This is a genomic window from Bartonella sp. AP258QHHD (genome assembly GCF_042196145.1).
Lineage (GTDB): Bacteria > Pseudomonadota > Alphaproteobacteria > Rhizobiales > Rhizobiaceae > Bartonella.
The window spans coordinates 1-115,343 of record NZ_JBHIPR010000002.1 but is presented as its reverse complement, the minus strand read 5'-3'; the positions used below and the strand labels follow the sequence as shown (position 1 = coordinate 115,343).

The 115,343-nt window shown below is 37.1% G+C and carries 90 protein-coding genes, 1 tRNA gene and 6 pseudogenes; 29 read left to right on the top strand and 68 right to left on the bottom strand.

What is annotated here, in order from left to right; translation table 11 throughout:
- Positions 1–321 precede the first annotated feature (321 nt).
- Positions 322–2,115, bottom strand: a complete 1,794-nt coding sequence (gene aspS, locus ACFIMM_RS00500; RefSeq protein ID WP_375611540.1) for an aspartate--tRNA ligase — start codon at positions 2,113–2,115, stop codon at positions 322–324.
- Positions 2,116–2,247: 132 nt separating this feature from the next.
- On the opposite strand from aspS, the gene rnd reads away from it, so the two are divergent.
- Both rnd and ACFIMM_RS00490 read left to right on the top strand, forming a co-directional pair.
- Positions 2,248–3,402, top strand: a complete 1,155-nt coding sequence (gene rnd / locus ACFIMM_RS00495) for a ribonuclease D (RefSeq protein WP_375611539.1) — start codon at positions 2,248–2,250, stop codon at positions 3,400–3,402.
- A gap of 642 nt (positions 3,403–4,044) precedes the next feature.
- Positions 4,045–4,230: pseudogene (locus ACFIMM_RS00490) on the top strand (helix-turn-helix transcriptional regulator).
- Positions 4,231–4,503: 273 nt separating this feature from the next.
- Here ACFIMM_RS00490 and ppx read toward each other — a convergent pair.
- Positions 4,504–6,021: an exopolyphosphatase gene (gene ppx, locus ACFIMM_RS00485; RefSeq protein WP_375692561.1), complete on the bottom strand. Its 1,518-nt coding sequence runs from the start codon at positions 6,019–6,021 to the stop codon at positions 4,504–4,506.
- Between the two features lie 6 nt (positions 6,022–6,027).
- Positions 6,028–8,208, bottom strand: coding sequence for an RNA degradosome polyphosphate kinase (locus ACFIMM_RS00480; protein WP_375692560.1), 2,181 nt, complete (start codon positions 8,206–8,208; stop codon positions 6,028–6,030).
- Between the two features lie 325 nt (positions 8,209–8,533).
- On the opposite strand from ACFIMM_RS00480, the gene ACFIMM_RS00475 reads away from it, so the two are divergent.
- Both ACFIMM_RS00475 and ACFIMM_RS00470 read left to right on the top strand, forming a co-directional pair.
- Entirely contained in the window at positions 8,534–8,782 is a 249-nt protein-coding gene (locus tag ACFIMM_RS00475; protein WP_375611536.1) for a zinc-finger domain-containing protein, read from the top strand.
- Between the two features lie 52 nt (positions 8,783–8,834).
- Positions 8,835–10,082, top strand: coding sequence for an FAD-binding protein (locus ACFIMM_RS00470; RefSeq protein ID WP_375682504.1), 1,248 nt, complete (start codon positions 8,835–8,837; stop codon positions 10,080–10,082).
- A gap of 191 nt (positions 10,083–10,273) precedes the next feature.
- Here the strand turns inward: ACFIMM_RS00470 and dnaE are convergent.
- Positions 10,274–13,743: pseudogene (gene dnaE, locus ACFIMM_RS00465) on the bottom strand (DNA polymerase III subunit alpha).
- Positions 13,744–14,145: 402 nt separating this feature from the next.
- Between dnaE and recG the strand changes: the two are divergent.
- Positions 14,146–16,255, top strand: a pseudogene (gene recG / locus ACFIMM_RS00460) (ATP-dependent DNA helicase RecG).
- A 356-nt stretch (positions 16,256–16,611) separates the two neighbouring features.
- Here recG and glmS read toward each other — a convergent pair.
- The 5 genes from glmS to ACFIMM_RS00435 form a co-directional block, all read right to left on the bottom strand.
- Positions 16,612–18,435 (bottom strand): glutamine--fructose-6-phosphate transaminase (isomerizing), encoded by a 1,824-nt coding sequence (gene glmS, locus ACFIMM_RS00455; RefSeq protein WP_375638216.1) that lies wholly within the window; start codon positions 18,433–18,435, stop codon positions 16,612–16,614.
- A 173-nt stretch (positions 18,436–18,608) separates the two neighbouring features.
- Positions 18,609–19,958, bottom strand: coding sequence for a bifunctional UDP-N-acetylglucosamine diphosphorylase/glucosamine-1-phosphate N-acetyltransferase GlmU (gene glmU, locus ACFIMM_RS00450; RefSeq protein WP_375692559.1), 1,350 nt, complete (start codon positions 19,956–19,958; stop codon positions 18,609–18,611).
- Between the two features lie 14 nt (positions 19,959–19,972).
- Positions 19,973–20,761: a cytochrome c biogenesis CcdA family protein gene (locus ACFIMM_RS00445; protein ID WP_375675001.1), complete on the bottom strand. Its 789-nt coding sequence runs from the start codon at positions 20,759–20,761 to the stop codon at positions 19,973–19,975.
- A gap of 45 nt (positions 20,762–20,806) precedes the next feature.
- A complete protein-coding gene (locus tag ACFIMM_RS00440; RefSeq protein WP_375638218.1) occupies positions 20,807–21,796 on the bottom strand; it encodes a carboxypeptidase regulatory-like domain-containing protein in 990 nt (329 codons plus the stop codon).
- Between the two features lie 39 nt (positions 21,797–21,835).
- Complete coding sequence (locus ACFIMM_RS00435) at positions 21,836–22,159, bottom strand: HesB/IscA family protein (protein WP_375671866.1); 324 nt, start codon at positions 22,157–22,159, stop codon at positions 21,836–21,838.
- Between the two features lie 108 nt (positions 22,160–22,267).
- On the opposite strand from ACFIMM_RS00435, the gene ACFIMM_RS00430 reads away from it, so the two are divergent.
- From ACFIMM_RS00430 to ACFIMM_RS00420, 3 genes and pseudogenes are all read left to right on the top strand, one after another.
- Positions 22,268–23,470: a deoxyguanosinetriphosphate triphosphohydrolase gene (locus ACFIMM_RS00430; RefSeq protein ID WP_375638219.1), complete on the top strand. Its 1,203-nt coding sequence runs from the start codon at positions 22,268–22,270 to the stop codon at positions 23,468–23,470.
- A gap of 30 nt (positions 23,471–23,500) precedes the next feature.
- Positions 23,501–25,258, top strand: coding sequence for an arginine--tRNA ligase (gene argS / locus ACFIMM_RS00425; protein WP_375627798.1), 1,758 nt, complete (start codon positions 23,501–23,503; stop codon positions 25,256–25,258).
- Between the two features lie 151 nt (positions 25,259–25,409).
- Positions 25,410–27,925: pseudogene (locus tag ACFIMM_RS00420) on the top strand (SPOR domain-containing protein).
- 177 nt (positions 27,926–28,102) lie between these two features.
- Here ACFIMM_RS00420 and ACFIMM_RS00415 read toward each other — a convergent pair.
- Complete coding sequence (locus tag ACFIMM_RS00415; protein ID WP_375682503.1) at positions 28,103–28,378, bottom strand: hypothetical protein; 276 nt, start codon at positions 28,376–28,378, stop codon at positions 28,103–28,105.
- A gap of 310 nt (positions 28,379–28,688) precedes the next feature.
- On the opposite strand from ACFIMM_RS00415, the gene ACFIMM_RS00410 reads away from it, so the two are divergent.
- Entirely contained in the window at positions 28,689–29,795 is a 1,107-nt protein-coding gene (locus ACFIMM_RS00410) for a branched-chain amino acid aminotransferase (RefSeq protein ID WP_375627801.1), read from the top strand.
- 105 nt (positions 29,796–29,900) lie between these two features.
- On the opposite strand, the gene glpX is transcribed toward ACFIMM_RS00410, so the two are convergent.
- Together glpX and ACFIMM_RS00400 are read right to left on the bottom strand one after the other, a co-directional pair.
- Positions 29,901–30,887, bottom strand: coding sequence for a class II fructose-bisphosphatase (glpX, locus tag ACFIMM_RS00405; protein WP_375617770.1), 987 nt, complete (start codon positions 30,885–30,887; stop codon positions 29,901–29,903).
- A gap of 142 nt (positions 30,888–31,029) precedes the next feature.
- Entirely contained in the window at positions 31,030–32,346 is a 1,317-nt protein-coding gene (locus tag ACFIMM_RS00400; protein WP_375627802.1) for a homoserine dehydrogenase, read from the bottom strand.
- Between the two features lie 1,333 nt (positions 32,347–33,679).
- On the opposite strand from ACFIMM_RS00400, the gene ACFIMM_RS00395 reads away from it, so the two are divergent.
- The 3 genes and pseudogenes from ACFIMM_RS00395 to ACFIMM_RS00385 all read left to right on the top strand — a co-directional run bounded on the left by ACFIMM_RS00395 (position 33,680) and on the right by ACFIMM_RS00385 (position 37,307).
- Positions 33,680–33,754, top strand: a tRNA-Glu gene (locus ACFIMM_RS00395).
- A gap of 791 nt (positions 33,755–34,545) precedes the next feature.
- A pseudogene (locus tag ACFIMM_RS00390) lies at positions 34,546–35,761 on the top strand (NADP-dependent isocitrate dehydrogenase).
- A 118-nt stretch (positions 35,762–35,879) separates the two neighbouring features.
- Positions 35,880–37,307 carry an MFS transporter gene (locus tag ACFIMM_RS00385; RefSeq protein WP_375629058.1) on the top strand — a complete coding sequence of 476 codons (1,428 nt, stop codon included), beginning with the start codon at positions 35,880–35,882 and terminating at the stop codon, positions 37,305–37,307.
- Positions 37,308–37,351: 44 nt separating this feature from the next.
- Here the strand turns inward: ACFIMM_RS00385 and ACFIMM_RS00380 are convergent, their stop codons facing one another.
- The 7 genes from ACFIMM_RS00380 to ssb all read right to left on the bottom strand — a co-directional run bounded on the left by ACFIMM_RS00380 (position 37,352) and on the right by ssb (position 47,584).
- The gene (locus tag ACFIMM_RS00380) at positions 37,352–38,551 is read right to left on the bottom strand and encodes an MFS transporter (RefSeq protein WP_375681400.1); all 1,200 of its coding nucleotides are present in this window, start codon (positions 38,549–38,551) and stop codon (positions 37,352–37,354) included.
- Positions 38,552–39,835: 1,284 nt separating this feature from the next.
- Positions 39,836–40,954, bottom strand: coding sequence for a tRNA guanosine(34) transglycosylase Tgt (gene tgt / locus ACFIMM_RS00375; protein ID WP_375629052.1), 1,119 nt, complete (start codon positions 40,952–40,954; stop codon positions 39,836–39,838).
- A gap of 1,451 nt (positions 40,955–42,405) precedes the next feature.
- Entirely contained in the window at positions 42,406–42,918 is a 513-nt protein-coding gene (locus ACFIMM_RS00370) for a peptidylprolyl isomerase (protein ID WP_375611520.1), read from the bottom strand.
- Positions 42,919–42,936: 18 nt separating this feature from the next.
- A complete protein-coding gene (locus tag ACFIMM_RS00365; protein WP_375645830.1) occupies positions 42,937–43,530 on the bottom strand; it encodes a peptidylprolyl isomerase in 594 nt (197 codons plus the stop codon).
- A 2-nt stretch (positions 43,531–43,532) separates the two neighbouring features.
- Positions 43,533–44,039, bottom strand: coding sequence for a pantetheine-phosphate adenylyltransferase (coaD, locus tag ACFIMM_RS00360; RefSeq protein WP_375611518.1), 507 nt, complete (start codon positions 44,037–44,039; stop codon positions 43,533–43,535).
- Positions 44,040–44,063: 24 nt separating this feature from the next.
- Positions 44,064–46,847 (bottom strand): DNA gyrase subunit A, encoded by a 2,784-nt coding sequence (gyrA, locus tag ACFIMM_RS00355; protein ID WP_375629047.1) that lies wholly within the window; start codon positions 46,845–46,847, stop codon positions 44,064–44,066.
- Between the two features lie 230 nt (positions 46,848–47,077).
- Complete coding sequence (gene ssb, locus ACFIMM_RS00350) at positions 47,078–47,584, bottom strand: single-stranded DNA-binding protein (protein WP_375611516.1); 507 nt, start codon at positions 47,582–47,584, stop codon at positions 47,078–47,080.
- Between the two features lie 330 nt (positions 47,585–47,914).
- Here ssb and uvrA point away from each other — a divergent pair, with 330 nt between their 5' ends.
- The 4 genes from uvrA (at position 47,915) to ACFIMM_RS00330 (ending at position 54,405) form a co-directional block, all read left to right on the top strand.
- On the top strand, positions 47,915–50,830 hold the full coding sequence (uvrA, locus tag ACFIMM_RS00345) for an excinuclease ABC subunit UvrA (RefSeq protein ID WP_375611515.1): 2,916 nt from the start codon (positions 47,915–47,917) through the stop codon (positions 50,828–50,830).
- Between the two features lie 1,064 nt (positions 50,831–51,894).
- Positions 51,895–52,233 (top strand): P-II family nitrogen regulator, encoded by a 339-nt coding sequence (locus tag ACFIMM_RS00340; protein ID WP_015856528.1) that lies wholly within the window; start codon positions 51,895–51,897, stop codon positions 52,231–52,233.
- A 59-nt stretch (positions 52,234–52,292) separates the two neighbouring features.
- Entirely contained in the window at positions 52,293–53,702 is a 1,410-nt protein-coding gene (gene glnA, locus ACFIMM_RS00335; protein ID WP_375611514.1) for a type I glutamate--ammonia ligase, read from the top strand.
- Between the two features lie 157 nt (positions 53,703–53,859).
- On the top strand, positions 53,860–54,405 hold the full coding sequence (locus tag ACFIMM_RS00330; RefSeq protein ID WP_375629043.1) for a hypothetical protein: 546 nt from the start codon (positions 53,860–53,862) through the stop codon (positions 54,403–54,405).
- A gap of 34 nt (positions 54,406–54,439) precedes the next feature.
- On the opposite strand, the gene ACFIMM_RS00325 is transcribed toward ACFIMM_RS00330, so the two are convergent.
- Positions 54,440–55,222, bottom strand: a complete 783-nt coding sequence (locus tag ACFIMM_RS00325) for an ATP12 family chaperone protein (protein ID WP_375629042.1) — start codon at positions 55,220–55,222, stop codon at positions 54,440–54,442.
- Between the two features lie 896 nt (positions 55,223–56,118).
- Between ACFIMM_RS00325 and ACFIMM_RS00320 the strand changes: the two genes are divergently transcribed.
- From ACFIMM_RS00320 to ACFIMM_RS00295, 6 genes are read left to right on the top strand one after another with little or no spacing between them, the layout of a single operon-like run.
- Positions 56,119–56,430, top strand: coding sequence for a prephenate dehydratase domain-containing protein (locus ACFIMM_RS00320; protein WP_375611511.1), 312 nt, complete (start codon positions 56,119–56,121; stop codon positions 56,428–56,430).
- A complete protein-coding gene (locus ACFIMM_RS00315; protein ID WP_375682502.1) occupies positions 56,417–56,974 on the top strand; it encodes a DUF6421 family protein in 558 nt (185 codons plus the stop codon). The genes ACFIMM_RS00320 and ACFIMM_RS00315 overlap by 14 nt, the downstream gene beginning before the upstream one ends.
- A gap of 31 nt (positions 56,975–57,005) precedes the next feature.
- Entirely contained in the window at positions 57,006–57,407 is a 402-nt protein-coding gene (locus ACFIMM_RS00310) for a hypothetical protein (protein WP_375682501.1), read from the top strand.
- An 18-nt stretch (positions 57,408–57,425) separates the two neighbouring features.
- The gene (locus tag ACFIMM_RS00305) at positions 57,426–57,623 is read left to right on the top strand and encodes a hypothetical protein (RefSeq protein WP_375683092.1); all 198 of its coding nucleotides are present in this window, start codon (positions 57,426–57,428) and stop codon (positions 57,621–57,623) included.
- Positions 57,620–58,567, top strand: a complete 948-nt coding sequence (locus ACFIMM_RS00300; protein ID WP_375613117.1) for a DMT family transporter — start codon at positions 57,620–57,622, stop codon at positions 58,565–58,567. Before ACFIMM_RS00305 ends, ACFIMM_RS00300 begins: the two co-directional genes overlap by 4 nt.
- Positions 58,564–59,826, top strand: coding sequence for an acetyl-CoA carboxylase biotin carboxylase subunit family protein (locus ACFIMM_RS00295; RefSeq protein WP_375682499.1), 1,263 nt, complete (start codon positions 58,564–58,566; stop codon positions 59,824–59,826). The genes ACFIMM_RS00300 and ACFIMM_RS00295 overlap by 4 nt, the downstream gene beginning before the upstream one ends.
- 258 nt (positions 59,827–60,084) lie before the next feature.
- Here ACFIMM_RS00295 and ACFIMM_RS00290 read toward each other — a convergent pair whose 3' ends face one another.
- From ACFIMM_RS00290 to ACFIMM_RS00250, 9 genes and pseudogenes are all read right to left on the bottom strand, one after another.
- Positions 60,085–62,838 carry an autotransporter outer membrane beta-barrel domain-containing protein gene (locus ACFIMM_RS00290; protein WP_375682498.1) on the bottom strand — a complete coding sequence of 918 codons (2,754 nt, stop codon included), beginning with the start codon at positions 62,836–62,838 and terminating at the stop codon, positions 60,085–60,087.
- A gap of 947 nt (positions 62,839–63,785) precedes the next feature.
- Positions 63,786–64,235, bottom strand: coding sequence for a hypothetical protein (locus ACFIMM_RS00285; protein WP_375611505.1), 450 nt, complete (start codon positions 64,233–64,235; stop codon positions 63,786–63,788).
- A gap of 161 nt (positions 64,236–64,396) precedes the next feature.
- On the bottom strand, positions 64,397–64,798 hold the full coding sequence (locus ACFIMM_RS00280; RefSeq protein WP_375613121.1) for a hypothetical protein: 402 nt from the start codon (positions 64,796–64,798) through the stop codon (positions 64,397–64,399).
- 363 nt (positions 64,799–65,161) lie between these two features.
- Positions 65,162–65,575 (bottom strand): hypothetical protein, encoded by a 414-nt coding sequence (locus tag ACFIMM_RS00275; protein WP_375613122.1) that lies wholly within the window; start codon positions 65,573–65,575, stop codon positions 65,162–65,164.
- A gap of 122 nt (positions 65,576–65,697) precedes the next feature.
- Positions 65,698–65,859, bottom strand: coding sequence for a hypothetical protein (locus ACFIMM_RS00270; RefSeq protein WP_375613123.1), 162 nt, complete (start codon positions 65,857–65,859; stop codon positions 65,698–65,700).
- A gap of 942 nt (positions 65,860–66,801) precedes the next feature.
- A complete protein-coding gene (locus tag ACFIMM_RS00265; protein WP_375613124.1) occupies positions 66,802–68,184 on the bottom strand; it encodes an amino acid permease in 1,383 nt (460 codons plus the stop codon).
- A 448-nt stretch (positions 68,185–68,632) separates the two neighbouring features.
- Positions 68,633–68,992: a hypothetical protein gene (locus tag ACFIMM_RS00260; RefSeq protein WP_375613125.1), complete on the bottom strand. Its 360-nt coding sequence runs from the start codon at positions 68,990–68,992 to the stop codon at positions 68,633–68,635.
- Between the two features lie 417 nt (positions 68,993–69,409).
- Positions 69,410–70,948, bottom strand: a complete 1,539-nt coding sequence (gene hutH, locus ACFIMM_RS00255) for a histidine ammonia-lyase (protein WP_375682497.1) — start codon at positions 70,946–70,948, stop codon at positions 69,410–69,412.
- A 1,310-nt stretch (positions 70,949–72,258) separates the two neighbouring features.
- Positions 72,259–73,034: pseudogene (locus ACFIMM_RS00250) on the bottom strand (class I SAM-dependent methyltransferase).
- A 421-nt stretch (positions 73,035–73,455) separates the two neighbouring features.
- Here ACFIMM_RS00250 and ACFIMM_RS00245 point away from each other — a divergent pair.
- From ACFIMM_RS00245 to parE, 4 genes are all read left to right on the top strand, one after another.
- Positions 73,456–74,082: a LemA family protein gene (locus tag ACFIMM_RS00245; RefSeq protein ID WP_375613126.1), complete on the top strand. Its 627-nt coding sequence runs from the start codon at positions 73,456–73,458 to the stop codon at positions 74,080–74,082.
- Positions 74,082–74,933 carry a TPM domain-containing protein gene (locus ACFIMM_RS00240; protein WP_375668432.1) on the top strand — a complete coding sequence of 284 codons (852 nt, stop codon included), beginning with the start codon at positions 74,082–74,084 and terminating at the stop codon, positions 74,931–74,933. The genes ACFIMM_RS00245 and ACFIMM_RS00240 overlap by 1 nt, the downstream gene beginning before the upstream one ends.
- A 147-nt stretch (positions 74,934–75,080) precedes the next feature.
- On the top strand, positions 75,081–75,818 hold the full coding sequence (gene lipB, locus ACFIMM_RS00235) for a lipoyl(octanoyl) transferase LipB (RefSeq protein ID WP_375613128.1): 738 nt from the start codon (positions 75,081–75,083) through the stop codon (positions 75,816–75,818).
- An 81-nt stretch (positions 75,819–75,899) separates the two neighbouring features.
- Entirely contained in the window at positions 75,900–77,966 is a 2,067-nt protein-coding gene (gene parE, locus ACFIMM_RS00230) for a DNA topoisomerase IV subunit B (protein ID WP_375668431.1), read from the top strand.
- A 17-nt stretch (positions 77,967–77,983) separates the two neighbouring features.
- Here parE and recJ read toward each other — a convergent pair whose 3' ends face one another.
- On the bottom strand, positions 77,984–79,768 hold the full coding sequence (gene recJ, locus ACFIMM_RS00225; RefSeq protein ID WP_375629022.1) for a single-stranded-DNA-specific exonuclease RecJ: 1,785 nt from the start codon (positions 79,766–79,768) through the stop codon (positions 77,984–77,986).
- Positions 79,769–80,064: 296 nt separating this feature from the next.
- On the opposite strand from recJ, the gene rplM reads away from it, so the two are divergent.
- Positions 80,065–80,529, top strand: a complete 465-nt coding sequence (rplM, locus tag ACFIMM_RS00220) for a 50S ribosomal protein L13 (protein WP_015856544.1) — start codon at positions 80,065–80,067, stop codon at positions 80,527–80,529.
- A gap of 2 nt (positions 80,530–80,531) precedes the next feature.
- A complete protein-coding gene (gene rpsI, locus ACFIMM_RS00215) occupies positions 80,532–81,017 on the top strand; it encodes a 30S ribosomal protein S9 (RefSeq protein WP_015856545.1) in 486 nt (161 codons plus the stop codon).
- A 311-nt stretch (positions 81,018–81,328) separates the two neighbouring features.
- Here the strand turns inward: rpsI and ACFIMM_RS00210 are convergent, their stop codons facing one another.
- From ACFIMM_RS00210 to ACFIMM_RS00185, 6 genes are all read right to left on the bottom strand, one after another.
- Positions 81,329–81,694, bottom strand: coding sequence for a response regulator (locus ACFIMM_RS00210; RefSeq protein ID WP_273724078.1), 366 nt, complete (start codon positions 81,692–81,694; stop codon positions 81,329–81,331).
- A gap of 545 nt (positions 81,695–82,239) precedes the next feature.
- Positions 82,240–82,599 (bottom strand): hypothetical protein, encoded by a 360-nt coding sequence (locus ACFIMM_RS00205; RefSeq protein WP_375613153.1) that lies wholly within the window; start codon positions 82,597–82,599, stop codon positions 82,240–82,242.
- Positions 82,600–85,004: 2,405 nt separating this feature from the next.
- A complete protein-coding gene (locus ACFIMM_RS00200; protein WP_375682496.1) occupies positions 85,005–85,793 on the bottom strand; it encodes an ABC-2 family transporter protein in 789 nt (262 codons plus the stop codon).
- Positions 85,777–86,601, bottom strand: coding sequence for an ABC-2 family transporter protein (locus tag ACFIMM_RS00195; RefSeq protein ID WP_375629019.1), 825 nt, complete (start codon positions 86,599–86,601; stop codon positions 85,777–85,779). The genes ACFIMM_RS00200 and ACFIMM_RS00195 overlap by 17 nt, the downstream gene beginning before the upstream one ends.
- Positions 86,576–87,595: an ATP-binding cassette domain-containing protein gene (locus ACFIMM_RS00190; RefSeq protein ID WP_375682495.1), complete on the bottom strand. Its 1,020-nt coding sequence runs from the start codon at positions 87,593–87,595 to the stop codon at positions 86,576–86,578. The genes ACFIMM_RS00195 and ACFIMM_RS00190 overlap by 26 nt, the downstream gene beginning before the upstream one ends.
- A gap of 796 nt (positions 87,596–88,391) precedes the next feature.
- The gene (locus tag ACFIMM_RS00185; RefSeq protein WP_375632409.1) at positions 88,392–89,375 is read right to left on the bottom strand and encodes an RluA family pseudouridine synthase; all 984 of its coding nucleotides are present in this window, start codon (positions 89,373–89,375) and stop codon (positions 88,392–88,394) included.
- 206 nt (positions 89,376–89,581) lie between these two features.
- Here ACFIMM_RS00185 and ACFIMM_RS00180 point away from each other — a divergent pair, with 206 nt between their 5' ends.
- Positions 89,582–91,363 carry a glucan ABC transporter ATP-binding protein/ permease gene (locus tag ACFIMM_RS00180; RefSeq protein ID WP_375671851.1) on the top strand — a complete coding sequence of 594 codons (1,782 nt, stop codon included), beginning with the start codon at positions 89,582–89,584 and terminating at the stop codon, positions 91,361–91,363.
- Positions 91,364–92,618: 1,255 nt separating this feature from the next.
- Here ACFIMM_RS00180 and alaS read toward each other — a convergent pair.
- From alaS to ACFIMM_RS00020, 32 genes are all read right to left on the bottom strand, one after another.
- Positions 92,619–95,285: an alanine--tRNA ligase gene (alaS, locus tag ACFIMM_RS00175; RefSeq protein ID WP_375681803.1), complete on the bottom strand. Its 2,667-nt coding sequence runs from the start codon at positions 95,283–95,285 to the stop codon at positions 92,619–92,621.
- 201 nt (positions 95,286–95,486) lie between these two features.
- On the bottom strand, positions 95,487–96,530 hold the full coding sequence (gene recA / locus ACFIMM_RS00170) for a recombinase RecA (protein ID WP_273791424.1): 1,044 nt from the start codon (positions 96,528–96,530) through the stop codon (positions 95,487–95,489).
- A gap of 968 nt (positions 96,531–97,498) precedes the next feature.
- Positions 97,499–98,824, bottom strand: a complete 1,326-nt coding sequence (locus ACFIMM_RS00165; RefSeq protein WP_375613137.1) for a replication-associated recombination protein A — start codon at positions 98,822–98,824, stop codon at positions 97,499–97,501.
- 8 nt (positions 98,825–98,832) lie between these two features.
- Positions 98,833–100,227, bottom strand: coding sequence for a DegQ family serine endoprotease (locus ACFIMM_RS00160; RefSeq protein ID WP_375611486.1), 1,395 nt, complete (start codon positions 100,225–100,227; stop codon positions 98,833–98,835).
- A 267-nt stretch (positions 100,228–100,494) separates the two neighbouring features.
- Positions 100,495–100,923, bottom strand: a complete 429-nt coding sequence (gene rplQ / locus ACFIMM_RS00155) for a 50S ribosomal protein L17 (protein ID WP_375629010.1) — start codon at positions 100,921–100,923, stop codon at positions 100,495–100,497.
- A gap of 24 nt (positions 100,924–100,947) precedes the next feature.
- A complete protein-coding gene (locus ACFIMM_RS00150; protein ID WP_375611485.1) occupies positions 100,948–101,961 on the bottom strand; it encodes a DNA-directed RNA polymerase subunit alpha in 1,014 nt (337 codons plus the stop codon).
- Positions 101,962–102,055: 94 nt separating this feature from the next.
- A complete protein-coding gene (gene rpsK, locus ACFIMM_RS00145) occupies positions 102,056–102,445 on the bottom strand; it encodes a 30S ribosomal protein S11 (protein WP_007347762.1) in 390 nt (129 codons plus the stop codon).
- A 114-nt stretch (positions 102,446–102,559) separates the two neighbouring features.
- A complete protein-coding gene (gene rpsM, locus ACFIMM_RS00140) occupies positions 102,560–102,928 on the bottom strand; it encodes a 30S ribosomal protein S13 (RefSeq protein WP_026500557.1) in 369 nt (122 codons plus the stop codon).
- A gap of 182 nt (positions 102,929–103,110) precedes the next feature.
- Entirely contained in the window at positions 103,111–103,689 is a 579-nt protein-coding gene (locus ACFIMM_RS00135; protein ID WP_375613140.1) for an adenylate kinase, read from the bottom strand.
- Positions 103,686–105,032: a preprotein translocase subunit SecY gene (gene secY, locus ACFIMM_RS00130; RefSeq protein WP_375611483.1), complete on the bottom strand. Its 1,347-nt coding sequence runs from the start codon at positions 105,030–105,032 to the stop codon at positions 103,686–103,688. The genes ACFIMM_RS00135 and secY overlap by 4 nt, the downstream gene beginning before the upstream one ends.
- A gap of 161 nt (positions 105,033–105,193) precedes the next feature.
- A complete protein-coding gene (gene rplO, locus ACFIMM_RS00125) occupies positions 105,194–105,661 on the bottom strand; it encodes a 50S ribosomal protein L15 (protein WP_375613141.1) in 468 nt (155 codons plus the stop codon).
- Between the two features lie 20 nt (positions 105,662–105,681).
- The gene (gene rpmD / locus ACFIMM_RS00120) at positions 105,682–105,888 is read right to left on the bottom strand and encodes a 50S ribosomal protein L30 (RefSeq protein ID WP_375611481.1); all 207 of its coding nucleotides are present in this window, start codon (positions 105,886–105,888) and stop codon (positions 105,682–105,684) included.
- Positions 105,889–105,919: 31 nt separating this feature from the next.
- The gene (gene rpsE, locus ACFIMM_RS00115; protein WP_015856574.1) at positions 105,920–106,468 is read right to left on the bottom strand and encodes a 30S ribosomal protein S5; all 549 of its coding nucleotides are present in this window, start codon (positions 106,466–106,468) and stop codon (positions 105,920–105,922) included.
- Positions 106,469–106,579: 111 nt separating this feature from the next.
- Positions 106,580–106,942, bottom strand: coding sequence for a 50S ribosomal protein L18 (gene rplR, locus ACFIMM_RS00110; RefSeq protein ID WP_273791414.1), 363 nt, complete (start codon positions 106,940–106,942; stop codon positions 106,580–106,582).
- A 12-nt stretch (positions 106,943–106,954) separates the two neighbouring features.
- Positions 106,955–107,488, bottom strand: coding sequence for a 50S ribosomal protein L6 (gene rplF, locus ACFIMM_RS00105; protein WP_273791413.1), 534 nt, complete (start codon positions 107,486–107,488; stop codon positions 106,955–106,957).
- Positions 107,489–107,527: 39 nt separating this feature from the next.
- Positions 107,528–107,926: a 30S ribosomal protein S8 gene (gene rpsH, locus ACFIMM_RS00100; RefSeq protein WP_375629006.1), complete on the bottom strand. Its 399-nt coding sequence runs from the start codon at positions 107,924–107,926 to the stop codon at positions 107,528–107,530.
- Between the two features lie 14 nt (positions 107,927–107,940).
- Complete coding sequence (gene rpsN / locus ACFIMM_RS00095; protein WP_273791412.1) at positions 107,941–108,246, bottom strand: 30S ribosomal protein S14; 306 nt, start codon at positions 108,244–108,246, stop codon at positions 107,941–107,943.
- Between the two features lie 24 nt (positions 108,247–108,270).
- Positions 108,271–108,828, bottom strand: a complete 558-nt coding sequence (gene rplE, locus ACFIMM_RS00090) for a 50S ribosomal protein L5 (protein ID WP_375611477.1) — start codon at positions 108,826–108,828, stop codon at positions 108,271–108,273.
- On the bottom strand, positions 108,821–109,135 hold the full coding sequence (gene rplX / locus ACFIMM_RS00085; protein WP_015856579.1) for a 50S ribosomal protein L24: 315 nt from the start codon (positions 109,133–109,135) through the stop codon (positions 108,821–108,823). Before rplX ends, rplE begins: the two co-directional genes overlap by 8 nt.
- Before the next feature lie 12 nt (positions 109,136–109,147).
- The gene (gene rplN / locus ACFIMM_RS00080) at positions 109,148–109,516 is read right to left on the bottom strand and encodes a 50S ribosomal protein L14 (RefSeq protein ID WP_004855715.1); all 369 of its coding nucleotides are present in this window, start codon (positions 109,514–109,516) and stop codon (positions 109,148–109,150) included.
- A gap of 144 nt (positions 109,517–109,660) precedes the next feature.
- Entirely contained in the window at positions 109,661–109,900 is a 240-nt protein-coding gene (gene rpsQ, locus ACFIMM_RS00075; protein WP_012231991.1) for a 30S ribosomal protein S17, read from the bottom strand.
- 11 nt (positions 109,901–109,911) lie between these two features.
- On the bottom strand, positions 109,912–110,112 hold the full coding sequence (rpmC, locus tag ACFIMM_RS00070) for a 50S ribosomal protein L29 (RefSeq protein ID WP_375606714.1): 201 nt from the start codon (positions 110,110–110,112) through the stop codon (positions 109,912–109,914).
- 14 nt (positions 110,113–110,126) lie between these two features.
- A complete protein-coding gene (gene rplP / locus ACFIMM_RS00065; RefSeq protein ID WP_375611475.1) occupies positions 110,127–110,540 on the bottom strand; it encodes a 50S ribosomal protein L16 in 414 nt (137 codons plus the stop codon).
- A 36-nt stretch (positions 110,541–110,576) separates the two neighbouring features.
- A complete protein-coding gene (gene rpsC / locus ACFIMM_RS00060; protein WP_273791408.1) occupies positions 110,577–111,287 on the bottom strand; it encodes a 30S ribosomal protein S3 in 711 nt (236 codons plus the stop codon).
- Positions 111,287–111,676 (bottom strand): 50S ribosomal protein L22, encoded by a 390-nt coding sequence (gene rplV / locus ACFIMM_RS00055; protein WP_273791407.1) that lies wholly within the window; start codon positions 111,674–111,676, stop codon positions 111,287–111,289. The genes rpsC and rplV overlap by 1 nt, the downstream gene beginning before the upstream one ends.
- A gap of 2 nt (positions 111,677–111,678) precedes the next feature.
- Positions 111,679–111,957 (bottom strand): 30S ribosomal protein S19, encoded by a 279-nt coding sequence (rpsS, locus tag ACFIMM_RS00050; protein WP_004855734.1) that lies wholly within the window; start codon positions 111,955–111,957, stop codon positions 111,679–111,681.
- Positions 111,958–111,972: 15 nt separating this feature from the next.
- A complete protein-coding gene (gene rplB / locus ACFIMM_RS00045; RefSeq protein ID WP_375611474.1) occupies positions 111,973–112,806 on the bottom strand; it encodes a 50S ribosomal protein L2 in 834 nt (277 codons plus the stop codon).
- A 20-nt stretch (positions 112,807–112,826) separates the two neighbouring features.
- Positions 112,827–113,120, bottom strand: a complete 294-nt coding sequence (locus tag ACFIMM_RS00040) for a 50S ribosomal protein L23 (RefSeq protein ID WP_273723987.1) — start codon at positions 113,118–113,120, stop codon at positions 112,827–112,829.
- Positions 113,117–113,737, bottom strand: coding sequence for a 50S ribosomal protein L4 (gene rplD / locus ACFIMM_RS00035; RefSeq protein ID WP_375613145.1), 621 nt, complete (start codon positions 113,735–113,737; stop codon positions 113,117–113,119). Before rplD ends, ACFIMM_RS00040 begins: the two co-directional genes overlap by 4 nt.
- 2 nt (positions 113,738–113,739) lie before the next feature.
- Positions 113,740–114,477 (bottom strand): 50S ribosomal protein L3, encoded by a 738-nt coding sequence (gene rplC / locus ACFIMM_RS00030; protein ID WP_375638238.1) that lies wholly within the window; start codon positions 114,475–114,477, stop codon positions 113,740–113,742.
- Between the two features lie 27 nt (positions 114,478–114,504).
- Positions 114,505–114,813, bottom strand: coding sequence for a 30S ribosomal protein S10 (gene rpsJ, locus ACFIMM_RS00025; RefSeq protein WP_005773267.1), 309 nt, complete (start codon positions 114,811–114,813; stop codon positions 114,505–114,507).
- Between the two features lie 61 nt (positions 114,814–114,874).
- Positions 114,875–115,343: EF-Tu/IF-2/RF-3 family GTPase (locus tag ACFIMM_RS00020; protein WP_375692558.1), on the bottom strand; the 469-nt coding region annotated here is incomplete at its 5' end.

The following is a 115,343-nucleotide window of genomic DNA, read 5'->3' as shown; positions in this document are numbered from 1 at the left end:
AAAAACTTCAATAAAAAATAAATAATATATTGACATATAAAGATAATTAATTTTTTTCAACTAAAATGAGGCTCCCGAATATTATAGAATTCTTTTATTTCTAATTTATTCATGATCAAGCAATTATAATTATTTCCTCACCTATCACAAGGGGAAAAGCCACTATAGAAACAAGGAATAAAAATGCCTCATAAAGAATCAACACAATAGCGTTTTGCCTATCTAAATTTCACAAACAGTACACGCACACACCGTTGACTCTTGAAAGGCATCAAAACTTCACTCTACGTAGAAAAAGATGAAACCAATCCATTATCAACTTTATGAGCTATTTTTGTGAGTAGGAGCCATGCGGATTCCTAAATCACGTAATTGTGTAGGAGAAACATCAGACGGAGCGCTCATTAAAAGATCAAGCGCCTGTTGGTTCATAGGGAATAAAGCAACTTCACGCAAATTTTTAACACCTTGTAACAGCATAATAATGCGGTCAATTCCCGCAGCCATGCCACCATGTGGCGGAGCCCCATAATGGAATGCACGATAAAGACCACCGAAACGATCTTTCACAACTTCCTTAGAAAGTCCTACAAGTTCAAAAACTTTAAGCATCATTTCTGGTAAGTGATTACGAATTCCACCTGATGCAATTTCATAACCATTGCAAACAAGATCATATTGAAAAGCTTTAATAGTAAGAGGATCTTGGCAGGCAAGGGCATTTTCTCCCCCTTGAGGCATGGAAAAAGGATTATGTCCAAAATCAATCTTTTTTTCATCTTCATTCCATTCAAAAAATGGAAAATCAACAATCCACGCCATAGAGAAACTATCTCTATCAAGAAGATCTAATTCTTCCCCTACCCTTGTGCGTGCTGCTCCGGCAAAAGATGAAAACTTTTTTGGATCGCCAGCTACAAAAAAACAGGCATCCCCACTTTCAAGACCAAGCTGTATACGGATTGCTTCAGTCCTCTGTTCACCAATATTTTTGGCGATAGGCCCTGCTCCTTCAAATTTTCCTTCTTCTTCACGCCAGAAAATATAGCCGAGCCCTGGTTGCCCCTCGCCTTGTGCCCATACATTCATACGATCACAAAAAGCACGACTTCCACCCGTTTTAGCTGGAATAGCCCACACTTGTGCATTCTCATCATTCGCTAAAATTTGAGCAAAGACTTTGAAACCAGAATTATAAAAATGCTGAGAAACATCTTCCATAATGATCGGATTACGCAGATCAGGCTTATCAGAACCATATTTTCGCATTGCTTCATCATAAGAAATGCGAGGAAAGCTTTGTGTCACAGTCTTTCCATCTGCAAATTCTTCAAAAATAGAACGCATAATAGGTTCCATAGTTGCTAAAACATCTTCTTGCTCAACAAAACTCATTTCAACATCTAATTGATAAAATTCACCAGGAAGACGGTCGGCCCTTGGATCTTCATCTCTAAAACATGGAGCAATCTGAAAATAACGATCAAAACCTGACATCATCAACAACTGTTTATATTGCTGTGGCGCTTGCGGTAACGCATAAAATTTTCCCTGATGAACACGACTTGGAACCAAAAAATCACGTGCGCCTTCCGGCGATGAAGCTGTCAAAAGTGGCGTCGTAAATTCCGTAAAACCATTATTTTGCATAGCTCGTCTCATAGCCGCAATAATTTCAGTCCGACGCATGATATTTTTGTGCATAGTCTCCCGACGCAAATCAAGAAAACGATATTTTAATCGAATATCTTCTGGATAATCAGGCTCACCAAAAACCGGTAAAGGAAGCTCATCAGATTTTGAAAGAATTTCTACCTCTTGTGCAAAAATTTCAATCTCACCTGTTGGAAGCGTTGCATTAATAACCTCATCAGAACGAGCACATACCTCCCCATCCACACGAATAACCCATTCAGAACGCACTTTTTCAATAACTTTAAAAGCTGGTGAAGCAGGGTCAGCAACAATTTGTGTGATTCCAAAATGATCACGTAAATCCACAAAAAGAATCCCTCCATGATCACGAACACGATGAACCCACCCCGAAAGACGAACTTGTGTTCCTACATCACATCTACGGAGAGCCGCACAATGATGACTGCGATAACGATGCATGTTTTTTGCCTTTGATTATAATATTCACATGCGCTACAAACGCTTTTTAATAACCATTTGTCAAGATATGAGAATAAAAACTCAAAAATAAAGTCAACAAAGGACAAATTTAATTTATCGAATTATAATAAAATGATGAATCTTATTACACAAACAACAGATCTTGAAATTGCACTTAACGCTCTACGTACCTCTGATTTTGTAACAGTCGATACTGAGTTTATCCGCGAAACAACTTTTTGGCCTCAACTGTGTTTAATACAGCTCGCCTCACCAGATGTTACAGTTTTGATTGATCCCATAGCACCAGATATTGATTTACAACCATTTTTTGACCTTATGGTCGATAAAAAAGTTGTAAAAGTTTTTCATGCTGCGCGCCAAGATATTGAAACAATTTATCACCTTGGAGGTGTTATTCCTTCCCCTCTCTTTGATACGCAAATAGCAGGATCCATTTGTGGATTTGGTGATTCTATCTCCTATGATCAAATTGTACAACGCTGTACAGGGCATCATCTTGATAAATCCTCCCGCTTTACAGACTGGAGTTACCGCCCTTTGTCTGAAAAACAACTGCTCTATGCACTTTCCGATGTAACTTACTTAAGAGATGTTTACTTGTTATTGAAAAAAAGGTTAGAGAAAAATCAACGAGCTCACTGGATGGATGATGAAATAACAATCCTTTTAAATCCTAAAACCTATGATATGCCAGAAGATGAAGCATGGAAAAAAGTGAAAGGAAAAATTAAAAAGCCACGTGAACTTGCTGTATTACAAAAGATAGCAGCTTGGCGGGAACGTGAAGCACGAAAATACAATATGCCACGTCGTCATATCATAAAAGATGAATGTCTTATAGAAATAGCAACCCAACAACCAAAAGATGAATCTGCATTAAAACGGTTGCGCAGTCTTAATAAGAACTGGGATAAACTCTCAATTGCTCAATCATTAATCAAAGCTGTCCACGAAGGATTAGAGGTGGATCTTTCTACTTTACCCCCCATTCCTAAACATAATCCACTCAATGATACGACAGCCGCTGTTATCGATCTGCTCAAAGTGTTATTAAAAATTGTTGCAAATGAAAACAGCATTGCCCCTAAAATTATTGCAACATCTAATGATTTAGAAAAAATTGCCAATGGAGGAATAAAGAAAAATATTCCCGCTATGAATGGCTGGCGCTATGAAATATTTGGTAAAAAAGCCGAACAACTGCTAAAGGGCCAGATAGGGTTTTACTTTAACGATGGAAAAATAAGCACAAAACAGCTTTAATTTACATTTTCATTTTGAAAAATCCATTACGCTACTCATTATCTACATCAATTGGTATGCCCTATAGGCCAACGCAAACAGGATAAATAAAGCCTACTTCTGACAAAGTTAAAAAATTAAATAGTAAACTCTTATTAAAATGATAGCTAAATCTTTATCAGGTCAATTAAATAGAAATCCCATTAAAAATAATCTAAAAAAACAGACAGTTCCTTATTTAAAAGTTTTGAAAAAAAAGTTCTGATAATAAAAGCGCATTCATTACAAAAATAGCAGCCTAGAAATAGGAACAAACAAAGATATAATGCCTCACGTCACCATATCGTATTAAAAACTACCAAGATTGCAATCTAACAATCAAAAACGAGCCAGCATAACAACTAAAATACCTAACAAAAGCAATATATTGATTTCTAACGATAATCTAGCGTTATTTATATTGAATTAGACCTCCGAATATCGTAAGATTCTCTCATTCCATCTCAATAAGACTCATAAAGTTTCACATAAGAAATTATATGATAAAGCGCTGTTTTTTATAAATTAAACACCTTTCAAAGGATTCGAAAATCATGGTTAATAAATAGTTGTGATTTATTTCTATTTTTTATAGTGAAAGGATTTTATAATGACTGAAATGATATTCTTTTGACAGACCGTGAAAGTGCAAAACTGTTTCATATGAGTATTTCAACATTCCAGCGTCATGTAACCAATGGATCTCTCCCAAAATCTTTAAAACTTGTTTTTTATCGCGTTGGTTACAATCGTAATCTTATCAAGATAATCGAGCAAGCTAAACAGAAACGTTATAACGACGCAGCATAAAAAGAAAACCTTTTCACGTAAAAATGGACAAAACTTTTCATTTTCACATGAAGCTTATGAAGTGAAAAATCCATCCTGTGATGCAAGTAACAGAATAAAAAATTATGTTTTCTTTTATGAATGCTCAGGCATTACAAATGCTTTGCGTGGTGTCTAGCATGGGCGTTATGGAACAAGTCCTATTGTCCAGCTCATGATGATAGGCTACCTAGTTTATCCCTCGTCAATGGCCCTATTATTAAGACATAAAACACGAATAAATTAGGAAAAAAATCAAAAAATTTCAAAAGCGAGAGGTTGTTTTATTATTTTTGATAACTTCTGTAATCGTCCAAGAGGACGTTCTCCTAATAACCCAGCGTAATTCTTTGGGATCTGCAGGATAATATGATCTGCTTTTTTATGCCACAATAAATGAGGTAAAATTCCTGCAACAGAAGCACTAAAAAGATGAGCAATACGCATAGTTTCGCCAAGAATACGTGCTTTTTCAATTATATTTTGAGTTGCTAATTGAAAAATGGGAAGAGATTCTTTATCAACCAATAAACTCGTATTGCGAACAAAAACAGCAAGTGCCGCATAAAGGCGCCCTTCATGAGAAATTCCTGGATAAGATCCTAAAGCTATTTGATTTGCTGCTTCATTGCCTCGATAATCTGGATGTATACGCCAACCAATATCCGCAAGAAGACAAGCGGCTTGACGATAACGGCATTCATTTTCGGTTTCTGAAATTCCAAAAACTTCAAAAGCATTCGTCGTAAAATCAATGAGTTCTTCTGCTTGTTTTGGTGAACGTGCCCGTAAAATAGCCATTTCTGTGCATGCTGCAATGAGAGGATCTGAAAGCCGAATCGCCTGCGGCAAACGTGAATAAAGAAAACCTTCACGAACGCCAGCACCAGAAAAGATTATCTTTTCAAACTCCATACACTGAATGAGTTCAATAAGAACTATTGCCCCATAAGATAAAAGTTTTCGACGATTCTGAGAAACCGCTGCAATCCCTCTCATATTATCAATATTGCCACGTGCTACAAGACGTAAAAAGTTCTCCATTTCAACGGCATCAACTTCATAGCCATGCATAACAGGGAGCCGATAGTGTTTCATTGCCATATGGAGTTTTGCCAAATTACGCCATGTCCCCCCTACTGCATAAAAATAACGTGCTATACCTTTACGAGCACGAACAACAGACGATTTATAAAATTGCTCATGTACAATTTTTGTAGCTACAGCACTATCATTATTTGACATATACTGTAGCCTTAAACCACCCAATGGGAGCGTTATCCCTTCACCAACATCAGAATGATCAATATCAATCAGCTCAAGACTTCCACCACCAAGATCCCCAGAAATACCTTTTGGTTGATAAAAAGTAGACACAACTCCATATGCTGAATACATAGCTTCTTCACTTCCTGAAAGAAGATATATTTTATTTTGCAAAATATCTTCAGCATGCTGAATAAATGCTACGCCATTCTGTGCATCTCGTGCTGCTGCTGTTGCTAAAGTATAGACCTCATCTGCCCCAATCTGTCGACAAAGCGTACGAAACCGTTTCAGTGTTTGCAACGCCATTTTCATCGATTTTTCTTCTAAAAATCCTGTTTTCGCCACACCATGACCGAGACCACAAAGAATCTTTTCATTAAATAAAACTGTTGGTGATCGAACAAGCCCCTCATAAATAACCAACCGAACAGAATTTGAGCCAATGTCAATAACAGCAACAGGCTTACGCCCTTTTAACCGACCTTGAGCATCTCTATATGTCATTGGATTTTAGTCTTTATGTATTTCGGCTTGTTGCCGATGCAACGCAACCAAGCGCGAAACAGAAGACTCAAAAGACTCATTTTCCCCCGCAAAACTTGTATTGGCCATAAAATACTCCTGCGCATTAAATAGACTTTCACCTATCTGCGGTGTAATACGTTTTGATGTTCCATCCTTAAGTATATCAAAGCTTTGTTGATTATCAATGATATTAGCTAACATAATCTGTAAAAGAATTTTTTGACGCACTATTTTATTAAAAACCGGAACCAATATTTCAATACGATAGTCCAAATTACGAGGCATCATATCAGCAGAGCCTAAGTAAACGAGTGCATTTTCATTAGGCAAATCTTGACCATTCCCAAAACAAAAAATGCGACTATGTTCAAGAAAACGCCCGACAATTGATTTTACACGAATATTATCCGAAATTCCTAGAATACCAGGACGTAAACAACATATCCCCCGCACAACCAAATCAATTTGCACCCCTGCTTGACTGGCACGATATAAAGCATCAATAATTTCAGGATCAACCAATGCATTAACTTTCATCCAAATAGCAGCAAACCTTCCCTGTTGTGCATGAACAATTTCTCCCTCAATATGCTCTAAGATACGACCACGCAGTGTTAAGGGTGAAAAAGCAATCTTCATTGTTTCATTTGGACGCTCATATTGCGCAATATAATTGAATAATAACGCAACATCATGAGCGATATCATCATCCGTGGAAAAAAAAGAAAGATCGGTATAAGTTTTAGCATTAATGGGATGATAATTTCCTGTTCCAAGATGAACATAAGAGCGAAGACGTTTTCCCTCACGTCTCACAACTAATGACATCTTAGCATGCGTTTTTAATGCAATAAAACCAAAAATAACTTGAACCCCAGCACATTCAAGATCCCTGGCCCAACGAATATTTGCTTCCTCATCAAAACGTGCTTTAAGTTCTACCAAAGCAGTCACAGACTTTCCCTGTTCAGCTGCTTTAATCAAAGCGCCAACAATTGGACTATCATTTGATGTACGATAAAGTGTTTGTTTTATTTCTACAACATCAGGATCGCAAGCAGCTTGACGTAAAAATTGGACAACAACATCAAATGTCTCATAGGGGTGATGAATCACAATATCATTTTCACGAATAGCCGCAAAACAATCCCCTTTATGTTTACGAATACATTCTGGAACACGAGAAATATAAGGAATAAATTTAAGATCATCGCGGGGAATAGAAACAATTTCTGATACCGTATTAAGCGCTAAAAATCCGTCAAGGACATTAATACAATTATCAGGAACAGCGAGACTATTCGCTATAAATTGGCGTAAACTCTCTGGCATTTTTGCGTCAAACTCAACTCGAATAACCTGCCCACGGCGCCGCCTTTTAAGAGCAGTTTCATAAAAATGAACAAGATCCTCAGCTTCTTCTTCTACTTCAATATCGCTATCTCGGATTATTCTAAATGTACCAATTCCTTTAACCTCATAGTTAGGAAATACATGTTTAATAAAAAGGCAAATAACATCTTCAGATGCGATAAAACGAAAATGATTACCTTCTTGAGGAAGAAGAACGAAACGCCTTAAAAGCATTGAAATAGACAACAACACTGTGTGTGAATTCTGATCAGTTTCTCCAGACAATTGAAGCCCAATAGAAAGCCCTAAATTAGGAATAAATGGAAAAGGATGAGTAGAATCAACAGGTAAAGGTTTTAAAACAGGAAAAATTGTCTCAAGAAAATATTTTTCAAGCCATGATTTTTCAATTTCTGAAAGATCATCAGAACAAATAATTTCAATATCATTCTTTTTTAATTCATCACGTAAAACATTCAATTCTCGTAGTTGGTGAGCCTGCAGCTTTGAAATCTCAGCTAATACAATATCAAGTTGTTCCTGTGGAGTGTGCCCATCTGCACTGCACGCTGTAACGCGAGCACGAATTTGAGCTGCTAGTCCTGCAACACGAACCATAAAAAACTCATCAAGATTTGCAGCTGAAATAGAAAGAAATTGTAGACGTTCTAATAAAGGATGTTTCGAATTAGCCGCTTCCATCAAAACACGATTATTAAATTGTAGCCATGAAAACTCTCGATTAATAAATCGTACCGGATTTTTCATTGTTATATTCGATATAGAAATTTTATCTACCACCCTCTGTTCCATATATCCTAAATAATTTTCTTTTATATTTTCTAAAATCCTTGACGAAATATCTCACATAACATTTGATAATATGTTATCATCATAATAATATATCAATGCCTAACTTCCCTCATCATTTTTCCATTTAATATTTAAAAGTACTTGGAATTATTGCTATGCGCAAAGCACTAAAAGTAAGACAACTATTCTAATATAGCATAAAAGAAGAGAAATTTGTCTTAAAAAGCATCTTGCATTATTATACGCTTTATTACAAACTCACGCCTATAAAATAGAAGAGCCCAATCATAGCTGATGAGAAAATTTATTCTGGAGTTTGTATGCCATGGCTGATCACAATATTCCTCATTTCCAAAATGACCTTGGATATAAAACAATCGAAATTGGTGTGAAAGAATTTATGTGTGTAGGCGCTACACACCCATTCGATCATCCTCATATCTTTATCGATATGGGAGCAGCAGATGAGAAAATTTGCCCTTACTGCTCAACCCTTTATCGTTATGTTCCCTCGCTATCATACGATCAAACAAACCCAACAGGATGCTTATATCATCCAGAAAAGCTATTATAATTGCGTTTTTTGGCTTTCTTAATAACCCCTCTTTTAATTCTGCTTGTTTAATATGAAATCATTTGTGGAACAATCACCCATCATCGTTGGAGGAGGAATTGCTGGTTTAAGCACTGCTTTAGCACTCGCTCATAAAGGAATTGCAAGCACCATTATCGAAAAGTGTAAGCAACTTGAAACGATAGGCGCTGGTATTCAACTGACACCAAATGCAACATCTATTCTTGCTCGCTGGAAACTTCTTAACAAACTCACTGAAGTCGCGACAATCCCATATTTTCTTGAGTTAAAAGATGGATTATCTTTAAAAATACATCTACGGGCTCATCTTATTAATCTAACAGAAAAATATTGGAAAGCCCCTTATATGACGATTCACCGCGCGGCTTTACAAAAAATTTTATATAATGCAGTGATTGAAAATCCTTTGATCAAATACAAAGCAGGCGAAACGATTGTATCTTCTACCCAATCGGCAACCAACATTAAAATCACGACAATAAAAACAGATACGGCAACAGAACAGCTTTATTCAACGCCCCTCTTGATCGGATGTGATGGCGTTTGGTCAACATTACGGCAACAATCTCCTTTTCATGAAAAAGCAAATTTTAGTGGCTTTATTGCTTGGCGTGCAACAACAACATCTGATAATCTTCCTCAAAACTTTCGTTCTTCATTGCAAAATATGAAGACAATTACGGCTTGGATGGGACCAAAAAATCATCTTGTTGTCTACCCCATTCAATCGTCAGAAAAAATTTTTAATTTTGTCGCCATTACGCATGGAGAAAGTTCAAAAGAAGGATGGGCCCATAAAGGAGATAAAGAAAAACTCAAATCTCTTTTTAAAGATTGGAATTCAAAAATCTTACAAATCTTCGATCATATTGATGAATGGAGTTATTGGCCACTTTTTCAAATGAAACAAAATCGTTTTATCGGTTTAGAGAGACAAGTATTTGTTGGCGATTGCGCACATGCTGCCTTACCTTTTGCAGCACAAGGTGCCGCTATGGCAATCGAAGATGCCGCCACATTAGCAAAAGCACTTTCATTGAAAGATTTTTCATTAACGAAAGCACTTTCGCTTTACGAAACAACACGCACCCCGCGTATTGCAGCAGTAAAAAAACGCGGAGATTTCAATAGATTAGCCTATCACGCAACCGGTCCCATAGCAATTGCACGCAATCTCATGATGAAAATTCGTACACCAGAGAGCATTATGTCAAATCTCAATTGGCTTTACATGTATGATGCGATGAATTCTATAAAAAATAATGATAAAAACTTATAAAATTCTTCCGGCACTTTGAATATTACGAAAGAACGAGATTTTTTTAATTTTATGACACTAAAAAATATCATAATTTACTCTAATAAAAGCAATATTTTTCGAAACCTACAATCCGATTTTAAAAGCTCCATTTTTAGCTCTCCTAAAAGCAAAAACACCACTCAAAATCAGCTCCCATCTTTAATCTTTCTTTAACTCAATTCTACATCAACAACACCCTGAATTAATTTCATAGCATTTGCGACATGTGAATTTACCTTATATCGCTTAGGAAGTGCAATTTCGACTTCTCGCAATCCATCCTCTTGAATTAAAATAAGCCCAACCTCTCCATTCCCCCCAAGATTTAAATTTTGTTCAATTTGTGGAAGCATATCAACTGTTTTTATAAAGAGACGCATCATTTTATGCTGTTGTAATGATTCATTTTCCAAAGACTGAATTGTTTCAATTCGCAAACTAACTCCTTCAGAACGATTTTCTGCGCTCACCGTAATAATAAAAGATTTTCCGGGTTCTAGCATCTCTTCATAATCCGAGAGTGCCTCAGAAAAGAGAACTGCTTCATATTGTCCACTTGTATCAGAAAAATGAATAATTCCCATTTTTTTACCAGATTTTGTTTTGCGCACGTTTTTTGCCACAACAGTTCCAGCAAGCCGTGCAGCCGTTGCTCCCCCTTTAACGGCATTGGCAAAATTACCCCAAGTCTGAATGCGTTTTTTGTTCAGAATAGCTTGATACTCCTCCAAAGGATGCGCAGAAAAGTAAAAACCTATAGCTTGAAATTCTCGATAAAGTTTCTCAGCCGGCAACCAAGGGGTTGTTTGCGATAAAATCAATGGTTCTTTTAATCCGCCTGCCATTCCAAATATATCAACCTGCCCGCTAGAATTGTCATCGAGAATACGAAGTGCACGCGCATGAAGGGTTCCAAGATTGGCTAATAAAACCTCACGTGCAATGTTAAAACAATCAAAAGCACCAGCACAAACTAAACTTTCCATCGCACGCTTATTAACAATACGAGGATCAACACGCGCACAAAAATCTTCCAAATCCTTAAAAATCTTACTCCCACGACAAGAAACAATATGATCTACAACAGTTTCTCCCACACCTTTAATGGCAGCAAGAGAATAATAAATACAATTATCACCAACCTCAAAAACACGATGAGATGTTTGTATAGAAGGTGCAATAACTTCAATACCCAACCTTAATGCTTCACGCCGAAAATCATTGAGCTTATCTGTATTCGTCATATCATATGTCATTGAAGCAGCTAAAAACTCAACGGGATAGTTTGCTTTCATATAAGCCGTTTGGTAAGAAACAATTGCATAAGCAGCAGCGTGCGATTTATTAAAACCATAATCGGCAAATTTTGCTAAAAGATCAAAGATAATATCAGCTTGATCTTTATCCACGCCACCTGCAACAGCTCCATTGACAAAACGCGTACGCTGTTTTTGCATTTCAGCATGAATTTTTTTCCCCATAGCACGACGTAGTAAATCAGCTTCTCCAAGCGAATAGCCAGCAAGAACCTGAGCAATCTGCATCACCTGTTCTTGATAGACAATAACACCTTGTGTTTCTTTGATCAGATGATCTATCTTAGGATGAATAGAAGCAATTTCCTCTTCCCCATGTTTGCGTGCATTATAGGTTGGAATATTCTCCATTGGACCTGGACGATAAAGTGCAACCAGCGCAATAATATCTTCAATACGGTCTGGCTTCATTCCAATCAACGCCTTGCGCATACCAGAACTTTCCACCTGAAACACGCCAACCGTTTCACCACGTGCCATCATAGCGTAGGTTGCTTCATCATTCAGAGGAATATTTGATAAATCTATTTTAATCCCCTTTCTGGCAACAAAATCGACTGCCATTTTCAAAACAGTAAGCGTTTTTAATCCAAGAAAATCAAATTTTACCAGCCCCGCTTGTTCAACATATTTCATGTTAAATTGTGTAACAGGCATATCAGAACGAGGATCACGATACATCGGGACAAGCTCCCAAAGTGGACGATCTCCGATAACAATCCCAGCAGCATGAGTTGAAGCATGACGATAAAGTCCCTCCAACTGAAGCGCTATATCTAATGCGCGTCCAACAACGGGATCTTTTTTCTTTTCTTCTTCAAATTTAGGTTCATCCTTAATAGCATCTGCTAATTCTACCTGACTTCCTGGGGTGGCAGGAATTAATTTTGTAAGATAATCCACCTGACGATAAGGAACTTCTAAAACACGCCCCACATCACGCAAAACTGCACGTGCCTGTAACTTACCAAAAGTAATAATTTGAGCAACTTGATCACGTCCATATTTTTTTTTTGAACATATTGAATAACTTCTTCGCGCCGCTCTTGACAAAAGTCGATATCAAAATCTGGCATCGAAACACGATCTGGATTCAGAAAACGTTCAAAGAGAAGAGAAAACCGCAAGGGATCCACATCAGTAATCGTCAATGCATAAGCAACAAGTGAACCAGCACCAGAACCCCGGCCTGGTCCAACGGGAATGTCATGAACCTTTGCCCATTTTATGAAATCTGAAACGATAAGAAAATATCCAGAAAATTGCATACGCGTAATAACTGAAATTTCATAATCAAGCCGCTGTTCATAATCTGCAATCGTATACCCTTCAGCCAACCCTATTGTTTCAAGCCGAATCTTCAAACCATCTTTAGCCTGATTTAATAACTCACTATCTTCTATTTCTAAAGTAGTTTCTGAATTAACAGATTGTTCTATAAAACGAGGCAATATCGGTTTTCGAAGAGGCGAGGCAATATGACAACGCAATGCAATTTCAACACTATTTTCCAAAGCTTCTGGAAGATCAGAAAACAGTGTAACCATTTCATCTTGTGACTTCAAATAATGATCTGGTGTCACACGTTTGCGATCTGGATTAGAGACAATTTGTCCTTCTGAAACAGCCATCAGCGCATCATGCGCTTCATACCCTTCTCTTTGCAGAAAAAAAGCTTCATTCGTTGCTACAAGAGGAATTTCATGCGCATAAGCCAATTCAATAAGATCAGCTTCTACTCTCCGGTCATAAGAGCCATGCCGTTGTAACTCCACATAAAGACGATCAGCAAAAGATTTTTTCAAATAAATTAAGCGCTCAACAGCATGTTCTTTTTTCTCTTCTGCCAAAGAAAGATTAATAGGTCCTCCCTTTCCACCCGTTAAAGCGATTATGCCTTCACTGTGTTCTGACAACCAATCAGCTTTAATATGAGGAGGATCAGTATCACACTTATCAAGATAAGCACGGCTCACAAGACGAACCAAATGAGCATAACCGGTTTCGCTAGCAGCCAAAAGAACAATAGAGCAAAAATCAGAAGGATTACGCCATTTAGCCAAACGTGAATGATCATTTTCATCACAAAAATCAACAGTAAGCTGACAACCAATAATAGGTTGGACCCCATGAGAAAGACAATGCTGTGAAAATTCCAAAGCACCAAATAAATTATTGGTATCGGTAATAGCAACCGCTGGTGCATGATCTAAAATCGTCTGTTGAATAATTTGGGGGATTTTTAAAGCCCCTTCGAGCAAGGAATAAGCTGAATGCACTCTCAAATGAATAAAGCGAGGAAGAGAATTTTTGTTCTCTTGCATTTGCATTTTATTTTTTACCACTCTCACAATTTCCCACTACAAAATAAATGCTAAACAGCACCCCTTATAAAAGAAAAAACTTCTGTTCATCATCAAACTTTAAAGCTATAAATTCATCATCCTACATAGGAGCAATATCCCAATTTTATTAATATTTATAAGAGAGTTCTATCAAGAAAATGCTTCTATTCACAGCAAATAAACACCTAAAATAAAAAGAAAAACAATATACCTCATCTAAGTACTTTAATTTTTGACCATTTAATTGTATTTTTCTTTAAATATTAATTTCTCTTCCTAAAGTTCAATGTGTAAATAAAGCAACCTTGTCTTTATGACTTTATCCCCAAAAAGCTCTTCTAAAGGTCTAGAAAAAACAAAAAGGGCAGGTTAAATTTGCTCATGCCTCCAAGTCTTCTTACCCCACTTTTTAATTCTATCCGAACTCTTTCTGGTATTACACCTAAAGTCTATGGTTTATTGACCAAACTCTTAGATGTTAATCCCACACAACGCGAAGCAACCCTTATTGACCTTCTTCAATTAATGCCCCATTCCGTTATAGACCGCAGAATGCGTCCCAACATTACTTGTGCAAAAGAAGGAGATACTGTTACGCTCGAAATTATCATCGATCAGCATCAACCACCACCCCGTGGTCACAACCGAATTCCCTATCGTGTTATTGCCCATGATCACACAGGAAAAATAAATTTAGTCTTTTTTCATGCTCAACCTCTTTGGCTAAAAAAACAACTCCCCGAAGGAAAAAAAGTCATTATATCAGGAAAAGTTGAATGGTTTAATGGACAGCTTTCAATGGCGCATCCAGACTATATTGCCCCAAGCGAACAATCAAATCAGATACCTCTCATCGAACCTGTCTATCCCTCTACTGCAGGACTAACTGTAAAGACACTAAGACGCGCCATACAAAACACTCTTGATTTTATTCCTCTCCTCCCAGAATGGATAGATGAAAATGTAAAAAAGCAACAAAATTTTCCTTCTTTTTCTGTTGCTTTACGCCGTATCCATGCGCCCATTAACCCCAATGATCTATCCTTAGAAAGTACAGCACGCAAACGTCTTGCCTATGATGAATTGCTCGCTTGTCAATTGGCACTAGGACTCGTGCGTTTGAAAACTAAATCTCTTGTTGGCACTTCTCGACCATCAACAGGAATTTATACTAAAAAATTGCTTAATATCCTCCCCTTTCAACTCACAACCGGACAAAAAAAAAGCAGTAGAAGATATCGCAAATGATCTTGCTTCACCAGAACCAATGCTAAGACTACTTCAAGGTGATGTAGGCGCAGGAAAAACTGTTGTTGCATTGATGGCAATGGCACAAATTGCTGAAAATTCAGGACAATCAGCTTTAATGGCACCAACTGAAGTGCTTGCTAGGCAACATTTTGCCACCATCGCTCCTCTTGCCGAAAAGGTCGGATTACAAACAACGCTTTTAACAGGACGAGAAAAAGGAAAATTGCGGACAAATATCGTGAATGATATTCTGTCAGGTCAAGTTTCTATTGTTATCGGAACTCATGCTCTCATACAAAACAGCGTTACTTATAATAATCTCGCTTTAACCATTATCGATGAACAACACCGTTTTGGTGTCCATCAACGTATCGCTCTTACAGAAAAAGGCAATAAAGCTGATATGCTGGTTATGACCGCCACGCCCATTCCGCGCACACTTGTCTTAACAGCTTTTGGTGATATGGATGTCTCTAAAATTACCGAAAAACCAATGGGACGACAACCCATTACAACAGCAACGCTTTCTTTGAAACGTCTTCATGAGCTTATAGCGAGAATCGCAATTGCATTAGAAAAAGGAGAAAAGCTCTATTGGATTTGTCCTTTAGTAGAGGAATCGACAGCTCTTGATCTCACTTCAATTGAAAACCGCTTTGCATTTCTCCATGAGCGCTTTGGAGCACACGTTGGTATGATCCATGGAAAAATGTCTACAGCAGAAAAAGAAGCCGCTATGGCATCTTTTAAATGTGGAAATACACGTATTTTAGTTGCAACCACCGTCATTGAAGTGGGAGTAGATATTCCAGATGCTTCGATCATTATCATCGAACACGCGGAACATTTTGGCCTTTCACAATTGCACCAATTACGTGGACGTGTAGGACGAGGCGATAAAAAATCTTCCTGCATTTTGCTCTATAAAGATCCACTGACTAAAACAGCAGCAACACGCCTTAATATTATCCGCAATACAGAAGATGGTTTTGAAATTGCTGAAGAAGATTGGCGCCTACGAGGCGAAGGAGAACTTTTAGGTACAAAACAATCCGGAGTCCCTGAATTTCATATAGCAAACCTTGCAGTTCATAGCGATCTTTTGTCAATGGCAAGAAAAGATGCTCGTTTATTTTTACAACGCGATCCTCATCTTTCTTCTGAGCAAGGACAAGCTTTACGGTTGCTCCTTTATCTTTTCGGACACAACGATGCTGCACGCCTCTTACGAGCAGGATAACAAAAACCCTCTAATAAAAAACTTAAATACCTCTCTGTTCAAATATGATTTTCTCTTAGAATTACCCATAAATGATCTACGCAGTCTCTTACCATCTTTATGCTTCATGAACGAATAACAAATCAACTGCATTAAAACAGTAGAAGCAATATTGCGTCTTTTTTTACCATTATATTCACATAACTGATCTATTTTTTGATAGGTAAGAAAATATTTTTCGTTTTATCGTAAAGGATTTAGGAATAAAAAACCTTTCTTCAGTATTCTCGTTCAACAGAGAAAAATGAAAAAATAAGTTTCATTATAAATCAATTTCTTACACTTGATTATTCTCCAAAAGATTCAGAAATATACTTTTATTCAACCGTGACTGATTTTGCTAAATTACGGGGTTGATCAACATCTGTTCCTAATAAAACAGCCGTATGATAAGCGATTAACTGAACAGGGAGTGCATAAATAATAGGAGAAATAAATTCTGGAACATCTGGCAAAGTGATCGTTGATAAAGTCTTAAGACAAGCTACTTCTGCTCCCTTTTTATCGGTTATTAAAATAATACGACCATTACGCGCTACCACTTCTTGCATATTAGAAAAAGTTTTTTCAAACCACCGATCATAAGGTGCAACAACAATAACGGGTATTGTCTCATCCACCAGAGCAATTGGTCCATGCTTTAATTCACCTGCCGCATAACCTTCAGCATGAATATAAGAAAGCTCTTTCAGTTTAAGAGCTCCCTCCAAAGCAATCGGATAAGAAGTTCCACGTCCCAGATAAAGAACACTTTTTGCATTCACCAAATCACGACAAATACATTCAATTTTTCTCTCTAATTTTAAGACCTCATTTAAAATACGTGGAACTTCTGCCAACTGTCGAACCAGTTGCTTTTCTATTTGAGCCGAGAGATAGCCACGTTGTTTAGCCGCACTAAGAGCGAGTGAAGCAAGCGTTGCCAATTGACAGGTAAAAGCTTTTGTTGAAGCAACACCTATTTCCGGTCCGGCAAGTGTTGGGAGAATAAAATCAGCCTCCCTTGCCATTGTTGATTGCTCTACATTCACAATTGTTGCTGTTTTTACACCCCGCTCACGACAATAACGCAAAGAAGCCAATGTATCAGCTGTCTCACCAGATTGAGAAACAAACAGCGATAACACATCAGACGTTATAGGAGGTTCACGATAACGAAACTCGGAAGCAACATCATTATCAACACTTAAAGCGGCAAATTTCTCAAACCAATAGCGCGCAACTAAGGTTGAATAATATGCCGTTCCACAACTCGCAAAAAGAAGCCGATGAATATTTTTCCAATCAATCAAATTCTCAAGCGGTCGAACCGCATAATTTCCAAGATCAAGATAATGCGCCAAATTATGAGAAATCACTTCAGGTTGTTCAAACATTTCCTTGTGCATAAAATGACGATGATTACCCTTAGAAATCAATAAAGCCCCTTCAAGTAATGTCGTCACAGGACGTTTTACCGGTTGATTATTAGCATCATAAATTGTAACACCTTCCCGTGTGAGAACAGCCCAATCCCCATCTTCCATATAGCTAATATAATCAACGAATGGTGCCAAAGCTATGGCATCTGACCCCACAAAAAATTCATCTTTTCCATAACCAATTGCCAGAGGTGGACCAGAACAAGCCGCAATCATAAGGTTATCTTCACCTTCGAAAATAAGAGCAATAGCAAAAGCCCCCTGCAGCCTTTTCCAACTGGTACGTATGGCTTCTTGCGGAGAAAGACCATCTTTTAATGCACGCGTTATTAAATGTGCAATAACTTCCGTATCCGTCTCTGTTTCAAAGATACAACCATCCTCTATGAGTTCCTTTTGCAGTTCTACAAAATTTTCAATAATACCATTATGAACAATCGCAAGCTTTTCAGTCACATGGGGATGCGCATTGCGTTCAACAGCAATTCCATGCGTAGCCCAACGGGTATGACCAATCCCTAAACTTCCCTCCAGAGGTGTTTTTTTTAATTTTTCTTCTAAATGAACAAGCTTCCCCTCAGCACGTACACGATAAAGATGCCCATTATGGACCGTTGCCACCCCAGATGAATCATACCCTCTATATTCAAGACGTTTTAACCCCTCAACCAAAGAGGACGTAACACACCTCTTTCCAAGAACTCCAATAATTCCACACATTAAAAAGCTCCAACCCACATCTTAAGATTCAAATTTTACAAAACAATCCAACAGCCTTTATTTAAAACTATAAATAATAAAAATAATTCAAACATGGAATACGGCAATCTTTAAGAATAAATCTTCCATCCATCGTTAGATTAACACGAAACAAAAGAATAAGCTGAAAATAATCATTTTTTCTGTTTTTTTTCTAACAAACGCTCTCGAAATTTTGTCGCATAGCCCTCTTTTATAACCTGTCGTGCACGCCCAAAAGCCATACTGTTCATAGGAATATTTTCAGTAATAACACTTCCTGAAGCAACATAAGAGCCATCCCCTATTACCAATGGGGAAACAAGTGCCGTATTAGACCCAACAAAAGCATGATCACCAATCATGGTTTTATATTTGTTAAATCCATCATAATTGCAAGTAATCGTACCGGCTCCAATATTGGTATGTGCACCAATTTCGGCATCACCAATATAACTTAAATGATTGATTTTAGAAGATTCTCCTACCTTAGCTTGTTTGACTTCACAAAAATTTCCAATCTTTACGGACTTAGCCAACTCTGTTCCAGGACGCAAACGTGCATAGGGACCAATCTGTGCATCTCTACCAACCACAGCACCTTCGAGATAACTAAATGCATGAATAACCGCACCAGATTGTACTTTTACGTTTAACCCAAAATAAACATTTGGTTCTATCACCACCCCTGGTGCAATTTCTGTATCATAAGAAAAATAGAGTGTTTCTGGCTTTAAGAGTGTAACACCCGATAACATTAAATCGCGCGCTTTACGTTTTTGCCACAAAGAATCAGCCTCAGAAAGCTCAAGACCGTTGTTAATTCCTACAATATCTTCAAAAGGAACTTCAACAACACGCACATCTAATCCTTCGCGTGTTGCAAGAGAAGCAATATCTGTTAAGTAATATTCTTTTTTCACATTATTATTACCAACTTTCTCTAAAAGAGAAAGTGCATGTTTTCCACGCATAGCGAGTATTCCACCATTACAAAAAGAAATCTTTTTTTCTTCATCGCTAGCGTCTTTTTCTTCTACAATTGCAATCAATTGACCATTTTTCTCGAGAAGACGCCCATAACCTGTTGGATGTTTGGTATGAAAACCTGCAAAAACAACATCTGCTCCATCAGCAAGCTGTGCACGCATTTGGTGCAATGAATCTTGCTGAATGAGAGGAGTATCCCCAAAAACAATGAGCACATCATCCACCTCCTTTTGCAAAGCTAAACGAGCAGACAAAACAGCATGGGCAGTTCCTAAACGCTCTTTTTGTTCAAAAATCATTACATCTTTTACAAATGACTGAACAACGTGCGTAACCTCCTTAGCACCATATCCCACAACAACCGCTAATTGTGAAGAGCCTGCCAATTCTATTTGTTTTAGAACATGGCATATAAGAGGCAATCCAGCAATTTTATGAAGTACCTTAGGCAGAGACGATTTCATGCGCGTCCCCTCACCTGCGGCAAGAACAATAGAAAGACAACTTCTAACCATAAAAACACATAAGACTAACGAGAAAATCCAAAAAAAATCATAATATTGTGCCAACGAATATCTTCAATATAACTCAACGAAGGATAATGTTCTAAAAGCCAAAATGAAAGATCCTGCATAGAACCTGTTAAAAACAAAATCCCTGTAAGAATAAGAAAAACACCAATGATTTTTTCAACTTTTCCTAAATGAATACGAAAAGCTCCTAAAAATCGCATAAAACTGCTCGAAAATAAAGCTGCTAACATAAAAGGAATAGCAAGACCTAATGCATAAACCGCTAAGAGAACAGCTCCCTCTCCCACAGTTTCTTTTGTTCCAGCAAGCGTTATAATAGGACCTAAAATAGGGCCAATACACGGTGTCCAACCAAAGGCAAAAGCTAAACCGATAATATACGCGCCTAAAGGACCAGCAGGTGTTTTTTTGGTCTGAAAACGCGCCTCACGAAATAAAAAAGCGATCTTGAAAATCCCCAAAAAATTTAAACCAAAAATAATAATGACAATTCCAGCAGCAAGGGCAAACCAATCACGATAATAACCGATGAATTTCCCAATTGTACTAGCACTGGCACCTAAAGCAACAAAAACAGTCGTAAACCCAAGAACAAAAGCAATAACAGAAGATAATAAAGCCCACCGGATAAAGACTTTCTCATCAGGCTTTTCTGAACGAAAATCATCAATACCAACCCCTGCCATATAGCACAAATAAGGAGGAACTAACGGCAAAACGCATGGTGACAAAAAAGAGAGTGCCCCAGCAAAAAACACACCAACTGTTGAAATTTCAATCAAAATTCATACCCCGTCTTTCATCGTAGTTTACCCCCCCATGAACAACAATCAATCCACATCTTCATCAACTCGCTGCATATTTTCTTCATTCGCTATCACACTTATATCTTCATCATGACCAGAAACGACTGAAAAAACTTTTTGATAGATTTTATCTTTATTTTTAGCAATTGCAATATACTCTCCCTCCGCTAACACGAGTGAAACATACGCACCTACTGTTTCATAAACGATATCACCAGAATCATTGGCAAGAGACCAACTTGTATCTGCAAGCGCTTCTCCTCTTTCTTGTCGCACCAGCTTTAAGACAATCTGAGCGGCCTGATGTTCAAGAGTAACTTCTGTTATTTTACCCGCATCCACTTGAATATCCGAACGAGCCGTCGCATTAATAGAACCATAATGGGAAGCAACATGGTAGCGGCCAGCTTTTAAACGCACAACTGATTGGGGTTTAACATTTGATATAATTACTCCCGTATCATCATTTTCTTTTTCATCCTCATAAATGGTAAAACGGAGTTCCTTTTCATTCATTACGCCATTGAGCAGTGTTGCATTTAAAATGACACCACCAGCCTCAAGATTAAAGTTTTTTACAAGACTCTGCCCATTTTCTAAACGAATATGGCGCACAGCACTCATATGACCAAATGAGACATGAACAAGATAATTTCCTGGTTCGAGATCAAAACGTGCACTTCCCCCCTTATAGGTTGCCACTAATGGTAACTTATTATCAATCCCTAGAATAGGAGCATAAACCCGCCAGACAAGCCCTTTTTCAATATCCGGATGACTATTTGTTAATCGAGCATTCAAAATGAGTTGTGTTTGAGATGCTAAGTTTTCGTTCTCCTGCTTTTGAGTCTTTACAATAAAACTCCTTGATTGTCTCTGCTGCTGATCTTGCCCTTCTCCTGCTTCAGAAAAAGCACAGTGGCTCCAAGTCAATAAAGAAAGCGCCACGCACAACCATACACATCGGTGCACTATTTTTATAAGAATACCCATTTTTGCATTGTTGATCAACATGATCTTTTTTTCAAGAAACAATATCACACAGCCATCATTTTAAATTGAGAAACTTACACCACAACCACATGATGAAACAGCATTGGGATTGTGGATTTGAAAAGACTGCCCCATAAGATCATCAACAAAATCAATCTCAGCTCCTTCCATAAAAGGAAGTGATAGTAAATCAATAAACACAACTGCCCCGTCTTTTTTGAGAACGAGGTCATCTTCACACATTTCAGAAACCAAGTCATATTTATAAGAAAAACCAGAACACCCACCACCTTCAACAGAAATACGTAATGCTATTTTATCGGGTTCACGCAAAAGTATCTGTGCAATTTTTTTGGCAGCAATATCTGAAATTTTCACATTCATTTTATATATCCTTGCATTAAACCATCAAGAAAGAGTATCCTACACTCAAAGAGCAGTTTATTTCTCATAAACCACTCTCAATTTTAAGATGATAATAGACAGCTTGCAATGGATATAGGCAATATCAACTTCAATTACCAATCTCGAGCAGTATACAGTGCTCATCCACAAACAAGCCGTGGTCGATTATACCATGAAACGATGAGCACCACACGCTCACCTTTTCAACGAGATAGAGATCGTATTATCCATTCTAATGCATTTCGACGTCTTAAACATAAAACGCAAGTGTTTATTGCTGATGAAAGCGATCATTACCGTACTCGCCTAACCCATTCCATAGAGGTTTCTCAAATTGCAAGAACATTAGCCCGTGCCCTGTGTCTTGATGAAGACCTTGCCGAAGCCATTGCCCTTGTTCACGACTTTGGACACACACCCTTTGGCCATGCAGGAGAAGATGCTCTTAATGAAGCCATGGTACTTTATGGCGGCTTTGATCATAATGCACAAGCATTACGCATTGTAACAAAACTAGAACAGCGCTATGCAAATTTTGATGGACTTAACCTTACATGGGAAACCCTCGAAGGACTTGTAAAGCATAATGGTCCCCTTTTAGGTCCTCACGCAAAGAATAAGGAGGTTCCTATCGATATTTTACAATACAATGCAAAGCAAGACCTTGCACTCGATTGTTTTGCAGGGCTAGAAGCGCAATGTGCTGCTATTGCAGATGATATCGCATACAATGCGCATGATATTGATGATGGTCTACGTTCGCAATTTTTAACACTCGATCAATTTGAACATGTTCCACTAACAGCAGCAATATTAAAAGATATAACAGATGAGCATCCCCACCTCGACCAAGCGCGTCGCGGTTACACACTTGTACGAAGACAAATAACAACCATGGTTGAAGATGTTATCAAACAATCACAAGAAAATTTAGCACGCATCAAACCAACAAGCATAAACGATATTCACCAAGCAAAACAAACCATTGTCACCTTTTCACCGACAATGACCGTTTATGAAAAAGAACTAAAAAACTTTTTATTTAAAAATCTTTACTACCATGAACAAGTTCTTAGTCGTCGCAATGCAGCAAAATGCATTGTACAAAAATTATTCAATTGTTATTATGAAAATCCAAATACAATGCCTGAAAGTTGGCAGAGCAAAACAGTGCACTTAAAAAATCAAGAGTTAGCACGTTTGATTGCTGACTTTCTTTCAGGCATGACGGATCACTACGCTCTACGTGAATATCAGCGTTTATTTGACCATACAGATAATTTCGTTTAATGGCTTTTGGCATCATCATGGAAGCTAAATATGAATATCTTTAAAAACTTCGAAAAAAAAATTAAGAGATCAATTGAATTATCTGATATAAAAGGAAAAAATGGAGAAGATCTAGATTTATCAAAAATCACTGTTGATCCTCCGCGTGATTCCTCCCACGGTCATTTATCAACCAATGCTGCTATGGTGCTTGCAAAATCTATTGGAATCAATCCACGTGCACTTGCAGATAAAATCATAGAACTTCTTAAAAATGATTCCTCTATCGAAAATATAGATGTTGCCGGTCCTGGTTTTATAAACATAAAGCTTACAAAATTATTTTGGCAAGATGCTATAAAATCTATGCTTGAATTAGGCACTTCTTATGGTCGTATTCCAATGGGACAAGGAAAATGCGTCAATGTTGAATATGTCTCAGCAAATCCCACTGGACCAATGCATGTAGGACACTGCCGCGGAGCAGTTGTTGGGGATGTTCTCTCCAATTTGCTACAATTTACAGGCTATAACATTACAAAAGAGTATTATATCAATGATGCGGGTCAACAAATCGAAGTCCTCGCCCATTCGGTACTATTGCGCTATCGTGAAGCTCTTGGGCAAGAAATTAATGAAATTCCAGAAGGACTCTATCCTGGAGAATACTTGATACCATTGGGTCAATCGCTTGCTCAAGAGTTTGGTGACCAACTCCTCACGATGGATAAAGATGAAGCCTTATCTCTTGTGAAAGAACGTGCAATTCATGCAATGATGTCCATGATTCGCGAAGATTTGGCTGCTCTTAATATTTATCATGATATCTTTTTCTCTGAGCGAATGCTTTATGCAGATAATGCACGCGCCATTCGTAACACCATCAACGACCTCACTTTAAATGGTTATATCTACAAAGGAAAACTCCCCCCTCCCAAAGGACAAAATACAGAAGACTGGGAACCAAGCGAACAAACTTTGTTCCGTTCAACAAATGTCGGTGATGACCAAGACCGTGTTTTAGTCAAATCTGACGGTTCTTACACTTATTTTGCTGCTGATGTTGCTTATTTTCGGGATAAATTTAATCGTCATTTTGATGAAATGATTTATATTCTAGGCGCAGACCATGCGGGCTATGTAAAGCGGCTAGAGGCAATGGCAAAAGCAATTTCTGGGGATAAAGCTAAATTAAGTGTCTTCTTGTGTCAATTGGTAAAACTTTTTCGCAACGGTCATCCTGTACGCATGTCAAAAAGAGCAGGATCTTTTGTCACTCTACGGGATGTTGTCGAAGAGGTTGGGCGTGATCCTGTGCGTTTTATGATGCTATACCGTAAGTGTGAAGCACCTCTTGATTTTGATTTTGCAAAAGTAACAGAACAATCAAAAGATAACCCCATCTTTTACGTACAATATGCAAGTGCACGTTGTCACTCAGTCTTTCGTCAAGCACAAGAAGCGCTTCATATTAAAAGCTTTTCAAATAATACATTGATTGCCCATCTTCATCGATTAACAGATGACCATGAAATATTGTTAATACGCAAACTTTCTGAATATCCACGTATCATTGAACAGGCCGTAATTCATAAAGAACCGCATCGATTAGCGTTTTACCTTTATGACCTTGCCTCCAGCTTTCACACCCATTGGAATAAAGGGAGTGAAAATCTCAATTTACGCTTTATTCAACCTGATGATAAAGAGTTATCCTTTGCAAGATTAGGATTGATACAAGCTGTTATCAATATTTTATCATCAGGGCTTACCATCATAGGAGTCGAAGCACCCATAGAAATGCGTTGAAAAAGTTCTATAAATACATACAATAGGTACTCTATTGATAAACTTTTTCATGTATCCTTGCATGAGAGGGGGAAAATTTATAATTTTAATATAACAAATCAAAATCAACCATTGATTGCACGTAAGTGCAAACCATCATGTGAGAAAAGCTATGAGCGATAACGATCGCAAAAATCTACACGAAACAAAACACGATCATGAACACCATGATCCTTTAGAAAGGCTTACGCGCATTTTTAATCCGCACAAACAAAGCGGAAACCAAAATGAGCAATCGTCTTTAAAAACAGAACGATCAACATCTCACCCCGAAACATCATCCCATGATGATGATTTTGATTTCTCCTTTCTAGAAGAGGAACTTGAAAAAAATTTAGCACATGACTTACCGTTTGATGATCAAAAAAACAATGGGACTTGCATGCAACCAGCAACGCAACAGCCTCAGATATTGCACAATCTTCTTCTTTCAACCATTCAAAACAAAATAATTTATCTGAAGAGAAATATTCTTCACCTAGCAGTCATGATGAAGAACAAATTTTAGATGAGCTTTCTCCATTACCAATCCCAAAGAATCAATCACATCAACAGAAAAAAACAGCAACCAATGCTGATCCTTTTCTTGAAAAAAGTAATCTTATGTCACAATCAGAATCAGAAAATTTCTTTTTTGATAAATCTGAAAGGCACGAAAATAAGAGAGAGACGCCAGAAGATGTTGAACAAACCAATCGTTTTTCACAAATAAATTCACAACAACCTGAGACTACGAATATACAAAAAACTTATGAGGACAATCAAAACCTCTATGACACTCCTATAAACCATCCCTATAAAATTTCAGCTGATCAAGAAAATTGGATTAAAAAAGATTATCCTGATGTCTCCTCTTCTACAGAGGAAAATGAGTTTTTCTCATCTTCTAATCTTGTGTCAGAAAGACAAAACACTGCAAGAAATCAAACAACAAGTACCTTCTCCTCACCTTTAGATTCTCCACCAGTTGATAGACAATCTTATTTAAAGGGAGCTTCACAAGAAGATCATACAACCAATTATCCCCATTTTTTTGCAGCTCCCCCCTCACAACAAGAAACTTATGGCGAAAAAGTTCCGATATATGATGAGGCTCGAGCCCAATACATCAATAACGCCGAAGGTGCCTCTAACCCAAATAGAGAAATTTCATATAATGAAAATAATTTAGATGAGTTTCTTTCCTCATCCCCCTCTTTAAATACAAAACAAACGGATGGCTTTTTTGCCCATAACTATACGCACAGAGATACTCCCCCTCCCAATGTTGATACTTATAAATTTTCAGAGGAAATCGTAGAAAAAACTGGTCCTATTATGGTTCCAGAAGTCCCGTATGAAGCGCCAGAATATGATGTGCCAACTAATGGTGGTTTAGAAGAAGAATTTGCTGATGTACTCAATGTAGGGAATGTCCCAACGGATAATTTTTCTCAACAAAAACAGAAAAACGAGGTTTTTAGTGAAGTTTTTCATCAGTCTATGCAAAATTCAAAAGAAGGTGTTTATATAAACTCTAAAGAACAAAATTCCGACTATTTTTCTTCTGCCAATATGGAATATAATTTTCCCTCTTTTAGCGAGAATTCATCATACACAAACTCAGATGAGGTTCCCACACCTCCATCAGCTCCTCCTCCCTTAAAAAGTTTTATTTTTGGTAAAACTTTCATTAAAGGTTTTTTTATACTTATTTTAATAGGACTTGGGTTTGCTGGTTATTCTCATTTTTTTATGCCATCACAAAAAAATGAAGAAACGGTCATTATCCACGCTGATAATACGCCTTTTAAATTCAAACCAGAAACAACTGAAACGAAAAATGATGTTGCACATAATTTAGATATTTATAAACAAACAACTGAACAAAATGAGAAACAAGAAAATACACAACAATTTCTTATTGATAACTCTGAACAACCTGAAAATTTAAAAGAATTAAACCCTGAAGAATCTTCAAGCGTTTCCTCATCGTCTTTAAATGAATCTGATGTTGAAGATGCAGTCACAGAAGCCATAAATCATACTATTCCAATGCGAGAAGTACAAACTGTTATTGTCAATCAAGATGGTACAGTTACACTAGCCCCCGCGCATCAAACAAACAGCAAAACTGCTGCTCAATCTGAAGAAAGCATTGATCAAACTTCTAATGAACTTCAAGATTCGTCCCTTGTTTCGTCGCATGATTCTGATATAAACGACCAAGAAAGAGATCATGATCTCAAAAATAATATTGATAAAATAATCGCAGAAAATAATTCTAGCTCAAATATTGAAGAAAAATTTATCCCTATCCCTTCCCATGCAGAAAGAAATACACAAGTTGAAACACCAGCCGCGTCTCGCCCCATATCACCAAACAGAGTCGCAGCACAAAATTCAGAAAGTTATTACGTACAACTTGCATCTCAACCAACGTATGAGCTCGCTAGAAATTCTTTAAAAAATATGAAATCTAAATTTGGATTCCTTATCGGTGCCCGTTCTTTAAATATTCAATCCGCTTTTATACCAGGAAAAGGTACTTATTACCGTGTTCGGATTCAAGCGCAAGACCGTAATGAAGCCATAATCCTTTGTGAATCCATTAAAAGTTCTGGTGGAAGCTGCTTCATCACACGCTAAACCAATAATGCAACGGTTTTAACAACCGTTGCATTATTTATTTCCATACCATTTAATTACTTATCAAAAACTTCAGAAATTAAAATCATTCCTCTCTTTTTTATGTCTTTGTGCTGACTTTATTCCTTAATCTACGTCGATTTTCGCCCTATCTAAAAGATTATATTTACGAAAAAATTACTCCGTACCCTTATAGGTATAAGGTACAGGAGGAAGCGAATTTAAATCTTTTTTGGGCGTTGTTACACTTTGGCTTGTTTCTGGGGTATTATAACGCGAACTATGTTCAGGAGATTTTGCAAAAAAAGATCCTAAAAAACCAAAAATAAACCAGATAATAACCATCGCAAGAAGAATAGCAAAAATACCCTTAGCGATTGAAACAGGTTGTTCATGACCTCTTCTTTCTGCGGACATACGTTCTTCATATGTGTGATAATTTTTATCAATCATAGTGGATTCCTTTTCTCAATTCCCTTACCTTTAAATTTCTAGAAAATATGCATATATGCAATTATTCAGATACTTATTGTGAGAAAACGATAATTATAAACAAAAGTTCCAGTTTACTTCATAAAGTTGAGAAAAAGAAGCGAGGATAGAATTAAAATATCTACCCTACTCTAGCCTTTGAATTCTATAATAAACCCCTTTGTATTCTATAATAAAACATTGACACAAAGGTTTTGTTAATAATAGAGTTATAATCAAAATATTTCATTATTTTTATTAATAAAAATGAAACATACTCAAAAGGTTTTTTATGAAATCTCCCATATCATCGCTTCCCTTTAAAATAGAAAAACACCCATCTCCTCTGTCAGAAGAAAAATATGAAGAAATTTTAAAAAGTCCCGGTTTTGGTCAATTTTTTACAGACCACATGTGTACTATTCAATGGACTGAAGACAAAGGCTGGCACAATGCCGTCATTTCTCAATACAAAGCTTTAGAAATTAACCCTGCAAGTACCGTTTTACATTACGGACAGGAAATTTTTGAGGGTTTAAAAGCATATCGTGCAAAAGATGGACGCATCTTGCTCTTCCGTCCTGATGCCAATGCACAACGCTTTATAGAATCAGCACAACGTTTAGCTATGCCAGAATTGCCAAAAGATATTTTTCTGGATGCCGTTCATCAATTAGTAAAGATTGATCAAAAATGGGTTTCTGATCAGCCCAACGCTAGCCTCTATATCCGTCCATTTATGTTTGGCAATGAAAACTTTTTGGGAGTCCGCCCTTCTCAAGAATATCTTTTTTGTGTCATAGCCTCTCCAGTTGAATCCTATTTCAAAGGAGAAGAAAAATCTGTCAGCGTCTGGATTGAAACAGATTATAGTCGTGCCGGTCCAAGAGGAACAGGGGCTGCCAAATGTGGTGGAAACTATGCAGCAAGCTTACTGGCACAAAAAACTGCAACTGAAAATAATTGTAGCCAAGTACTCTTCCTTGATATGATTGAACATAAATGGATTGAAGAACTTGGTGGTATGAATGTCTGCTTTATTATGGACAATAATACACTTGTAACCCCCCCACTTAATGGAACTATCCTTCCAGGGATAACCCGTGATTCAATCTTAAGGTTAGCTCAACAAATGGGATTAAAAATAGAAGAGCGTCCTTATTCTTTTACAGCGCTTCAAGAAGATGCAAAGAGTGGACACCTTAAAGAAGCCTTTGCTTGTGGTACAGCTGCCGTTATCACATCAATTGGTCGTTTTAGATATAAAGGGGGAGAATTTATTATTGGAAATGAAACAGTTGGAGAAGTTACAAAGCAGCTTCGTACACAATTGGTTGGCATTCAAAAAGGGAACATAGAAGATAAAAATGGCTGGGTACATTCTGTCCAGATCTCATAATATTTAAGGTATTCTCATATCTATAAACGCTTCCATGAAAGTAGATTCATGGAAGCGTTTTTCCTAGAAAAACTCTCTCTATTTTTAGTGACAAAAAAGAAAGCATTAATCAAATTTCGAATGATTTCTATGCTTTGCTTTAATATTACGGACTGTACCCGTATGGGAGCGCATTACGAGAGTTTCCGTTTGAATGTAACGAGATGTAAATTTAACACCAGAAAGCATATTGCCATCTGTCACCCCTGTTGCTGAAAACAAAACATCACCCTTTGCCATTTCTTCCATTGTATAAACCTTATTGGGATCACTAATCCCCATTTTAGCTGCACGAGCAATTTTCTCTTCTGTATCAAGCAGCAAACGACCTTGCATCTGTCCTCCAATGCAGCGCAAAGCAGCAGAAGCTAAGACACCTTCAGGTGCTCCACCAATCCCCATATAGATATCAATACCTGTTTCTTCTGGATCAGTTGTATCAATAACAGCAGCCACATCTCCATCCCCAATCAAGCGAATCGACGCCCCTGTCGCTCGTACTTCATTAACCAATTTTTCATGACGAGGTCTATCCATAATACAAACAACAATCTGATTAACAGTCACTCCTTTAGCCTTCGCAAGAGCATGTATATTATCGGTAGGACAAGCATCTATATCGACTACTCCCTTTGGATAACCAGGACCAATAGCAATTTTGTTCATATAAACATCAGGGGCATAAAGGAGATTACCCTTTTCAGCAATTGCAACTACTGCCAAAGAATTGGCAATATTTTTAGCACAAAGTGTTGTACCCTCTAGTGGATCAAGTGCAATATCGATCGCCAATCCACTTTGAAGACCTACTTTTTCTCCAATATAAAGCATAGGCGCTTCATCCCGCTCACCTTCACCAATCACCACTGTACCATCAATAGGCAATCGATTAAGTTCCTGCCGCATTGCATCTACAGCAGCTTGATCCGCTGCCTTTTCATCGCCACGTCCGCGCCAGCGTGCAGCAGCAACAGCAGCACGTTCAGTAACACGTACCAATTCAAGCGTCAAAATACGATCAAGTCCATTTAAAATCTTCTGAGTTGTGGGCATATGAAAAAATCCTACCGAATGAATACCAGAAAAAATATGAGTCCTTATTAAATACTAAGAATAAAGTTTTTTGGCAAAGATGAAAATTTTCCACAAGAGATAAAAGAACTCAAGCGTGCTTTTTTTATTATCAAGAAAGTTATCAATTCTTTGCCATAGGTTCAATACGAATAAATTGAGATTTTGCAACAAGATGTCCATCTTTTTCAATTTCTGCAAGTGCCTGTCGTACATTCACCTCTGTTGTTTCGTGCGTAATTAAAATAATTGTTTTTTCAATTTGATCTTCTACAAAAGATCTTTGAACAATCGACTCCAATGAGATGTGATTATCAGCCATATGCCTTGCGACCTCGGCAAAAACACCAGTACGATCATGAACATTTAAACGAATAAAATAACCACCTGCATGATGCGAAATACGTGCTTTTTTATGAGGAGCAAGTTCTAATGCTGGACGTCTTAAAACAGGTGCATACTGAAAACCAGAACGTGCTTTTGCTATATCAGCCAAATCACCAATAACGGCTGATGCTGTTGCCTTTCCTCCGGCGCCAGGACCAGAAAACAGTAATTCACCTAATAAATCACTTTGAATAGAAAGAGCATTGGTTACACCATTTATCTGTGCAATCATTGAGGATGTTGGTACCATTGTTGGATGAACGCGTTGCTCTATTCCAGAATCCGTTTTTAATGCAACCCCTAAAAGCTTAATCCGATACCCCAATTCATCAGCTGCTCGAATATCAATTTGCGAAATATTATGAATTCCTTCAACATAAACATCATCTAACGAAACAGCAGTTCCAAATGCCAAGCTTGTCAACAAAGCTAATTTATGAGCAGTATCATTTCCCTCAATATCAAAACTTGGATCTGCTTCAGCATACCCAAGTCTCTGTGCATCTGCTAAACAATCTTTAAATGAAAGACCTTCCGTAAACATACGTGTTAATATATAATTACAGGTTCCATTGAGAATACCATAAATTCGCGATATGCGATTACTAACAAGTGATTCTCTCATCGCTTTGATAACAGGAATCCCCCCTGCAACAGCTGCTTCAAAATGAAGAAAAACACCTTTTTTTTCTGCAATTATAGCCAGCTCTACTCCATGTCGAGCAAGAAGAGCTTTATTGGCTGTTACAACATGATGTCCCGCCTCAAGCGCTCTCTTAACAGCGGTATACACCACATCCAATTCACCACCAATTAACTCTACAAAAACATCAATCTCATCAGAAGCAGCCAACTCCACAGGTGAATCAAACCATTTTATACCACTAAGATCAATTCCACGATTGCGACCTTTATCACGCGCACTAACAGCAACAACTTTGATGAATCGCCCACATTGACAAGCTAAACTATTCGCTTTTTCACATAGAGTTCGAACAACTGAAGTACCAACTGTACCAAGTCCCGCAACACCAACCTTTAAAGCTTCTGCCATTATTAACCACTGATCCCTATCTTCATTGAAAAATCGTTTAAATGATGTGCCAATCAACACAAAAAGTACTTATGTTCATAAGAACAAAAGAAATACCCTGCTCTATTTATTTCATTTTCTCTAATAGAATTATCCCCGCTTGTTCAATCAACATTCCTAAAAATATAATATTTATTGTCTTCAAAGATTTCAGAATCTTTATAAAATATCTAATTCAGAATGAAAATCTGTAAAACAGATAAATGCAAGTTTCCATAAAAAAAGTTCTAAAAAATAATCAATAACAAGTTAAAGAATATTGAAGACTTGGTAAGAAAGAATAAAAACATCTCTTCTAAATCAACAAGTATGGAACAAAAAACATTCTTTCATATGATAACTTAGGGAATGGATAAAATGAAAGTAGATCAGTAAATGATAACACATTCCTTCCTACCATTCCATAGCTTTAACTATAAATCTTTAATGCAAAAATCTTAACGCACTCATATATCAAAATAGAACCTTACATTAAAGTAAAAAACAAGACTTAATATGCGCACACCCTAATTCTGAAATATTATAAATATGGAGAATAAATTTGCAAAATTCGAATATTTTATCTCAACTTATTGCACCTCTTTAAAAAACTAGCGAATTGAAATGAGAAAAAACTCAATCTACCCTTTATCCACACTAATTCATTTTCAAATCAAGAACCTTCTCAATATGTAAAAGAGCAAATGAATGGTTTTTAATTTTAAAAATTTTACAGACATGTAAAAGTAAATATAAAAAAATATTTTCTTCATATATTCTATAAAAATTGATTTAATATTTTCATTTTTAGCATACAGATATCTATTTATATTTTGTTAAACTGCAAATAATCTATGGATTGTTCATAGAAAAACTTTTGTATTATTTGTTAATTTGGTAATAAATATTTTCTTTCTACTTCATAAATTATACAGTTTTTGCTTTATGATAAACTCAAATGAGAAATCTTCTGTATAAAGGCTCTTTCAAGCAAGTTAAATAATATTCTCATGTGGTGAGCAAAGATAACAAGCGATAAAATATGCAAAAAATAAATACATTAAAAATGCTGTTTTTGATCATTTTTGCCTACTCCTCAAAACTGAAAATATCATTCCCTGAGATGATACCCACATCAAAATTTTCTATCAATCATGATAACTTTATATTTTTTCTACAAAAAATCTTAGAAAATAAAATGATCTAAACAGGAATCGCTCAAAAATTATTCAATAAAACACACTTTTTTCAAAAAAAATGACACAGAGGGCTTGCGAAGTAAAAAGATCCTCTCTATAAGCCTCATCATTGGTTTGCGCCCATCGTCTAGCGGTTAGGACATCGCCCTTTCACGGCGGAAACAGGGGTTCGATTCCCCTTGGGCGTACCATGTTTCTTTTTTCTATGTGTAATATATTCATTTTATTTGTGTTTTTAAAAATGAGGGATGCATAAATAAAAATGAGGGAATAAGATTTTAAAAGGAATATCTTCGTAAAAAGGATACAAGAATCATTAGGTGATTAATTTCTTTGTTGCATTTCGAGGATAGTGCTTTACTGCGCATAGTTAATAACAATAAGAATCGATAAAACATAAGAATTAGAAGATTCTAGCTCGCGATACGGTAATTTTATAAGTCATATTCTTGCGTATGCTGTTAATTTTTAAATTAAAACCAGCCGCATCATTTATACGTTTTTTTCAACCTTCAAAATTGAAGTTTATCTCAAACGCATTTTATATGAAGCATTTCTAATTACAGTGCCTTTGTTATCACATTAAACTTTTTATAAACAAACAGACCATAAGCTTAGAATTGAAATAGCAATATAAAAATAGTTTCTTATTCACCTAACACAACAAATCAAGAAACTATAATTCAGAATACGATCAACTTATTAAATGGAATCTCTGATAATAAAAATGCATAATCCCTATCCCCCGGTGATCTAACTACCTTATCTATTAAACAGATTCTTCATCAATCATCGAATAATTATAGATTTGCAAACACATCACTTCTTTTCAAAAATTAAACCCTCCAACAAAATTTTACACTCTATTGATAATATATTCTAAAAGCTCATATTTGAATGCTTTTTTCCCTTGTTTTTACTTTTCATTATAAACTTGAAAGTGTTATACAAGTAGTATCGCTTAAAAGAAAAAGGATTTCTAATGGTAAAGATCAAAGTAGAAAACCCCGTTGTTGAACTTGATGGGGATGAGATGACCCGCATCATCTGGAAATATATCAAAGATAAATTAATCCATCCCTACCTCGACATTGATCTAAAATATTATGATCTTTCCGTCGTAAATCGTGATGCAACCAATGATCAGGTAACTATCGATTCTGCCAATGCTATCAAAAAATATGGGGTTGGTATAAAATGCGCAACCATCACACCTGATGAGGCACGCGTTAAAGAATTTAACCTAAAAAAAAATGTGGAAATCACCTAATGGCACAATCCGCAATATTTTAGGAGGAGTCATTTTTCGCGAACCCATTATCTGTAAAAATGTCCCTCGCCTTGTTCCTAACTGGACAAAGCCAATTATTATCGGACGTCACGCTTTTGGTGATCAATACAAGGCAACAGATTTTAAATTTCCAGGAAAAGGGAAATTAAGTATTAAATTTGTCGGTGATGATAATCAAGTTATTGAACATAATGTTTTTGATGCTCCAAGCGCAGGGGTTGCCATGGCTATGTATAACCTTGATGAGTCAATTCGTGATTTTGCCCGCGCATCCTTTAATTATGGACTACAACGGAATGTTCCAGTTTATCTTTCAACAAAAAATACCATTCTAAAAACTTACGATGGTCGTTTTAAAGATATCTTTCAAGAAATATTCGATACGGAATTTAAAACTGAATTTGAAAACCGTAAATTATATTACGAACACCGTCTTATTGATGATATGGTTGCTTCTGCATTAAAGTGGTCAGGTGGATACGTATGGGCATGTAAAAACTATGATGGTGATGTCCAATCTGATATTGTTGCCCAAGGCTTTGGTTCTCTGGGTCTCATGACTTCTGTTCTCATGACACCTGACGGCAAAATTGTTGAAGCAGAGGCAGCACACGGCACCGTAACACGCCATTATCGTCAGCATCAAAAGAATGAAGAAACATCAACGAACTCTATTGCATCTATTTTTGCATGGACGCGTGGACTAGCGCACCGTGCTAAACTAGATAACAATGAGAAGTTAAAAAACTTTTCCACGACATTGGAAGAAGTTTGTATTAAAACCGTCGAAGAAGGTTTTATGACCAAAGATCTCGCACTTTTGATTGGGCCTAAACAAAAGTGGCTTTCTACAACAGGTTTCCTCGATAAAATTGATGAGAATCTCAAAAAAGCAATGAGCAATTAAGTTATTACTTAAATTAAAATTCAAAGCTCTAAACAGAGCTTTGAATTTCTCTTGGCAAATTCAAAGAAGTACCTTATAAGTAAAAAGAGGATAGATTTTTATTAAATAGCAAACAACAGTGAAAAAACAGGGCTGGTCTGCGCTTTTATTGGGTAAAAATGGTCTTTGCTTTTTAACGTTTACAGGTGGAGTTGTGTTACACGCCACCAACGTTTATATTGTTATTACTATTTTACCCTCTCTTATGAATCATATTGGCAGTGAAATATATTATTCTTGGGTGGCTACTGTCTTTATTACAGCTTCACTCGTGGGTACTTCACTTGCAACAAAAATATTAGGGAAATTAGGTCCTCGCAATGCGTATGTTATTTCTGGACTTATCTTCACCCTAGGCACTTTTATGTGCAGCATTTCTTCATCTATGCCATTGTTTTTAATAGGACGCTTTATTCAAGGATTTGGAAGTGGTTCTTTGTTATCCCTATCCTATTCCATGGTACGGATTGTTTTCAGCCCATCTTTATGGTCACATGCATTAAGTATTATCTCTGGAATGTGGGGAATATCAACCTTGTTAGGACCAGCAATCGGGGGGCTTTCTGTATATTATGGGCTATGGCGAGCATCCTTTTTGATCATTGGCGTATTAGCTATATTTTTCTCACTCATCGCCTTTAAATTTTTACCAAAAAAGAATGAAAACGATGTTCCAACACCCCCTCTTCCTCTTCTCCAGCTTTTCACACTCACCTTATTGATTTTTATTATTTCTGTTGGAGGGGCTATGGAGTCTACAATAGCAAAAATTTGCGGATTAGTTATCGGACTTAGTCTTCTTTTTGTTCTAGCAAAAATCGAATCATCTACCCCTCATCCTATGTTGCCTCGCAAATCCTTTTCTTTCTCTTCTGAAATCTTTTCTGTTTACGCATTGATACTCGTTATGACAACAGTCGTATACAGTATAGAACTTTATTTTCCACTTTTTCTTCAAGAGCTTCATGGGCAAGCTCCACTTATTGCTGGTTATATAGCAGCACTTATGAGCCTAGGGTGGACATGTGGAGCCATCTCAAGTGCTGGTCTCTCCACAAAAAAAATTCGCAACATCATTGTATACTCGCCCCTATTAAAACTGTTAGGCATAATGATTCTTTTATGGCTCATCCCAACAGAAGTTTCCGCGCTTGAATATATTTTTATTATTTGCTTAGCACTGTTTTCTATTGGAATCAGTGCGGGCATAGCATGGCCACATTTGCTCACAAGGATCTTACAATGTGCAAATGATGAAGATGCTCTCCGTGCCAGTGAATCCCTTACCTCTGTACAACTATTTTCAGCAGCCTTAAGTGCAACTCTAGCAGGAGTCATCACCAATCTTGCAGGCCTCTTTAATCCTGGAGGAACAATAGGAATGATCTTAGCAGCAAAAACTCTTCTTATAGTGCTCATGGGTCTTTTATTTTGTCTTGCTATTCCATTAGCACTGCGCATTTCTTACTTCATATTGAAAAACCCAACAGGACATTCCAATAACTAAAAATAAATATAAAAATTCCTTCTTCATTTAAAAAATGAAAAATATTAAGCATGCTTCTCCATATACCATGAGATGCAAAAAACCATTAATCCACACAAAGTTAGAACACTTCCTAAAACAGCTGTATATTCATAACTATAGCCCAATTTTAAAACTAATGCTCCAGATTCAGCACCAAGAGCGTTGGCAATATTAAAAGCAGACTGCATTAATGCTCCTGCCAAAATCTGTCCCTGTAGTGCAACATCCATAATTTTTGTTTGTATAGAAGGCATAGCAGCAAAAGAAGTTCCAACAAAAAAGCATCCTATTGCCGCTGTTAACGGAGCATAGGATAAAAAGAAAAAAAGAAAAAAAACAAATACGCTCCAAAGCATAGAGAAAAATATCATCGGTGAAATGCCAATTTTAACAGCTAATTTAGGCCCCAAGAGATTTCCTATCACCATTCCCAATCCAACTAACGGCATAATAAATGGTACCCACTCAAGTGAAACACCAGAAATATGCATTAATGTTGGCTTGATATAAGTGAAAACAGAAAATAATCCTGACGCTCCCACCGACACCATCAACAAAAGAAGCCACACCTGCTTTTGCTTTAATACACCCATTTCTTGCAAAGGATTCGTTTTTGGAAAACTTGAATCACAAGGAAAAAAATTCCAAATAAGCAAGCTACACAATAAAGCAATCATACCCACAAGGATAAAAGCAATCTGCCAACCAATAAGTTGACCAATCCAAGTAGCACTGGGTGCTCCCAAAACGGTTGCAATTGTTAAGCCGAGCATAACATATCCAACAGCTTTAGAACGTTCTTTCATTTCTACCATTGAAGAAGCAACCATAGCCGCAAGTCCAAAATAGATTCCATGGGGAAGTCCACTGAGAAAGCGTAATACTACTAATATGCTAAAATCAGAAAAAAAGGCACTAGCAATATTTGCTAAGGCATAAAAAAGCATTAATCCCATCAAAACAGTTTTGCGTGATACCTGAGCTGTTGCCACAGCTAAAAGAGGTGCTCCAATCACAACTCCTAATGCATAAGCAGAAATATATTGACCAGCGGTAGGAATATCAACATAGGAACTTCGTGCCATCTCTGGCAGTAGCCCCATTGCGACAAACTCTGCAGTACCAATAGCAAAACTCCCCACGGCAAGAGCTAAAATTATTAAACGCCGTATTCTCGAATCAATTCCCAATGCAAGAACCTTTTGTTGATAAAAATCCTCCATACTATCACTTCTGGATAGGAGTTTTAACTGTAAATATCTGTAATACACACAAACAAAAATTCAAAACATTATTATACGCATGCCCAATAGTCCCCAATAAAGTTTTAGAAATATTTTGATATATAAAGCATTTTATAGAGTTTTAAGTAAGATTCTTTAATGGAAAATCTTTGAAAACCTCAAGATCATAGACGTATTCACCTATTTCTATCAGATCTACCAGATAATAAACTTTGTCTCCTCTTTTCAGCCATTGTAATTTTACAGTGAAAACTTTATTTTGCAACGATATACTATATCCTATAAATAATTCTAAAATTTGCCGAAGAATGCATTTCAAACAAGTGAATAATATCTCATCATTATCTTGATACAAAGATAAAACTTCTCCCCCAAAATTATTGTTGCTTTATTTTGCTACCTGAATACAGATTCCCCAAATCGATAAGCTATAATTTCAACTTTAGGCCATTCTTATAAATTATTATAGAGTCTTTTAAAAATTCTCATGATAATAGTGCTTGGTTTCTAGATTTATTAAATACCCTCTTTTAGACATCTTTACCCCTCCCTCATCTAACAGAGGAATCGCATCAGATATCTAACTCACTATCTGTAAATTAAAATATTCACGTAAATATATTATGATTATTTTCAGATAAATTCTATAAACAAAGCAAAAAACAAATATAATAAATTTTTTATAAGTATGTTTATTGATGTTTTATAAACATGACAATTACCGTGATTAATATTTAATTTATTATGACATAATATCTATATTTTTATTATATAAATAATATTACATAAATCTATTTTAAAGAATATTTATATATAAAAACTTAAAAAATAAAATTATAACATTTTAAATGTTGTAATTTTATTTTAGTTTTATTTTAATTTTCTAAAAATTTATCTGTTCGATTGTATATAATCCATTCTTTACCTTTAGTAATAAAAAACACAAAGTAGCTCATAAAAATACAATTTTCATACTTCTTTAAGAGTTCGCTAACGCCTCATTAACATTGTTGCTGTAAACAGTCATCAGAAACAGAAAAACTGTTTTTCTCCGGATCAGGTAGCGCGTACCGGAGTAACAGTTTCTGTTTTTATCTAGTAATTAGAAAAAGAATATGTGCCCTATAAAACCGCACTGTTATATCCTAAGATAGTGGAATTTTATAATTTTGGAAGATGTTTCTAATTTCATTTTTTAGCTAAATTTGTAAGTGTGAGAATAAATTCAATAAAAAAATGAGGTGCTATATTACGATTAATATTTTAGCGTCCTTGTGCCCATAGAGCACGCGTTTCAGCGCAAAAATCGGCATAACAGCCTTCCTCAATGGCATCACGAATTCCCTGCATAAGTTGTTGATAATAAAAAAGATTATTCCACGTCAACAACATCCCCCCAAGAGATTCACCAGATTTAATCAAATGATGCAAATAAGCACAACTATAATCATGTGCTGCTGGACAAAGTGACTGTGGATCAAGAGGAAGTGGATCTTCTGCATAACGCGCATTACGCAAATTAATTCTACCAAAGCGGGTAAAAGCTAAACCATGACGTCCTGCACGCGTCGGCATAACACAATCAAACATATCAACACCACGAGCAACACTTTGTAAAATATCATCAGGTGTCCCTACTCCCATAAGATAGCGTGGTTTATCCTCTGGTAAAATCGGACAAGTAGTATCCAATACTGCTGTCATAACACTCTGCGGCTCACCAACAGCAAGCCCTCCAATAGCGTAACCTTTTAAATCTATTTCTTTTAATGCTTGAGCAGAACGTTCACGCAGTTTCATATTATCACCACCTTGAACAATCCCAAACAATGCTTTATCTGGCTGCTCTCCAAAAGCTGTTTTACAACGCAGCGCCCACCGCAATGAAAGTTCCATAGCTTCTTCCATTTCTTTTTCAGTTGCGGGTAATGCAATACATTGATCCAACTGCATCTGGATATCCGCACCAAGAAGTTCTTGAATTTCGATAGAACGCTCTGGACTCATTTCATAGTAGGCTCCATTAATGTAAGAACGAAAAATCACACCTTGTTCAGTAATTTTACGGATTCCCGCCAATGACATAACCTGAAAGCCACCAGAATCGGTTAAAATAGGTCCGCTCCAGCGTGAAAATTCATGTAATCCTCCTAAACGCGCAACACGTTCAGCTCCTGGACGTAACATTAAATGATAAGTATTCCCCAAAATGATATCTGCACCAAGATCACGAATTTGATCCATATACATAGCCTTAACGGTTCCTGCCGTCCCAACAGGCATAAATGCGGGTGTACGAACACATCCTCGCCCCGTTATAATTTCGCCTCGACGTGCATACCCATCTTGAGCAATTTTTCTATAATGAAATGTCTTTATCATAACTCTCGTCTTTTTGATTCCATCAATGCATATCTCTATAGAAAGAAAAAAGATATCCCCTTACGAGCATTGTCAAAAGCTTTATGAATTAATTTTTGATTCGCTCAATATTGTAATCAGCATCAAAAATTAAACGAGATAAAAGAACATTTCTTGTTAAGAAACCACCATAATAAAAGTGATAATCTAGCTCCCAAAAAATAGTAAAATCCTTGTAATACCATACCTCAAAATACCTACGCTTATCCTTAACAGAACTGCAAAATTATTATCACAATAATTTCATCTTCACATACTTCCATAAGCAGTAACTTTGTACCCATAGAAGAAAATTTTGAACGCATTGTACAGCTTACATATTCTTTAACTTTTACAGATAAAAATTTTTCATCTACTGGGCACAGCGATCCTCACGCTTAATAAAAACGCAAATGAGCATAATCACTTATCCACTCACAATATTGAGACAGCTCTTGGCATTAGAGATAATTCACAAAAGAAATTAAAGTGTAAATAAAAATACTTTAAAAAACTAAAAATGCTTTTTGTAAAGATTCTCAAATACAAAAAGCTCTATCGTAACATTAGAGGCTGAAAAAGCGTATGATGGTACCCGCTTGCTCCTTCATAAGCTTTAAAGAAGGTGGTACATAATAGATTTTATACTATTTATAGCTTTAAAACTATACATGCCATGAATATCATCGTGGAAGTGAACGTTGATATGTACTAAGAAATGCTTCTTAAAAAACACGTAAATACGCAACACAAGTGTATTCCGTTTGGAGCATTCCTCTATTAAAAAACGAGAAAAATAAAAGCGTAAGTCCATGCATAATCTTCATTATTTAAAAGATATTGCATTAGATACTTTTAAAAAAGTAAAGTTGAGTTAAAAAGGAGATGGCAAGACTAGCCATTTGTTTCACTTCTGCGCCTTTATTATATTCTTCTAAGATTAAACTGTCTTCTTATTTTAAAGATTACGCCAATATATATAAATGCTGGTTTTCCACCTTGCTAGGAAAACTGGATGAGCGAGTAAAGCTCTTATCCATCTTAATATGTGTTTCAAACATGCTTCTGCATTAGGATTGGATGTTGATTTACGAGCAGAAACAAAAGCACACGCTCTCTTAAGAAAGTAACATCATAAAACCATTAAGACCGACAATGGATTGAAGAGAAATGCCGAATTTTTTATAAAACACTTTGCCAAACAACAACCATAATACAACAGACTTTGCGTTTTCTTATTCTGACAGGTGTTTGTACAAATCCGTTACGTTATATTCTTCAGGAAGATCCGATTGAAGAAAATATATGGACAATGCTTAGCTCGAAATTATAAAAGGTAAGCGTGATACTACAAAAGAGTTTCGTGTGCCTTTATTGATCAGAAAAGAGTACTTTTTCTTAGAAACTTACAATTGAAATCAGTATAGTTTATACTATTCTACATCCGCAGCAATAATGGCTTTGGTAATTGAATCTGGATCTGCAACAGGTTCACCACGTTTAATTTTATCAACATTTTCCATACCTTCAACAACCTGCCCCCATATGGAATATTGACGATCAAGCCACGGAGCATCTGCAAAACAAATAAAAAACTGAGAGTTAGCAGAATTTGGATTCTGACTCCGTGCCATAGAAACTGTACCACGCTTATGAGAAAGATTTGAAAACTCTGCTGTTAAATTTGGTTTTTCTGCCCCCCCCATACCAGCACGTGATAAATTGAATTTTTCACTATCCTTCTTTCCAAATTGCACATCCCCTGTTTGCGCCATAAAACCATCAATAACGCGATGGAAAATAACATTATCATAAGCACCTTCCCGTACCAGTTCTTTAATACGTGCAACATGACAAGGTGCCAAATCAGCAAAAAGCTCAATAACAACTCTGCCCTTTGTTGTTTCAAGAATTAAAGTATTCTCTGGATTTTTATTCTCAGCCATATGGAAAGCTCCCTTGATTCATTTCTCAACTTGTAAAGTAGCAGCATTAATAACATCAGGATTTTTTACAGATCCATTATTACTTGTCGTACCTTTTTTTATTTTATCAACAACATCCATCCCCTTTATAACCTCTCCAACAACCGTATACTGACCGTTTAAAAAAGCAGCATCCTCAAAACAAATGAAGAATTGAGAATTCGCGGAATCCGGATCTTGTGATCGTGCCATCCCAACTGTACCACGCTTAAACGGCTGTTTTGAAAACTCTGCCGGTATATTGGGATAATTTGAGCCACCCATACCAACGCGTTTCAGATCAAAATCTCTACTGCCTTTTTTTCCAAATTCTACATCACCAGTTTGCGCCATGAAATTAGGAATAACGCGATGAAACACAACATTATTATAGGCCCCCTCCTCTGTTAATCTTTTGATTTGCGCAATATGTTTTGGCGCCAAGTCAGGACGCAGACGAATAATGACATCACCATCTTTGAGAGATAAAATAAGAAGATTTGCGTCATTTGCTGGGCTAGAATTACCAGCGACAGCGAACAATGAAAAAAAACAAAACACACATATCAAAACAGCAAAAATTCTACGAGACACACTTATTCTCCCCTAAAAGATTGGTATTTCGAGCTTAAAGCTTGTGCAACATTGGGCGGTACAAATGGTGTCACATCACCTCCCATAGAGGCAATTTGGCGTACCAATGTAGAAGTTATCGCGCGCCCAGAAACACTTGCCGGCAAAAAAACAGTTTGCAATTCAGGAGCCATAACACCATTCATTCCTGCCATTTGCATTTCATAATCAAGATCAGTACCATCACGCAATCCACGAATGAGAAATGAAGCACCAACTTCACGCGCCTTCTCAATGAGAAGGTTGCTAAATGAAAGAACCTGCAATCGATTAGAATCTGCACCAAATAAGTCTTTCCCTACCTGCGTAATGAAATCAACACGCTCTTCGAAGCTAAAGAGTGTTTTTTTGTCAGCCTGTATCCCTATAGCGACGACCACCTTATCAGCTAACACAAAACACCCTTTCAAAACATCAAGATGACCATTTGTAAGAGGATCAAAAGAACCCGCGTAAAGAGCAATTTTCATGACTTTACTCCTTCCTCTTAAAAATTATTTTTCTTCGCTCATATCAACTGTATCAGAATGCTTCTCACCTTCATCATCTAATGAACTCGTATCATCTTCAGGTTCAGAAATACGTTCAACCGATACGACTCTTTCACCTTTGGCTGTATTAAAAATTGTGACTCCCTTAGTTGAGCGCCCAGCAGTACGAATTCCCTCAACAGGGACACGAATAAGCTGCCCCCCATCTGATACCAACATAATTTGATCTTGCGCCTTCACCGGAAAAGCCGCTACTAATTTACCAATTTCAGCTGTTTTAGATGGATCTGTTGCGCGAATCCCCTTTCCGCCACGTCCCGAAATCCGGAACTCATAGGAAGAAGAACGTTTACCATAACCAAACTCACTCACTGTCAAAAGCATTTGTTCACGTGCATGAAGTTCTGCATAACGTTCATCTGTTAACTCTGTTTCAGCACCCCCATCTTCTTCATCAAAAGTTATAACATCTTCAACATCAGCATCTGCACCAGAAGCACGCCGTTCATTCATTACACGTTTAATATAAGCAGAACGCTCAATGGACGTCGCCTCGACATGCTCTAAAATTGTCATCGAAATGACTTTATCGCCTTTAGCTAAATTGATACCACGAACTCCCACAGAATTACGCCCAGCAAAGACCCGAACATCAACAACTGGAAAACGGATACATTGTCCTTTGGCTGTTGTTAGAACAACATCATCATGTTCTGTACAGGTTTCAACAGAAAGAATTTCATCTTCTTCATCAAGTTTCATCGCAATTTTACCATTACGATTAACCTGAACGAAATCTGATAATTTATTACGACGCACAGTTCCACGTGTTGTCGCAAACATAATATCTAATGCACTCCAGCTCGCTTCATCTTCAGGCAAAGGCATAATCGTTGTAATACGCTCACCTTGTTGTAAAGGAAGCATATTGATCAAAGCCCGCCCACGCGATTGGGGTGTCCCCAGCGGCAGCCGCCAAACTTTTTCCTTATAAACAATCCCACGTGATGAAAAGAAAAGAACCGGAGTATGCGTATTGGCAACAAACAACCGCGTTACAAAATCCTCATCCTTCGTGGACATACCAGAACGCCCCTTACCACCACGTCGCTGTGCACGATAAGTATTAAGAGGCACACGCTTAATATAGCCACTATGGCTTACCGTTACCACCATATCCTCTGGTGCGATCAGATCTTCACTCTCCATCTCAGCGCTACCAAAACCAAATACGGTACGTCGCGGCGTTGCAAATTCCTCACGAAGAGCACTCAACTCATCCTTAACAATAGACATAATGCGTACGCGTGATGCCAAGATCTCAAGATAGTCAGCGATATCCACGCCAATTTTATTCAATTCATCAGCGATTTCATCACGCCCAAGGGCTGTCAATCGTTGCAAACGCAATTCTAAAATAGCACGCGCCTGTTCTTCAGAGAGGTTATAAGTACCATCCTCATGAATAATATGACGAGGATCATCAATAAGTTTAATCAAAGGCGCGACATCCATCGCTGGCCAGCGTCGCTCCATTAACTGTGCACGTGCTGTCTGCGGATCAGGAGCTTTGCGAATAAGCGCTATAATTTCATCAATATTGGCAACAGCAAGGGCAAGGCCAACCAAAACATGTGCTCGCTCACGCGCTTTACGCAAAAGATATTTTGTTCGCCGACTGACAACTTCTTCCCGAAAAGAAACAAATGCACGAAGCATATCAAGCAACGTCATCTGTTCGGGTTTTCCCCCATTCAAAGCAACCATATTACAACCAAAGGAAGTTTGTAGCGGCGTATACCGATATAATTGGTTTAAAACAACTTCCGCAACAACATCTTTCTTCAGCTCAATAACAACCCGATATCCATCACGATCAGATTCGTCACGCAAATCAGAGATTCCCTCAATGCGTTTATCGCGCACCAATTCAGCCATTTTCTCAATCATTGTTGCCTTATTAACTTGATAAGGGATCTCACTCACAATAATTGCTTGTCGACCACTGCGAATTTCTTCGATCTCAACTTTAGCACGCATAATGATTGAGCCACGCCCTGTTTCATAAGCTGCACGAACACCAGAGTGGCCAAGGATAATACCCCCTGTAGGAAAATCCGGACCAGGAATAATTTCAATTATTTTATCGAGTGTGATATCGGGATTATCAATCAAAGCGATACAACCATCAACGACTTCACCAAGATTATGGGGAGGAATATTGGTTGCCATTCCCACAGCAATTCCCCCTGACCCATTAACCAAAAGATTGGGAAAACGCGCTGGTAAGACAACCGGTTCACGCTCACGCCCATCGTAATTATCCTGAAAATCAACAGTATCTTTATCAATATCAGCTAAAAGTTCTTCTGAAACTTTTTCTAAACGACACTCAGTATAGCGCATAGCCGCGGGTGGATCACCATCAACGGAACCAAAATTTCCCTGACCATCAATTAATGGATTTCTTAAAGAAAAGTCCTGCGCCATACGCACTAATGCATCGTAAATTGAAGCATCACCATGGGGATGAAATTTCCCCATAACCTCACCAACAACACCAGCAGATTTACGATACGACTTATTGAAAGAAAGCCCCATCTCATTCATAGCATGAAGGATACGTCGATGAACAGGCTTAAGACCATCACGGACATCAGGGAGTGCACGTGAAACAATCACGCTCATCGCATAATCGAGATAGGAGCGTTGCATTTCATCAATAATACTGATTGGTTCAATACCGGTTAGCACATCACGTTCTGGGTGTGGAGTAAGATCGGTCACAATTTCAAAACTTTCAAAAAAGAATCATTTCACTTTATTTATAGCGAAAAATACACAAAAATGCTAATTTCTCTCCCATGACAAAAAAGAAATTTAACAATATTTTTCAAGATGTTATTAATTTATATTTTAAATTACCAATAATAATTAACAATTTTCACTTCGCTAAACTTCAAAAATCTGAAACAAGCAAACCATAAAATGATCATAATACTGCAATTTAAAGACTCTTAAAAAGGGACGTCATCATCTAATTTGTGTGAAAAACTTTCTCCCAATTGATTATTATTTTGACCAAAAGCATTTCTCTGATTTGAGTGACTATCGGCAAAGCCACCACTATAACTCCCCCCTTGACTTGCTCCTTGCTCCCCGCTCGCAGCTCCCCGCCCATCAAGCATTTGTAATTCGCCACGGTACTTTTGCAAAACAATCTCTGTTGTATAACGATCATTTCCATTTTGATCTTGCCATTTTCGTGTCTGTAACTGCCCCTCAATATAAATTTTGCTGCCTTTTTTTAAATATTGCTCTGCAACTTTGACAAGGTTTTCATTAAAAATAACAATACTATGCCACTCAGTGCGTTCTTTTCGCTCATTTGTATTCCGATCGCGCCAACTTTCTGAAGTAGCAATACGCAGATTCGCCACTTGATCACCAGAATTCAAACGGCGGATTTCAGGATCCGCACCAAGATTACCAATCAAAATAACTTTATTAAGGCTACCAGCCATCGCATAAACTCCAAAATTTTAATTTGTAAAATACTCTGTTCTATAACAGTTATAACCCTCTTGACCTTCAATTTACATGTCGCAATTGACCATCAATATGGGTATTGCTATCCTTTACCAATATTGTATTCAGTGTAATTATAACAAAAGATGATAAAAACGCATAGTTTATTCCACCACGAGAGAATAAAAAGCTGCTCATTTGTATTTTTTTCACAAAACTTATACCTTCCTTTTGCATTAAAGCAGTTAAACACATTATAATTCTAAAAAAACAGTTTTATTCCATTTTAGGTGCTCAATTTTTGCCACATATGCCAAGGATAAAGTATGACTCATCAAAAATATATCTCCATTCGCGGTGCACGTGAGCATAACCTTAAAAATATTGATCTCGATCTGCCTCGTGATAAACTCATTGTTATAACAGGACTTTCTGGATCAGGGAAATCATCCTTAGCGTTTGATACAATTTACGCTGAAGGACAACGCCGCTATGTCGAAAGCCTTTCAGCCTATGCACGCCAATTTTTGGAAGTCATGCAAAAACCCGATGTCGACCGCATAGACGGTCTCTCTCCAGCTATCTCCATTGAACAAAAAACAACCAGTCGCAACCCTCGTTCAACGGTAGGTACCGTTACTGAAATCCACGATTACATGCGTCTTCTCTTTGCACGTATTGGTATTCCTCATTCTCCTGCAACAGGACTTCCTATTGAAAGCCAGACAGTAAGCCAAATGGTGGATCAAATTATGGCCTTACCAGAAGGAACGCGAATTTTTATTATGGCACCCTTAGTGCGAGGACGAAAGGGAGAATATAAAAAAGAGCTAACAGAACTTTTAAAAAGAGGATTTCAACGCGCTAAAGTTGATGGAAAATTCTATGAAATCGCTGATATTCCACCTCTTGATAAAAAATATAAACACGACATCGATGTCGTGGTAGACCGCATTGTTGTACAGAAGGATATCACCTCTCGCTTGGCTGATAGTATAGAAACCTGTTTACAGCTAGCAAATGGGCTTGCCATAGCTGAAATGGCAGACCACCCCTTAGCACAAAAAGAAACGACAAAGGAATCTGCTCATAAATCAAAAAATGATACACACAAACGGCTCATTTTTTCAGAAAAGTTTTCCTGCCCTGTATCGGGTTTTTCTATTCCTGAAATTGAACCACGCCTTTTTTCGTTCAATAATCCTTTTGGCGCCTGTCCTCTCTGCGATGGACTGGGCATAAAAAAAGCAATGGATCCACTGAAAATTGTGCCCAATAAAAATCTTACCCTCAAGAATGGCGCCATTGCCCCTTGGGCTAAGTCAGATTCACTTTACTATAAACAAACCTTAGAAGCATTAGGAAAAGCTTACGGTTTCAAACTCACAGATCAATGGTGTGAACTCTCTAATGAAGCACAACAGGCTATTCTCTACGGTACAAAAAGAGATGAAATTTCTTTTATCTATAAAAATAATTCTGGTTCGCATAAAACGACCCAACCCTTTGAAGGAATCATCCCTAATATGGAGAGACGCTGGAAAGAAACCGATTCTGCTTGGTCTCGAGAAGAAATCGAACGTTATATGTCTTCTTCGCCCTGCCCAGCTTGTCACGGTTATCGTTTAAAACCAGAGGCACTTGCTGTAAAAATAAACGGAATGCATATTGGGCAAATATCAGATCTTTCTATTCTAAAGGCAGATGATTGGTTTGCCAATGTTCATCAATATCTCACAAAAAAACAACGTAATATCGCCGTACGTATTTTAAAAGAAATTCGTGAACGCTTGGCTTTTTTAAATCATGTAGGATTGGAATATCTTACCTTGTCTCGAAATTCAGGAACGCTTTCAGGGGGAGAAAGCCAACGCATTCGGTTGGCATCCCAAATTGGTTCTGGTCTTACAGGCGTTCTTTATATTTTAGATGAACCATCTATCGGTTTACACCAACGCGATAATGAACGCCTGTTGGAAATGCTGCGCCATTTGCGTAATCTTGGCAATACAGTTATTGTTGTTGAACATGATGAAGATGCTATTCTCACAGCAGACTATGTTGTCGATATGGGGCCTGCCGCAGGCGTTCATGGTGGAGAAATCATAGCGCAAGGAACACCGCAGGAAATTATAGAAAATTCAGCCTCTCTCACAGGCCAATACCTTTCAGGAAAAATGGCTGTTAAAATGCCGACAGAGCGACGCAAAATATCAAAAACGAAAACACTTAAAATCATCGGCGCCAAAGGCAATAACCTCAAAAATATCAATGCGAATATTCCTCTTGGAACCTTCACATGCATAACTGGTGTTTCTGGAGGAGGAAAATCAACATTTCTTATTGAAACGCTTTTCAAAGCAGCATCACATCATATCATGGGCTCTCATCACAGCCCTGCCAGCTATGACAAAATTGAAGGATTAGAATTTCTTGATAAAGTCATCGATATCAACCAGTCTCCTATTGGACGCACCCCACGCTCTAATCCCGCAACCTATACAGGTGCTTTTACACCGATTCGTGAGTGGTTTGCCGATCTTCCAGAATCAAAAGCCCGCGGTTACAAAGCTGGGCGTTTTTCATTTAATGTTAAAGGAGGACGGTGCGAAGCATGTCAAGGTGATGGAGTCATCAAAATTGAAATGCACTTTTTACCTGATGTCTATGTTACTTGCGATGTCTGTAAAGGAAAACGCTATAACCGAGAAACACTAGAAATAAAATTCAAAGGACAGTCTATAGCCGATATTTTGGATATGACAATTGAAAAGGCAGAGGAATTTTTCCAAGCTATTCCCGCTATTCATAATAAAATGGAAACTCTCATTAAAGTAGGATTGGGTTACATAAAAGTAGGACAGCAAGCAACCACACTTTCTGGTGGGGAAGCACAACGTGTAAAACTTGCGAAAGAACTTTCTCGTAAAACAACGGGACGTACACTCTATATTTTGGATGAACCGACAACAGGTTTACATTTTCATGATATTTCCAAACTTCTTGAAGTGCTTCACGAACTAGTCGAGCAAGGCAACACAGTTATAGTCATTGAACATAACCTTGATGTTATAAAGACAGCCGACTGGATTATTGATTTAGGACCAGAAGGTGGAGATCGCGGTGGTGAAATTGTTGCAATTGGACGCCCTGAAGACATCATTAAGGTTCCCGCTTCCTATACGGGAAAATTTCTAAAACATGTTTTACTGCGCCCATCTCTCTATAATTCCAATTCTTAGAAACGCTTTCTATTGTAAAATACAGCATACTAACAAAGCCTGTACTTTTATTATTACCTGTAAACCAACACCTAATTCCAGTGGTGCAACACGTTTGAAGCAAAGACTAAAAACAATTTAGCGCTTTATAAGCTGTTTCAGTTGTCGTATTGCCAAATAGGAACGCGCACATAATTGCGTATTTATTCTCTGTTTTGTTTATACCTGAAACGACCAGACAACCTAAACTGGGAAGAATATGAAGTTTTAAGGGTATAAATAAATTTCTATATTTCCATTTCCTTTTAATTTATCTTTATGATTTTCCAAGGCATCCACAGCAATATCTTATAATGAAGATTGCCATTGCTTCACACTTTTATTTATCGCGTTCCTTAATGAAGATCACATTCCTCACGAAGGAACAAAACGCCCCAAACGGAATATATTTGCGTTGCCAATTCCCACATCTGTTTTAAAGAAACATTTCTCAATGCTCTCAAGCCCATTTCACAACGGCTCCTATGAATGCTATAATGATAAACTCATTATTATACACCACCATCTTTACATTTATGAATCGGCATCATCACACTCTTTTCCAATATTTGTCTTCCCTACTCCCTAATATTGTAAAGCCTTTAATTATCGAAAGCTTTCATAAAAAGCATTTTATTTCTTTTTTCAAATGTTGTTATCCACACACTCATAACTATTTATGATATATAAAAGTATCGTTTTGATTGATTGACGATAAAAAGATCTAAAATGAGAAAATCTTACGCTATTAGAGTTTCTCATTCAATGTGGAGAGCGTCTAATTATCCTTATAAGTCAAGATATTATCTAATAAAAAAGAAACAAAACTCTTTTATTATATTATTTGAATTCTGTATAAGAATTGTAAGTTTTTTTCCCAAAAAACAGTATTTGGCTGTATTCTACAAAAGAAACTCTCCTAACAGAGCATAGAGTGTCATTATTTTCGACTTTTTGTGCACAAAGTATCTGTTGGACATCTTACAGTTGTCAATATAATGTGATGCAGTCTAAAAAGACAAAATAACGTTGGAGATAATTTCAGCATGAAAAAAATTGAAGCCATTATAAAACCTTTCAAACTTGATGAAGTGAAAGAAGCGCTTCAAAAAATTGGGTTACATGGTATTACAGTAACAGAAGCGAAAGGTTTTGGTCGTCAAAGGGAACATACAGAACTTTATCGTGGTACGAAATATGTTGTTGACTTTCTACCTAAAGTAAAGATTGAAATTGTTGTGTCCGATGAAAAACTGGAACAAACTGTTGATGCAATACGTAAAGCAGCTCAAACCAAACATATAGGGGATGGAAAGATATTTGTCTTTTCCATTGATGATGCAATTCGTATAGGCACAGACGAAACCGGTATCGATGCCCTTTAATAAATAACAGGAAAATTCACTTTTTTATCCACCTCAACGCCATATTAAGGAAATTGAATATGACAACCGCATCAGATATTATCAAACAGATTACAGACAACGAAATCCGTTTTGTTGATTTACGTTTTACTGATCCACGAGGAAAATTGCATCACATTACAATGGATATCGCAGAGATCAGCGAGGATACTTTTAGTGATGGTGTCATGTTTGATGGTTCTTCAATTGCTGGTTGGAAAACAATTAATGAATCTGACATGGTTTTAATGCCAGATCCAGCAACAGCACATATTGATCCTTTTTTTGCTCAATCTACTTTGGTCATATTTTGTGATGTACTTGATCCTGTCTCTGGTGAGTTTTATCGTAGAGATCCTCGTTCTATCGCCAAAAGGGCTGAGGTGTATATGAAATCTTTAAACATTGGAGATACAATCAATGTGGGTCCAGAAGCAGAGTTTTTTATCTTTGATGATGTGCGCTATAAAACGGACCCTTACAACACAGGGTTTAAACTCGATTCAAGTGAACTTCCCTCTAATGATGATACGGAATATGAAACAGGAAATCTAGGGCATCGCCCACGAATAAAGGGAGGCTACCTTCCTGTTCCGCCGATTGATTCCTGCCAAGATATGCGTTCTGAAATGCTCACAGCACTCAAAGATATGGGTGTACAGGTCGAAAAACACCATCACGAAGTAGCAGCGGGCCAACATGAATTGGGTATTCGTTTTGATACACTTGTTCGCGAGGCTGACAAGATGCAAATTTTTAAATATGTTGTACATCAAATAGCAAACAGTTATGGGAAAACAGCAACCTTCATGCCAAAACCAGTTTTTGGTGATAACGGCTCTGGAATGCATGTCCACATTTCCATTTGGAAAGATGGCAAACCCATTTTTGCAGGAAATGAATATGCTGGACTATCAGAAACCTGTCTGTTTTTTATCGGTGGTGTTATTAAGCACGCAAAAGCAATAAATGCTTTTACCAACCCATCTACAAACTCCTATAAACGTTTGGTTCCTGGTTATGAAGCTCCTGTTCTTCTTGCCTATTCAGCACGTAATCGTTCTGCATCTTGCCGTATTCCAATGAGCTCCTCACCAAATTCAAAACGCGTAGAAGTTCGTTTTCCAGACCCAACAGCAAATCCCTATTTGGCATTTGCAGCCCTTTTAATGGCTGGTCTTGACGGTATCAAAAACAAAATTCATCCCGGACATGCTATGGATAAAGATCTTTATGATCTTCCCTTAAAGGAACTTAAAGAAATCCCTACTGTTTCAGGAAGCCTGCGTGAAGCGCTTGAAGCACTCGATAAAGATCGTGGCTTTCTTAAAGCTGGCGACGTTTTTGATGATGATCAGATTAATTCCTTCATTCAAGTAAAGATGCAAGAAGTTTTGCGCTACGAAACAACACCCCATCCTGTTGAATTTGATATGTACTATTCTGTTTAAACATATCAATACGTATTCCTTTGATTTTCAAAATGGAGGTCAAAGCCTCCATTTTTGTGGATATTCTTCTCATGCAAGGGCGCAAGAGGCTTTTTGCTCATCTGCTTTTCCTTTATAATATGTTGAATCTCTTCAAATGAATTAACAAAGGTTTCTAATGCCGCGAATTTGTTTTCTCGTTCCCGTTCTTTTATGCATTGTCTTTATCACATCAACAACTAAAGCACATACAATAACCAACCAAAAACTTACAACTCTTGAGAAAGCAACATCTGCTTATAGTAAAGCACTTAAAAATGCCGATGCAAATGCCATCTTAAATGCTATTCCTCCCCAAGTCATCAACCGCTTAACCGCCCAAAAAAATCTTAATCAATCACAATTTCTACAAATCATGAAAAGCCAAATAGAACGGTTGGCAGAAAGTTACAAGATTGAAACGATCAACATTGATCAAAAACAAAAACGTGAAGGTACCCTTGATAATGGTACCCCTTATTTTGTTATACCCGTGGAGCTTGTAACCACAACAAATGCTGGAAAAAAATGCTCTATTCAAACTGAAATTATTGCCCTACTTCACGATAACCAATGGTATTTTATCCGTGGTAATGACGAAGCGCTCTTAACCATAACCAATGAACTATTTCCTGGACTTGATAAAGTAAAAACCAATCCTCAAAAAGTCACAAAAATACTCTGAGCGAAAAGAATGCACGTAAATAAAAGATTTTCCCCTATAAACAAGTTGTAACAATTGTAGCAGCAGCCTTAAATTCAACTTTTTTATGAGAACGGCGTGCTATTGTTTCTTTATCCGTTCCCCATTGCTCCATCATCCAATCTTCATCTAAATAGGCAATAGACCAAGCATGATCAGCATCAATGTTTCCCGCTGCAACAGCAAGAGCAATGAGAGCAGATCCCGTTAATGTTGTCATCATATGAAGTGCAGCAAGCATATAAGCAGACTCAACTCTACGTAAATAATTACTGACTGCTTGAAGTGCTTCTGGTGATTGTTCCACATGCATCAGCCCTTCTGTCAAATAAAACCTTGCACCCAGTTTTTTTTCTGCCCAATCTAATAAAGGATCCCATTGCTCAGATTGTTTTTGCACCAACTCTTTAGGTGTTTGTGCACGATAAAAGATCATATCACATGCAACGAAACGCAATAAATCTTCAAAAACCGCCTGCATATCATCAGCGATACCATCAATAACAGTATTAACCAAACGCGTCATCGGCATTTTTGCAGGATCAACAACGTGCTTTTGGTTCTCAAATTCCTGAGCAACATATTCAGCAAACACTTCTGTTGGCACATGAAAATGACGCCTTGCGGGCGTTTTTACAGGACGTTCATCCAACAAAATCGTAAAGCCGCCCTCCTCACAAGCGATCTTCACTTGCTTATAAAACCGTTTTGGGTGTGATTGGAATGAAAGATTTTGAACCTTTTGAACAGAACTCTTCTTATTCAATGGCATATCAACATGATCCAAAATCTCACGCATATTTGTTTACCTCTGATCTTTTCAAAAAAAACGACTGTTTCTTTAGGTTCTGTAGCTTGAATAAGGTTTAATCTGACCTTCTTAACGATTCCAAAGAAGAAAAAAATCTTACCAATCTCAATCTGATTTAAGAGTTATATTTCATGTTTCTTTTACAAACAAGACAATGATGATTGCCTTTTATATATTTAATACAATCATAATAGTAAAACAATTTCTAAAAGTATTATCTTAATTAAGAAGTTAAACATATTGAGTTTTATGGCAAAGATGTTCATGCCTTACCAATTTGCTTATTATTCACCTACAATAGTATTATCAATATGAACAGATTCAAAAACGCTGCTCATCCAAAAAATGATAGAGCAGTACGGTTTACGTGTCATTCACCTTCGCTTAACCATTTCAATAATTCTCTAACATATCCAATAAATACCCTGCATAGAATTTTTCTGCTCAATTACTCCCCTAAAAGACGCTGTTTTACGGCATGATAGAATAATGAACAGACAAAATTATAATTGTAAATTTTCTTTCATATATACATTATTTTATAAAGCACTAAATTACTTAACGCATTGTTCTTGATATACTCTATCATATCACACTAATTTAAATTTAGTCGCATAATTAAAAGAATAGAGATTATGTAATCTGAAAATAATGCTTTTATCTATACACTTGGCCCTGCAGATACTAACTGTGCAGCAGCAACACAGTGGTGGCTTGACAATCACAATAAAAATATTTTGTCCACTGACTCGAGATCCCGTATTATATAATACGCAACTCTTGAAGAAGCATTTAATGAACTTGCTCAAACAAAAGATGCTTATCTCTTAAGTTGTGCTGCTTACCCTGATTTGCATACACTCATATTTACCCGTTTAGGTGATATGCAATTATTTGACAGCTTTATCATGCCTACTCACTCTATGGTTTTAGCTAAACGCAATAACGCTGATGAAATTAAAACCATAGCGTCTCATCCTGCCCCGCAATCTCTGGTAGCTCATCAATATGACAAAGTATTTGCCAACAGCAATGCTGATGCAGCCGTTCTTTGTAAGGCTGAAAAAGCAGATGCTTGTATCACAACATCGGTTGCGGCAAATCGCTATAGGCTGAGTATTGTCGAAAATTTTGGACAAGTGCCAATGGCCTTTTTGCTCCACTCACTAAAGTCAACTCATCATGAAAAAATCTGAAGCGCTTCTTTCCATTGTTAACTTGGTTGACAAATTCCGTATGCGCCAAGAACGAGATGGGAGCATTAAAGAACCAACTTCAGCAGATAATAATATGATCAATGAATTGATCACTCTGCTGAACCACCATGCCAATATTCTTGACGGATTATCTCCAAAACTTTTAGCGACCACTTCTGATGATCTTCATCAGTGGATGATCAGCGGTTTAACGACCCCTCCTAAATTTGATAACACTTTGGCTGCTTTCAAAGCCCCATTACCAGATGCGCCCTTGTTTTTCTTGGCTCCAATGCGTGCAACAAATGGACCTGATCCAGAAGGATTCCGGCTGGAATTAGTTACAGGATATCGTCATGAAACGGCCTATCTTGCTGACGCCTCAAAATATACAAATAATTATGTATCACCATTTCAATGTATAAAAATGGGAATAGCATCAAGAGGTTTTTTAGAAGGCAATTGCATTGTTCTATTCCCAGAATCTGTAGCAGCTGCTCAAAAAATTGATAAGCAAGCATTTGCTTTGTTTTTTTTTCAGTAAATTCTTTGATATTTACAACAAGCAAACAATTGTGGAAGCTGAACGTTTACTCGGTCGAGATAGTAAATTCCTGTTCGGTCAATTGCATAGTCGTAACTTATCTAAAGAAGACATTTACGATGCTCGCTGTTTGTGGGGCTATTATCATGACTATGCACATCATACCGGACCGCGGCCATTGGATAAAAATCTGTATATAAAATTAAATTGGTTTACAGGTCTTCTAGAAGAAACTAAAGTTGATTTAATTACAGTGCGTATTATGCTACAAAATCATCCAAAATTTTGGAAAGAAATAACTGAATTTATCCTATTAGAACGCATATTTCGTTATCCAAAAGATTCTGATCAGCATATGACATTCGATGCTGGTACAGGGATCTTGCTTTTTGAAATATTGATGCGGAACAAAGCATTGATTGAAACAAATTAAGGTTATCTTCAATTTGATTTGGAGCGTCTTGAAAAAGTAATAATATTGATGATAGCAGATATAGAAGCACTTGAAGCATTAGATGATGACGCTTATTTGGCAGGAGCTAAAGATTATATCCAAAATAATCTTGGTAAGCCGCAAACTTCACAGTCACGATTTAATTTTTCAACATCATCTTATGCACAGCGAGTGATTAGAGGATTAAATCATTGAGTTTTATAAAAGGACGATTATTATTATTTACTTTTGCCATTCTAGCATTGTTTTCCATAAGTTGGTTATTATCTAAGAATTTGGTTAGCAATATACCCGTCATGCATGCGGTTGGACTTAGGTTGTTTGCCACCGCTGCCACCTTATGGCTGATTGCAATATTTCGTGAGAAAGCTGTTTTCAGATCCCTACCATTGCTTTCCATGATACCTTCTTTTTTAATTCTCTCAGTGTTAGGATTTTCGCTGTATTTTGTATGCAGCTTTGGTGCATTAAAATCGCTCAAAGCCAGTGATTTAACCATGGTGCTCGCTACTATTCCAGGAATTACTTATATATTAGGTGCATTGACAAATGTCCTTAAATTCTCATGGCTGAAGCTTAGTGGAGTGATAATTGTCAGTGTAGCAGCTGTAGTATTCAATATAAATAGTGGAGAAGGTGGATATTATAACCTGATAGGAGTAGTGCTTGCCTTAACAGCAGCACTTTCTTATTCTGCTTATGGCTTATTGTCTAAACGTTATCTTAAAAATCTACCTTTGCTCACCTCACTGGCTTGGATCACGACAATTTCTGCAGCATCATTTATGCCATTATTTATTTTTGATCCTGCCCCACTCTTCTATCTTAAGTTAGAAGATATATTTAAAATATTGATTTTAGGAACTGTTTGCTCGGCACCAGTTTACGTATTATATCAAAAAGTTTTAGCCGAAGGAGGCGTATTATACGCCAACACTATCGGCGTATTATCCCCTTTTGCAGTGATTGCATGTGAATGGATAATCGGCTCGAGCCCTTCTCTCAATATGATCAAAATAATTGCTATGATTGTAGTTGTTATAGGGATGACACTCTTATTTATAGATGCATCAAAGGTATCTACATGGCAACATAAACGCCATTCTCAAAACTCCAAATTTAATGAGGAAACAAAATGAAAAAACTCGCGTTAGTTTGCCAGCGCAATGCAAAATTACCATTTATATTTGAAGCAGCACAAGCAGCTAATATCGAATTAGTAATGATCTATGATACCGCTGAAAGCGTTCCCTCTCAACACCCCGCAGCAGTAACTTCAACTTGGCAACTTCCTGTTTTTGATAACCCAGAGGCAGCTCTAGACACTTTTGCAACGGAAGCAAAAGAACGCAATATTTCTGGGGTTATGACCCTTCGCGAAGAAGCCATCCTATGGACAGCTTTGGCTGCAAAAAAAATCAATACTCCAAGTATTGAACCAGAAGTAGCAGCATTAACCAGAAATAAATATCTCATGCGTCAAGCTTTCGCTAAAGCAGGCTTAAGAACACCAGGATTCTTTTATATAGATCATCTAGAAGACCTATCACAAACACAAGCCTTGGATTATCCACTCGTTATTAAACCCGTCTCTGGATGGGCAAGTACAGGCGTAATGTTAGCTAAAAATTCCGCCGAACTTCCTGATCTCATTAAAGCCGTATGGAATGTTCAGCATAAAGACATGGCACGTTTTAATGATAAAAATAAACCTGTAGGTTTAGTAGTAGAACAGTATTTGCCAGGAAAAGAGTTTGTCGTAGAATGCTTTGTTGATACAGCAGGTGTACACGTTCTGGCCATTGGAGACAAGGGACAGCCTGAGGGACCATGGTTTGAAGAAACAATTTATCGTCAACGCTGTGATATAGATGATCCTTTAATTATTGCTTTATGTGAGGCGGCATGCTCTGGAGTTAAAGCTCTTGGTATAAATATAGGTGCTGCCCATGTAGAGCTACGCCTAGATGCTCATAATTTACCTTATATCATTGAGATTGGCGCTCGTATAGGTGGATCGGGTGTCTCCCATTTTATTGTTGAGCAAGGTACAGGGATTTCATTTGCAAAACTATGTATGAATGCCGCTTTAGCTGAAAAAAACTTAGACCTTCCCGATATACTCCCAGCTGAAAAAGTGGCGGCAAATTATATTATTCCTCTTCGTGGTCATGGACGGTTTTCTGGATTTTTAGGTCTCGATAAGGTTGCACAGCATCCTCAAACCGCCAGAACTATCATTTTCTTTGAAACCAATCATCTTTCACCACCTCCACCAGCATTTGGTGGATATCCTGGTTTTATTTTCTCTGTTCATAACTCAAACGAAGAAGCACGCAATTACCACAAATGGCTCGATGACACCTTAAGCATCATATGGCAAAACATTGATTTATAATGATAATTTATCTTTATTCATATTGAATAAGAACCCCGATATTGTAGGATTTTCTCATTTTAATCTGTTTATCAGATGGACAAATTTTTTAAAACATTTGAGAAATGCTATAGTAGATAAAAATAAATCAACATGATATTTTCATATTTATTAAAGCACATGGTACCATTATTAAAAAATTCTGCACAAACAATGGTTTTAATTCCGATAGTAGAACAAGACTTCGAAAATCACATTTATTATTTTTAAAAAGATTGCTTAAAAATGATAGCGCAATCCACCAGAAAAACGAACTCCAGAAAAACCAGCCTTGGTTAACCTATGCTGATAGCTAAGATCACTGTGAAGTGTAACTTTAGAAGAAAACTGTGAATTGACACCCAAGCCAACTTCTAAGGAAGAACCAAAAGAACTCAACTGAAAAACATCTTTAAAATGAACAAATTGTTCTTTACCAAAACAATGAGCAAGATGAATATTTCCATAAAAAGAAATGATACGATCCTTTTCAGAGGCTGTAAATGTTTTACTTAAACGCCCACCAACACGCATAAACCATTGATCTATTTTTTTCATCTCAACATCAAATCCATCAATATCACGAAACTTATCAAATTGAAGATGTTGATAAATAAGCTGAAGTTGCGGATCAAAAATAAGATCTCTATATCCTGTCATAGACACTTTACCAGCAGAAAACGACACGTTCAAAGGATTTGCTTTTAATGTCGCCGTCTTACCCCAAACACGGCTACGCACATCCCCTTTAAACAAACCATAAGATAAAAAACTATCTATATAAAAATCAGTGTAATGTTTCACACTAGCATATGCCGTAAATGACCATTTATTAAATGTACTCTTTTGACTTTGTTCCACGTTATGAGGTTGTAAGGAAAGCTTTCCATAGGTTCCCATAATCCCAAAAGATGTCGTACTATATGCACGCTCTATTGTTTTGAGCAAAATATCTGTTTTTATAGCGTTATAATCAACATGACCATCGTACCCATATTTAAGTGTAGAAAGATCTGAGACATAACGATAACTCCCACCATAACCGTGGACAGATAAAGCAAAGTTCCCTTCAACTTTTAATAATTTACGAGGAATAGACCGCCTAACTTGCAACTGCTTTTGTTGATGACTAATATCCATGAGCCCAACATGAAACAACGCATTTGGTAACAAAAGATAGGTCGGAACTTGTGGAACAACCTCTCTGACCTTTAACTCAGAAGGGGGAATAGCAGACACCTCTAAAGCAGGCTGAATATATTTACTTTCAAGGCGAAAATCCCAAAAATCTCCATCTCCTTCAACCAATCTTTGAGAAGTTTGTGCATTTCCAAGAGCAGAAGCTGGACCATAAGCATGAAGATAATATTGGTAAGGCAAACCCTCTAATGCGATATAAGCACGATTTAACTGAAAAGAATCCTCTGCCGCTTTTCCAGAAACCTGAATAAGTGAAATACTATGAGCATTTTCACCGGTTGCTATCTCACCCTGATTTCCTGCAACAAATTGCACATAAACTGTTGTTTTTCCAGAAACATCACCATGTATTAAAAGCCGATCAGTTTTTGTATTATCGAGCAAACCATCACTACTGAGATGCGTATTGAGATAAATATCTGCCCTATCTTGCGCACTATAAACTTCTTTTTCTCCCTTCCCAATATGAAGTGTCTGATACTCCTGAAACATTGGAGTCTCAAAAGCAATAAAACTATCAGAAACTTTCACAAATGAAATAGACGAACTTGTACGGTTTGCAACTTGCAAATCGATCTCTCTTCTTTTTGTCAAAAACCATTTTGATCCCCCTGTTAAATAAAGCTCAGCAATAGAATCATCGGCAACACGAGTCCCTCCTATCAATGAAGAAGAATTAGCCAAAATCGCTACACTTCCCCCTTTTTCAGCTGTTAATAATAAGTCACCAAAAATTTTTGTACCTTCTGTTACTCCAATATAAATACGACTGTTATGACTATGAACAGCTGTCCCATCTGGAACCTCAAAAATCGTCCTTTTCAAAAAGACAAGCCCCTGTTCATACGCATCATTTTCCTCATCCCTCTCAAAATACATACCATGTTTGTTACCTATTGCTTTAATTGTTGAATCTTCAATATTAACCCGCGAAATTAAAATATTTCCTTCCCTGCCGTTATTGGATGGCGTGTTAGAATCTTGTCCAACTGTTAAAACATGAACATCCGTAGAAATAATATTCGTATTTTTTACATAAACAGAACCCTGATGTTTTACATTGAAAACTGTATGTGTAATTTTTTCATTTGTATTTTCTTTGTCTTCTGTTTTTTGATATTTTGAAGCAATGGTAACACCATCTAAAGTCGCACTCCCCCCTCTCCCCACATAAAGCGCAGCAGCATCATTCACATCAATAAATCCACTTTTCATCTGAATACCCGCATCAGCACTAACGAAAAGAGCACTCTCTTGACCGATACCCAAACCTTCCACTTTAATTTTTGTATTCGTTAACGTAACAGATGCTCCTCGCTTCTCTGCATAAGCAGCAATCTGAAAAGCCTCAATTGTTCCACGATCAACCTCAATCATTCCATTATCAGCTTTAAGACCTATTGATACATTTTTAAAAGCTGAATCGCTCAAAACAATTTTTCCCCCTCGTGATACAAAAACACCATAAATATCTTCTATACCCGCAGTCCCTTCAACCTCTACACGCGTTGCCTGAATAACTGTATTTGGCTCCTGCACTACTATAGCAGCAGGTAACATGAGAGAACAATCCTCCCCATTCGTTTCTTTAACAGGCGCCGTGAATTTATATACTTTATCACTAATTGTATGCTTTGAACCATCACTGCATTCATAAGGTAATTTGTTTTTGTCACATGACAGTGATGTATATGAATGAGAATGTGCCTCAATATTTATATTTAACAAAAAAGAAAAAATAGCTGCTGTAAAAACGCACGAATACAAGTGATTGTTAGATACCTTGATTATCATTGTTTTTCAAAACTTTCTTTTTTCAACAAAAACAAAAAATGCTGGCAAAAAAATAAACCACAAATTAAACACAACAAGAATAAAACAAACAAAATTATTTTATTTTTCATGATAAAATCATAGCATTCAATAATATGTTTTGTGTTTTATGTAAAGAAAGAACAAAAAGTTTAAAAATACCATTTAGGATGAAAATCCCTTTAAAGAATGCATCTCAAAAACCGCTGGAAACTGTAATTACAAAAGGCCAAAAAACCAATCTTAAAAAAACGTAAAAAATGCGAATTTTGAAGAGATATAATATTCAATTTATCTCACCACCAAAAAATAAAAATACAACAAAATGAGAATGACTTCTAAGATTAAACGATTAAAACGTTTTAATAAAACACAGAACAAAAAGATACAGTATACGAAATCTATAACCGCATCATCTCTTCAACTACAACAAAAAAACAAGAAATTGCACACTAATGTATAAGCTAATGTACACAATTTCTATATTAAAAATGCTAGATATCTAACAAAGAAATTTGAATAAATAAAAAACTTCTCCTAATACCCTATCATCAATGATTTGAATTAATAAATGTAATATTTTAGATCTTTTGATAAAATCTAAAATACAGTAAAACACTCACCATTCTGAACTTAAAAAACACCAAAATAAAATTTCATCAAAATTAGCTCTATGAAAGCTATCTGTTTATTATCGTTAAAGAAGATATTTTAGCAAAGCTATTATTTGCCATTCTTTATATTGAATAAATTTCTCTAAACAACAACTCACTATCCTCCGCTAGCATCATCTGACAACAACACTATTGCCAATCTCGTAGCTGATGAATATAACTACATTAGAGACAAAAGAGCTATATTTCTCTCTTCTCCCGTTTAATATTTTTATTTAATTATTGCTTTAAAAATTAACGTTCTACTGTTGATGATCACTTGTGCAAAGCTTTTTTTATTTTCTGGCGCTTTTTATCATTTTCAAAACGTAACATCAAATCTCGCTCTTGTTGTGTCGAATTGGTTACACCAAAAGTATCATTGTCCATAACCTGCTGATACCCTGCTACCATTAAATTGACTAAAAATGAATCACTTCGCGGCGTTGATGAAAAATAGATTCCCTTTGAATCTTGTAATTTGTACCGATAACCTGCTTTAGTCATGCACTCATAAACTGCTGCAAAATCACTTGCACGCGAATCCATATTTTTAGAAGAAGCGTAGATTGGTTTCCAACCACATTTTGACAGTGCTTGTTGGACCATAGACTTACTGACACCAGACTTTTCCCATAATTCTAACGTCGATGGGGGAGGTTTGCTAATACACCCAGCAGAGCTTAATAAAATTATAGCAATCAATAATTTCAATGTTTTTTTCATTTCCCCCTCCGTCAATATTTACGATAGAAAGACTGATAAGTCTTCTAATATTTTCTCACACGCAAGATGACTTTTGTTAGCATATAGATATTGAAGAAACAATCCCACCCCCCATGCAAAAACAAGAATGGAAGGATTTTTGATTACAGCAGCCTCAATACTTAAGGTTGACATTCAGGTTGTTCTTTATGCTCTTCACAATGAGGACTATTCAAACGCCTCTCTACACTTCGCTGAGGAATAACTGCATCAGGCTGACAAATTGGAAGATTTTTATATTTCTCACACCACTTCATTCTTCCCAATTTATCTTGGAAACCTGCTTGGATCATACATGCATTCACAGACTCCTCAGCATTGAATTTCTCATCAGTACTTGTTTCTGTATCAAGACGACCATCAAGATGCTGTATTCCACATTCTAACAGAGCTTTTTTGATCTCAAGCTGATCAGCACCTGATTTTTCCCATGCATCTACAGCTGTTCGAGAAGGCTGCTCAGGGTAGCATCCAGCCATAACAAATAAGGTTATCCCGCTTAATAATTTTAAAATCTGCTTCATTTTCCTATCCTTGAGTAATTTTGATATTACGAAACAATCTATAAATTATTTTACATGCTGTTTTTTATTTCCAAAACAATGATGAACATTATCAACCTATATTATTTTTATCTTTCCGAAGATTATGCCATAATTATTATATCAAAAATACGGTAAAATTATTACTAAAATCATCTATCTATCAACGATATGCTTATAATTATTATCAATATTTTGATTATAACCAAAATAGATATTTCATATTATTGCGCCAACAGTTGTGGTACCCATAAATAAATAGCATTGACATGCTGAATTAAGCCCCCCGCGTACGGGTATGAGAAACATGAAGGTAGGGATTGTGATCGTCACAAACAGCAAGACTTAAGGTTTGCATTCAGGTGCATTTTTATATTTTTTACAAAAAGGGCTGTTCAAGCGCTTCTTGACACTGCGCCTCGGGATGACTGCGCCTGAACGACAAATCGGCAAGTTTTCGGCTCTAAAAGTATAACATGGTCCACCCGCTCTTGCTACCTCTTCATCTTTATAGCGGAAACCTGATTGAAGCATGCAAGCATAAGTTGTTGCTTTTGCATTGATGCTCTGCTTTCTGTTTTCTGGATCGACATCATAAGGAGTTGGCATACCACATTCTAACAAGCCTTTTCCTATCTCTGTAAAATCTGCTCCTGGTTTTTCCCAAGCAGTCAAATATCCTGAAGGAGGCTTATTAAACTGACATCCAGCTATACTTAACAAAGTTACAGCACTTAATAATTTTACGATGTGTTTCATTTTTTACTCCATGATCTAATTCAAGGCTTTTGTTCTAAATGAGATGTGCCATAAAATTTTTGGCATTTTGGACCCGCATCTCCAAGACAGGTATGGGGATTTATGGGATTTGTAGCCACTCTCTACCATTCTATCCAAACGTTACTGCCAGCAGGTATCGTTTCGTAGGTATAGCCATTACCGCCAATAATTCTGCTTACAAAGTCAAATTTATTCCCATCAAAACCTGTTTCATGCGTCTGTGAATGGCTGCTATGATGGTCTGTCATGCCAACAATCGTCATACTTTCCCCCATTACATTGATATCTTGACCAGAAATCAGATGAGAAGCAATAATCGTAGCATCTCATTGTACATCCATATCAACATTGCCTGTTGCCTCAAGGATAGAGAGAATTGTTGTTGTGTGTGTTCAGAGCTATTGGAAGATTTCTCGTGTAAAAAGCCACTTTCCGATGATTTTTTTGCTGGTTGTAGTGTTCTTGAGCGCCTTTTATGGTAATATCGAATAATTTTGCACCGAAATACAGTTGCGGAGTGCATTTTGTCCGCCTCCACTTGTGATAAAAATTACTCTTGTATCAATATTAAAAAATAAGTTTGATCCTTCCTCTTGTGAGAGCAATAAGAATCGTAAAACTGTCACACGTTCATTGTTCTCTTTAATTTACTCTTCTATGAGATTTTATTGTAATACCTTGCTGCTGTTTATTAAAGTTTTTGTAAAAACAATGATACAATGCCTCATGTAACTTTGTTATCCACTATTTTCTACCAACGCCAATCCTCTTTGAGAAAAAATACATAAAGAACTTTATCTTCGCTTCTAAAAGCAATAGTAATTTTCTAAACAACAAAATTTAAACAACCAATTTTTTAAAGAGCTAAAAAACAATTCTTACAATAACTTCTTTCGTGAAACAGAACTTCATTAATACGTTTAGAAAAAGATATCTGCCTATAATCATGTATCTGGTAAAATCTATTTGCACTGTTAGGCATTTTAACCTGAAAGACTTATATTGATGGCACAGCTCACCATCAAAAAAACGCCTAATATTTATATGATTTTGTCGTTACCGTAAACAATGGTTCACAAAAACTTCCAAAGCAAAATAATAACGAGCAGATTTTTTCAATCTAGATTGTTCTAACCTTTAGAGAAAACAATCAAACACCTGTTCTCCTGATGACATCAGCTATTTGTTTTGAGTTTTTTCTCTATTCACATTTTATTCAGCTTCTTTTGCTTAAAATTATAAAGTTTAAGTGCATAGAAACAAATAACAAGCCAAGCAATCCAAATAACACCTATAATTAAAACTGGTCGTGTCTCATCAAAATACCATAGGAGAATAAAAATAAAAACCATAAATAAAATAGAAAAAATCGATCCTATTGGCCAAAATGGAATGGGAAATTTTAAACCATTCTGAGCTTCTTTAGGCATCTTAATTCGCATAAAAAATTGTGAAAGTAGAATCATCATCCAAACAAAAACTGTCGCAAATGTTGCCATTGCAGCAATAAGAAAAAAAAGCTTTTCATGATAAAAATAATTAAGGACAGCACCAAGAAGAAAAATACCGAAGATCATCAAAATAACAAAAACTGGTATACCGTTTTTTGATAAATATTGAAACTTTTTTAAAGCATAACCTTCCTGCGATAAACCATGGATCATACGACAAGCACCATACATTCCACTATTCATTGCTGAAATAGCCGCTGTAACAACAACAATATTTAAAATATTTGCTGCATATGAAATCCCAAGATTTTCAAAAATGGATACAAAAGGGCTATCCATGAGACCAATCTCATTCCAAGGATAAAGAGACATTAAAATAGCTAACGTCATGACGTAAAAAAGCAAAATACGAACTGGAGTAGAATTAATTGCCTTTGAAATCGTTTGATGAGGGTTTTGAACTTCCATAACTGCCATGCCAATGATTTCTATGCCACCAAAAGCAAAAACAACAACACTAAAGCAAGCTAAAAAACCAAACCAACCATTGGGAAAAAGTCCACCATTTTTCCATAAATTATGAACAGTAACGGTAGAAAAATCTGCACCTTCACCCCACCCCCAAAAAATAATTGCTATTCCTAAAATAATCATCGCAATGATAGCGATAACTTTAATAGAAGATAGCCAAAACTCTAGTTCACCATAGACTTCTACAGCCGCTAAATTAATACCTGTGATGATTAATGTAATACTCAGTGCCCATACCCAAGGAGCAACATCAGGATACCAAAACCCCATATAAGTCGCAAAAGCTGTAATATCAGCCAAACCAACAAGAATCATCTCAAATACATATGTCCATCCCGTTAAAAAACCTGCTAATGGTGATATGTAATTTGCCGCATAACGAGCAAAAGAACCAGGCAATGGATTATGAAGTATCATCTCTCCTAGAGCCCGCATAACCATAAAAATAGCTAAACCAGCAATACAATAGGCAATCAAAACACTGGGACCCGCAAGCTTAATTGCCTGTGCAGACCCATAAAAAAGACCTGTTCCAATAGCAGAACCAAGAGCTAAAAAAATAACTTGGCGCTTACTCATCCCTCTTTTCAGTTCATTTATTGCCATTTCTTTCCTTACTTTTTGAAATGCTGACAATCCACACCACGATAACAGCTCTATGAGAAATAAAGCCTCATGTTTCTTTCACAAATATATTTCAAAAAACATCGAAGACCAGCCAGTCCAACACTTTGCTCTAAACAATGAAAAAATACTTTTATTGCGAATTATTCAGCTTTTATAGCCTACAATTTCGTATTATTTTATTCAAATAAAGTGATAATGAATTTTTTCATAATTGTCATTTAATTCATTTCGTATTCTCTAGTTTTTTACAGAGAAAATTAACCTTAATGTAATCTAAACTTTTAGGCTTCTATTTCAGTGCACTGAAATAGAAGCCTAAAAATTCATAACAAACACATTAACTATGCATACAATTAATTTTTTGTTACTTTAAGCCAACTCTCTTTGAGCTTATAAAAAAACTTTTTACGCCAATTGAATAGCTCAATTAATGATAATACGAATCTCGCAAGTTTTCAAAAGTATGAGAAAGTGTATCTACAACCCATCTTTTAAGGACTCCAGCTGCCTTAACGACAAGCTTTCCAATGAAAAAAAAATATACGGTAAAAAGAGCATCTTTGATTGTTGGTCCGATGATAGCGTTCTCCTTACCTCTGGGAATTTGCCCTGATATAGCAATAAAATCTTTGTTTTTCGCTGAAATAAGAGGCTCTTTCTCTTGGGCCACTATCATAATGAAAACTTCCTCTGGAAAGCTACCTCTCCTAAAATTTGCATGAATCTCAAGAATTTGAGAGAAAAAAAGAACTGTTATTGAAACACATAATTTAGCACTTTTAAACATTCCTTTCTCCTTTTTTATTTTAAATATCAAAAATAAACTATAAAATTCATAAAGTATTAACAAATAAGAATAATATAAAATAAAACTTTTATTTTTACTCGATACAATACATATATTATAATTTATATTTATATTTATATTTATATTTATAGAAATATAATATCACGAATATATAATTCGTGGATATTATTTAACTTATATTAAAATTTCTGATATAAATCAGAAAATATAGGTGCTTTAAGTTTATAGTTTCTATAAAATAACATAATATCTAGTTAACTACAAAAATCAGATATATACAGTAATAAATATATGATTTATTAAATAATTCAAATATTGTATCGCTCCTCTATATTTTCATATGAGAAAGTTTTAAAATTCAATATCCGCCCTTCAGCATTGACCTTCAAACAAATACTATTGAAAACTTAATGAAGGAAAAATTGTTTCTGGTAAAACAGATAATAAGTGCCCTTCACGCACAAGTATATGTGCTTGATGAAGATCTGGAGCCAGATAGCGATCTTCCTTAAGAGAAGCAACATTTTTTCGTAGACATTCCATAACGGATTGCAAAAAAGTACTTGTTTTTAAAGGTGCACGATATTCAATTCCTTGTGCTGCAACAAGCGTTTCAATGCCAATAAGTGTAAAAAGATTTTCGCTCATTACCAATAACCGACGCGCTCCATGGCAAGCCATTGAAACATGATCTTCTTGATTGGCAGAAGTTGGGATTGAATCAACGGAAGCAGGATGGGCCATTTGCTTATTTTCAGACATTAAAGCTGCCGCTGTTACTTCAGCAATCATAAAACCTGAATTAAGACCCGCATTATGCGCTAAAAAAGCTGGAAGTCCATAAGAAACTGCTGGATCAACCATAAGAGCAATACGCCGTTGAGAAATAGATCCTATTTCACATAAAGCAAGAGCAATCTGATCAGCAGCAAACGCTACAGGTTCAGCATGAAAATTCCCACCTGATACAACTTCACCATTCCTTAAAATCAATGGATTATCTGTAACAGCATTTGCTTCAATAATCAGTGTTTTTGCTGCTGCCAGCAAAATATCAAAACATGCCCCCATGACCTGTGGCTGGCAACGTATACAATAAGGATCTTGTACACGCTCATCCCCCTGTAAATGTGCTGCACGAATTTCTGAATCCTCTACAAGCTTTTCTAATGTTTTCGATACAGCAATCTGCCCATAATGTCCTCGTAAAATATGGATATCAGGATGAAATGGCGCCGTTGATCCCATGATAGCATCTGTCGTCAAAGCCCCTGCCAACAATCCACCACACAATGCCCGATAACCTCGAAAAAGACCAGCAAGTGCAAGGGCTGTTGATGTTTGAGTCCCATTAATAAGAGCGAGACCTTCCTTTGCCTCTAAAATAATAGGGGACAATCCCGCTTTCTCTAATGCAACCGCCCCACTCATACGAATATTTTGAAAAAATGCTTCTCCTTCTCCCATCATAACAGCCGCCATGTGAGCAAGTGGAGCTAGATCACCTGAAGCACCAACAGACCCTTTTTCAGGGATGACAGGAATGACGCCTTTTGCAAGCATATTTTCCAGCAAATTTACCAATTCTAGACGAACTCCTGAAGCCCCTCTTCCTAAAGAGATAAGCTTTAAGCTCATTATCAAACGCACAATATTTTCAGCTAAAGGCTCTCCTACCCCACAACAATGGGACAAAATAAGGTTTCTCTGTAAAACAGCGACATCGTCCGCATCAATTTTAATGGAAGCCAACTTCCCAAAACCAGTATTAATACCGTACACAGGCTCACTTCCAGCAGCAATTTCAGCAATGCGCTGAGCCCCTTTCTCGATAGCTAAATGCGTGTCATTATGAAGTTTACTCACTTCACCATTAAAATAAATAGCTGCAAGCTCACTAAGCGTCACCTCGCTCGGTTTCAGTATAATAGTCATAATTTACTTTCTTTTTTTATCAAAGTATAACGTTTAGCATTATTGATCCTTCTATAAAACAAAAAAAACTATAACGACTCTTTAAAGCGAGAATGCTTTCTTAAAGGTATTCCTTACAATGGAGTTATTATCCAAAAGTAGAATAGTTGACGATAAATGAAAATGAAATATTGACAAACACAACCAAGGTCATGGATTTTAAAAATAGATAACGCATTAATTTATAATTATAATCTAGCATGATTCATATTAAATGAGAGAGCGGAATATCTTTAGACTCTCTCATTCCAAATCTGTGTATGTTGAATCAATCAAAACCATTCGCTTGCACGTCATAAGCGAAATTGGCGTATGGATAAACTGTACAAAAAAGGACTACTCCTCTTATAAACCATGTCAAGGACTGTCGCAACATTGGGAGATGAAAGTGTGGATGGTGCAGGCTTATTCTTTTATGAAGCGTAAAGATGGAGAACTCAATGGATTTATCATCAAGCTATTCCTACTAAACTTATAAAAATCTTAAATAGATAGCTGTCACAATCTATCATGATTGCAAAAATTAAACTCTATAGAAAATTAAAAAACTTATTCAACACATCACAACAGAGAAGAAATTGAGCTTTTTTGCTACTTCTAAAATTGTATTTAAAGCGCCAGATTGAAACCTGAAAAGCACATCTTCAATAAAACCACACAAGACTCCCCCTAATCCGTTATTTAAAATAAAAATAAAAGAAGTTTTCTTATATCAAAAAATTTAATTAACATATTGTTTTTATATTATATCTTTAAAAAATAGAAATGCTTCATATAGCATATTTATATTTTACTTTTTTGTTATACTGAATCTGAATTTAGAGATAATTTCAAAATGAGTTGTTTTTTAAAGGTGCTTCCAAGCCATTACCTTTTTTACTACAAATTTCTGATTATGATAATTTTTTGTACTTTTTCAGTTGTTTTTGTCAAAATTTATTAAAAACACTCTCATTTAATAATAAAAAGCAATCATAAAAACAAAGAATTATCAAACATTTCTATTCAATCTACCTCTTCTTATTTTATAAAATAATCTGTTGTTAAACTGCAGTAAAGAAAGCGCTTCGATGCTATAATGCAGTGCATAAATTTTCTATTTAAACTCTCTCATATCAAGTGAACAATGAAAATCAGCGGTAATAAGATGTCAATGTGAATGCTGAAGAAAAAAACTTTCGCCCTCAAAGTCTGCCTTAATAAGGCGTTAATTTCCTGAATACCGCCCACTCTGATGTGCTAAAAGAGCAAAAGCAATCATCGATATCGGATTATCCTGCATACATATAGAGCTCACTTCGATACAAAAGCTCCAAATTGCCTTGCACTTCATATTTCTTTATCAATGCGACCAATTGCCGCAAATATTCTTCCCCATAGCAAACAATAGCGCGTTGCGCTTGCGTTGAAGAGCGGCTCATTCCAATAAAAGCTTCAGATGGGATCATCATCGTCCAATTGTGCGTATGAAAAAAAATCTTTTCTGGATCTACCCCAAAGCCATCAGTCATTTCCTGTAAAAAATCAAAATTACGATAATAACGGGAATAATTCGGACTCATTTTCTCTAACAATGTCTCATAAGCCTCTAGAAATTCGCTATGCTTGAAATCACGATTATTTTGAATAACCGCCATGACACCATTGACTCGAAGTTGATCTGAAACAGAACAAAGCAACTTGGGACGATCCATCCACTGAAACGCTTGCGCTGCAATGACAAGATCAACCTCGCCAATTTGAGGCAATAGGTCTTCGGCACGCCCCTGATACCACTGCACCGTAGGAAATTTTTTTCGCCCCTGCTTAATCATATCTGCCGATACATCGATAGCATGATATTGGTGCTCATTTCCTAAAAATTTAACAATTCCCTCTAATGCGATGCCTGTCCCAGCACCCACATCCACAATGGACAAATGCTTTTTGTTCTTAAAAGGATGGGCATGGTTTTAAATAAAGTAAGGGGATAGCGAGGACGATAACGATCATAATCATTAGCCAATCCATCAAACTTTTCACTTTGCCGCTGAACACTTTCTATCATAGGACTTTCACCCTCCTTCTCAATTACTACCATACATAATAAAAAAGCCTTTTTATCCAATGTATTAAACATAACTTCTAAAGGAGGAAAATAAGAACTGCCCTGACCTTCTATCTTTCCATAAGATTGATACTTACATTTTTCTCTTTTCCAATTGTTATCTGCACGTTGCAAAACCCAAAACTCCTACGAAAATAATATAATTTTCTGTAATAATAATTGATATAAATATTATTGATCTTTTATAAGATGACATCTATATTACTAGTATTATTTTAATATCAGCAAGTCACTTAAGCGTACCTAAAACGCATAGAGATATCAATTTATTGATAAATACGCCTGTTTATAAAGTTCAAAATACTTTCCACCAAGAAAATAAACCCTATATAATACATAAAATATCTGTGGAGACATCTTTATGTTAAATGTACAAACTTCTTCAATGTTTAAAATATTAAAAAAATTTCCAATCGTGATTCTTTTGGCATGGTTAGTGCCATTTTTAAGTGGGTGCGGATTTAATACGATACCAACAAATGAAGAAAAAGCACATGCAGCATGGAGTGAAGTGCTCAATCAATATCAACGTCGTACAGATCTCATCCCCAATCTTGTAGAAACAGTTAAAGCTTACGCAGCTCATGAACAAAGTGTTTTCACAAATGTAATTGAAGCACGTGCTAAAGCAACACAAGTCAACATTAATGCAGATATGTTGAATAATCCAGAAGTTATGCAGCAATATCTCAAAAATCAAGCAAATTTATCAAGTGCACTTTCGCGACTTATGGCTGTTGTTGAAAACTATCCGGATCTTAAAGCAAACCAAAACTTTCTTGCTCTTCAATCACAATTAGAAGGAACAGAAAACCGTATTTCCGTTGCGCGCCGCGATTATATTGAAACAGTACGTGCCTACAATACTGCACTCAAAACAATGCCGACGATGATTTGGGCAAAATTATGGTTTCGTGATGCTAAACCTATGCCAACTTTTACGATCGATACTGATAGCCAACAAACACCAAAGGTTAATTTTAATTAATGAAATCATTTCGATACTCTTTGCAACGTATTGTATTTCCAAAATTATGGGCTTTTATCTGCTCTCTGTATTTAGTTGCTGCATTGGGAAGTATCGCTTGTTCGCAAATAAAATTTCCTCATTTAACAGGTTATGTTAATGATGTGGCTCATTTGCTCGATAATGCAACCAAGGAAGACTTGACAAAAAAACTGGCAGCACTCGAAGAGAAAACGGGAGATCAAATTGTTCTTATAACACTCCCTACTCTTTCGGGCAACGATATAGAAACGTACAGCAATTTTCTTTTTCGTACATGGGGATTAGGCCAAAAGAAGATCAATAATGGTGTATTACTGGTCATTGCACCGAATGAACGCACAGCACGTATCGAAGTTGGATATGGTTTGGAAGGAGAGCTAACAGATGCTCTTTCCTCTGTCATTATTAATAGCTTCATGATTCCTAATTTTCGCGAAGGAAATTATCAAAAAGGAATTGCTGAAGCAGTTGATACAATTATCAAAGTTATTACAGAAAGTGATTCTGATTTTACTTTTCGCATCAAAGAAAAAGCTAAAATCGTTGAAGAACAACGTAAACAAGCTGAAAAAGAAGAAATGGTAATCAATGCAATTATGTTTCTCATTCTCTTTATAGTCGTTGGTTTGCCCATTCTTGCAATGATTTTTGGTAAAAAAGTGGGTCCACAAAAGTATCTCTGGCTGGGGATCATCTTCACACCTTGGTTTCTTAACTTAAGTGCCGGTGGCAGATATCCTGGTGGAAGGTTCGGTGGTCCTAGAGGTGGAGGGGGATTTAGGGGTGGTGGTGGATCATCAGGTGGTGGTGGTGCAACAGGAAGATGGTAAAAGGAACGTGGATTTTTAAGCGTAGCAAATCTTCTTAAGATAAAATTTTATGAACGTATTCTCTTTTATTCAACAATTCTATACCTTACTCTGTAATCACTTTTATTGATTACAATACAAACTCAAACATCAAGATAAATATTACCCATGACATGTGAATTGAAACATACAGATCGTAATCACTTATCACATCATTTTAATGCAATTCTAGAAAATCCACCCGTCGAATGGAAAATAAGCGATCATCTAGTTGAGTATCCTGAAGCTCTGCGTTATATGCAAGAACGTGTAGAAAAAATTCTTGCAAAAACTGCGCATGAACAAGTTTGGCTTCTCGAACACCCTTCCCTTTATACAGCGGGAACGAGTGCAAATAAAAAAGATCTTTTGGCTCCTAATTTATTCCCTGTTTATGAAGCAGGACGTGGAGGTGAATTTACATATCACGGTCCAGGACAGCGTATTGCTTATATCATGCTTGATCTTAAACGCCGGAAACAAGACATTCGTGCTTTCATTAGTGCATTAGAAGAATGGATCATACAGATGCTTGCCAACTTTAATATTAAAGGCGAACGCAGAGAAGATCGCGTTGGTGTCTGGGTTAAACAGTCTCATTGCCCATCAAAACAAAATGATCTTTCTTCCGAAGATAAAATTGCAGCTATTGGCATTCGAGTGCGCAAATGGATAAGTTTTCATGGAGTTTCTATCAATGTTAATCCTAATTTAGCCCATTATTCAGGAATTGTTCCTTGTGGAATTACAAACCACGGTGTAACAAGCTTTCTTGATCTAGGTTGCCCTGTAGCAATGCATGATATTGATATTGCTCTCAAACACGCTTTTGAAAAAATTTTTGGTCCAACAATCGATGTTTCCTAAGTGCATTGATTTTTAAATAAAAAACAGGCATAAAATTATTTTAATAAATATTTGATTTTATGAGGTGGATAGTTAAACGCTATGAGCGATAACAAAAAGGATCTTTTTAGTGTTTTAAATAAAGCCCAATCTCGGGTAAATACAAAAGAAAACACTCTGCAGTCTCCAATGAAATCAAACGCGATGATTTCAAGAAAAAGTGCAAAAGATACGCAAGAAGATGACTATAATGCCCTCTCTATTCGAGTTCTTGAGGGTTTAGAGCCGGTACGTTTACGCCCTGGAATGTATATTGGTGGAACAGACAGTAAAGCGCTTCATCATTTATTTGCCGAAATTATTGATAACGCGATGGATGAAGCTGTTGCGGGTTATGCAGATTCTATTGAGGTCTCATTAGATAGGAATGGTTATATAACCGTTACAGATAATGGACGCGGTATTCCTGTTGAAAATCATCCTCAAATGCCTGAGAAATCGACTCTTGAAGTTATTATGACACAACTCCACTCAGGGGGAAAATTTGATGGAAAGGCTTATCAAACTGCAGGTGGACTTCATGGAGTAGGAATTTCTGTCGTCAATGCTCTTTCTGATGATATGGAAGTTGAAGTTGCACGAGAACGAAAACTTTACCGCCAACGTTTCTCACGTGGTATTCCTCAATCTGGATTAGAAGATCTGGGAGATGTTTATAATCGTCGTGGTACGCGCGTTCGTTTTCATCCTGATCATAAAATTTTTGGTGAAAAAGCAGCTTTTGATCCAGAAAAAATCTATAAGATGACATGCTCCAAAGCCTATCTTTTTGGTGGCGTAAAAATTCGCTGGTCTTGTGATCCCGTCATACTTGAAGGCGCAAAAAATATTCCTGAAAAAGCTGTTTTTCATTTTCCCGATGGGCTTAAAGACTATTTACTTTCGTCACTAAAAGATGAATATCGAGTAACGTCAGAAATTTTTTCTGGCAAAACACACCACAATAATGGCCATGGCTCCGTTGAGTGGGCTATCGCTTGGCATGGTGGTGATTCTTGTGTGCAATCTTACTGCAATACGATTCCTACAGGAGAAGGCGGAACACATGAAATAGGATTACGTCAAGCTCTTTTGCGTGGATTGAAATCCTACGCTGAGTTAATAGGAAACAAGCGCGCAACGATTATTACGTCTGACGATATTATGATTTCAACAGCCGCAATACTTTCAGTCTTTATCAGTAACCCTGAATTTGTTGGACAAACAAAAGATCGATTAGCAACCATTGAAGCACAGCGTATCGTTGAGAATGCAATCCGCGATCCCTTTGATCATTGGTTAGCAAATTCCCCACAAGAAGCAACAAAACTTCTCGATTGGGTTATTGAACGTGCTGAAGAACGTGTTAGACGACGCCAAGATAGAGAAATAAGTCGAAAAACTGCTGTCCGTAAATTACGTCTGCCCGGTAAACTTGCAGATTGTAGCCAGAACCATGCTTTGGGTGCTGAACTATTCATTGTTGAAGGGGATTCTGCAGGAGGATCTGCTAAACAAGCAAGAAATAGAGCAAACCAAGCAATTTTACCTCTTCGTGGTAAAATCTTAAATGTCGCCAGTGCTGCACATGAAAAAATGAACTCAAGCCAAACAATTAGCGATCTGATCCTTGCTCTTGGATGTGGAACACGCTCCAAGTATCGTGAAAAAGATCTCAGATATGAACGTATTATCATCATGACAGATGCTGATGTTGATGGTGCTCATATTGCGTCACTGCTCATTACCTTCTTCTTTCAAGAAATGCCTGACCTTATTCATCAGGGACATTTATATCTTGCCGTCCCTCCCCTTTATAGAATATCTCAAGGAGGAAAAGTTGCTTATGCTCGTGACGACATTCATAAGGATGAATTGCTCAAAACTGAATTTACTGGAAAAGCTAAAATCGAAATCGGGCGTTTTAAAGGGCTGGGTGAAATGCGCGCAGAACAACTTAAAGAAACGACTATGCATCCTCAAAAACGTACATTGCTTCGTGTTTCTATTGATGCCGTGGAAATGCAAGAAACGAAAAAGACTGTAGAAAGTCTCATGGGAACAAAACCAGAAGCACGATTTCGTTTCATACAAGAAAACTCTACTTTTGCTTCTAATCTAGACATCTAATGTAAAAAATATCCCTTTCAAACCACTGCAGCTGCGTCAATCACGCGCAGTTGCGGATTGATCGTTCCATTCCAATAATTCAGACTAAGATGACCAGCTAAATGAATCATTTCACCAATATTTTCAAAAAGAAAATCACCTAGCGATGTCCCTACAGCACGAAAAGCTATTCCTTGTAGTTTTTTTCCTTCAACATTAGATACAATGAGGCGAAGATGTCCTTTACCAACTTCAGATAGATTCACCAGTCGATGAGAGGGAAGAACAAAAACAGGTGTTGCATTCCCTGCCCCAAATGGCCCTGCTTTTTCAAGCAATTCAAACAGCGCTTCATTAACACCAGAAGCAGAAAGAGAACCATCTATACTAAGAGATTTTTTTGCACGCAACTGTGAAACCATTAAAGAAACTTTTTCTTCTAGCCATTTTCGAAAAATTTCAATTTTTGTTGATTGAATTGTAATTCCTGCTGCCATACTATGCCCCCCTCCTTTTTCTAATAAATTGAGTGTAACAGCTTCACGAACGATTGCTCCTAAATCTATACCATTAATTGAGCGTCCCGACCCTACGCCATTTCCATCTTCTTTCAAAGCAATAGCAAAAACAGGACAAAAAAAACGCTCTTTGAGGCGGGAAGCAAGAATACCAATAATCCCCGGATGCCATTCTTTATGAGAAATGACAAGTGACAATGGTGTTTCTTGACCTTGATAAAGAGAAGCAATATAGGATTCCGCTTGTGCTAATTGAATATTCTCCATTTCTTGGCGTTCTTGATTAAGCCGATCTAATTGTTCTGCTATTCTGTCCGCTTCATCTTTATTCTCACAGCTAAGCAAACGTGCTCCCAAAGCTTGATCACCAATGCGCCCTCCTGCATTAATTCTAGGACCTAATAAAAAACCTAAATGAAAACTATTAAGCGGCTCCCCTATTCGTGCAACCTTTGTTAAAGCTGTTATTCCTAGATTATGCATAGAACGAGCAACTTGAAGCCCTTTTAACACAAAAGCACGGTTAACCCCCTGTAATGGAACGACATCACATATGGTTGCCAATGCAACAAGATCAAGCATACTTAAAAGATCAGGCAGCGGTCCTTGGAATTGTTTTTTCCGCAGCAAATGATGAACCCAAGCTAACGTAACAAAAACAACGCCAGCTGCACATAAATGCCCCTGTTTAGAAAAATCATCAGGACGATTAGGATTGACAAGAGCAACAGCTTCTTGATGAATCTCTGACATTTGATGATGATCTAAAATCACAACATCAGCACCAGCAAGCCTCGCTGCTTTTACGGCATCAGGACTGTTTGCGCCACAATCAACAGTGATAATTAACCGAGCGCCTTCTTGCACAAGCATCCTCATTGCTTGTTCATTCGGACCATAGCCTTCAACAATACGATCAGGAATATAAATTTTGACTTCAATACCAAAATAACGAAAAAAACGTGCTATGAGTGCCGATGAACAAGCACCATCAACATCATAATCACCAAACACAGCAACCTGTTCTTGATTGAGAAGAGCCTTAACAATGCGCTCTGCAGCGCATTGCATATCCCTAAAACTTTCTGGATCAGGCATAAGCGTACGCAATGTTGGATTAATAAAAGCAACAGCCTCAGCTTCATCCACATCTCTTGCTGAAAGTACTCGAGCTAACTGATCTGGAAAGCCAAATTTTTGAGAAATAGCGCGCGCGTTATTTATCCCTTGAACATCAAGGGCATCTAACCAAGCTTGACCACAAGCAGAAGATTCAACATTGAGAAAATAACGAGACCACTGCATTATTTCTTATTTTATAATGAAGAACGATAAAATACAATCATGCGTTAAAGATAAAATAGTCTTTTGCAACATTCATTTTAAGTTTAAATGGTCTACAAACTTCTTTTAATGGGGTATTATAATACCTTTCTTGTAACATGTTGTTTTATAAAGTTTTTATTTTCTCTTGACGTCAATCAAAAGACATTATATCAGAGCAAGTAGTATGCGTTAAATATTTCGCTATGGTAACAATTTTCAACGCAAAACAGTAAAAATTCCCTTATATTAAAAGGGTTCTAATAAAGGATACTTCTATGGCAACTTTTTCACAAAAGCCAACTGAAGTGGTGAAAAAATGGGTTATTATTGACGCAGAAAACCTTGTTTTGGGTCGTCTTGCCACATTTGTTGCTAACCGCTTACGTGGCAAACATAAAGCTACATTTACTCCACATGTTGATGATGGTGACAACGTTATTGTCATTAATGCAGATAAAATAGCTCTCACTGGCAAAAAATATACGGATAAAAAATATTATTGGCATACCGGCTATATTGGTGGAATCAAACAACGTACAGCACGTCAACTTCTTGAGGGGCGTTTTCCCGAACGCGTTATTGAAAAAGCAGTAGAGCGCATGATTCCTCGAGGGCCTCTTGGTCGCCGTCAATTGAAGAATCTACGTGTTTACGCTGGAAGCCAACATCCACATGAAGCACAACAGCCTGAATCTCTTGACGTTGGTGCTTTAAACCGCAAAAACAAAAGGATTGCTTGATTATGGCTGAAATTAATTCTCTTTCTGAGCTTAGCATAGTAACAAGTATTACAGAAACACATGAAAATGTTGTTCCTGTTCACGTGCAGAAGCTTGATTCACAAGGACGTGCTTACGCAACAGGAAAGCGTAAAGACGCTGTTGCGCGTGTATGGATTAAACCAGGTTCTGGAAAAATCACGATCAACAATAAGGAATTTGACAAATATTTTGCTCGTCCTGTTCTTAGAATGATTCTTCGTCAACCAATTGTTGCAACAAATAGGGATACCCAGTTTGATATTATTGCAACCGTTGCAGGCGGTGGTCTTTCTGGACAAGCCGGTGCAGTGCGCCATGGCATTTCCAAAGCTTTAACCTATTACGAACCAGAACTTCGCTCAATCTTGAAAAAAGGTGGGTTTCTTACCCGTGATAGTCGTGTTGTTGAACGTAAAAAATACGGTAAAGCAAAAGCACGTCGTTCTTTCCAATTCTCAAAGCGTTAATTTCAATTTTTGCAATGCATAAAGCCTCGGACAAAAACGGGGCTTTTTAAAACTGCTAAAACAGACTTTTAGATGAATGTAGGAACAAATCTATACCGATTAGAAAAAACAAGAATGCAAAACAACCTCTTCTCTTAAGATAAAAGGCAAGAAAAATAGACCGAAAAAATTCAAAACTTCAGTTTCAATTTTTTAAATCTGTTTTACTAACTTGTAATATATCGACGTGCTAAAGCACAAAAATATTTACGCGACAACTTTAGCAATCTTATAAGCTTTTCAATATTTTTTCTATCATCACTTAACAAGCTTTAGTCCAAGAAATGCTTTACCATTGTAATAAAATGAGGGACAGAAATAGGCTTTGACATATATTCTTCACATCCACTGGCACGAATTCGCTCCTCATCGCCTTTCATAGCAAAAGCTGTTACAGCAACAACGGGGATTGATCGAAGTTCTTCATCTTCTTTTAATTGTTTAATAACATCTATTCCAGAGACCTCTGGCAACTGGATATCCACAAGGATAAGAGATGGCATTGATGAACGCGCCAAATCTAATGCCATAAGACCATTACGTGTTTCAACGGTTTCATAACCACTCGCTTCTACAAGATCGCGAAATAACTTCATATTAAGCTCATTATCTTCCACGATCATGACTTTTTTTGACATTCGTATAACTCCACCCTTCTCAGATAAAATAGAGAAATAGAAATGAATCCACATTCTCTTTGCTTAAGATAAAATGATAAAATGAATTGTAAACCACAAAGAGATTAAAAGATTCCAATAAAAGCATTTTTGCAAATATTTGTAAGACGCATCGCTATACTTATTCAGTTCATCAACATAAAATCCACAAATAGTCGTAAGATTGTGTGACCTTGTATTTTTTGAGTTGATATACAAAGTTTATGGATATCTCAATTAATGCATTCGCGTTTTCATCATAAAAAAATATCAACCACAAACTTAGCTCAAATGCGCATTTTGAAGAGAAAAAAATTTAAGTAAATTTAAAAAGCAACTGATTAGCTGAATTTAATGCACCATATACTGGCATCCACAAAACAATATCTTAATGATATAAAAGGATAAACTTATCAAGATCATTAAGATTAAAAAAAAATAAATAAACCGTGATTAAATATCACGGTTTATTTAATATAAAACATTCAATAACAGCATAATTCAAAGTTTATCAAGGATAATATCTTTTAATTCAAAGCCCATGAACTATGAGCAAAAGCATCGAATGTTCTTCCACCTGTCTCTCTGTTAGGACTCGGTGGCTTTCTAGTAAAGAAATATACAAGATATGCGATGAGACCAAAAATCGCTGTCTCCAACCCCATTAAACCCGCAACTTTTTGGACATTTTTCTCAGCCCCTTGTCCTCCAAACTGGCTAATAATCATATCAACAGCTTTAATAACTCTATTTTCCTGTGTCATTACAGAAATAAAACCAGCATTTTGAAATCTGCCATTTAAAGAATCAGCATTGGCTCTTAAAATCTGTGAAAAGAAAATCGCTACTGCAACAAAACATACTATACAATGCTTGAATATTTTCATCATAACCACCTAATTACAATATTTAGTAAAATAAATTTTCTTTACCGCCCCCTCTAAATAGAAAACATTCCGTTATCTATCGATAAAGTATATTTATCTTCTGATAATAAAAATATAATACAAAATTTAATTAATAATTTTATTTTAATTGTTATTTTTATATTATATTACACTTACAATATATCCGTTACATGTTTATTTAATAATTGTCAATTATTTTATTTGTACTTTACATTATGTAGTTTAATGATAAAAATATATTAAAATAAAATTATTTTATTGTTTTTATTATAAATTTAGCTTTATTATCATAAATATTATTATGATTTTATAATATATAAAAATATCAATATGTTGTTTTTTAGTTACACATAATATTTTTATTTTTTTGTATAATATAGTAAAATAAATAGTTTTATAAAATAATTTTTCCTTAGGATAGATTGAGAAAAAATATTTGCCCCAGCTACAATTAGCGTAAGCACAAGCTTAACTCTTTGATTAAAAAAGCTAAATTAGGTAAGATAAGGGATAACTTTGGTGAATGCGCCAAATCTAATGCCATAAGCTATTACACATTTCAACGATTTCACAGCCATGCGTTTCTACAAGAACGTGGAATAATTTTAATAAAGTTCATTGTCTTCCACAATTATAAATTTCTAACATTAATATAATTCCACGACTTTAAGATAAAATAGAGAAATAAAAATGAATACACCTTCTTTCTAACCAAGATAAAATGATTAAAAATATAAATCATAAAAAATTTAATAATGTCCAATAAAAGCATTTTTGCAAATATTTGTAAGACGCATCGCTATACTTATTCAGTTTATCAAAATGATAATCTAGAATAGCCGTAAAATGATGTGATCGTATATTTTTTGAGTTAATACGAAAAATTTATGGATATTCAAATCAGCTCATGCCCCTTTTCATCTTAGAAAAGATATCAATCACGAAAATTAACATAGATATATATTTTGGAAAAAAATTTAAATAACGTTGATATGGATAGATTATTTGCTAGCAAACAATCTTCTCTATTAAATCAGAGTGTTCACTACTGTGATATTGTAATCTCAATCACGACAACACTTCAATAACAGACTAAAATATAGATTCACTATAAGCTTAAAATAAAAATTTTGGAATTGATCATACATACAATGAATGAACCGTAAAATACAAAAGTAATCATAACACTAGAAAATGAAAAAGCTTATCACTCTTGTTCACTATTCCTTCCTCTCTCATTTTTTCTGTGTTATTTTTAAAGTCTTGTAAAAGATATGAATTACATGCAAAAAAAATTAGCCCTTTGTAATCTCTACGCCATCAATCACATTAGTTTTATTAATGATAAGCAATAACATTTGTATAGCTCTAAGCTTAGAGAGCAAAACCAGATTAAAGTATCATTTTTATTTATTGTAAAGAGGATGTAAAACTCCATTTTTCTCTTATCATTGTTAAGAAAAATTGAAAAATGAGCTTATTAATATTAAAAAAATAGAAAATAATTTTTTAAAAAATAATATCTTATTTAATTACTTTTTAAAATAATATAAATATATTATGTTTATATTGTATATATTTAATTAAATAATAATATTTATAATAACACTAAAATAGTACATAATAATTATCTTTATATCAAATAAAATCATAACATAAAATAAGAAATTCACAATAAAATTAGGTATAATTCCATTAGTTAACAAGTAAAACAAAGAAATATATTTAATTATGTTATTGAACTCAGTTGCGTTGCCATCGTTTTTGCCTGCTTGGATTGGTGAATCCTTTTATTTCCAAGCAATTATTAACTGAATTTTGACTGCTCAGCATGCTGAAAAATCTCTATGTGATTGTTGTCTTGATAATTGCTATCATGTTGTTTGGCGAAGCTCTTAGCTTTCTATCGGGCAACTTAAAAGCTTTATTCTGTCAATTTTCTTATTGTTTAAGCAAAAACTCATCCACGTAATAATATATTGAATGCACCAACAAAATCCGCACGAATAACCACATTCTGCACATATAAAAATTACCCATCTTTGACAATTTTTTAGCACTATAAACGCAACAAAAATAAATTTTGCTCGGAGAAGAAAGCACTACTAATATTGTACACCATCTTACCATTGGCTTGTGTCATCAAGCAGCCATCTAAACTCAAACTAATCTAAAACCAAGAAATTTAACTCTCTGATTTTTATTGTAAATTCTTTGCTCATAGCTATAGAAATACAACCGATTTTATGCATGAATATGTCTAATAAAAAATCCTCATGTGTAAATTTTACATGACTTATACCGCCAGCATAAATAACGATATTTTACAGTACGATAGAATTTTTACTCAATTTTTTATTTTTATAATCATGATGACTTTTATATTATCCCCCTAATCCATTAAATTTACGCATTGTTTTCTTATAACTTATGAAAGTCATGACCATGGAAAGAAAAGCGCTCAACAGAAGATATCCAATATTCCATTCGCCTTTACCAAGCAACAATGACACAGGCAAGGAAGCAGAAAAAGCCATGGGAAGCATAAACAAAAGCCATTTTACGATGCTTAAAGGATAAATTCCTATTGGCACAAATGAAAGCTCATAAATCATTTCATGAAAATATTCGACAGGCATCTTACGGCTAATAATAAATGTTATAAAATTGAACATCAGAAAAAAACAAATATTGACAATAAAAACACAAAATATTGCAACAACAAAAGAGATCCATCTTAGCTTAAGATCAGAAATATTCGGTAATGATACAAATAAATAGGCACTAACATAAAGGACAAAGAGCTTGATCAAATTAAGAGGTTTACACCAACCAAACAACATCAACAACCAAATTGAAACGAGCTTTATCAAGTATGGTTCAATTTTACCATCCGCTACTTTTTCAAAAAACGTTTCAATAGAATTAATAAAAATATTCAAAAATATTCCAAGTAAAACAAAGACAACAAAGATAAAATGGATTTCATCTCTGCTATAGTTACCGATCTTTCCTGAAAAAGAAGATACTCTATCAATAAATATGAATTGAATAAAATAATAGCATAGAGAAAGAATAAACTCCCCAGCCAAATTCTTACCATAAACAATCTGTCGGCGGATATTCAGACTGATAAAATGAAGGATGATTTTCATCTCAACCACCTGCTCCATTATATGCTTTCATCCCTTTATTCCAAGCGATATAAATTAAGAATAAAAAACACAAAATATAAGTAAAACTTCCGAAAATAAACTGCTGAAACAACGCTAAATTTTGCGTCGCGAAAAACTCGGCAGGAGCGGATATCATGAAACGATAAGGATTAAATTGCATAAGCGGAATAAGCCACACCGGCCAAAAAGATGGTGGTAAAAGAACACCCCCAAGAAGCGCTGAACTAAGAATACTAAAAGAGAGTAATATATTGTACTCAATCACCCAAAAGCTTAATAAAGCAATTCCAAAAGAGATTAAAAAACAAAGCAATTGTGATAGAATAACAACCAGAAAAAAGAACAGAAAAGCGATGACCAATCCCAGAATATTTTCATAGGATAAAACAAGCTTAACAATAAAAAGAGCCAATAATGGGATGCTATATAATACACTCTCCCCTAAAAAAGTAAAAAGCATTTGTGTCATATAACTAAAGGGCTTTGTAAGATATACTTCTAATTGGCCTTCTTTAACATGATGAGAGAAAAACTTAATCACATTATAACCATTATTTAAGCGACCTAGGACTAAAGCAAAAGCATAATAATACATCATATCATAAAAGCTAAAGCCATTTATGGTGTTGCCCGTATCAGAGAAAAGTGCATTCCATAATAGAAGTTGAATAACAAATGGCGAAAGTGTCCCAATGATAATATCGGTAAAAAACATTGCTCTATCACTTAGAACAGTGAGTAATCCATTCTTGGCAAAAAGAAACATACCAAAGCAGTGGTTAGATAAATTCTTTAAATTTAACACGGAGCATCTCTTCAAGCGAGGGAGTGGATACAGAGAACGTACAGTTCAATTTGGTTGTAATTTCGCGTACAAAACGCGCAAAATCCTCACGGGGCAGCGAAACCTCCAGCGAGCATTCTTCAGCGTTAAAGTGCTTATCTTTTAAAGAAGTAGATAATTTCAACGCAATCTCATCAATTTTTTCTACAACAGCTGAAGGTACAGCCATGTGTTCACAAAAAAACGTTATTCTCACCAAAGAAGGAATGACATTTTTAAGCGCGTGAAGATTACCATGAAACTGTTTCTTTCCTTTATGCAAGAGAATAATATCATCAACGTATCCATCAATATCTCCCATATCATGACTTGTGATGATATACCCAGTGCCACGCTCCCTTTTCAGTTTTTTAAGAAGCTCCCTGATTTCATGCTTAGATGTAAGATCAAGACCAATACTTGGCTCATCGAGAAACAACAGTTTAGGTCTAAAGGAGAGATTAAATGCCAATTCACTTTTCACTCTCTCACCCAGACTAAGCATCCGCACTGGCTTATCCATAATATGCTCAAGACCCAGTAACTCAGCGATCTCTTTAAGATCACGGGTAAAAGAGGCGCGTTCAAGACCATATAATGGTTGAACCATATCCAGACTGTAGCGTAAGGGCAAATCCCACCATAAACAATTCTTATGACCAAAGACCACACCCAAAGACTTGAACAGATTTTTCTTCGCTTTATAAGGATCAACACCAAGGACTTTAACACATCCCTCATCAGCGTATTGTATACCAGAAAGTATTTTAATCAGTGTCGATTTACCCGCTCCGTTAGGGCCAAGAATTGCTAACGATTGCCCTGAAAAGAGGGTGAAACTCATATCTTTTAACACATGATGATTTGTATAAACCGGCTTGAGGAGAGAAAATATCTTGTTTTTAAAACCAATTCCTCTGTCAATGTTGCGATATATTTGTGAGACGTTATTAACGTCAATCAATAATGATCCCATCAGTCACTCCTCATTTCAATTTATCCCCCCTTTGAATGTTCCCATAATAAATATCTGTTTTTGTTCACTAGAAAAAACAAAAGTGTTCAAGCCCTCCCTAGAGCAATAAAACGCACCTGACGTTTTATCTCCAATTTTTTGTCTAGATATTTTTTCAATGTGATGAGTTCACTTCAATGCAGCATTAAGATACTAAAAACTTATTTCTTCTTTTATGAAAGATAATCTTTTGGATAAACTAAGTAAGTAGAAAAATAATTGGTCATTGAAAGGAGAGCTTTGCTAAGAAAGCTTCATTGTGTAAGCAAAGATACAAAGCATAAATCTATACTATAAGCATATCAAACCACATTGATAATAAAACAAACTTCCTTGACAACAGGAATTTTTGAGAGGCTACTTTTCCTCAGCATTACTATAAAATGCCTCCTTTATCTCCCATGAAAAAACTAAAATCGCCTTCACTATTTTAGTAAATATCTTTCAGATTTTATCTAACTCATCTCCCTCAACAGACAAGCCTCCCCAATATATGACCTCTGTAGATAATTCAAAGGAGCAGCTTCATAAACTCAGATTATTAAACGATACACCATATCCAAAAAATAACAATACAATCAATATGGATAAAGATCTGTAGAAAGAAAGCCATGATATTCGAAAATTTCATCACTCAAAAACACAATTTTCTCATAGCGATCGACTTATCAAAAACTTTCTTCAAATAATGCCCTATTCATCTTATCAAATTTATAGACAAAATTTGTATCAATCAAAAAGAACAAATGAAGTTTGTTTAGTCGGTTTCAGCATCACTCTCATTAAAAGATAAAAGATTAAAACTTTGGACCATATGAGGTGGTAAAGGTGCAACAATGTCCAATATTCCTCCTGAAGGATGCGGAATACGAATACGACGTGCATGAAGATGAAGACGATTTTGAATTCCTCCTGGTAATGTCCAATTACTATCAGAAAAAAAATACTTTGTATCGCCAATGATAGGATGATCCATATGGGCTGCATGCACACGAAGCTGATGTGTTCTCCCTGTATAGGGTTCCATTTCAAGCCACGAAAGAGCCCGCCCTCGCGTATCTAAAACGCGATAGTAAGAAACCGCATGATGTGAATCTGGCTCCCCATGTTCACAAACACGCATTTTGTCACCTTGTGCAGTCATTTCCTTAACCATCCACGTTGAAATTTTGTCCTGCTTTTTTTTAGGCACGCCCCGAACCAACGCCCAATAAGTCTTTTTTGTTTCTCGCGCTCTAAAAGCAGCAGTTAAGGACTGAGCAGCTCCCCTTGATCGCGCAACAATAAGCACACCCGACGTCTCACGATCAAGACGATGAACCAAACGCGGCTTTTCACCTTTTTTATTGCGCCATACCTCAAGCATACTATCCATATGACGTGTTAAACCAGAGCCTCCTTGTACAGCCAACCCAGCTGGTTTATTAAAAACAAATACCTTTGGATCTTCATAAAGCAGCATTTTTTTCAAAACGGTCCCATCATCCTGCCCACGAAGTGTTTTATCCGTTATTGAAAGACTCTCCTTGTCATTAATAGGGAGAGGTGGAATACGAACAGCTTGCCCTATACAAAGACGCGTATCGGCTTTAACACGTCCACTATCAACCCGTATCTGACCAGAACGCAACAATTTTTGCAAAGCTCCAAAACCAAGTCCTGGATAATGCACTTTAAACCAGCGATCTAAGCGCATTCCATTTTCATCTGCCTCAACTTTTTTTATTTCTATGCCTGCCATGAAAATTCCCTTACCTGATAATTTTATTGATCTATTTTTGCGCCTTTATAAACACAAAAATTCATATTTTAGTTGGTTTTATCACACCATATTACAGTTAGTATCCAAAATTTCCTTTTCTTAACGTCCAAATTTTATTAGCTAAAAACTAAGCGTTGTAAAAATCAACAGCCTTTACGCTTAATAGCGAATGGAGATAATTAACCGTGTCCTTATTCAAAACCTATGCACGTGTTCTCACTTACCTAAATAGAGAAAAAAATGCATCCCTTTTAATCTGTACCGCTAATGTTATATTAGCTATTATCACTATTGCAGAACCTATTTTATTTGGACGGGTTATTGATTCTATTACAGACAAAACAGCTATCATCCCTACTCTTGCCATTTGGGTTTGTTTTGGACTTTCACATATTATTGCTTATGTCCTTGTTGCTCGCGGTGCTGACCGCTTAGCCCATAGACGCCGCTTAACGGTTTTAACGGAATCTTTCGAACGTATCATTGCCATGCCTTTAATTTGGCATCAACAACGTGGAACTTCCAACGCACTCCATACACTTTTGCGCGCAATAGATTCCATGTCAACCATATGGCTTGATTTTATGCGCCAACATCTCTCAACGCTTGTCGCCTTATTGGTTCTCATCCCCATAGCGTTTAATATGAATTGGCGTCTTTCAATAGTCTTGGTTGTGCTTGCCATCATTTATGTATTAATTGCACGTTTAGTGATGCGAAAAACAAAAGACGGACAAGCCGCTGTAGAATGCTATCATCATAACCTTTTTAAACATGTCAGTGACTCAATCTCTAATGTTTCCATTGTACAAAGTTATAACCGAATAAAAGAAGAAACTTCCATACTGCATCAACATACAAATGCTCTTCTTAAAGCACAAAATCCTGTTCTCAATTGGTGGGCGCTCGCCAGTGGCTTAAATCGAATGGCTTCAACAATTTCAATCGTTTGTGTTCTTCTCCTTGGAGCTTTTTTTGTTGCAAAAGATCAATTACGAGTAGGTGAAGTCGTTGCTTTTGTTGGATTTGCACAACTCATGATTAGCCGCCTAGACCAAATGAGCAATTTTATTAATTGTGCAATATCCTCACAAGCAAAACTGCAAGAATTTTTTGAAATGGAAGACTCAACCTTTCATATTAACGAACCGCAAAATCTTCCTTCCCTCCAAAATGTTAAAGGCGCCATACAATTTCATCACGTGACCTATCAATTCCCAAATTCTTCTCAAGGTGTTTTTGATATTTCCTTTGAAGTTAAAGCAGGACAAACTGTTGCGATTGTAGGACCAACAGGGGCTGGAAAAACAACATTGATCAATCTGTTGCAGCGCGTATACGACCCTACCCTTGGGCATATCTCCATTGATGGAATAAATATATGCTCAATCAATCGCGAATCTTTACGCAAATCTCTAGCAACAGTATTTCAAGACTCGGGTCTTTTCAACCGTACTATTCATGACAATATTTCAATAGGAAAAGCGAGCGCAACAAATGAAGAACTTTATGAAGCAGCAAAAATAGCAGAAGCTCACGATTTTATTCTAAAAAAAGCTGATTGTTATAACACAATGGTGGGCGAACGAGGATCTCAATTATCAGGTGGAGAAAAACAGCGACTAGCAATTGCACGCGCTGTTTTAAAAAATGCCCCTATTCTCATTCTAGATGAAGCAACAAGCGCTCTTGATGTTGAAACAGAGGCACGTGTCAAAGATGCTCTCGATTGCATAAGCCATAACCGCACTACTTTTATTATAGCACATCGCCTCTCAACAGTACGCAATGCTGATGTGATACTCTTTCTGGATCATGGTCACTTAATGGAAAAAGGAAACTTTCAAGAATTGATCGATAAAGGGGGACGTTTCTCTAATTTTTTAAAGGCAAGTGGTTTAACAATCAAACCACCAGAAAGAGAAGGAGAAAATGTTATTCCCTTACATGAAGCCATAGCTTCATAAAAACGATACTCTTCATAGATCTTATGCAAAAAATGCCTCTTCAATACAATATAGAGTGCTTATATATGATACAAGTAAAAAGATTTCTAAAAATGCCACAATCCATTTTAGGTATTTAAGAAAAATATTAAAACAGTTTAGTATTTTCTCTGCTATTGCAATTTTACTAGATTAGAACAAAAATATTTTCCTATATCTGTGCATATTGACGAGTATACATTCTCATTTAGGGAAAATGTAAAGATGTAAAGGTAAAAACAATTTCCAGTTTTACCGTCTTCCTTTCACTCAGCTTTACGAATTTCAAAACGAACTAAAGTAATATCTTTTAAATAATGAATATTATGTATTGCGTTGCACTTTTGTTTATCACTTTCTTTATAGTCCTCTCATAAAGAACAGAACATCCTTGTTTTGCACATTCATATAACTTTTTTTAAGAAACATTTCTCAATGCTCTTAAGCCCATTTCACAACGACATTCGTGAGTGGTTTTGATTAATTTAACATACACAGAATTTGAAATAATAAAACCCTACGAATATTCGTAGCTCTTATTCAAAAGATAAAACGATAAATTATCATTATAATTCAATATATTAAAGCAATTTTATCATAAATAAATTAGATGTTAATCTAAATATTTAGATTTATGTTATATTCCTTTGATTTATATTGATAATTCATTACTTTATAACTTAAAATAAAGATTTATAAAGATAGGAGAATATTCCTTTCAAGACCTTTTAATAATAAACCAAAAAACTGTTTTCTTGTACATAACAAGCAAAATGAAAATAATAGCTCTAAGATACAACAACTCTTTTATAAGCCTTTTCAAGGAAAGAAATTTTATTCATTTGAATAACTAATCGAATAATGATAGCTTATAACTTTATAAGGATAATCGTATGCAATAAATCTTGTATTTTTCCTTTCATAAAAAGAGATGTTTCTTCAAAAAATCTATAAGAGCAACACAATAACTAGTCTTCCTAGTAAAAGAATACACAGTAAAGCATGAAGTGCTGCATAATCTATCTTATCTTAAAAAGGTGACTCCTGAAACGCTTGGAAGCTATAAAGCCAAATGATAAAGTGGTGATAAAGACAAACACTGTCTTTATCTTTACAATTGTATTTTCCCCAATTACGCTGTATCTGCATTTCAGAAATACACCAGACAGATATTCATGATACATAGATGCCAACCAAATATAACAATGTAAAAAACACCTATGCAGAATGATTTAATTTAATTTTTTTCAAGAAAATCTTTTAGTGCCGCAAATGCCTCATCAGCTTTGTTCCCCTCAGGACCACCAGCCTGTGCCATATCAGAACGGCCACCTCCACCTTTACCACCAAGCATCGCTGAAAGAATACGAACGAGATCTACAGCATTTAACTTATCCGTTAAATCATCCGTAACACCGACAACAGCACTCCCTTTTCCATCCTCCGAGACACTAATAAAAGCAACCACTCCAGATCCAATTTGTTTTTTCTCAGAATCGACGAGCGCCTTAAGATCCCGTGGTAAAATATTTTTAACAACGCGTCCGGTAAAAGAAAACCCATTGATGATGATAATATCATCTTGGCTCCTTTCTGTTATTCCACCACTCAACATCATTTTCTTGCGTACATCATTCAATTCTTTTTCAAGTTTACGACGATCATCAAGCAAAATTCGCACCCGTTCTTCCACACCAGCAGAAGAAGTTTTTAAAAGATCAGCGATTTCATGAATACGTTCATCTTGGCGGCTAAGATAAAGACGGGCTTCTTTGCCTGTTAAAGCTTCAATACGCCGCACTCCAGCTGAAACAGAACTTTCAGAAACAATATGAATTAAACCAATATCACCTGTTCGCTCCACATGTGTCCCTCCACAAAGCTCAATTGACCAACGCTTTTTTAATCTTTCCTGTTCAAGTGGCTCCCCCATAGAAACAACGCGAACTTCATCACCATATTTTTCACCAAACAATGCCATGGCTCCTTCAGAAATGGCCTCATCTACAGCCATGAGGCGCGTTATTACTTTACTATTTTGCAAAATAATCTCATTGGCTAAATCTTCTATTTTTTTCAACTCTTTTGGTGAAACGGATTTTGGATGGGAAAAATCAAAACGCAACCGATCTGGCGATACAAGAGAACCCTTTTGTGTAACATGGTCCCCCAATGTTTGGCGTAAAGCTTCGTGTAACAAATGAGTAGCAGAGTGATTCGCACGAATTTTCTTACGACGAACAATATCAACCGTTAATTCTACACAATCAGACCTCGATGCCTGACCAGATTTCACCTCCCCAATATGGATAAAAACACCATCACCCTTTCTTTGGGTATCATGCACCTTAAAAATAAAATTTTCACCAGAAATGATACCGCTATCACCAATTTGCCCACCAGATTCACCATAAAAAGGTGTCTGATTAACAACAAGCATAGCTTTCTGATCTGAAGAAATATGATCAACAATTTTACCATCACATACAAGAGCTGTAAGAATACCTTTCGCTGTCTCAGTTTCATAACCTAAAAACTCTGTGGCCCCCACTTGATCACGAACAGAAAACCAGATTTTCTCTGTTCCAGCTTCTCCAGAACCAGACCAATTGGCACGTGCCTCCTCTTTTTGGCGTTCCATCGCTTTATCAAAAGCACCAACGTCAACAGATATTCCGCGACGACGAAGAACATCTTGCGTCAAATCAAGCGGAAAACCATAGGTATCATAGAGCTTGAAAGCAACTTCACCATTCAAATAGTCCCCTTCTTTAAGATCGGTACTTGCTTCGTTCAACAAACCAAGTCCTCGTTCAAGCGTTTTACGAAAACGTATTTCTTCTAACCTTAAAGTTTCTGAAATCAAAGATTCAGCACGTGTCAACTCAGGATAAGCTTGTCCCATTTCGCGAATTAAAGCAGGTAAAAGTCGCCACATTAAGGGCTCTTTAGCACCAAGAAGATGCGCATGACGCATAGCACGACGCATAATACGACGTAAAACATATCCTCTTCCTTCATTAGAAGGAAGCACACCATCAGCAATCAAAAATGCAGATGAGCGAAGATGATCAGCAATGACACGATGGCTGGCAATAAAATCACCCTTTGCCTCAATCCCTGTAATTTCTTCTGATGCAGCAATTAATGCACGAAAAAGATCAATATCATAATTATCATGAACGCCCTGTAAAACAGCAGCAATACGCTCTAATCCCATACCGGTATCAATAGAAGGGTGAGGTAAGTTAACACGTTCTTCCTTGGAAACTTGCTCATACTGCATAAAAACAAGATTCCAAATCTCAATAAAGCGATCCCCATCTTCATTAGCACTTCCAGGAGGACCGCCCCATATTTCATCACCATGATCATAAAAAATCTCCGAACAAGGACCACAAGGGCCTGTTTCTCCCATCGACCAAAAATTATCAGCCGTCGCAATACGAACAATTTTTTCATCTGGAAGACCTGAAATTTTACGCCACAGTTCAGCAGCAACATCATCACTCTGATAAACTGTCACCAACAATTTATCTTTTGGCAGGCAAAATTCCTTTGTTAAAAGATTCCATGATAAAAAAATAGCTTCTTCTTTGAAATAATCACCGAAAGAAAAATTACCCAGCATTTCAAAAAATGTATGATGGCGCGCCGTATAACCAACATTATCAAGATCATTATGCTTTCCACCTGCACGAACACATTTTTGTGCCGTTGTTGCCTGCGTATAAGAAGGTTGTTCAAGTCCAGTAAAAACATTTTTAAACTGCACCATCCCTGCATTTGTAAACATAAGTGTAGGATCATTCCGCGGAACAAGCGGACTAGAAGAAAGAACTTTATGCCCATTACGATGAAAATAATCCAAAAATGTTGACCGAATATTATTAACACTATTCATGTTGACACCTGCTCAATACAGCACAAAACCATAAAAGAAAAATCCCCCCTCATTAAATCCTCTTCGCCACGCATGGAGTCAATTTAATCAAAAATGGAATATTTGTTTTAAAAAATTGAGAAAAAAATGACTGCGTATTTAAAAACTCAAACAAAAAAACAGAAAAATCTTAAAGAAAAAAAATTATAGACGACCCCCCCATCAAATGGCTTCATCACTTTCTATATTTTCTGACCCTGCATTTTCTAACAATTCAATCGCAATCAAACCAGCATTTTGGCGCAAAGCTGCTTCAATCTCTGTAGCTATTTCCACATGTTCACGTAAAAACTGCTTTGCATTCTCACGCCCCTGCCCTAAACGCTGAGAATTATAAGAAAACCATGCACCAGATTTTTCAACAACACCAACCTTGACACCCAAATCAATCAATTCACCTACTTTGGAAATACCTTCACCATAAATAATATCAAACTCAACCTGTTTGAATGGAGGTGCCAATTTATTTTTCACCACTTTAACGCGCGTCTGATTACCAACGATTGAATCCCTATCTTTAATGGATCCAATGCGACGAATATCTAAACGAACAGAAGCATAAAACTTTAAAGCGTTTCCACCCGTTGTCGTTTCAGGAGAACCAAACATCACACCAATTTTCATGCGAATTTGATTAATAAAAACAACCATACAGTTAGAGCGAAAAATTGCTGCGGTTAATTTTCGTAACGCTTTACTCATTAACCGAGCTTGCAATCCGGGCAAAGCATCACCCATTTCACCGTCAATTTCTGCTCGCGGTGTTAAAGCTGCGACAGAATCCACAACAAGCACATCAACGGCACCAGAACGAACCAACGTTTCTGTAATTTCCAATGCCTGTTCACCGGTATCTGGCTGAGAAATGAACAAGTTTTCTAAATCAACACCAAGCTTACGCGCATAAATAGGATCAAGCGCATGCTCTGCATCAATAAAAGCACAAATCCCACCACCTTTCTGTGCCTCAGCAATAGCATGGAGAGCCAATGTTGTTTTCCCAGAACTTTCTGGTCCATAAATCTCAACAATACGCCCCTTCGGTAATCCACCAATCCCTAAAGCAATATCCAAGGATAACGACCCTGTTGGAATTGTTTCAATTTCAACAACCTGCTCTTTTTGCCCAAGACGCATAATCGAGCCTTTACCAAAAGAACGTTCAATTTGTGAGAGAGCAGCATCGAGAGCTTTTGTTTTATCCACGATTATATCCTTGACCGAATTCATAATAACCTAAAACTTTAGTGTATACTGTACTTTTAATTTAACTAAAGGCTTGAGTTTAGAGTTTCACAGACTATTTCCATTCCTATCTCCACATTATGTCCATAAACATTCATGACCATCACAATAAAGAATTGGCATTGCTTATCTTATGACACATAATAAACTCCAATAAAGTAATATCTCTATGGGAGCATAGTTAACATATTTATATCTCTCTAGAAAAGGAACAATTTAATTTTAAACACAATGTTCTACAACCCTTCTGCTTATCCCTTTGATTAAATACTTGAGAGACTAAGAATTCTCCCGCTATTGATCACACAAAAAACGCATCATCAATCAACCTCATACCCTATTGCATCGAAGAACAAAACGCTATTGTGTTGCATATTCATGCACTTGATTTAAGAAACATCTCTCAAAACTTCCAAGCTCATTTTGTGACAACACCTATGAATGTGGTATACTGCAAAACCCTTTAGGCACCACCATCTTTACTCTATAGAAGGAGCAAGCCGGCACCATCACACTATTTATCATCCTCCAATATTGCAACAGCTCTCGGCACTTGAGACAATTCATAGGAGGGATTTTTAGTCCTTTCTTGTACAGTTTTTATCACACGCTAATCCTGCTTGTAACATGCAAGCGAATAACTTGATTGCTTCAACAAATAACAGACTTGGGATGAGAGAAATTTACGGTATTTGAAACTTTCATTCAACTTACGAAACAGTTAATTATCATTATAAGTCAATATATTATTTAATAAAACCAAAATAAATAAAGCAGCTTAAAAGTTGAATGATATATTTAAATTTGAAAAAATATGCACTTTTGAAGATATCAAAAAAATCTCTACAAGCAATGCAATAAATTGTTTAAAATATAAGCTAAATTTCTCATACAATAACATAAGAGATCAATAAAAAACGTATTTCAACTCAAATTTTATTTTGATCTTTACGTTTTTTGCGCAACTGTTGCCACCACTCAAGACGTTTCACAATTTCACGCTCAAAACCACGCTCAACTGGTTTATAATAACTCTGACGTCCAAGTTTTTCGGGAAAATATTCTTGTCCTGAAAAAGCATCTGGTTCATCATGGTCATAACAATAACCACTTCCATACCCTTCTTCCTTCATAAATTTCGTAGGAGCATTAAGAATATGCTTAGGAGGTGGTAAAGAGCCATTTTTGCGTGCACAACGCAGTGCTGCTTTATACGCAAGATATGCTGCATTTGACTTTGGCGCAGTTGCAACATAAAGACATGCTTGCGCCAAGGCCAACTCTCCTTCTGGTGATCCTAAATAATCATAGGCATCTTTTGCTGCATTACAAATGACAAGAGCTTGAGGATCCGCCAAACCAATATCTTCAACGGCCATACGAACCAATCTTCGCCCAATATAGAGAGGATCTTCACCAGCATCCAACATACGTGCCAAATAATAAAGCGCAGCATCAGGATCAGATCCACGAACGGATTTATGCAACGCTGAAATGAGATTATAATGCCCATCTCGTCCTTTATCATAAATAGGCGCACGACGCTGAATAACTTTTTGCAAAGCAACAACATCAAGAATCTCTCCCAATGGCGCAATAGACCAAACTTCCTCTGCCAATGTTAACGCAACCCGCGCATCACCATCAGACATCTCTATCAAAACGTCTCTGGCATCATTATCCAAGGGAAGAGTTTTTCCCTCCACTTCTTCAGCACGCCTCAAAAGCATGTCCAAACTTTCATGATCATGAGAAAGAAATGTTAAAACACGTGCACGCGAAAGAAGGGCAGCATTCAGTTCAAAAGAAGGATTTTCGGTTGTTGCACCTATAAGTACCACAGTACCCTCTTCCATCACAGAAAGAAAACTATCCTGCTGTGCACGATTAAACCGATGAATTTCATCAACAAAGAGAAGTGTTTTATCCCCAGATATAAAACGCCTCTGCGCAACTTCAAAAATCTTTTTAAGTTCAGAAACTCCTGTAAAAATAGCAGAAACCTGTTCAAACGCGAAATTTGTTTCAAGGGCTAACAAACGTGCAACGGTCGTTTTTCCCGTCCCTGGAGGTCCCCAAAAAATCATCGATCCAATTGAGCCTGTTGCCGCCATACGTGAAAGCAAACCATCCTCTCCAATCAAATGCTTTTGTCCCACAACATCATTGAGAGAACAAGGGCGCATTCTTTCTGCAAGTGGCTGATTTTTATTAACTTGAAAATCAAACGACGAAGTAAAAAAATCTTTCTTCAAAAAAAACCTCAACGAATAAATTGGCGAATATACATACCATCACGTTCATATTCCAATTGCCACATATTTGAGCGACCTTGCATAAGAACCTTTTTCAACTGATGAACTGTTTGAATTTTATGGCCATTTACAACACGTAGAATATCTCCTGACTGAAAAATTCCAGCTGCATTGCTCATTTCCTCAAGATTGGTAATCACAACCCCTTTTGCAGATATAGGAAGATGAAAACGTCGACTATTTTGCGGTGTTAAATCTAACACCTCAGCACCAGCAAGAGGACTGTCACCCGTAATTTTTTCAGATTTTAAAAATGCAGTTTCTGATATTGATGAAACTGTTATTTGTGTTTTTAAAGTTTTTCCACTTCGTAAATATTCCAAGGCAAGACTATGCTCAACGTCAGCTGTCATCAAACGATAACCAAGACTATCTGGACTGTCAACGCGTACCCCCTGCACACTCAAAATAACATCACCTACTTTCAATCCAGCTTTTTCAGCAGGACTATCTTTGATAACTTCAACAATAAGAGCACCATAGGGACGTTCTAAACCTAAACCACCAGCAATATCAGCTGTAACATTTTGAAAAGAAGCCCCAATATAAGGCGGCACAAAATATTTTCCACCGCGTTTAACAGTATCAAGCATCACTTTTACAAGATTAACTGGAATAGCAAAACCAATCCCTACAGAACCACCGGAACGCGAATAGATAGCCGTATTAATTCCGATTAACTGACCTTTCATATCAATTAAAGCGCCACCAGAATTCCCTGGATTAATGGCTGCGTCTGTTTGAATAAAAAAGTCAAAATCAGAAATCCCAACACGTGTACGCGCTTGCGCTGAAACAATACCACTTGTAACTGTTTGACCAACACCAAAGGGATTACCAATAGCAAGAACAAGATCACCAACTTCAACAGTATCAGAATTTCCCAAAGAAAGAGCCGGAAATTGAGCATCTTTTTCCTTAACTTCAAGAATTGCAATATCAGTTGCTTCATCTTTGAGCACGACCTTACTCTCAAACTCCCGTCCATCAGAAAAAGCCACTTTAATTTCGCTTGCATCTTTAATGACGTGGTAATTTGTAACGATCAAACCACGTGCATCAACAATCACCCCTGATCCTAATGACGATTGCTTACGAACAGGAAATTTATTTTGAAAACGACCAAAAAATTGCTCAAAAAATGGATCGCCTTCAAAAGGTGATCGAGCTCTAATTTGTCGAGCTGCATAAATATTTACAACAGATGGAACTGTCTTTTTAACTAAAGGAGCAAATGAAAGGGTGATTTCTGTTTGTGTTTGAGGAACATGAGCATATACATGATCAAATGATATCTGCATCATAATTGCAAAAAAAATCCGCACCCAAAAAGAATACCTCATAATCCACTCCTTATAAAATCAGCACATTCTGTTGAAGATTAATAGAATAAAAAAACGTATCCCCGCAAATTAAGGACCTCTATTAATATTTCATAATAGAGAATAAAAACAACCTATTTGAACAATAAATATTATAAAAATAAGATAATTCAATATTCTATAATTTTCTCTCTGCACCTATTTCTCAACTAAAACAAACTTAAAAATGCTCACAAAAAAACCGCCCAAGACAAGGCGGCCTTTAAAAATCCAACAGAATAAAAAACTCTACGAAGATGTTCCCTTTTCATTCTCAGAAGCTTCCATGCGAGCACGATCCCAAGCACCCTTCGCTTCAACATCACGATCAACAAATTCTATAACAGCCATGGGCGCATTATCACCGGTACGAAACCCCGCTTTCATAATACGCAAATACCCACCGTTGCGTGATGCATAACGTGGCGCAAGCGTATCAAATAATTTTGCAACCTTTCCTGCATCACGAAGTGCTGCAATAGCTTGCCGACGCGCATGCAAACCACCACGCTTACCAAGAGTAACGAGTTTTTCAACAATAGGACGAATTTCCTTAGCCTTTGGAAGTGTTGTCACAATCTGCTCATGCTCGATCAACGAAGTTGCCATATTTGCAAACATCGCTTTACGGTGACTGGCAGTACGGTTCAACTTGCGTCCTGACTTACTATGGCGCATAAGCCCTCTCCTTAAATTCTAATTTTAATATTGATCTTCATAACGTTTTGCAAGATCATCAATGTTTTCAGGCGGCCACGCAGGAATCTCCATCCCAAGATGTAAACCCATACACGCCAAAACTTCTTTAATCTCATTCAACGACTTGCGACCAAAGTTCGGTGTCCGAAGCATTTCAGATTCTGTTTTCTGAATCAGATCACCAATATAGACAATATTATCATTCTTAAGACAATTTGCCGAACGAACTGAAAGTTCTAATTCATCCACTTTTTTGAGAAGAGCAGGATTAAAAGAAAGCTCAGAATCAGCCTCTTCAACAGGCTCCTTCTGTGGCTCTTCAAAGTTAATAAATAACGATAATTGATCCTGAAGAATGCGTGCTGCAAAAGCAACAGCATCCTCACCATTAACAGCACCGTTTGTTTCAATCGTGAGCGTTAATTTATCATAATCGAGAACTTGACCTTCGCGTGTATTTTCTACTTTATAAGATACCTTACGGATAGGTGAATAAAGACTATCAATTGGAATAAGCCCTATACGTGCATCATCAACACAATTACGATCAGATGGAACATACCCCTTTCCTGTGTTGACAATAAATTCCATACGAATTTCAGCTTCTTCATCAAGAGTACAAATAACATGATCTGGATTTAGAATTTCCATATCCCCAACTGTACTGATATCTCCCGCTTTCACGACACCAGGCCCCTCTTTATAAACGACGACACGTTTAGGCCCTTCTTCTTCCATACGAAGCGCAATTTCTTTTATATTCAGAATAATATCCGTAACATCCTCACGCACACCTGGAATCGATGAAAATTCATGCAAGACACCGTCAATCTGCACAGCAGTAATAGCAGCACCACGAAGCGAAGATAACAAAACGCGACGAAGCGCATTTCCTAACGTTAAACCAAAACCACGCTCAAGAGGTTCAGCAATCACACTTATAATATTTGGATTATCATGTGCACATGATTCAACCTTATTGGGTTTAATAAGTTCCTGCCAGTTTTTCTGGATCATATTTTTATTCCCGTTCTTTAGTTCCGTTACCATTCAATCGTAACGACCAATGTGAACATCAGAGAAATCTCCGACAACAAAAAACAACACCCAATTAAACACGCCGCCTTTTCCGCGGACGACATCCATTATGAGGAATTGGTGTTACATCGCGAATAGAAGTAATGACAAAACCAACAGATTGCAATGCACGTAAAGCAGATTCACGCCCTGATCCAGGTCCACAAACTTCAACTTCCAAAGAACGCATACCATGCTCTTGCGCTTTTCTTGCACAATCCTCCGCAGCAACTTGAGCAGCAAAAGGTGTCGATTTACGCGCACCTTTAAACCCCTGAGCTCCCGCAGATGACCAAGCAATTGCATTACCCTGAGCATCAGTAATAGTAATCATTGTGTTATTAAATGTTGAATTAATATGCACAACACCCGATGAAATATTTTTACGTTCGCGACGACGAACACGTGTGGCTTCCTTGGCCATAATTTCCCTTTCAACGATCTCATCACTGCCGTAACATCAGCAGCTCCACCTTTTTTCCTTGTCAAACAAATCAAACAAGAAAAAGAATATATAAAAAACCTTCCACAAAGGCCCTTATTTCTTCTTACCGGCGATTGCCTTAGCCGGACCTTTACGTGTACGGGCATTCGTATGTGTACGCTGTCCTCGGACAGGCAAAGATCGGCGATGACGCAATCCCCGATAACAACCAAGATCCATCAAACGCTTAACATTCATAGCAACCTCACGACGAAGATCACCTTCAACTTGATACCCCTGATCTATTGCCTCACGAATCTGCAGCACCTCAGCATCTGAAAGCTCATGCACACGACGCCCCAAAGGAATGCCAACTCTTTCAATAATTTCTTGAGCAAATTTTGGTCCAATCCCGTGGATATATTGAAGCGCAATAATTACACGCTTATTTGTCGGGATATTGACGCCAGCAATACGAGCCACGCCTACTCTCCTTAGTTATTTTGACAAATTGTTATAAAACACCTGATATACTTTACAGAAAAAAATAGACTCAGAAAAAAAAATGCTTCCGAATCCTATTATTTCACTAAAATAAATTAAATTCACTTTTGATAGATTTCATCTCAAAAGTCAACTCTTTTCATTTATTTTTAAAAAAAATCTCATGAAAGAAACCCTCTAATCATACGTGTCACTTCAGCAACACCAATCATTCCATCAATAACCTTCAACATTCCCCTCTCTGAATAAAATTTTGATAAGGGAGCTGTTTTTTCACGATATTCTACTAATCTTTTTGCAAAAGCAACAGGATTGTCATCTAAACGAACCTGTCCACCAGTCGCTATTGTTTCCTCAACACGCTTCTTCATACGTTCAATCAACACGTCTTCATCAACACACAATTCAATAACAGCATTAAGCCACATATTTTTTGAATCCAGTATCTGTTGCAACGCTTCTGCTTGCCCCACAGTTCGCGGATATCCATCCAAAACAAAACCGTTTACACAATCAGCTTCATCAATCCGATCTGATACGATTTGATTAACAATACTATCAGGTACCAAAGCACCAGAACTTATAATAGCTTTAGCTTTTTTACCAATCTCCGTTTCTTTGGCAATCACCTCACGCAACATATCCCCTGTTGATAAATGAGGAATGTTATATTCCTCAGTCAACATTTTTGCTTGCGTACCTTTTCCCGCTCCAGGAGGACCTAAAAGAATAACTCTCATCGATTCCTTCTACCTCCACGAAGTTTTGATTTTTTTATCAACCCTTCATATTGGTGGGCAACAAGATGCCCCTGAATTTGAGCAACCGTATCAAGTGTAACAGTAACAACAATCAACAAGGATGTTCCCCCAAGATAAAAAGGAACCTGTAATGCAGATATCATAAATTCAGGTAACAAACAAACCAAGATAATATAAATAGCGCCCACAACAGTAATACGCGTCAAAACGTAATCAATATATTCGGCTGTACGCTCACCTGGACGAATCCCTGGAATAAAACCAGAATGTTTTTTCAACTGATCTGCAGTATCACTTGGATTAAACACAATAGCTGTATAAAAAAAGCAAAAAAACGCCATTAAAAATGCATAAACAATCATATAAAGTGGCTGTCCATGACCAAGAGCATAAGAAATCTCCTGAACCCATTGTGGCATTTTATCAGAAAAATTATTAATAGTGGCAGGTAATAATAATAAAGATGAAGCAAAAATAGGTGGAATAACACCAGCAGTATTCAACTTTAAAGGAAGATGCGACATATCTCCTTGAAACATTTGATTACCGACCTGACGTTTCGGGTATTGGATAAGAATTCGCCGTTGCGCACGCTCTATAAAAACAATAAGCCCAATAACCAAAACAGCAATAAGAACGATTCCTATTAAAAGAAAAGTTGATAAATCAGCCTGACTATGAGCTGTCAAAAGCTGAGCAAAAGTAGAAGGAAAGTTGGCTACAATCCCTGTAAAAATGATAAGAGAAACCCCATTACCAATACCACGTGACGTAATTTGCTCGCCAAGCCACATAAGAAACATCGTTCCGCCAACAAGCGTAATAACAGAAGAAATACGAAACATAAGACCTGGTTCTAAAACAATTTGAAGCCCCGACCCTATACCGCTTTCAAGCGCAACCGCAATACCAAAAGCTTGTAGAATTGCCAATACGACTGTTACATAACGCGTATATTGATTGATAATCTTACGACCTAAATCCCCTTCTTTTTTAAGAGTTTCCAAAGAAGGAATAATAGATGTTAACAATTGCACAATAATAGATGCCGATATATAAGGCATGATACCCAGCGCAAAAATAGCCATACGCCCAACGGCACCTCCAGCAAACATATTAAAGAGTCCTAATACACCCGACGCGTGATGTTCAAATGTTTGCCGCAAAGCATCGATATTGATGCCTGGAAGAGAGATGTAAGTGCCAAAACGATATACAAGAAGCGCCAACAGAGTAAACCAGATGCGTTTCTTTAATTCAGTTGCACGCGAAAAGGTGCCGAAATTTATATTGGAAGCAAATTGCTCTGCTGCTGATGCCATAAAACGTCTCCACTTTACACTCCAGTTCTTCAAATCACAGAAGTATAATCCTAAAATTCATATATGCATACACAAACAAATGCAGAACTTAAACAATTCTCCACAAAAGATCCCACAAAACAGATATTATTCTTCTTTAGGTCTCTATTCATATCAAAAAATTATCGAGCAATATCAGGAAGAATAACCTGGCCACCCACTTTTTCAATCTTAACACGAGCAGCTTGTGAAGCACCAGAAACATGAAAGGTAATCTTAGCCTTCAAATCACCATCAGAAAGAAGACGAACCCCATCTTTTTCACGACGAATAATACCAGCCTCTTTCAAAGAAACCATATCAACAGGCTTTTCAATATTCAACTTACCTGCATCAACTGCCAACTGAATACGTCCCAGTGAAACTTCATTGTAGGTTTTAGCAAAGAAATTCCTAAATCCACGTTTTGGCAAACGACGATAGATAGGCATTTGCCCACCTTCAAAACCATTAAGGGAAACACCAGAACGTGACTTTTGCCCTTTTACACCACGTCCACCAGTCTTACCCGTACCGGAACCAATACCACGCCCAACACGCTTACGATTTTTTGTTGCGCCTTCGCAATCACGCAGTTCATTGAGTTTCATATCTAATACTCCCGCAACCCTTAACCTTCATCTATAACGCGAACAAGATGCCGAACCCGAGCAATCATACCCCGCACACAAAGTGTATCATCTAAAACGCGCCGACGACGCATTTTATTTAGTCCAAGCCCCTTTAAGGTTGCACGCTGAATCTGTGAGTTTCGAATAGGGCTTCCAATTTGTTCCACCGTCACAGTTTTACCACTCTGAGATTTTTTCTGAACCATTTCCTAATTCCTTTTCTGATAATCTCAGAAACTACCCTTCTAGGTCGACTAAATGGCGACGACGCGCCTGCAAAGTCGAATACTTTATACCACGTTGAGCAGCAATATCTCTAGGATGCATTTGATGTTTCAATGCATCAAATGTTGCACGAACCATGTTATAAGGATTCGACGACCCTAGTGATTTTGCAACGACATCCTGCATACCAAGAGCTTCAAAAATAGCACGCATCGGTCCCCCAGCAATAATACCAGTACCAGCAGAAGCCGAACGTAGCAAAACACGCCCAGCTCCGTGACGACCTTCAAGATCATGATGCAATGTACGCCCAGACCGAAGCGGAACATAAATCATCCCACGTTTCGCAGATTCCGTTGCTTTACGAACGGCTTCTGGAACTTCACGGGCTTTACCATGTCCAAAACCCACACGCCCTTTTTGATCTCCAACGACAACAAGAGCAGCAAAACCAAAACGCCGACCACCCTTTACAACTTTAGCAACACGATTGATATGAACGAGCCTATCGACAAATTCATTATCGCGTTCTTCTCTCTCACCACGTTCTTTTTGTGCCATTCCTCATTCCTTTTTCTTTTCCGGAAGCACGATAACAAAGTCCCTCATCAAACTGGAAGAACTTAAACGAAATACTCTAAACTCTCCTTACTCATTCATAAATAAGAAATTTTAGAAATTCAAACCACCTTCACGAGCAGCTTCAGCTAAAGCTTTGACGCGACCATGGTACACATACGCTCCACGATCAAAAACCACCTCATTAACACCCGCTTTCTTCGCACGCTCAGCAATTAACTTACCAACAGCAAAGGCCGCCTTTTTATCAGCACCACTCTTTAACGATTTTTTCAAATCACTTTCAAGAGTAGAGGCTGAAACAAGTGTACATCCCCGCAAATCATCGATAACTTGAGCATAAATGTTCTGATTTGAACGATAAACACTAAGCCGAGGACGATCATGAGAAACCATTTTAATTCTACGACGAACACGCCTTGCACGACGTTGGATAATGTCCTTAGATGAAACCATAATACAAAATCCTTATTTCTTTTTACCTTCTTTACGGAAGATACGTTCATCTGCATGCTTAACACCTTTACCTTTATAAGGCTCAGGCCTACGATACTCACGAATCTCCGCTGCAACTTGTCCAACTTGCTGTTTATCAATTCCAGAAACAACAATTTCCGTTGGCTTAGGAACAGTCACAGTAACACCCGACGGAACTTTATAAACCACATCATGCGAAAAGCCCAGAGATAGTTGAACATCCTTACCCTGCAAAGCAGCACGATAACCAACCCCATTAATCTCCAACCTCTTTTCAAAACCATCTTTCACACCACAAAAAATGTTCTCAATCATTGAGCGCGACATACCCCATTTAGAACGCGCATCTTTTGACTGATCCCGCGGCATAACTGATATGATATTTTCCTCAAGTTTGACTAAGACTTCATCATTGACGACGTAACTCAGCTCACCTTTTGGACCTTTTGCCTTAACCAGCTGACCTTCAACAGTAGCAGTAACTCCAGAAGGAATTGAAATGGGTTTCTTTCCAATACGAGACATTGTTCTAACCTACTTTTTCTTCCGTTTTCTTGACATAACTTAGAAAACACGACAAAGGAGTTCTCCACCAACATTCTGTTCACGCGCCTTATGATCTGCCATGACACCTTTAGGAGTCGATAAAATCGAAATACCAAGGCCATTTGCCACCTGAGGAAGTGACTTAGCAGAAACATACACACGACGCCCTGGCTTTGATACACGTGAAATCTCACGAATAGCAGCCAGCCCTTCAAAATACTTCAATTCGATTTCAATCTCAGCTTTCCCATCACCTAAATCAATTTGATTATATCCGCGAATATAACCTTCCGACTGAAGAACATCAAGAACGTGCGCACGAAGCTTCGAAGCTGGAGTAACTACTTTACCTTTTTTACGACCAAGTGCATTACGAATACGTGTTAGCATATCACCAAGAGGATCTGACATAGACATTAAATAATCTCCTCTTACCAACTAGACTTTACAATACCAGGAATATAGCCAATAGAGCCAAGCTCACGCAACGCAATTCGCGACATTTTTAATTTACGATAATAAGCCCGCGGACGACCTGAAACCTCACAGCGATTACGAATACGAACTTTCGAAGAATTACGCGGCAACTCTGCCAGCTGAACAGAAGCTTTAAAACGTTCTTCAAGAGAAACCTTCTGATCCATAACTATTGCTTTCAAACGTGCACGACGGGCAGCATAGCGCTTTACCATCACCTCACGACGCTTATTTTTTTCAACGGCACTTACTTTGGCCATAATTTCACCTCACTACGTTTGCCGTTACGAACGAAAAGGAAAATTAAAAGCACGCAATAACTCACGAGCTTCATCATCCGTTTTTGCTGTCGTACAAACGATAATATCCATACCCCAAATTTGATCAACTTTATCATAGTTGATTTCTGGAAACACAATGTGTTCTTTAATACCCATAGCAAAATTGCCACGACCATCAAAACTCTTTGGATTTAAACCACGAAAGTCACGAACCCGCGGAAGAGCAATCGTCACAAGACGATCTAAAAACTCAAACATACGATCTTTACGCAATGTAACTTTAGCCCCAAGAGGCATTCCTTCACGAACCTTAAAGGTCGCAATAGAATTACGCGCACGCGTAACAACAGCCTTCTGACCCGTTATTAGCCCTAAATCCTCAGCGGCAAGGGAAGGCTTCTTCGAATCAGCAGTTGCTTCACCTATCCCCATATTTATTACAACTTTATCAATCCGCGGAATTTGCATCGCATTTCTGTAATTAAACTTCTCTTGAAGCACTTTACGAATCACTTCAAAATAATGCGCTTTCATACGCGGTATTTGTCTTTCCTCAGCCATTAATCAACTCTCCCGAACGCTTGGCAAAACGAACTTTATTACCATCTGCATTCATACGAAAGCCTACACGTGTAGGCTTACCATCTTTAGGATCAGCAATCGCCAAATTAGACAGATGAATCGGAGCTTCTTTAGAAATAATTCCAGCTTCTTGCTTCTGCGTTTGACGTTGATGACGTTTAATCATATTAATCCCACGAACAAAAGCCTTATTCTCTTTTGGACTAACCTTAATTACTTCACCACTACATCCTTTATCCTTACCGGACAAAACAACAACTTTATCACCTTTTCGAATCTTCTGCATAACATTTACTCCTTACAGAACTTCAGGAGCAAGCGAGATGATCTTCATATGATTCCTACCACGCAATTCACGGGGAACAGGTCCAAAGATACGAGTACCGATCGGCTCTTTTTTATTATCTACTAAAACCGCAGCATTACTATCAAAACGAATGACACTACCATCTGCGCGACGAATATCCTTAGCAGTACGAACCACAACAGCTTTCATAACATCACCTTTTTTAACACGGCCACGAGGAATTGCATCCTTAACCGAAACAACAATAATGTCACCGACCGAAGCATATTTCCGCTTTGAACCGCCTAACACTTTGATGCACATGACACGACGCGCTCCAGAATTATCAGCAACGTCGAGGTTTGTTTGCATCTGAATCATGACTGGCCACCTTCTCTTAACACATATATCCGATTGAATCTTTTACACACTCGGATTTGCCTGCCAAATAACGATAAAGTTATCGCCTTCAAATTTATCAATGATAACCACACTGTTAAATTCTAAAACAATAAGCTTAACTCATTACGCTACATTGTCTTTTACAACAATCCAACATTTATCTTTCGAAATTGGTCTAGATTCCTGAATAGAAACTTGATCCCCAATCTTGAATTGGTTGTTTTCGTCATGCGCTTTATAATTTTTAGACTGCCGAACAGTCTTCTTAAGAAGCGGATGAGAATAACGGCGTTCAACTTTGACAACAACAGTCTTATCACTTTTGTCGCTAATAACAACACCCTGCAAAACGCGTTTAGGCATCTCTTATTTCCTTAAACCTTACTTTCACTTATCTTTTGACGAAGAAAAGTTTTAATACGCGCAATATCACGACGAACTTGTCTAACGCGCGCAGTCTTTTCTAATTGACCTGTTGCTTTTTGAAAACGCAAATTAAATTGCTCTTTCTTTAACTTAGCCAATTCATCTTTCATTTGGTCGAGCGTTTGCGCCCGTAATTCTGTGGCTCTCATCGCTTATAACCTCATTATTCAGCAATACGCTGGATGAAACGCGTTTTTATAGGCAACTTTGCAGCACCCAATCTTAGTGCTTCACGTGCAACATCCTCCGGAACTCCATCAAGCTCAAACATGACGCGCCCAGGAGCAACACGTGCAGCCCAATAATCAACACTTCCCTTACCTTTACCCATACGAACTTCAGTCGGTTTAGATGTAACCGGAAGATCTGGAAAAATGCGAATCCACACACGACCAGAACGCTTCATATAACGTGTAATCGCACGACGCGCCGCTTCAATTTGACGAGCAGTAACCCGCTCCGGCTCAACAGCCTTCAAACCGTAGGCACCGAAATTCAAATCCGTACCACCCTTCGCAAAACCGTGAATACGGCCTTTGAACTGTTTACGGAACTTTGTGCGCTTTGGCTGCAACATTGTTCTCTACTCCAAATTTTAGTTCAATCTCAAAAACTAAGCATTTTCGCGGCGACGATTCGATGAAGAACCAGATTGATCAGCTTCCGTAGCACGACGTTCTGAAGCCATCGGATCATGCTCAAGAATCTCACCCTTAAAGACCCAAACTTTAATACCACAAATACCATAAGCGGTCTTAGCTTCTGCTGTACCGTAATCAACATCAGAACGCAAGGTATGAAGTGGAACACGACCTTCACGATACCATTCCATACGAGCAATTTCAGCACCACCAAGACGGCCAGAACAATTGATACGAATACCTTCCGCACCAAGACGCATAGCAGACTGAACAGCACGCTTCATTGCACGACGAAAAGCAACACGACGCTCTAACTGTTGAGCAATTGATTGCGCAATAATTGTCGCATCAATCTCCGGTTTACGAATCTCCACAATATTCAATGAAGTTTCAGCATCCGTCATTTCTGAGAGTTTACGACGAAGCTTTTCGATATCAGCACCCTTTTTACCAATAATCAAACCAGGACGTGCAGAATGAATTGTAATACGACACTTTTTATGAGGACGCTCAATAACAACCTTAGAAATAGCCGCCTGTTTAAGTTCCTCAAGCACATATGAACGAATTTTCAAATCTTCGTGAAGAAGGCGCCCATATTCACCACTATCAGCATACCAACGAGAGTCCCAAGTCCGATTAACACCAAGACGAAGTCCTATTGGATTGATCTTCTGCCCCATTACGCGGCCTCCACTTTTTCGGTAACTTCACGAACAATAACAGTAAGATGCGAAAATGGACGTTCAATTCTACTAGCACGCCCTCGACCACGAACATGAAAGCGCTTCATCACTATCGACTTACCAACATAAGCTTCCGCCACAACAAGCGAATCAATATCAAGATCGTGGTTATTTTCTGCATTTGCAATTGCTGATTCAAGCGTTTTTTTCACAGTAGCAGCAATTCGCTTGCGTGAAAACATCAAATCAGCGAGCGCTACATTAACTCTTTTACCACGAATCATTGCAGCAACTAAATTAAGCTTCTGCGGACTAACACGAATTGTCCGCGTGACAGCTCTTGCTTCATTATCTTTAAGCTGGCGCGAAACTTTAGCTTTTCCCATTCCTACTTCCTCTTCGCTTTCTTATCGGCACCATGACCATAATAAGTCCGGGTAGGAGCGAACTCACCAAACTTATGCCCAACCATCTCTTCAGAAACAGAAACAGGAATATGCTTATTACCGTTGTAAACACCAAAAGTTAAACCAACAAATTGCGGTAAAATAGTAGAGCGACGACTCCATATTTTTATAACTTCGTTGCGCCCACTTGCACGTACCTTCTCTGCTTTACCAAGAAGATAGCCGTCAACAAACGGACCTTTCCACACTGAACGAACCACCTCAGACTACCTTTCTCATTTCTTGCGTTGATGACGCGTACGCATAATAAATTTATCAGTGGCTTTATTGGAGCGCGTACGCTTACCTTTCGTAGGTTTACCCCAGGGAGAAACTGGATGGCGCCCCCCCGATGTACGACCTTCACCACCACCGTGTGGATGATCAACGGGGTTCATAGCAACACCACGAACATGTGGACGTTTACCACGCCAACGTGACCGTCCCGCCTTACCATCATTAATATTCCCATGATCAGGATTTGAAACAGCGCCAACAGTTGCAAAACAGCTACTCGGAACCAAACGCTGCTCACCAGAATTTAAACGAAGAATAGCCATACCATGATCTCGTCCAACCAACTGCGCATAAGCACCTGCTGAACGTGCAATCTGTCCGCCTTTCCCTGGCTTCATCTCAACATTATGAATAATTGTACCTACAGGCATATTAGCAAGAGGCATAGCATTACCTGGTTTAACATCCACATTTAAACCAGCCATAACAGAATCACCAACACCAAGACGCTGTGGTGCAAGAATATAACTCAATTGCCCATCCTCATAGCGGATTAAAGCAATAAAAGCGGTACGATTAGGATCGTATTCTAAACGCTCAACCTTTGCTGAAACATCACGTTTAAGACGCTTAAAGTCGACAAACCGATAACTACGTTTATGTCCACCACCCTGAAAACGAGCAGTAACACGACCGCGATTATTACGTCCACCCTTTGAAGACAAACCTTCAGTTAACATCTTTACAGGTTTTCCCTTATAAAGACAAGAACGTTCCACAATAACAAGCTGACGCTGCCCAGGTGTCGTTGGATTAAACTGCTTAAGTGCCATTATTCCTATCTCCGAGCCTCTTAAAGACCTGTCGAAACGTCGATAGTCTGACCACTGGCCAGAGTTACGATCGCTTTTTTGACATCACTCTGCCGACCAACTATACCTTTGAAACGCTTCACTTTACCCTTACGGACTATCGTGTTAACTGCTTTAACTTTTACGCTAAAAAGCGCTTCAATAGCAGCCTTAATCTCAGGCTTCGTCGCTTTCGGCGCGACATTAAAAGCAACTTGATTATATTCAGAAATCATAGTCGCCTTTTCAGTAATAACTGGACTAATAATTATATCATAATGGCGAAGATCTGTCATTTAAAACGCTCCTCAAGAGCCTCAACAGCTGCTTTTGATAAAACAAGTTTGCTGCGACGCAAAATATCATAAACATTAATTCCCTGAATAGGCAAAATGTCAATATTAGGGATATTAGAGGCTGCACGAAAAAAGTTAATATCAATCTCTTTACCATCAATCAAGAGAGCGTTATTAAATCCAAGCTTAGAAAAATGAGAAACAAGCATTTTCGTTTTAGCATCCTTAACAGTCAACTCATCCACAATAATTAAATCTTTTGCTTTTAATTTTGCAGATAAAGCAAGACGTAACCCAAGAGCACGAATCTTTTTAGGAAGATCATGCGCATGGCTACGAACCACCGGTCCATGTGCCTTACCCCCACCCCTAAACTGCGGTGCACGTGCAGATGAATGTCGAGCACGCCCAGTTCCTTTCTGTTTAAACATTTTTGCCCCTGTTCGCGACACATCAGAACGACCTTGGGATTGATGACTTCCCTGCTGACGACGTGCAAGCTGCCAACGAACAACACGTTGCAAAATATCCTCACGCGGAACAAGATCAAAAATAGCTTCAGAAACCTTTAATTTGCCAGCTTCATTACCATCAAGAGTTTTAATTACAAGATCCATTATTAGGCTCCCTCAACCTCAGAGGTTTCCGTCACCGGAGTACCCATTTCCGCTTTCTCCTTCACAAGACGGCGAATACCAGCAGGCTTTGGAGCATTATCAGGAAGACGCTTCTTCACAGCATCCCGTATCAAAATCCAAGAACCTTTAGAACCAGAAACAGCACCACGCACTAAAATTAAACCACGCTCACTATCAGTGGAAATAACTTCAATATTCTGTGTTGTTACACGCACTTGCCCCATATGGCCAGCCATTTTTTTACCTTTAAAAACTTTACCAGGATCTTGGCACTGCCCTGTAGAACCATGAGCACGATGTGTAATCGAATTACCATGAGAAGCACGATGTCCACCAAAGTTATGTCGTTTCATAACACCAGCAAACCCCTTACCAATACTGGTACCAGTCACATCAACTCTTTGTCCTGGAACAAAATGTTCCACTGTAATCTCAGTACCAACATCAAGAAGATTGTCGGGGCTCACACGAAACTCTGCTATTTTGGCTTTAGGCTCAACAGAAGCCTTAGCAAAATGTCCACGAAGAGCTTGTGAAGTATTCTTAACCTTAGCAAAGCCTACACCTAATTGAACAGCAGTATAACCATTCTTTTCAACTGTACGCTGAGCAACGACTTGACAATTCTCCAAACGAAGTACCGTCACCGGCACATGCTCACCAGCATCATTATAAATACGGGTCATGCCCAGCTTCTGTGCTATTACACCTGAACGCATCGGGTCTGTTCCTTCTGTCCTCAAACCTCAGAGCTTAATTTCTACATCCACACCAGCAGAAAGATCGAGCTTCATAAGCGCATCCACTGTTTGCGGCGTTGGATCAACAATGTCAAGAAGACGCTTATGTGTACGCATTTCAAACTGCTCACGGCTCTTCTTATCGATATGCGGTCCACGATTGACCGTAAACTTCTCAATCCGCGTAGGAAGCGGAATGGGACCACGGACATTTGCACCGGTACGTTTAGCAGTCGATACAATCTCACGCGTCGACGTATCAAGAATTCTATGATCAAACGCTTTTAGGCGAATGCGGATATTTTGACTGTTCATGCTCTTTATTTCCCTGTTATACAAAGCACCTCAAATAATCAAGGTGCTCAACAAGCATTATTTATTCAATGATCTTAGAGACGATACCGGCACCAACAGTACGACCACCTTCACGAATAGCAAAACGAAGTTTTTCCTCCATTGCTATTGGAACGATCAACGAAACATCCATGGCAACATTGTCGTCTGGCATAACCATTTCCGTTCCTTCTGGAAGCGTAACAATACCTGTAACATCCGTCGTACGGAAGTAAATCTGAGGACGATAATTCGTGAAAAATGGTGTATGACGTCCACCTTCATCTTTTGTCAAAATGTAAGCTTCTGCTTTAAAACGTGTATGAGGTGTAACGGATCTTGGCTTTGCCAATACTTGACCACGCTCAATCCCTTCACGGTCAACACCACGTAGCAGAGCCCCTATATTATCACCCGCTTGACCTTGATCCAAAAGCTTGCGGAACATTTCAACGCCTGTAACCGTCGTCTTAGACGTTGGACGAATACCGATAATCTCGATTTCCTCTCCA

What these genes read in the sequence shown, in the direction of transcription:
- aspS (WP_375611540.1), bottom strand. Translation starts at nt 2,115, where the DNA reads ATGCATCGTTATCGCAGTCATCATTGTGCGGCTCTCCGTAGATGTGAT.
- rnd (WP_375611539.1), top strand. Translation starts at nt 2,248, where the DNA reads ATGATGAATCTTATTACACAAACAACAGATCTTGAAATTGCACTTAAC.
- ppx (WP_375692561.1), bottom strand. Translation starts at nt 6,021, where the DNA reads ATGACATATAGAGATGCTCAAGGTCGGTTAAAAGGGCGTAAGCCTGTT.
- ACFIMM_RS00480 (WP_375692560.1), bottom strand. Translation starts at nt 8,208, where the DNA reads ATGGAACAGAGGGTGGTAGATAAAATTTCTATATCGAATATAACAATG.
- ACFIMM_RS00475 (WP_375611536.1), top strand. Translation starts at nt 8,534, where the DNA reads ATGGCTGATCACAATATTCCTCATTTCCAAAATGACCTTGGATATAAA.
- ACFIMM_RS00470 (WP_375682504.1), top strand. Translation starts at nt 8,835, where the DNA reads ATGAAATCATTTGTGGAACAATCACCCATCATCGTTGGAGGAGGAATT.
- glmS (WP_375638216.1), bottom strand. Translation starts at nt 18,435, where the DNA reads ATGTGTGGAATTATTGGAGTTCTTGGAAAGAGGTGTGTTACGTCCTCT.
- glmU (WP_375692559.1), bottom strand. Translation starts at nt 19,958, where the DNA reads ATGGTTAGAAGTTGTCTTTCTATTGTTCTTGCCGCAGGTGAGGGGACG.
- ACFIMM_RS00440 (WP_375638218.1), bottom strand. Translation starts at nt 21,796, where the DNA reads ATGTTGATCAACAATGCAAAAATGGGTATTCTTATAAAAATAGTGCAC.
- ACFIMM_RS00435 (WP_375671866.1), bottom strand. Translation starts at nt 22,159, where the DNA reads ATGAATGTGAAAATTTCAGATATTGCTGCCAAAAAAATTGCACAGATA.
- ACFIMM_RS00430 (WP_375638219.1), top strand. Translation starts at nt 22,268, where the DNA reads ATGGATATAGGCAATATCAACTTCAATTACCAATCTCGAGCAGTATAC.
- argS (WP_375627798.1), top strand. Translation starts at nt 23,501, where the DNA reads ATGAATATCTTTAAAAACTTCGAAAAAAAAATTAAGAGATCAATTGAA.
- ACFIMM_RS00415 (WP_375682503.1), bottom strand. Translation starts at nt 28,378, where the DNA reads ATGATTGATAAAAATTATCACACATATGAAGAACGTATGTCCGCAGAA.
- ACFIMM_RS00410 (WP_375627801.1), top strand. Translation starts at nt 28,689, where the DNA reads ATGAAATCTCCCATATCATCGCTTCCCTTTAAAATAGAAAAACACCCA.
- glpX (WP_375617770.1), bottom strand. Translation starts at nt 30,887, where the DNA reads ATGCCCACAACTCAGAAGATTTTAAATGGACTTGATCGTATTTTGACG.
- ACFIMM_RS00400 (WP_375627802.1), bottom strand. Translation starts at nt 32,346, where the DNA reads ATGGCAGAAGCTTTAAAGGTTGGTGTTGCGGGACTTGGTACAGTTGGT.
- ACFIMM_RS00380 (WP_375681400.1), bottom strand. Translation starts at nt 38,551, where the DNA reads ATGGAGGATTTTTATCAACAAAAGGTTCTTGCATTGGGAATTGATTCG.
- tgt (WP_375629052.1), bottom strand. Translation starts at nt 40,954, where the DNA reads ATGATAAAGACATTTCATTATAGAAAAATTGCTCAAGATGGGTATGCA.
- ACFIMM_RS00370 (WP_375611520.1), bottom strand. Translation starts at nt 42,918, where the DNA reads ATGGCTGAGAATAAAAATCCAGAGAATACTTTAATTCTTGAAACAACA.
- coaD (WP_375611518.1), bottom strand. Translation starts at nt 44,039, where the DNA reads ATGAAAATTGCTCTTTACGCGGGTTCTTTTGATCCTCTTACAAATGGT.
- ssb (WP_375611516.1), bottom strand. Translation starts at nt 47,584, where the DNA reads ATGGCTGGTAGCCTTAATAAAGTTATTTTGATTGGTAATCTTGGTGCG.
- uvrA (WP_375611515.1), top strand. Translation starts at nt 47,915, where the DNA reads ATGACTCATCAAAAATATATCTCCATTCGCGGTGCACGTGAGCATAAC.
- ACFIMM_RS00340 (WP_015856528.1), top strand. Translation starts at nt 51,895, where the DNA reads ATGAAAAAAATTGAAGCCATTATAAAACCTTTCAAACTTGATGAAGTG.
- glnA (WP_375611514.1), top strand. Translation starts at nt 52,293, where the DNA reads ATGACAACCGCATCAGATATTATCAAACAGATTACAGACAACGAAATC.
- ACFIMM_RS00330 (WP_375629043.1), top strand. Translation starts at nt 53,860, where the DNA reads ATGCCGCGAATTTGTTTTCTCGTTCCCGTTCTTTTATGCATTGTCTTT.
- ACFIMM_RS00325 (WP_375629042.1), bottom strand. Translation starts at nt 55,222, where the DNA reads ATGCGTGAGATTTTGGATCATGTTGATATGCCATTGAATAAGAAGAGT.
- ACFIMM_RS00320 (WP_375611511.1), top strand. Translation starts at nt 56,119, where the DNA reads ATGCAATTATTTGACAGCTTTATCATGCCTACTCACTCTATGGTTTTA.
- ACFIMM_RS00315 (WP_375682502.1), top strand. Translation starts at nt 56,417, where the DNA reads ATGAAAAAATCTGAAGCGCTTCTTTCCATTGTTAACTTGGTTGACAAA.
- ACFIMM_RS00295 (WP_375682499.1), top strand. Translation starts at nt 58,564, where the DNA reads ATGAAAAAACTCGCGTTAGTTTGCCAGCGCAATGCAAAATTACCATTT.
- ACFIMM_RS00290 (WP_375682498.1), bottom strand. Translation starts at nt 62,838, where the DNA reads ATGATAATCAAGGTATCTAACAATCACTTGTATTCGTGCGTTTTTACA.
- ACFIMM_RS00285 (WP_375611505.1), bottom strand. Translation starts at nt 64,235, where the DNA reads ATGAAAAAAACATTGAAATTATTGATTGCTATAATTTTATTAAGCTCT.
- ACFIMM_RS00280 (WP_375613121.1), bottom strand. Translation starts at nt 64,798, where the DNA reads ATGAAGCAGATTTTAAAATTATTAAGCGGGATAACCTTATTTGTTATG.
- ACFIMM_RS00275 (WP_375613122.1), bottom strand. Translation starts at nt 65,575, where the DNA reads ATGAAACACATCGTAAAATTATTAAGTGCTGTAACTTTGTTAAGTATA.
- ACFIMM_RS00270 (WP_375613123.1), bottom strand. Translation starts at nt 65,859, where the DNA reads ATGACGATTGTTGGCATGACAGACCATCATAGCAGCCATTCACAGACG.
- ACFIMM_RS00265 (WP_375613124.1), bottom strand. Translation starts at nt 68,184, where the DNA reads ATGGCAATAAATGAACTGAAAAGAGGGATGAGTAAGCGCCAAGTTATT.
- ACFIMM_RS00260 (WP_375613125.1), bottom strand. Translation starts at nt 68,992, where the DNA reads ATGTTTAAAAGTGCTAAATTATGTGTTTCAATAACAGTTCTTTTTTTC.
- hutH (WP_375682497.1), bottom strand. Translation starts at nt 70,948, where the DNA reads ATGACTATTATACTGAAACCGAGCGAGGTGACGCTTAGTGAGCTTGCA.
- ACFIMM_RS00245 (WP_375613126.1), top strand. Translation starts at nt 73,456, where the DNA reads ATGTTAAATGTACAAACTTCTTCAATGTTTAAAATATTAAAAAAATTT.
- ACFIMM_RS00240 (WP_375668432.1), top strand. Translation starts at nt 74,082, where the DNA reads ATGAAATCATTTCGATACTCTTTGCAACGTATTGTATTTCCAAAATTA.
- lipB (WP_375613128.1), top strand. Translation starts at nt 75,081, where the DNA reads ATGACATGTGAATTGAAACATACAGATCGTAATCACTTATCACATCAT.
- parE (WP_375668431.1), top strand. Translation starts at nt 75,900, where the DNA reads ATGAGCGATAACAAAAAGGATCTTTTTAGTGTTTTAAATAAAGCCCAA.
- recJ (WP_375629022.1), bottom strand. Translation starts at nt 79,768, where the DNA reads ATGCAGTGGTCTCGTTATTTTCTCAATGTTGAATCTTCTGCTTGTGGT.
- rplM (WP_015856544.1), top strand. Translation starts at nt 80,065, where the DNA reads ATGGCAACTTTTTCACAAAAGCCAACTGAAGTGGTGAAAAAATGGGTT.
- rpsI (WP_015856545.1), top strand. Translation starts at nt 80,532, where the DNA reads ATGGCTGAAATTAATTCTCTTTCTGAGCTTAGCATAGTAACAAGTATT.
- ACFIMM_RS00210 (WP_273724078.1), bottom strand. Translation starts at nt 81,694, where the DNA reads ATGTCAAAAAAAGTCATGATCGTGGAAGATAATGAGCTTAATATGAAG.
- ACFIMM_RS00205 (WP_375613153.1), bottom strand. Translation starts at nt 82,599, where the DNA reads ATGAAAATATTCAAGCATTGTATAGTATGTTTTGTTGCAGTAGCGATT.
- ACFIMM_RS00200 (WP_375682496.1), bottom strand. Translation starts at nt 85,793, where the DNA reads ATGGAGCAGGTGGTTGAGATGAAAATCATCCTTCATTTTATCAGTCTG.
- ACFIMM_RS00190 (WP_375682495.1), bottom strand. Translation starts at nt 87,595, where the DNA reads ATGGGATCATTATTGATTGACGTTAATAACGTCTCACAAATATATCGC.
- ACFIMM_RS00185 (WP_375632409.1), bottom strand. Translation starts at nt 89,375, where the DNA reads ATGGCAGGCATAGAAATAAAAAAAGTTGAGGCAGATGAAAATGGAATG.
- alaS (WP_375681803.1), bottom strand. Translation starts at nt 95,285, where the DNA reads ATGAATAGTGTTAATAATATTCGGTCAACATTTTTGGATTATTTTCAT.
- ACFIMM_RS00160 (WP_375611486.1), bottom strand. Translation starts at nt 100,227, where the DNA reads ATGAGGTATTCTTTTTGGGTGCGGATTTTTTTTGCAATTATGATGCAG.
- rplQ (WP_375629010.1), bottom strand. Translation starts at nt 100,923, where the DNA reads ATGCGCCATAGTAAGTCAGGACGCAAGTTGAACCGTACTGCCAGTCAC.
- ACFIMM_RS00150 (WP_375611485.1), bottom strand. Translation starts at nt 101,961, where the DNA reads ATGATCCAGAAAAACTGGCAGGAACTTATTAAACCCAATAAGGTTGAA.
- rpsK (WP_007347762.1), bottom strand. Translation starts at nt 102,445, where the DNA reads ATGGCCAAGGAAGCCACACGTGTTCGTCGTCGCGAACGTAAAAATATT.
- ACFIMM_RS00135 (WP_375613140.1), bottom strand. Translation starts at nt 103,689, where the DNA reads ATGAGAGTTATTCTTTTAGGTCCTCCTGGAGCGGGAAAAGGTACGCAA.
- secY (WP_375611483.1), bottom strand. Translation starts at nt 105,032, where the DNA reads ATGGCATCAGCAGCAGAGCAATTTGCTTCCAATATAAATTTCGGCACC.
- rplO (WP_375613141.1), bottom strand. Translation starts at nt 105,661, where the DNA reads ATGAAACTCAATGAACTGCGTGATTGCGAAGGCGCAACAAAAAATCGT.
- rpmD (WP_375611481.1), bottom strand. Translation starts at nt 105,888, where the DNA reads ATGGTTCAGAAAAAATCTCAGAGTGGTAAAACTGTGACGGTGGAACAA.
- rpsE (WP_015856574.1), bottom strand. Translation starts at nt 106,468, where the DNA reads ATGGCACAAAAAGAACGTGGTGAGAGAGAAGAACGCGATAATGAATTT.
- rplR (WP_273791414.1), bottom strand. Translation starts at nt 106,942, where the DNA reads ATGGTTTCATCTAAGGACATTATCCAACGTCGTGCAAGGCGTGTTCGT.
- rplF (WP_273791413.1), bottom strand. Translation starts at nt 107,488, where the DNA reads ATGTCTCGTATTGGAAAGAAACCCATTTCAATTCCTTCTGGAGTTACT.
- rpsH (WP_375629006.1), bottom strand. Translation starts at nt 107,926, where the DNA reads ATGTCTATGTCAGATCCTCTTGGTGATATGCTAACACGTATTCGTAAT.
- rpsN (WP_273791412.1), bottom strand. Translation starts at nt 108,246, where the DNA reads ATGGCCAAAGTAAGTGCCGTTGAAAAAAATAAGCGTCGTGAGGTGATG.
- rplE (WP_375611477.1), bottom strand. Translation starts at nt 108,828, where the DNA reads ATGGCTGAGGAAAGACAAATACCGCGTATGAAAGCGCATTATTTTGAA.
- rplX (WP_015856579.1), bottom strand. Translation starts at nt 109,135, where the DNA reads ATGCAGAAGATTCGAAAAGGTGATAAAGTTGTTGTTTTGTCCGGTAAG.
- rplN (WP_004855715.1), bottom strand. Translation starts at nt 109,516, where the DNA reads ATGATTCAGATGCAAACAAACCTCGACGTTGCTGATAATTCTGGAGCG.
- rpsQ (WP_012231991.1), bottom strand. Translation starts at nt 109,900, where the DNA reads ATGCCTAAACGCGTTTTGCAGGGTGTTGTTATTAGCGACAAAAGTGAT.
- rpmC (WP_375606714.1), bottom strand. Translation starts at nt 110,112, where the DNA reads ATGAGAGCCACAGAATTACGGGCGCAAACGCTCGACCAAATGAAAGAT.
- rplP (WP_375611475.1), bottom strand. Translation starts at nt 110,540, where the DNA reads ATGTTGCAGCCAAAGCGCACAAAGTTCCGTAAACAGTTCAAAGGCCGT.
- rpsC (WP_273791408.1), bottom strand. Translation starts at nt 111,287, where the DNA reads ATGGGGCAGAAGATCAATCCAATAGGACTTCGTCTTGGTGTTAATCGG.
- rplV (WP_273791407.1), bottom strand. Translation starts at nt 111,676, where the DNA reads ATGGGAAAAGCTAAAGTTTCGCGCCAGCTTAAAGATAATGAAGCAAGA.
- rplB (WP_375611474.1), bottom strand. Translation starts at nt 112,806, where the DNA reads ATGGCACTTAAGCAGTTTAATCCAACGACACCTGGGCAGCGTCAGCTT.
- ACFIMM_RS00040 (WP_273723987.1), bottom strand. Translation starts at nt 113,120, where the DNA reads ATGACAGATCTTCGCCATTATGATATAATTATTAGTCCAGTTATTACT.
- rplD (WP_375613145.1), bottom strand. Translation starts at nt 113,737, where the DNA reads ATGGATCTTGTAATTAAAACTCTTGATGGTAATGAAGCTGGCAAATTA.
- rplC (WP_375638238.1), bottom strand. Translation starts at nt 114,477, where the DNA reads ATGCGTTCAGGTGTAATAGCACAGAAGCTGGGCATGACCCGTATTTAT.
- rpsJ (WP_005773267.1), bottom strand. Translation starts at nt 114,813, where the DNA reads ATGAACAGTCAAAATATCCGCATTCGCCTAAAAGCGTTTGATCATAGA.